This is a genomic window from Plantactinospora sp. WMMB782 (assembly GCF_049179135.1).
GTDB lineage: Bacteria > Actinomycetota > Actinomycetes > Mycobacteriales > Micromonosporaceae > Plantactinospora.
Genome location: NZ_JBMHMC010000007.1, coordinates 5783431 through 5898773, shown reverse-complemented (window position 1 = coordinate 5898773; position 115343 = coordinate 5783431). Strand labels below are relative to the sequence as shown.

The 115343-nt window shown below is 73.2% G+C and carries 98 protein-coding genes (2 of these 98 only partly in view); 48 read left to right on the top strand and 50 right to left on the bottom strand.

All coding sequences use genetic code 11. The features are described 5' to 3' along the window. Positions 1 to 2594, top strand: partial view of a beta strand repeat-containing protein gene (locus ACN28A_RS28345; protein ID WP_421400093.1) — the 3' portion only. The gene continues 52 nt to the left of window position 1, outside the view; only the last 2594 of its 2646 coding nucleotides appear in the window; its start codon lies off the left edge, out of view; it ends in the stop codon at positions 2592 to 2594. 263 nt (positions 2595 to 2857) lie between these two features. On the opposite strand, the gene ACN28A_RS28340 is transcribed toward ACN28A_RS28345, so the two are convergent. The 7 genes from ACN28A_RS28340 to ACN28A_RS28310 all read right to left on the bottom strand — a co-directional run bounded on the left by ACN28A_RS28340 (position 2858) and on the right by ACN28A_RS28310 (position 10900). Continuing rightward, entirely contained in the window at positions 2858 to 4240 is a 1383-nt protein-coding gene (locus tag ACN28A_RS28340) for a glycosyltransferase (RefSeq protein WP_421400091.1), read from the bottom strand. A gap of 207 nt (positions 4241 to 4447) precedes the next feature. Then, the gene (locus tag ACN28A_RS28335) at positions 4448 to 5995 is read right to left on the bottom strand and encodes an aldehyde dehydrogenase (NADP(+)) (protein WP_421400089.1); all 1548 of its coding nucleotides are present in this window, start codon (positions 5993 to 5995) and stop codon (positions 4448 to 4450) included. A gap of 26 nt (positions 5996 to 6021) precedes the next feature. Continuing rightward, positions 6022 to 6618, bottom strand: coding sequence for a TlpA family protein disulfide reductase (locus tag ACN28A_RS28330; RefSeq protein WP_421400086.1), 597 nt, complete (start codon positions 6616 to 6618; stop codon positions 6022 to 6024). A gap of 67 nt (positions 6619 to 6685) precedes the next feature. Then, complete coding sequence (locus ACN28A_RS28325) at positions 6686 to 7141, bottom strand: hypothetical protein (RefSeq protein ID WP_421400084.1); 456 nt, start codon at positions 7139 to 7141, stop codon at positions 6686 to 6688. 81 nt (positions 7142 to 7222) lie between these two features. Then, positions 7223 to 9265 carry a M6 family metalloprotease domain-containing protein gene (locus tag ACN28A_RS28320; RefSeq protein WP_421400082.1) on the bottom strand — a complete coding sequence of 681 codons (2043 nt, stop codon included), beginning with the start codon at positions 9263 to 9265 and terminating at the stop codon, positions 7223 to 7225. A 265-nt stretch (positions 9266 to 9530) separates the two neighbouring features. Continuing rightward, a complete protein-coding gene (locus tag ACN28A_RS28315; protein ID WP_421400080.1) occupies positions 9531 to 9989 on the bottom strand; it encodes a YbaB/EbfC family nucleoid-associated protein in 459 nt (152 codons plus the stop codon). A gap of 77 nt (positions 9990 to 10066) precedes the next feature. After that, positions 10067 to 10900: a hypothetical protein gene (locus ACN28A_RS28310; protein ID WP_421400078.1), complete on the bottom strand. Its 834-nt coding sequence runs from the start codon at positions 10898 to 10900 to the stop codon at positions 10067 to 10069. Positions 10901 to 11042: 142 nt separating this feature from the next. Here ACN28A_RS28310 and ACN28A_RS28305 point away from each other — a divergent pair, with 142 nt between their 5' ends. Next, the gene (locus ACN28A_RS28305; RefSeq protein WP_421400075.1) at positions 11043 to 11609 is read left to right on the top strand and encodes a hypothetical protein; all 567 of its coding nucleotides are present in this window, start codon (positions 11043 to 11045) and stop codon (positions 11607 to 11609) included. Here the strand turns inward: ACN28A_RS28305 and ACN28A_RS28300 are convergent. The 7 genes from ACN28A_RS28300 to ACN28A_RS28270 form a co-directional block, all read right to left on the bottom strand. After that, positions 11513 to 12163, bottom strand: a complete 651-nt coding sequence (locus ACN28A_RS28300; RefSeq protein ID WP_421400073.1) for a histone deacetylase — start codon at positions 12161 to 12163, stop codon at positions 11513 to 11515. The two genes, ACN28A_RS28305 and ACN28A_RS28300, sit on opposite strands and share 97 nt — an antisense overlap. Before the next feature lie 13 nt (positions 12164 to 12176). Further along, positions 12177 to 13124 carry an ABC transporter substrate-binding protein gene (locus ACN28A_RS28295; protein WP_421400071.1) on the bottom strand — a complete coding sequence of 316 codons (948 nt, stop codon included), beginning with the start codon at positions 13122 to 13124 and terminating at the stop codon, positions 12177 to 12179. Continuing rightward, positions 13106 to 13921 (bottom strand): ABC transporter ATP-binding protein, encoded by an 816-nt coding sequence (locus ACN28A_RS28290; protein ID WP_421400068.1) that lies wholly within the window; start codon positions 13919 to 13921, stop codon positions 13106 to 13108. Before ACN28A_RS28290 ends, ACN28A_RS28295 begins: the two co-directional genes overlap by 19 nt. Further along, positions 13922 to 15076, bottom strand: a complete 1155-nt coding sequence (locus ACN28A_RS28285; protein ID WP_421400065.1) for a FecCD family ABC transporter permease — start codon at positions 15074 to 15076, stop codon at positions 13922 to 13924. Between the two features lie 56 nt (positions 15077 to 15132). Next, entirely contained in the window at positions 15133 to 16179 is a 1047-nt protein-coding gene (locus ACN28A_RS28280; protein WP_421400063.1) for a FecCD family ABC transporter permease, read from the bottom strand. A 472-nt stretch (positions 16180 to 16651) separates the two neighbouring features. Then, positions 16652 to 17662 (bottom strand): WXG100 family type VII secretion target, encoded by a 1011-nt coding sequence (locus tag ACN28A_RS28275; protein ID WP_421400060.1) that lies wholly within the window; start codon positions 17660 to 17662, stop codon positions 16652 to 16654. A gap of 73 nt (positions 17663 to 17735) precedes the next feature. After that, positions 17736 to 18116 (bottom strand): hypothetical protein, encoded by a 381-nt coding sequence (locus tag ACN28A_RS28270; RefSeq protein WP_421400058.1) that lies wholly within the window; start codon positions 18114 to 18116, stop codon positions 17736 to 17738. A 91-nt stretch (positions 18117 to 18207) separates the two neighbouring features. On the opposite strand from ACN28A_RS28270, the gene eccCa reads away from it, so the two are divergent. The 3 genes from eccCa to ACN28A_RS28255 all read left to right on the top strand — a co-directional run bounded on the left by eccCa (position 18208) and on the right by ACN28A_RS28255 (position 23114). Then, a complete protein-coding gene (gene eccCa / locus ACN28A_RS28265) occupies positions 18208 to 22218 on the top strand; it encodes a type VII secretion protein EccCa (RefSeq protein ID WP_421400055.1) in 4011 nt (1336 codons plus the stop codon). Between the two features lie 191 nt (positions 22219 to 22409). Beyond that, entirely contained in the window at positions 22410 to 22727 is a 318-nt protein-coding gene (locus ACN28A_RS28260; protein ID WP_278061156.1) for a WXG100 family type VII secretion target, read from the top strand. A 90-nt stretch (positions 22728 to 22817) separates the two neighbouring features. Then, complete coding sequence (locus tag ACN28A_RS28255) at positions 22818 to 23114, top strand: hypothetical protein (RefSeq protein ID WP_421400052.1); 297 nt, start codon at positions 22818 to 22820, stop codon at positions 23112 to 23114. Positions 23115 to 23304: 190 nt separating this feature from the next. On the opposite strand, the gene ACN28A_RS28250 is transcribed toward ACN28A_RS28255, so the two are convergent. Next, complete coding sequence (locus tag ACN28A_RS28250; protein WP_421400049.1) at positions 23305 to 24381, bottom strand: hypothetical protein; 1077 nt, start codon at positions 24379 to 24381, stop codon at positions 23305 to 23307. Beyond that, positions 24381 to 24779 carry a hypothetical protein gene (locus tag ACN28A_RS28245; RefSeq protein WP_421400047.1) on the bottom strand — a complete coding sequence of 133 codons (399 nt, stop codon included), beginning with the start codon at positions 24777 to 24779 and terminating at the stop codon, positions 24381 to 24383. The genes ACN28A_RS28250 and ACN28A_RS28245 overlap by 1 nt, the downstream gene beginning before the upstream one ends. A 209-nt stretch (positions 24780 to 24988) precedes the next feature. Here ACN28A_RS28245 and ACN28A_RS28240 point away from each other — a divergent pair, with 209 nt between their 5' ends. Together ACN28A_RS28240 and ACN28A_RS28235 are read left to right on the top strand one after the other, a co-directional pair. After that, complete coding sequence (locus tag ACN28A_RS28240) at positions 24989 to 25435, top strand: hypothetical protein (protein ID WP_421400045.1); 447 nt, start codon at positions 24989 to 24991, stop codon at positions 25433 to 25435. Beyond that, positions 25432 to 25839, top strand: a complete 408-nt coding sequence (locus ACN28A_RS28235; RefSeq protein ID WP_421400043.1) for a YbaB/EbfC family nucleoid-associated protein — start codon at positions 25432 to 25434, stop codon at positions 25837 to 25839. The genes ACN28A_RS28240 and ACN28A_RS28235 overlap by 4 nt, the downstream gene beginning before the upstream one ends. A 31-nt stretch (positions 25840 to 25870) precedes the next feature. Here ACN28A_RS28235 and eccB read toward each other — a convergent pair whose 3' ends face one another. Next, positions 25871 to 27340: a type VII secretion protein EccB gene (eccB, locus tag ACN28A_RS28230; protein ID WP_421400040.1), complete on the bottom strand. Its 1470-nt coding sequence runs from the start codon at positions 27338 to 27340 to the stop codon at positions 25871 to 25873. A 58-nt stretch (positions 27341 to 27398) separates the two neighbouring features. Between eccB and ACN28A_RS28225 the strand changes: the two genes are divergently transcribed. Both ACN28A_RS28225 and ACN28A_RS28220 read left to right on the top strand, forming a co-directional pair. Further along, on the top strand, positions 27399 to 28586 hold the full coding sequence (locus ACN28A_RS28225) for a type VII secretion protein EccE (protein ID WP_421400038.1): 1188 nt from the start codon (positions 27399 to 27401) through the stop codon (positions 28584 to 28586). Positions 28587 to 28682: 96 nt separating this feature from the next. Further along, positions 28683 to 29390: a hypothetical protein gene (locus tag ACN28A_RS28220; RefSeq protein WP_421400036.1), complete on the top strand. Its 708-nt coding sequence runs from the start codon at positions 28683 to 28685 to the stop codon at positions 29388 to 29390. A gap of 138 nt (positions 29391 to 29528) precedes the next feature. Here ACN28A_RS28220 and eccD read toward each other — a convergent pair whose 3' ends face one another. Together eccD and mycP are read right to left on the bottom strand one after the other, a co-directional pair. Beyond that, positions 29529 to 30908 (bottom strand): type VII secretion integral membrane protein EccD, encoded by a 1380-nt coding sequence (eccD, locus tag ACN28A_RS28215; protein ID WP_421400033.1) that lies wholly within the window; start codon positions 30906 to 30908, stop codon positions 29529 to 29531. A 119-nt stretch (positions 30909 to 31027) separates the two neighbouring features. Continuing rightward, positions 31028 to 32311 (bottom strand): type VII secretion-associated serine protease mycosin, encoded by a 1284-nt coding sequence (gene mycP / locus ACN28A_RS28210; RefSeq protein ID WP_421400031.1) that lies wholly within the window; start codon positions 32309 to 32311, stop codon positions 31028 to 31030. A gap of 145 nt (positions 32312 to 32456) precedes the next feature. On the opposite strand from mycP, the gene ACN28A_RS28205 reads away from it, so the two are divergent. The 5 genes from ACN28A_RS28205 (at position 32457) to ACN28A_RS28185 (ending at position 36314) form a co-directional block, all read left to right on the top strand. Next, complete coding sequence (locus tag ACN28A_RS28205) at positions 32457 to 33047, top strand: TetR/AcrR family transcriptional regulator (protein ID WP_421400030.1); 591 nt, start codon at positions 32457 to 32459, stop codon at positions 33045 to 33047. Between the two features lie 89 nt (positions 33048 to 33136). Beyond that, positions 33137 to 34099 (top strand): alpha/beta hydrolase, encoded by a 963-nt coding sequence (locus ACN28A_RS28200; protein WP_421400028.1) that lies wholly within the window; start codon positions 33137 to 33139, stop codon positions 34097 to 34099. Positions 34100 to 34172: 73 nt separating this feature from the next. Continuing rightward, the gene (locus ACN28A_RS28195) at positions 34173 to 35300 is read left to right on the top strand and encodes a hypothetical protein (protein ID WP_421400026.1); all 1128 of its coding nucleotides are present in this window, start codon (positions 34173 to 34175) and stop codon (positions 35298 to 35300) included. A 148-nt stretch (positions 35301 to 35448) separates the two neighbouring features. After that, positions 35449 to 35766, top strand: a complete 318-nt coding sequence (locus ACN28A_RS28190; RefSeq protein WP_421400023.1) for a DUF899 family protein — start codon at positions 35449 to 35451, stop codon at positions 35764 to 35766. Next, entirely contained in the window at positions 35751 to 36314 is a 564-nt protein-coding gene (locus tag ACN28A_RS28185) for an AAA family ATPase (protein WP_421400020.1), read from the top strand. The genes ACN28A_RS28190 and ACN28A_RS28185 overlap by 16 nt, the downstream gene beginning before the upstream one ends. Here the strand turns inward: ACN28A_RS28185 and msrB are convergent. Then, complete coding sequence (gene msrB / locus ACN28A_RS28180) at positions 36272 to 36727, bottom strand: peptide-methionine (R)-S-oxide reductase MsrB (RefSeq protein WP_421400018.1); 456 nt, start codon at positions 36725 to 36727, stop codon at positions 36272 to 36274. The genes ACN28A_RS28185 and msrB overlap by 43 nt on opposite strands. A 279-nt stretch (positions 36728 to 37006) precedes the next feature. On the opposite strand from msrB, the gene ACN28A_RS28175 reads away from it, so the two are divergent. Further along, the gene (locus ACN28A_RS28175; RefSeq protein ID WP_421400016.1) at positions 37007 to 38590 is read left to right on the top strand and encodes an alkaline phosphatase D family protein; all 1584 of its coding nucleotides are present in this window, start codon (positions 37007 to 37009) and stop codon (positions 38588 to 38590) included. Between the two features lie 87 nt (positions 38591 to 38677). Here ACN28A_RS28175 and ACN28A_RS28170 read toward each other — a convergent pair whose 3' ends face one another. Together ACN28A_RS28170 and ACN28A_RS28165 are read right to left on the bottom strand one after the other, a co-directional pair. Then, positions 38678 to 41593 (bottom strand): AfsR/SARP family transcriptional regulator, encoded by a 2916-nt coding sequence (locus tag ACN28A_RS28170; RefSeq protein WP_421400014.1) that lies wholly within the window; start codon positions 41591 to 41593, stop codon positions 38678 to 38680. 199 nt (positions 41594 to 41792) lie between these two features. Further along, positions 41793 to 42179, bottom strand: a complete 387-nt coding sequence (locus ACN28A_RS28165) for a VOC family protein (protein WP_278061140.1) — start codon at positions 42177 to 42179, stop codon at positions 41793 to 41795. A gap of 205 nt (positions 42180 to 42384) precedes the next feature. Here ACN28A_RS28165 and ACN28A_RS28160 point away from each other — a divergent pair, with 205 nt between their 5' ends. The 3 genes from ACN28A_RS28160 to ACN28A_RS28150 all read left to right on the top strand — a co-directional run bounded on the left by ACN28A_RS28160 (position 42385) and on the right by ACN28A_RS28150 (position 45188). Beyond that, complete coding sequence (locus tag ACN28A_RS28160) at positions 42385 to 42894, top strand: hypothetical protein (RefSeq protein WP_421400012.1); 510 nt, start codon at positions 42385 to 42387, stop codon at positions 42892 to 42894. 101 nt (positions 42895 to 42995) lie between these two features. Next, entirely contained in the window at positions 42996 to 44201 is a 1206-nt protein-coding gene (locus ACN28A_RS28155) for a hypothetical protein (protein WP_421400010.1), read from the top strand. A gap of 42 nt (positions 44202 to 44243) precedes the next feature. Continuing rightward, entirely contained in the window at positions 44244 to 45188 is a 945-nt protein-coding gene (locus ACN28A_RS28150; protein ID WP_421400008.1) for a nucleoside hydrolase, read from the top strand. Between the two features lie 222 nt (positions 45189 to 45410). On the opposite strand, the gene ACN28A_RS28145 is transcribed toward ACN28A_RS28150, so the two are convergent. Then, the gene (locus tag ACN28A_RS28145) at positions 45411 to 46658 is read right to left on the bottom strand and encodes an endo-1,4-beta-xylanase (RefSeq protein ID WP_421400006.1); all 1248 of its coding nucleotides are present in this window, start codon (positions 46656 to 46658) and stop codon (positions 45411 to 45413) included. Positions 46659 to 46862: 204 nt separating this feature from the next. On the opposite strand from ACN28A_RS28145, the gene ACN28A_RS28140 reads away from it, so the two are divergent. The 5 genes from ACN28A_RS28140 to ACN28A_RS28120 all read left to right on the top strand — a co-directional run bounded on the left by ACN28A_RS28140 (position 46863) and on the right by ACN28A_RS28120 (position 52846). Further along, positions 46863 to 47957, top strand: a complete 1095-nt coding sequence (locus ACN28A_RS28140) for a Gfo/Idh/MocA family protein (protein ID WP_421400005.1) — start codon at positions 46863 to 46865, stop codon at positions 47955 to 47957. A 109-nt stretch (positions 47958 to 48066) separates the two neighbouring features. Further along, positions 48067 to 48804, top strand: coding sequence for a phytanoyl-CoA dioxygenase family protein (locus ACN28A_RS28135; RefSeq protein WP_421400003.1), 738 nt, complete (start codon positions 48067 to 48069; stop codon positions 48802 to 48804). Then, positions 48801 to 49721: a sugar phosphate isomerase/epimerase family protein gene (locus ACN28A_RS28130; protein ID WP_421400002.1), complete on the top strand. Its 921-nt coding sequence runs from the start codon at positions 48801 to 48803 to the stop codon at positions 49719 to 49721. Before ACN28A_RS28135 ends, ACN28A_RS28130 begins: the two co-directional genes overlap by 4 nt. Positions 49722 to 49760: 39 nt before the next feature. Then, positions 49761 to 51881: a hypothetical protein gene (locus ACN28A_RS28125; RefSeq protein ID WP_421400000.1), complete on the top strand. Its 2121-nt coding sequence runs from the start codon at positions 49761 to 49763 to the stop codon at positions 51879 to 51881. A 17-nt stretch (positions 51882 to 51898) separates the two neighbouring features. After that, positions 51899 to 52846 (top strand): zinc-binding dehydrogenase, encoded by a 948-nt coding sequence (locus tag ACN28A_RS28120; RefSeq protein ID WP_421399998.1) that lies wholly within the window; start codon positions 51899 to 51901, stop codon positions 52844 to 52846. A 165-nt stretch (positions 52847 to 53011) separates the two neighbouring features. Here the strand turns inward: ACN28A_RS28120 and ACN28A_RS28115 are convergent, their stop codons facing one another. Continuing rightward, entirely contained in the window at positions 53012 to 54049 is a 1038-nt protein-coding gene (locus tag ACN28A_RS28115; protein WP_421399995.1) for a LacI family DNA-binding transcriptional regulator, read from the bottom strand. 109 nt (positions 54050 to 54158) lie between these two features. Here ACN28A_RS28115 and ACN28A_RS28110 point away from each other — a divergent pair, with 109 nt between their 5' ends. The 11 genes from ACN28A_RS28110 (at position 54159) to ACN28A_RS28060 (ending at position 66236) form a co-directional block, all read left to right on the top strand. Beyond that, entirely contained in the window at positions 54159 to 55070 is a 912-nt protein-coding gene (locus tag ACN28A_RS28110; RefSeq protein ID WP_421399992.1) for an AraC family transcriptional regulator, read from the top strand. Between the two features lie 171 nt (positions 55071 to 55241). Then, positions 55242 to 56561 (top strand): ABC transporter substrate-binding protein, encoded by a 1320-nt coding sequence (locus ACN28A_RS28105; RefSeq protein WP_421399990.1) that lies wholly within the window; start codon positions 55242 to 55244, stop codon positions 56559 to 56561. A 251-nt stretch (positions 56562 to 56812) separates the two neighbouring features. Next, on the top strand, positions 56813 to 57784 hold the full coding sequence (locus tag ACN28A_RS28100; RefSeq protein WP_421399988.1) for a carbohydrate ABC transporter permease: 972 nt from the start codon (positions 56813 to 56815) through the stop codon (positions 57782 to 57784). Positions 57785 to 57807: 23 nt separating this feature from the next. Next, positions 57808 to 58788 carry a carbohydrate ABC transporter permease gene (locus tag ACN28A_RS28095; RefSeq protein WP_421399985.1) on the top strand — a complete coding sequence of 327 codons (981 nt, stop codon included), beginning with the start codon at positions 57808 to 57810 and terminating at the stop codon, positions 58786 to 58788. Then, positions 58785 to 60044, top strand: a complete 1260-nt coding sequence (locus ACN28A_RS28090) for a hypothetical protein (RefSeq protein WP_421399982.1) — start codon at positions 58785 to 58787, stop codon at positions 60042 to 60044. The genes ACN28A_RS28095 and ACN28A_RS28090 overlap by 4 nt, the downstream gene beginning before the upstream one ends. Positions 60045 to 60347: 303 nt before the next feature. Continuing rightward, complete coding sequence (locus tag ACN28A_RS28085; RefSeq protein WP_421399980.1) at positions 60348 to 61349, top strand: 2-dehydropantoate 2-reductase; 1002 nt, start codon at positions 60348 to 60350, stop codon at positions 61347 to 61349. A gap of 112 nt (positions 61350 to 61461) precedes the next feature. Then, positions 61462 to 61701 carry a hypothetical protein gene (locus tag ACN28A_RS28080; RefSeq protein ID WP_421399977.1) on the top strand — a complete coding sequence of 80 codons (240 nt, stop codon included), beginning with the start codon at positions 61462 to 61464 and terminating at the stop codon, positions 61699 to 61701. A gap of 4 nt (positions 61702 to 61705) precedes the next feature. Continuing rightward, on the top strand, positions 61706 to 63430 hold the full coding sequence (gene gcl, locus ACN28A_RS28075; RefSeq protein WP_421399975.1) for a glyoxylate carboligase: 1725 nt from the start codon (positions 61706 to 61708) through the stop codon (positions 63428 to 63430). 170 nt (positions 63431 to 63600) lie between these two features. Next, entirely contained in the window at positions 63601 to 64362 is a 762-nt protein-coding gene (locus tag ACN28A_RS28070) for a GntR family transcriptional regulator (protein ID WP_421399972.1), read from the top strand. Positions 64363 to 64504: 142 nt separating this feature from the next. After that, on the top strand, positions 64505 to 64897 hold the full coding sequence (locus tag ACN28A_RS28065; RefSeq protein WP_421399970.1) for a YciI family protein: 393 nt from the start codon (positions 64505 to 64507) through the stop codon (positions 64895 to 64897). A gap of 91 nt (positions 64898 to 64988) precedes the next feature. Further along, positions 64989 to 66236, top strand: coding sequence for an RNA polymerase sigma factor (locus tag ACN28A_RS28060; RefSeq protein WP_421404686.1), 1248 nt, complete (start codon positions 64989 to 64991; stop codon positions 66234 to 66236). 103 nt (positions 66237 to 66339) lie between these two features. On the opposite strand, the gene ACN28A_RS28055 is transcribed toward ACN28A_RS28060, so the two are convergent. Continuing rightward, a complete protein-coding gene (locus ACN28A_RS28055; RefSeq protein WP_421399968.1) occupies positions 66340 to 67701 on the bottom strand; it encodes an NAD-dependent succinate-semialdehyde dehydrogenase in 1362 nt (453 codons plus the stop codon). A gap of 90 nt (positions 67702 to 67791) precedes the next feature. Next, entirely contained in the window at positions 67792 to 69525 is a 1734-nt protein-coding gene (gene oxc / locus ACN28A_RS28050; RefSeq protein WP_421399966.1) for an oxalyl-CoA decarboxylase, read from the bottom strand. Between the two features lie 592 nt (positions 69526 to 70117). On the opposite strand from oxc, the gene ACN28A_RS28045 reads away from it, so the two are divergent. Further along, positions 70118 to 70327: a hypothetical protein gene (locus tag ACN28A_RS28045; RefSeq protein ID WP_421399964.1), complete on the top strand. Its 210-nt coding sequence runs from the start codon at positions 70118 to 70120 to the stop codon at positions 70325 to 70327. A 7-nt stretch (positions 70328 to 70334) separates the two neighbouring features. On the opposite strand, the gene ACN28A_RS28040 is transcribed toward ACN28A_RS28045, so the two are convergent. The 5 genes from ACN28A_RS28040 to frc form a co-directional block, all read right to left on the bottom strand. Beyond that, on the bottom strand, positions 70335 to 71360 hold the full coding sequence (locus ACN28A_RS28040) for a TerC family protein (RefSeq protein ID WP_421399961.1): 1026 nt from the start codon (positions 71358 to 71360) through the stop codon (positions 70335 to 70337). Further along, positions 71357 to 71935 (bottom strand): hypothetical protein, encoded by a 579-nt coding sequence (locus ACN28A_RS28035; protein ID WP_421399959.1) that lies wholly within the window; start codon positions 71933 to 71935, stop codon positions 71357 to 71359. Before ACN28A_RS28035 ends, ACN28A_RS28040 begins: the two co-directional genes overlap by 4 nt. Positions 71936 to 71975: 40 nt before the next feature. Further along, complete coding sequence (locus tag ACN28A_RS28030; RefSeq protein ID WP_421399957.1) at positions 71976 to 73532, bottom strand: Nramp family divalent metal transporter; 1557 nt, start codon at positions 73530 to 73532, stop codon at positions 71976 to 71978. Positions 73533 to 73695: 163 nt separating this feature from the next. Further along, positions 73696 to 75846 carry an acetate--CoA ligase family protein gene (locus tag ACN28A_RS28025; RefSeq protein WP_421399956.1) on the bottom strand — a complete coding sequence of 717 codons (2151 nt, stop codon included), beginning with the start codon at positions 75844 to 75846 and terminating at the stop codon, positions 73696 to 73698. 142 nt (positions 75847 to 75988) lie between these two features. Beyond that, on the bottom strand, positions 75989 to 77218 hold the full coding sequence (gene frc, locus ACN28A_RS28020) for a formyl-CoA transferase (RefSeq protein ID WP_421399953.1): 1230 nt from the start codon (positions 77216 to 77218) through the stop codon (positions 75989 to 75991). A gap of 329 nt (positions 77219 to 77547) precedes the next feature. Here frc and sucC point away from each other — a divergent pair, with 329 nt between their 5' ends. Beyond that, positions 77548 to 78726, top strand: a complete 1179-nt coding sequence (gene sucC / locus ACN28A_RS28015; protein ID WP_421399950.1) for an ADP-forming succinate--CoA ligase subunit beta — start codon at positions 77548 to 77550, stop codon at positions 78724 to 78726. Positions 78727 to 78731: 5 nt separating this feature from the next. Next, a complete protein-coding gene (gene sucD, locus ACN28A_RS28010; RefSeq protein WP_421399948.1) occupies positions 78732 to 79607 on the top strand; it encodes a succinate--CoA ligase subunit alpha in 876 nt (291 codons plus the stop codon). A 161-nt stretch (positions 79608 to 79768) separates the two neighbouring features. Here the strand turns inward: sucD and fdhD are convergent, their stop codons facing one another. Continuing rightward, positions 79769 to 80626: a formate dehydrogenase accessory sulfurtransferase FdhD gene (gene fdhD, locus ACN28A_RS28005; protein WP_421399945.1), complete on the bottom strand. Its 858-nt coding sequence runs from the start codon at positions 80624 to 80626 to the stop codon at positions 79769 to 79771. A gap of 195 nt (positions 80627 to 80821) precedes the next feature. Next, on the bottom strand, positions 80822 to 82216 hold the full coding sequence (locus ACN28A_RS28000; RefSeq protein WP_421399942.1) for an OFA family MFS transporter: 1395 nt from the start codon (positions 82214 to 82216) through the stop codon (positions 80822 to 80824). Between the two features lie 189 nt (positions 82217 to 82405). Between ACN28A_RS28000 and ACN28A_RS27995 the strand changes: the two genes are divergently transcribed. Then, positions 82406 to 83581, top strand: a complete 1176-nt coding sequence (locus tag ACN28A_RS27995; RefSeq protein WP_421399939.1) for a molybdopterin molybdotransferase MoeA — start codon at positions 82406 to 82408, stop codon at positions 83579 to 83581. Here ACN28A_RS27995 and ACN28A_RS27990 read toward each other — a convergent pair. After that, the gene (locus tag ACN28A_RS27990; protein WP_421399937.1) at positions 83578 to 84252 is read right to left on the bottom strand and encodes a DUF2306 domain-containing protein; all 675 of its coding nucleotides are present in this window, start codon (positions 84250 to 84252) and stop codon (positions 83578 to 83580) included. The genes ACN28A_RS27995 and ACN28A_RS27990 overlap by 4 nt on opposite strands. Positions 84253 to 84431: 179 nt before the next feature. Here ACN28A_RS27990 and ACN28A_RS27985 point away from each other — a divergent pair, with 179 nt between their 5' ends. Together ACN28A_RS27985 and ACN28A_RS27980 are read left to right on the top strand one after the other, a co-directional pair. Beyond that, positions 84432 to 85595 (top strand): sensor histidine kinase, encoded by a 1164-nt coding sequence (locus tag ACN28A_RS27985; protein WP_421399934.1) that lies wholly within the window; start codon positions 84432 to 84434, stop codon positions 85593 to 85595. A 6-nt stretch (positions 85596 to 85601) separates the two neighbouring features. After that, positions 85602 to 86276 (top strand): response regulator, encoded by a 675-nt coding sequence (locus ACN28A_RS27980; RefSeq protein WP_421399932.1) that lies wholly within the window; start codon positions 85602 to 85604, stop codon positions 86274 to 86276. An 8-nt stretch (positions 86277 to 86284) separates the two neighbouring features. On the opposite strand, the gene ACN28A_RS27975 is transcribed toward ACN28A_RS27980, so the two are convergent. The 10 genes from ACN28A_RS27975 to ACN28A_RS27930 form a co-directional block, all read right to left on the bottom strand. Further along, on the bottom strand, positions 86285 to 87511 hold the full coding sequence (locus ACN28A_RS27975) for a glycerate kinase (protein WP_421399930.1): 1227 nt from the start codon (positions 87509 to 87511) through the stop codon (positions 86285 to 86287). A gap of 14 nt (positions 87512 to 87525) precedes the next feature. After that, positions 87526 to 88413 (bottom strand): 2-hydroxy-3-oxopropionate reductase, encoded by an 888-nt coding sequence (locus ACN28A_RS27970; RefSeq protein ID WP_421399927.1) that lies wholly within the window; start codon positions 88411 to 88413, stop codon positions 87526 to 87528. Position 88414: 1 nt separating this feature from the next. Continuing rightward, entirely contained in the window at positions 88415 to 89266 is an 852-nt protein-coding gene (locus tag ACN28A_RS27965; protein WP_421399924.1) for a hydroxypyruvate isomerase family protein, read from the bottom strand. A gap of 138 nt (positions 89267 to 89404) precedes the next feature. Next, positions 89405 to 89602: a formate dehydrogenase subunit delta gene (locus ACN28A_RS27960; protein ID WP_421399921.1), complete on the bottom strand. Its 198-nt coding sequence runs from the start codon at positions 89600 to 89602 to the stop codon at positions 89405 to 89407. Between the two features lie 4 nt (positions 89603 to 89606). After that, positions 89607 to 92420: a formate dehydrogenase subunit alpha gene (gene fdhF / locus ACN28A_RS27955; RefSeq protein ID WP_421399919.1), complete on the bottom strand. Its 2814-nt coding sequence runs from the start codon at positions 92418 to 92420 to the stop codon at positions 89607 to 89609. 22 nt (positions 92421 to 92442) lie between these two features. After that, positions 92443 to 94050 (bottom strand): formate dehydrogenase beta subunit, encoded by a 1608-nt coding sequence (locus tag ACN28A_RS27950; RefSeq protein WP_421399917.1) that lies wholly within the window; start codon positions 94048 to 94050, stop codon positions 92443 to 92445. A 44-nt stretch (positions 94051 to 94094) separates the two neighbouring features. Continuing rightward, a complete protein-coding gene (locus ACN28A_RS27945; protein ID WP_421399914.1) occupies positions 94095 to 94571 on the bottom strand; it encodes a formate dehydrogenase subunit gamma in 477 nt (158 codons plus the stop codon). A 222-nt stretch (positions 94572 to 94793) separates the two neighbouring features. Beyond that, on the bottom strand, positions 94794 to 95288 hold the full coding sequence (locus tag ACN28A_RS27940) for a GNAT family N-acetyltransferase (RefSeq protein WP_421399912.1): 495 nt from the start codon (positions 95286 to 95288) through the stop codon (positions 94794 to 94796). A gap of 25 nt (positions 95289 to 95313) precedes the next feature. Beyond that, entirely contained in the window at positions 95314 to 96273 is a 960-nt protein-coding gene (locus ACN28A_RS27935; protein WP_421399910.1) for an anti-sigma factor RsbA family regulatory protein, read from the bottom strand. Then, positions 96270 to 97109 carry an MEDS domain-containing protein gene (locus ACN28A_RS27930; RefSeq protein ID WP_421399907.1) on the bottom strand — a complete coding sequence of 280 codons (840 nt, stop codon included), beginning with the start codon at positions 97107 to 97109 and terminating at the stop codon, positions 96270 to 96272. Before ACN28A_RS27930 ends, ACN28A_RS27935 begins: the two co-directional genes overlap by 4 nt. A gap of 190 nt (positions 97110 to 97299) precedes the next feature. Here ACN28A_RS27930 and ACN28A_RS27925 point away from each other — a divergent pair, with 190 nt between their 5' ends. Next, positions 97300 to 97854 carry a Dps family protein gene (locus ACN28A_RS27925; RefSeq protein WP_421399905.1) on the top strand — a complete coding sequence of 185 codons (555 nt, stop codon included), beginning with the start codon at positions 97300 to 97302 and terminating at the stop codon, positions 97852 to 97854. Positions 97855 to 97893: 39 nt separating this feature from the next. Here ACN28A_RS27925 and ACN28A_RS27920 read toward each other — a convergent pair whose 3' ends face one another. Together ACN28A_RS27920 and nhaA are read right to left on the bottom strand one after the other, a co-directional pair. Further along, positions 97894 to 99579 carry a discoidin domain-containing protein gene (locus tag ACN28A_RS27920; protein ID WP_421399902.1) on the bottom strand — a complete coding sequence of 562 codons (1686 nt, stop codon included), beginning with the start codon at positions 99577 to 99579 and terminating at the stop codon, positions 97894 to 97896. A gap of 115 nt (positions 99580 to 99694) precedes the next feature. Continuing rightward, on the bottom strand, positions 99695 to 101626 hold the full coding sequence (nhaA, locus tag ACN28A_RS27915; RefSeq protein WP_421399900.1) for a Na+/H+ antiporter NhaA: 1932 nt from the start codon (positions 101624 to 101626) through the stop codon (positions 99695 to 99697). Positions 101627 to 101875: 249 nt separating this feature from the next. Between nhaA and ACN28A_RS27910 the strand changes: the two genes are divergently transcribed. From ACN28A_RS27910 to ACN28A_RS27900, 3 genes are all read left to right on the top strand, one after another. After that, complete coding sequence (locus ACN28A_RS27910) at positions 101876 to 101998, top strand: 50S ribosomal protein L36 (RefSeq protein ID WP_030490864.1); 123 nt, start codon at positions 101876 to 101878, stop codon at positions 101996 to 101998. A 174-nt stretch (positions 101999 to 102172) separates the two neighbouring features. After that, complete coding sequence (locus tag ACN28A_RS27905; RefSeq protein WP_421399895.1) at positions 102173 to 104554, top strand: ATP-binding protein; 2382 nt, start codon at positions 102173 to 102175, stop codon at positions 104552 to 104554. Between the two features lie 133 nt (positions 104555 to 104687). Further along, the gene (locus ACN28A_RS27900; RefSeq protein WP_421399892.1) at positions 104688 to 105497 is read left to right on the top strand and encodes a MerR family transcriptional regulator; all 810 of its coding nucleotides are present in this window, start codon (positions 104688 to 104690) and stop codon (positions 105495 to 105497) included. Between the two features lie 30 nt (positions 105498 to 105527). Here ACN28A_RS27900 and ACN28A_RS27895 read toward each other — a convergent pair whose 3' ends face one another. Beyond that, positions 105528 to 106340 carry an AraC family transcriptional regulator gene (locus ACN28A_RS27895; protein ID WP_421399890.1) on the bottom strand — a complete coding sequence of 271 codons (813 nt, stop codon included), beginning with the start codon at positions 106338 to 106340 and terminating at the stop codon, positions 105528 to 105530. Between the two features lie 37 nt (positions 106341 to 106377). Here ACN28A_RS27895 and ACN28A_RS27890 point away from each other — a divergent pair, with 37 nt between their 5' ends. After that, on the top strand, positions 106378 to 106836 hold the full coding sequence (locus tag ACN28A_RS27890) for a cupin domain-containing protein (protein WP_421399888.1): 459 nt from the start codon (positions 106378 to 106380) through the stop codon (positions 106834 to 106836). Here ACN28A_RS27890 and ACN28A_RS27885 read toward each other — a convergent pair. The 3 genes from ACN28A_RS27885 to ACN28A_RS27875 all read right to left on the bottom strand — a co-directional run bounded on the left by ACN28A_RS27885 (position 106814) and on the right by ACN28A_RS27875 (position 112192). Further along, entirely contained in the window at positions 106814 to 109855 is a 3042-nt protein-coding gene (locus tag ACN28A_RS27885) for a helix-turn-helix transcriptional regulator (RefSeq protein ID WP_421399885.1), read from the bottom strand. The genes ACN28A_RS27890 and ACN28A_RS27885 overlap by 23 nt on opposite strands. A gap of 367 nt (positions 109856 to 110222) precedes the next feature. Then, complete coding sequence (locus ACN28A_RS27880) at positions 110223 to 111011, bottom strand: hypothetical protein (protein ID WP_421399882.1); 789 nt, start codon at positions 111009 to 111011, stop codon at positions 110223 to 110225. Positions 111012 to 111103: 92 nt separating this feature from the next. After that, a complete protein-coding gene (locus ACN28A_RS27875; RefSeq protein ID WP_421399880.1) occupies positions 111104 to 112192 on the bottom strand; it encodes a toll/interleukin-1 receptor domain-containing protein in 1089 nt (362 codons plus the stop codon). A gap of 388 nt (positions 112193 to 112580) precedes the next feature. Between ACN28A_RS27875 and ACN28A_RS27870 the strand changes: the two genes are divergently transcribed. The 3 genes from ACN28A_RS27870 to ACN28A_RS27860 all read left to right on the top strand — a co-directional run. Continuing rightward, a complete protein-coding gene (locus ACN28A_RS27870; protein WP_421399877.1) occupies positions 112581 to 113159 on the top strand; it encodes a hypothetical protein in 579 nt (192 codons plus the stop codon). Positions 113160 to 113510: 351 nt separating this feature from the next. Then, positions 113511 to 114821, top strand: coding sequence for a tetratricopeptide repeat protein (locus ACN28A_RS27865; protein ID WP_421399874.1), 1311 nt, complete (start codon positions 113511 to 113513; stop codon positions 114819 to 114821). Between the two features lie 351 nt (positions 114822 to 115172). Further along, positions 115173 to 115343, top strand: partial view of a fibronectin type III domain-containing protein gene (locus tag ACN28A_RS27860; protein WP_421404684.1) — the beginning only. It continues 2388 nt past the right edge of the window; 171 of the gene's 2559 nt are visible here — the first part of the coding sequence; the start codon lies at positions 115173 to 115175; its stop codon lies off the right edge, out of view.

The following is a 115343-nucleotide window of genomic DNA, read 5'->3' as shown; positions in this document are numbered from 1 at the left end:
CCGGTGCCGTACTGCACCTGCAGTCACCGGCGCTGGCCCAACCCGGTTCCGCCAGCGCCCGAGGGTTGGAGGTCGACCTCTCGGCCACCGTCGGCGGTCTCGTGGTGATCGACGCCGACGCCGTGATCGGCAGCGCGGTCGCGCCAGCCGGTGGCGGCACCGACACCTCCACCCTGGTGGACATCTCCCTGACCGGAGCGACCGGGGTCACCGCCTCGGGCACCGTGGAGGAGGTCACCGCCACCCGTGGGGCGACCGAATCCTCCGCGTTCTCCGCCGTCACCGCCCTGAACCTGACAGTGCTCGGCATCGACGTGATCGAGGCGCCCGAAGCGACCGCCGCGGTAACCTGCCCGCTGACCGGGGCGCAGACCGCCGAGACGACGCTCACCGAGATCCTCCTCTTCGGTCAGACGGTGGTGCTGACCGCGAACGGTCCCGGCGTGCAGGGCAGCACGGCCGTCGCCGTACCGGGACTGCTCGACGCGGCGCTGAACGCGACGTTGACGCGTACCGAGACCACCACCGCGGACGGCGCGGCGGCGAGCGCCATCCTGGCCGCCCTCACCCTGACCGGGACCGTGGCCGGTGAACAGGTGACCATCCCGGTCGGCACGGTGGTCGTGGCCCGGGCGACCTGCGAACGCCCGCTGGCACCAGCGCCGCCGACCAGCACCGCCATCGACCCGGACTCCGGACCGCAGTCCGGCGGCCAGACCGTCACCATCACCGGCACCGGCTTCGTACCCGACCAGACCACCGTCACCTTCGACGGAGTACCCGCCACCGACGTCACCGTGGCCCCCGGCGGCACCACCCTCACCGCCGTCACCCCGGCGAACCCGACCGGCCCGGCCGACGTGGTCGTCACCACCCCCGGCGGCTCGGCCGCACCACTCGACTACACCTACCTGGCCGACGGCAGCGACGCCACCTTCACCGGGCTGACCCCGCCCTCCGGCCCCACCAGCGGCGGCACCACCGTCACCATCACCGGCACCGGCCTGACCGGCGCCATCGCGGTCGACTTCAACGGGCTGCCCAGCACCGACTTCACCATCGACCCGGCCGGTACGACGATCACCGTCGTCACCCCGCCGAACCCGGCAGGTCCGGCCCTGGTCGAGGTGGTCTTCCCGGCCGGTCGGGTCACCGCGCCGACCTTCAGCTACATCGCACCGACGATCACCTCGATAGTGCCGGAGACCGGCCCGAGCACCGGCGGCACCCGCGTGACGATCACCGGCACCGGATTCACCGACGCCACCGGAGTCACCTTCGACGACAACCCCGGCACCGACCTGGTGGTCGACCCGAGCGGCACCTCGCTCACCGTCACCACCCCGCCCGGCCTGCCCGGACCCGCCGACGTCCTCGTGCTGATACCCGGCGCCGACGCCGCGGCGCCCGGTGGCTTCACCTACCAGGCGGCCGCACCGACCGCGTCGGCGGTCGACCCGGACTCCGGACCGCAGTCCGGCGGCCAGACCGTCACCATCACCGGCACCGGCTTCGTACCCGACCAGACCACCGTCACCTTCGACGGAGTACCCGCCACCGACGTCACCGTGGCCCCCGGCGGCACCACCCTCACCGCCGTCACCCCGGCGAACCCGACCGGCCCGGCCGACGTGGTCGTCACCACCCCCGGCGGCTCGGCCGCACCACTCGACTACACCTACCTGGCCGACGGCAGCGACGCCGTGGTGACCGGGCTCGACCCGACCTCCGGTCCGACCAGTGGCGGCACCACCGTCACGATCACCGGCACCGGATTCACCGGCGCCACCGGAGTCACCTTCGACGGCGTCGCGGGCACCGGCTTCACCGTCAACCCGGCCGGTACGACGATCACCGTCGTCACCCCGCCGAACGCCGCCGGCCCGGCCGACGTCAGCCTGGTCTTCCCGGCCGGCACCGCCGCGGGCGGCACCTTCGGCTACATCGGACCGACGATCACGTCGGTCTCCCCGCCGGCCGGGCCGAGCACCGGCGGCACCCGCGTGACGATCACCGGCACCGGATTCACCGGCGCCACCGGAGTCGACTTCGGCGGCAACCCCGGCACCGACCTGGTGGTCGCCCCGGACGGCACCTCGGTCACCGTCACCACCCCGCCCGGCACGCCGGGCACGGTCGACGTCGCGGTGCTGCTGCCCGGCGCCGACGCCGTCGCCGAGGACGGATTCGACTACCAGGCGGTGGCGCCGATCATCGACACGGTCGATCCCGGTCAGGGGCCGACCTCGGGTGGCACGGTCGTGACGGTCGGCGGTAGCGGCTTCGTGCCGGGGCAGACCACCGTGACGATCTGCGGTCGTACCATCCCGGCGGGCGAGGTCACCGTCGGCCAGGACGGCACCTCGCTGACGTTCCGGGCCCCGGCCTGCCCGCCCGGGAACACCGCGATCACCGTCGGCACACCGGGCGGCGTCTCCAACACGCTCTTCTTCCGGTACGTCGGGGTGCCACCACTGCCGGTCACCGGTGATCCGGTACGCCCGCTGATCGGGTTCAGCGCGGCGGCGACGGCGCTCGGGATCGTCCTACTGCTGTGCACCCGCCGACGCCGCGCCGGTGAGCCGGTCGGCTGAACGGAAGCGGAAGCGGAAGCGGGCGCGGGCGCGGCCGTGGCCGTGGCGCGGGCCTCGGGACCAACCATCCCGGGGCCCGCGCCGCGCGTCGTGCCGCGCCGGCCCGCAGCGGTTACCGACCGCTGGACCCCGCTCTGGGGCTCGTTCCGGGGGCAACTCAGGTGCTGACGTGCGGGCGGCAGCCTCACGAGCTGAGCGTGCCCGGCAGCAGCCTCATGAGCTGAGCGTGCCCGGCAGTTCGGGGTGCTCGGGTGGGGCGGCTTTCAGCTGGTCGGGGTGGGTAGCGCGGGTGCCGGACCGGGGTCCGGGAGTGGGTCCGCCGCACCGAGCGGGGCGTACCGGCCGGTGGAGAGCGGTCGGAACCGTGGCGGCGTCGCGGCCACGACCTCGTCCTCGTCGATCCGGCCGGCCAGGTAGCGGCTGGTGTCGTCGAGCCGCAGCGCCCGGAATCCGGGCTGCTCGTGCAGCCAGCGTCGCACCTCGGCCGCGGCGAACCAGCCGTTGACCCAACGGACCGGCCACCACCGCCAGCCGAAGGAGAGCAGGGCCGGTGGTGTGGCCTGCCAGATCGAGGAGCCGTCGAACTCCACCCGCAGTCGCCGTCCGCGCAGCCGGCGCGGCCGGTGCACCAGCAGGATCCGCCGGTCGTCCACGCGTTCCCCGGTGACGATCCGGAAGTAGTGCTCGGCAGCACACTGACCCTCGCCGGAGAGTACCGACCATGGGCGCACGTCGCCCTCGGGGAGCGCGCCGACGTCGCCCCGGAGTGCCGCCACGAGGTCGCGCGGTCTGATGTCCGTCCGGCGGCGGCCGATCCGGTTTGCGAGATGTTCCGCCAGCACCACGAGCCGGAACACCGCCAGTCGGTACCGGGGCTCGGTCAGTCGCAGGTAGCGGACCAGTCCGCCGACGCGGTGCCGGGCACCCGACGAGGTGCCGAGCAGCCGGCCGGAGGCACCCGGGTCGCGGGTGGCGAGCGCCTGCGGGACCGTCCAGAGCCGGTGCCCGGCGTCCCGCAGCGAGCGGGCCAGCATCAGGCCGTGCCCGTGGACCGGGAAGCGCTCGTCGAGGACCCACTCCGGCGCAAGCACCTCGCGGCGGAGCAGCAGGCAGTCGCCGGAGGCCAGTTGACGTGGCCCGGCCAGGGCGTCGTCGCCCGGCGGGAGCCGGTGACGCGTCGCCCGGAGTCCCGGAAGCCGGCGCAGCGACGGGGCGCCGGCTCCGAGGACGGAGCGAAAGCCCGGCAGCGGGAGGTCCGGCTGCCGGATCGTCCCGTCCGGGTCGAACAGCAGCGGGCCGACCCCGGCGACGTCGGGCCGGTCGCGGAGGAAGCCGGCCATGACGTCCAGCGCGCCGGGGCGGATCCGGACGGCGCCGGTGAGCAACAGGATCAGCTCACCGGCGGCCTGCCGGTACGCCTGGTTCACCGCCGCCGCGTAACCGACGTTGCACCGGTTGCGGATCAGCCGTACCAGGGGATCGGCCGCGAGCATCTCGGCGGATCCGTCCGTCGAGGCGTTGTCGACGACCACCACCTCCACCGGCAGGGCGTCGCCGCTGGCGTCGCGGAGCGCGTCCAGGCAGCGACGCGTCTGCTCCCGGGCGTTCCAACTGACCAACAGCACCGAGACGGCCGGGTGGCTCACGGCCGCCCCGTCGCGCGGATCGGTTGCAGGTGGGTGGTCAGCACGTCGGCCTTCCTGCTGCGGTGTCGTCTGGCGGTGCGCCAGGGCCCCGACGCACGTCTCAGTCAAGCTTAAACCGCAAGAATCGGGCAAATCTGCTGAATCGGATGCCCAGCGGTCACTCCTCGGCACCCTCCACAGTCACGACGGGAGCGAGAGGTCCCCGTCTCACGACGGCAGCGAGAGGTCCCCGTCTCGCGACGGCAGGGAGAGTTCGCCGTTCACCCGGCGCGGGATACCCAGCGGGTTGCCGGCGCGCAGGGCCGCCGGCAGCAGCTCGTCGGGCATCCCCTGGTAGGCGACGGGGCGCAGGAAGCGGCGTACCGCGGTGACCCCGACCGAGGTGTGCAACGAGCCGGTGGTCGCCGGCCACGGCCCGCCGTGCTGCATCGCCCAGGTCACCGCCACCCCGGTCGGCCAGCCGTTCCAGATCACCCGACCGGCCCGCCCGGCCGCCAGCTCCACCACCCGGGCCGCCACCTCGTCGCCTTCCTCGCCGTGCACGGTGGCGGTCAGCGCGCCCGGGACCACGGCGAGCGCCGCCAGCAGTTCCGCCTCGTCGGCGTACTCGACCAGCAGGGCGGCCGGGCCGAAGCACTCCTCGAGCAGCCGTTCGGCGTGCCGGACCAGATCACCTGCGGAGACCGCCAGCAGTTGTGCACCGGCCCGGAAGCCCGGCTCCGCCACCGGGGCGGGTGGCACCACCGTGCGTACCCCGGGCACCGCGGCCAGCGCGGCGGCGCCCTCCTGGTACGCGTCGCGGATCCGGGAGTTCAGCAGCGGGCCGAGCGACGCCTCCCCGACCGCCTTGCCGAGTACCCCGTCGAGCTGGTGCCCGGCGGGCAGGAAGAGCAGGCCGGGCTTGGTGCAGAACTGGCCCGAGCCCATGGTGACCGAGCCGACGAACGCCTCGGCGATCGCGTTGCCCCGGGCCGCCAGCGCGGCCGGAGTGACCACGGTCGGGTTCAGCGAGCCGAGTTCACCGTAGAACGGGATCGGGTCGGGGCGGCCGGCGGCCAGGTCGGCCAGCGCCCGACCGCCAGCGGCGGAGCCGGTGAAGGCGCCGGCCGCGATCGCCGGATGGGTGATCAGCTCCCGGCCGGCCGCCATCCCCCGGACCACCGCGAAGGTGCCGACCGGGGCGCCCCCCTCGGCAAGCGCGCTGGTGACAAGTGAACCGCACAGGTCGGAGAGCCCGGGGTGACCGGGATGTGCCTTCACCACCACCGGGCAGCCGGCGGCGAGCGCGCTGGCGGTGTCGCCGCCCGGCACCGAGAAGGCGAGCGGGAAGTTCGATGCCGCGTAGACCGCCACCGGGCCGACCGGGACCAGCATCCGGCGCAGGTCCGGCCGGGGCGCCGGCTGGGCCTCGGGGTCCGGAAGGTCGATGACCGCCTCCAGGAAGGACCCCTCCGCGACGGCGTCGGCGAACATCTCCAACTGCACCCGGGTACGGGTCAGTTCGGTGTGCAGCCGGGGCGTACCGAGGCCGGTCTCGGCGTCGCCGAGCGCGACGATCTCGTCCCGGGAACCCTCCAGCGCGGCACCGATCCGGCGGAGCAGCTCCGCCCGGGTGGTCAGCGGCAGCGCCGCGTACGCCGGAGCGGCGGCGGCCACCACCCGGCAGACCGCGTCGAGTCCGTCGCTACCGGTGTGCGGCACCGCTTCGCCGTTCGGCGTACCGGTGTAGGGGTTCATCGGCTGGTCGGTGTTCATCCCAGTCTCCGTCGGTCCAGTGGTGGTCACGGGGCGAGTACGAGTGTGCGCAGCGTGCTGTCCAGGGCGGTCGCCTCCAGCCCGCCGGGCCAGCCGCGCAGCAGCGTGCCGCCCTTGGCGACGACGACCACCGCCGGAGGTTCCCGGACCGCGTACGCGCGCGCGACGCGCTGGTCGACGTCGACGAGTACCGGATACTCCACCCGGTGCCCGCGAAGGTACTCCTGGAGGGCGTCCGGATCGTCGTCGCCGGCCACGCCGACGAAGACCACCCGGTCACGCAGCGCACGGGCGAGCTGGCTGAGGCCGTCCTGCCGGGCGGCGCAGGTGTTGCACCAGGAGGTGAAGAAGGTCAGCACCACCGGCCGGTCGGCCCACAGGTCCGCCAGCGCGAGCGGACTGCCGTCGGTGAGCGTACCGGTTGCCTTCGGGGCGCCCGGCAGGTCGGTCGGCGCGGGACGCAGCGCGAGGTCGGCCGGCGCCGGGCCGGGCAGTACGGCGGCGCCGCCGGCCGTCGGCGTGGCCGGCTCGCGGTCGCCGCCGTCCCCGGTGCAGCCGGCCAGGACCACCGTGGCGGTCATCACCAGCCCGACCAGCACGGCGAGCCGCTGCCGGCGGGTCACCGGCGACCACCCACCCGCGACGAGCCGCACCGGGACGCGGCGGTTCCGGACGGGCCGAGTCGGCAGGTCACGACGGCACCACCGCGACCAGCGCGGGTCCCTCGCTGTCGTCCCGGGTCAACTCGATCGGCCGGCGGTCGTCCACGATCAGGCGGTACGCCTTCCGGTCGGCCAGCGTCACCGGTACGGCGAACTCGCAGAACGTCGGGATGCGGGACACCTCCAGATCCTCGGCGAAGGTCCGGACCGACTTCCCCGGCGGCAGCGCGCCCTCGGCCAGCGTCTCGCCGTCGCCGTCCACCACCCGGTACGCCGCCCGGTTGTGGAAGTACGTGTACGGCCCGGTGCCGGCGCACTCGACACCCTCGGGCCTGATGTTGATGTCCCGGACCAGCACCCGGACGGTCAGCTCGGCCCGCGGCTCCTCGCCGCCGCAGCCGGCCAGCGACGCGAGCAGCAGCAGCGGTAGTGCCAGCCGTGGCAGTGACAGTGGCAACGTCCCCGGTAGCTCGCCGCGTCGCATCTTCCCTCCCCGAGGGTTGGCGGCGAGCCGCCCGGGGAGCGGCGCACTGCGCGCCTTCCCCCGGGCGTCCCGCCGGGTGCGTCAGGACTTCTGGACCCGGCACTGCTTGGTCACGGTCCTGGTCGGGTCGCTCTCGGAGGTGGCGGTGAGCCTGACGACGCCGGTCTGGGTGGCCGACGGGGTCGCCCCGACCGAGACCCGGACCGTGTCGGACCTGCCGAACCCGGCCGTGGCCAGCGCGTTCGGCAACTCGACCCGCCAGCCCTTTCCGTTGACCGTGGCGGAGAGGCGGTAGACGTCGGACTTCAGGTAGGCGGTGACGTTCTCCGGGTGCGCCTGGCCGCCGGCCGCGTACGCGCCGGTGTTGGTCAGGGTGAACGAGCAGGTCACGCCCCGGGTGGTCGGCCGGGTCGCGGTGGTCACCTCACCGTTCGACAGCGCCACGCCGTGACTGCTCGGTCCGGCGCCGTCGAGCGAGCGCACCGCCACCGTGTACGACAGCACGCCGTCACCGTTGCGCTTCAGGTCGAGTACGTAGAAGTGCAGCCGGTTGGCCTCGTCCACGTACTCGTACTCGCTGCCGGAGCGGGTGCCGGCGTGGAACAGCGCGTCGGAGAGCTGCCGGTAGTCCCCCATGGTGATCTTCTGCGGGGTGCCGTCCGGCCGGTAGAAGTCGATCATGTCGATGTCCTGCGGGTTGGCGTCGACCACCCAGACGAAGGGGGCGCTGTCGGCGTTCTTCGTCTTCGACAGCAGCACCCCGCTGTCCGGGGTGAACGAGTCCGCACCCATCCGGTCCACGACCTCGACCGTGTAGTTGTTGAAGTTGCCGCCGTCGCAGAGCGGGTCGGTGCCGGTGTCGCAGGCCGGTGACCGGTCCCGGTTCATCGCGATGTTGATCCCGGTGAGCCCCTTCGGGCCGGCGTCCACCGCCCGGGCGGTCACCGTCGCCACCACCATGCCGGAGGTGGCCAGCGCCTCCCGGTCCAGCCGCAGCAGGTGCTCCTCGCCGAGTAGACCGATCTTGATTTTGTCGCGGACGGTGTGCAGCGAACCCATCGAGCCGCCGTTCACCGGCGGGATCTGCCACCGGGTGTGCGGTCCGCCCGGCCCGTTGAACGAGCCGCGCGACATCATGCTCCAGATGCCGGTGTACGCCCGCCGCAGCGGCACGCCGTACGGGTTGTTGTAGTTGTCGCCGATGCTGAGCAGATGGCTCAGCTCGTGCGCGTACACGCCCATGCCGGAACTCTCGGCCTGGGTCGAGGAGCCGCCCCCGGCGTTCGGCCAGATGGTCGAGGCCGCCTTCCAGGAGGTCCACTCGACGTACCGGGTGCGGGCGTAATTGGGCAGGTTCGGGTCCGGCGGGCCCCAGGCGTCCGGCACGTCCTCCTTGGTCTGGAACATCATCTGGCCGAACTCCTGCCAGGTGGACGACTCGTCCTGCCCGGCGGAGAGGATGAAGACCAGCTCGTACGAGTCGGCCACCTCGTCGCCGACCGCCGCCCGCCAGGCGCCCAGCCCGTCGGTGCGGATGTTCTGGGCACACTGCTCGCCGGAGGGGCAGGCACCGGGGTTGAAGCCGTTGTCGATGCCGTACTGGTAGGACTTCGCCGGCATCTCGTACGGGCCGAACCCGGTCAGGTCCACCCCGTACCGGCCGTTGGAGTCCTGCATCCAGTACTCGTGCAGCGTGTGGCCGCGGTTGAGGTCGTTCGGCCGGTTCAGGAAGTCGGTGTAGAAGGTCGCCACCTGGTCGCGCGGGATGTTCGCGGCCGTCGACTGGGGGTTGCCGAAGACCGTCGACCGGGGCCGCTGGGTCACCACGAACGGCTGGTCCGGATAGTCGAGGGTGACCAGGGCGATTCTGAAGTTGCGGACCGAGCCGGCGACGCCCGGGTCGGCCCAGTTCGTGCTCGGCGGTGTGACGTAGTCGTCCCAGCTCATGCCGTCCGGGTTCACCCAGGACTGCGGGTCGAGTACGTCGAACGGGCCGTTGCCACCGGCCGGGTTGCCCCGTGCGGCGGTGGCCGGCGTGCTGGCGGCGCCGGCGACCAGCGCTGCCGCGAGCGTCGCGGCCAGCGCCGACCGCCACGCCCGTGGTCTGGCGGACAGTAGGTGCATCCAGTCACCTCTCGTGCTGCCTCGGGACGCCGGTCGGGGGTTCGTCCGGCACTCCCGACGTCGATCATCCATGATCACGCCGACGCGAATCTATGCCACGCGGCCCGCGCCGTCACCCGACTGATGCCGCCAGGCAACACCGGTCGCTTCCCGCACCTGCCGGATCCCGACCGCCCGGACCGCCCGACACTCCACACGCGATGGTCGGGCCGGGGCGGAGGTCGGTTCTGGAAGCTTCCCGCCAATCGGATCTGAAGCCCTCCGCCTAGGGACCCGCAGCACCGCCCGGTTGCGGACCCGGACCGGCGCCCGGAGGGCCGCCGTACGGTGCCGTCAGCCGGCCGCCGCCGTAGGAGTTGAGGACTGCCTGACCGCCCGGGTCGTCGGCGCCGAGCAACTCCACCGTCGCCTCGGTCACCTGGCGCAGCAGTTCCACCCGGGCCGCCCGGACGGTGGCCAGGATCTCCTCGGCCACCCGGTCGACGGGCTGTTGTCGGGTCCGCTCGTCCAGCCGCAGTCCGACCAGCGCCCCGGCCGGGTCGAGCGTCGCCTCGACCAGCCCGTCGGCGCCGCGGACCGTCACCCGTATCCCGGCGAGCCGGCGGGACAGCTCGGCGGCCCGCTCCGCCCGGTCGGCGAAGGACTCCTGCCAGGCCTCGACCCGGCGCTGCGCCGCGTCGATCTCCGCACCGCTCTCCCACCTGCCGGCATCCGCTGCGGCCACCGCGTCACCCCCGGTCCCAGTCTGCCCGGCGCAGGCGTCTCCCGGTTGCCCGGCGCCGACGGTTTCCCGTTGCCCGGTCAGGGGATCTCCAGCACCGGCCGCACCGGGGTCTCCCCGGCGAGGTCTCCGTCGTGGACCGCCTCGGCCAGGTACGCGTCCCGGTAGGCGGTGGCGAGGGTGAGCCAGCTCAGGAATGCCCCGTAGCCGCCGCAGATCGCCGTGCCGCCGTCACCGCCGCAGAGCACGGCCGGCTCGGTGGTGAACTCGGCCCGGTAGGGGTCGTCGCCGATGACCAGACCGAAGAGGTTCGGCTCCCGGATCAGCGGGACGTCGCCGTAGGGCTCGCCCTCGGGATACTCGTCGCCCCAGCGGAACAGGCTGGTCGCCCCGGCGCCGCACGCGTACTCCCACTCGTCGGGGGTCGGGGGACGCAGGCCGAGGCGGGCGAGTCCGGCCGTCAGCCAGGCGTGGTCCTGGTCCCCGTCGTCGTCGGGATCGGACTCGTCGTCGACCGCCAGCAGCTCCCCGGCGTCGACGGACCGCACCGCGACGAGCCGGGCCGGCAGGCAGACCTGGCGAGGCGGCGAGGTGACCTCGGCGACGAACCTGTCGACCGGACCGGTGAGCGCATACTCCTCGGCGGCCTCGGCGAAGTCGGCGATCTGCCGGGCGGAGGGGACGAACCGGCCGGCGTCGTGCCCGAGCCGCACGGTGCCGCCCGGCACCAGGGCGTAACGGATGCCCTCGCGGTCGAAGAACCCGGCCCGGCCGGACCGGCCGGCGTACCCGTGCGGGGTCACGCCCGCGACGGTGCCGCCGATGTCGCGGGCGATGGCGGCGGCGGTGCGGGCGGCGGCCTCGTCGGAGAGTCCCGACCAGGCGGCCAAGGTGAGATCGGCGTGCGACGGCATGCCGGACATCATGCCGGTGAGGTGTGACCGGAACCGTTCGGCACCGGCGGGGTCCGGGTCGGCGGTCGCCCGGCGTGGAAACGGCCGCCCGGCGGTGGAAACGGTGTCGCGGACCCCGGTGTGAGTTGGGCACGATCCGGTGATGAGCAGTACCAGATCGGTCGGCTGTTACGGCGGCCACACCCCGAAGCGCCCGGACCCCCGTCGGGAGATCTGGGCGTCCGACGCCGCCCTCTCCCTGTTGCTCGCCCAGCTCATCCGGGACGTCGAGGGACGGCCACCGGACCGGCGACCCGACTGGTGGGCCGACCGGGTGGCCGGGCTGCGGGTCCAGGCGGTGGTCGGCGACTTCTTTCTCGACCTCGCCCTCGGGCTCGACGCCGCGCAGCGCGAGGAGTTCGCCGGGTTGCTGGCGGATGCTGCCGCCCGGATAGGCGACCGGCGGACGTTCACCGCCGTCGAGGCCGCCGGCTGGCGGGTCCTCGACGACAAGACGGTGATCTTTCGAGGTGACCGGCCGGCGGCGACCGGACCGGTCGCGGAACTCGGTCAGGCCCTGGCCGACCTGATCCGGGGCACGTTGCCGGCCCCGCCGCCCGGCCACCTGTGGTATTACGGCGCTCCGGGCGGCCTCCGTACGATCGCGATGTCCGGGCTGACCGCCGCCGCGGCCGACGCCGCCGAGCCGGACGAGGAGCCTGCCAGGTAGTCGGCGATCCGGGCGTCGGTCCAGCCGTGACTGGCCCGCAGCCCACGGGCGATGGTCGCCAGATACGCCGGTGCCGGCGGATTCGGGGGTACGTCCCCGGCCCGCCACGGCGCGGTCAGGGTGAGCACCGGATGCCCGTCCAGGATTCCGGCGCAGACCACCGTCTCGTAGCGGCCCGGACCGGTGCTGACCCGCCCGATGGCGACCGCCGCGCCGATCAGGTCCAGCGGAGCGCCCGGTACCCGGTGCATCTCCTGCGCGGCCACGTCCGCGAACTGGTCGGCGCCGAGCAGGTACGCCCGGGCCGCCACCATCCCGGGCAGCTCCGGATCGTAGAAGGCCATCCCGCCGGTCCAGGTTCGCGACTCGAGCGCGAAGTAGAGGCCGCCGGGCAGCAGGACCGGGCGGTCCTGCCGCGGTGGGGTGCTGTTCCGGCAGCCGGGGTGGTCCCGGAGCCCGCCGACCGGCCGGCCACCGGCCAGGTAGCAGCCGAACCGGTCGGCGTCCATGTTCGACCCGTACGCCGCGTACCAGACCGGGTCGGGGCCGGCCATCGGGGCGGGCGGGTCAGGCCGCCGGGACGTACTTCTCCAGGTCGTCCAGGATCCTGCCGGCGGCGGTGACGCCGATCCCGGTCATCCAGGTCTCGTCGGCGACCACGTACGCCTTGCCGGCCCGGACCGCCGAGAGGTTCTTCCAGAGGCTGCCGCCGGTCACCTTCGCCTGCTCGGCGGCGGCCTTCTCGCCGTACGCCGTGACGAAGATGATGTCGCCGTCGACCTCCGGGATCCGTTCCGGGCTGACCTTGTCGAACCGCTTGTCCTCCTTGGCCGCCAGCAGCTGCCGCTCCGGCCGGCCCACCCCGACGTCACCGAGGACGAGGCCGGAGAAGGAGTCCGGACCGTAGATCCGGATCTCGGTGGGCATGAACCGGACGATGGAGATCTTCCGGGCGGCGGCGTCGCCGAGCCTGGCGCCGAGTTCCTCGGCCCGCTTCTCGTAGCCGGCCATCAGGTCTTTGGCCTCCTGCTCCCTGCCGAGCGCCTTGCCGTCGAGCAGGAAGTTCTCCTTCCAGGTGATGCCGACCTTCTCGGTGAAGACGGTGGGTGCGATCGCGGAGAGCTCGTCGTAGAACTTCTCCTGCCGGAACTTGCTGCCGAGGATCAGGTCCGGCCGCAACGCGGTGATCGCCTCCAGGTCCGGCTCGGCGAGCAGCCCCACCGGCTCGATCCCGGCGACCTTCTCCGCTCCGAAGTACGACGGCCAGGCGCCGACCTCGGTCCGGGCGGCGCCGACCGGCACGACGCCGAGGGAGAGGGCGGTGTCGAACTTGTCGGTGTCGAGCACCACCACCCGGTTCGGCCGGGCCGGCACCTCGGTGCTGCCCATGGCGTGTGCGACGGTCCGGGTCCCCGCCCCGGCGTCCTCCGCGACCACCGGGTCGCTGCTGGTGCAGCCGGTCAGGCCGGCGCCGAGGGCGGCGACGGCGAGCAGGGTTATGACGGTGCGGCGCATGACGTACCTTTCTTCAGCGGAAGCGTGCCGAGCGCCGGGACGACGAGTGGCGCCCCGGTCACCGGGCAGGGCACGACGACACAGTCGAGCCCGAACACGTCGCGGACCAGGTCCGCGGTGAGCATCTGCCGGGGCGGCCCGGCCGCCACGACCGCGCCGTCGCGCATCGCGATCAGGTGGTCGGCGTACCGGGCGGCCTGGTTGAGGTCGTGCAGGACGGCGACGACGGTCCGGCCGCGCTCGGCACGCAGCCGGTGCAGCAGGTCCAGCACCTCCACCTGGTGGGCCAGGTCGAGGAAGGTGGTCGGCTCGTCCAGCAGCAGCGCCTCGGTGTCCTGGGCCAGCGTCATGGCGATCCAGACCCGCTGCCGCTGCCCGCCGGAGAGGGTGTCGACGGGGCGTTCGGCCAGCGCCGAGACGTCGGCCAACGCCATCGCCTCCCGGACCGCCACCTCGTCCTCCGGCGACCACTGCCGCCACCACCGCTGGTACGGCTGCCGCCCGCGCCCGACCAGGTCGGCCACGGTCACCCCCTCGGGCACCAGCGGGCTCTGCGGGAGTACGCCCAGCCGGCGGGCGACGGCGCGGGTCGGCAGCTCCCGGATCGCCGCCCCGTCGAGCAGTACGGTGCCCCGGCGTGGGGTGAGCAGCCGGGCCATGGTCCGCAGCAGGGTCGACTTTCCGCAGGCGTTCGGCCCGACGATCACGGTGAACGCGTCGGCGGGCAGCTCCAGGTCGAGGCCGTCGATCACCGTCCGGTCCTCGTACCCGACCGCCAGGTCGCGTGTGGAGAGCATCTAGGACACCTTCCGTCGGCCACGGAGCAACAGGTAGATCAGGTAGGGGCCGCCGAGGGCGGCGGTGAGGACCCCGGCCGGAAGCTGGATGGGTGCGAAGAGCCGGCGGGCGGCCAGGTCGGCGAGGACCACCAGCAGGGCGCCGACCAGGGCGGCGCAGAGCAGCGGCGGCCGTTCGGCCCGAACCAGCCGGCGGGCCAGTTGCGGGGCGACCAGGGCGACGAAGTCCACGGCGCCGACCTGGGCGGTGACCATCGCGGCGGCCAGTACCCCGGTGGCGGCCAGGCCGATCCGGCGGGCGACCGGGCGCAGGCCGATGCCGCGTGCGGTGTCGTCGTCGAGTGCGCTGCCGTGCAGGGCCCAGCCGGCCCAGAGCAGCACCGGCAGCAACACCAGCAGGGTCGCGCCGAGGTAGCCGGTCTCCTGCCAGCCCTTGCCGGCCAGGGTGCCGACCAGCCAGAGCTGCGCCCGGATCCCGTCGATCGGATCCGCCGCGAGCATCACCACCTCGGTCAGTGCCCGCAGCGCCACCGCGACGGCGACGCCGGCCAGCACGAACCGCTGCGCCGCCAGCCCGTGCCGCAGCCCGAGCAACAGCACCGCGACCGCCGCCAGCAGGCCACCGGCGAGCGCGGCCGGGGCGATCAGCACCGCGCTCGCGCCGCTGGTCAGTGCCACGGTGGCGGCGAGTCCGGCGCCCTGGCTGACGCCGATCACGTCGGGGCTGGCCAGCGGGTTGCGGGCGACGCTCTGGATCAGCGTCCCGGCGATCCCGAAGACCGCACCGACCGCCGCCGCCAGGACCACCCGGGGCAGCCGCAGGTCGAGGACGACGAGGTCGTACCGGGTACCGGCGCCGGCCAGCGAGGCGAGCACGTCCTGCGGAGCGACGTACGGGGTGCCGAGGGAGAGCGCCAGCACCACGGCGGCGGCGAGCAGGACGGCGAGCACCCCGCCGACCAGCAGCGGCCGGTGCCGCACGACCACCCGGGCGGGACCGAGCCGGATCCGGGCCCGCCCGGCCGGCACCGCCGCCGCCACCGGCGGCTGGCTCCGGGCGGTCAGGCGGGCACCGAGTCGGCCGGCAGCGGCCACGTCACCACCCGGTTGGCCGGCAGCGGCCACGCCCCCACCCGGTTGGTCGCGGGCGGTCACGCGGTCACCCGGTTGGTCGCGGGCGGTCACGCCCCCACCCGGTTGGTCGCGGGCGGTCACGCGGTCACCACCCGGGCCCGGCGGATCAGCAGGGCCAGCAGCGGCGCTCCGACGAGGGCGGTGACGATGCCGGCCGGTACCTCCCCGGGCGGCGCGACCAGCCGGCCGATGACGTCGGCGGCGAGCAGCAGCGCCGGCCCGAGCAGCGCCGCGACCGCCAGGGTCCAGCGGTGGTCGGCACCGACCAGGGCGCGGGCCAGGTGCGGGACGGCGAGACCGACGAACGCGATCGGCCCGGCCGCCGTGACCGCCGCCCCGACCAACAGGACCGCGCCGGCCCCTCCGGCGAGCCGGACCAGTCCGACCCGGTGACCGAGCCCCCGGGCGACGTCGTCACCGAGGGCGAGCGCGTCCAGGCCGCGCGCGGCGAAGCCGGCCAGCAGGACGCCGGCCAGCACGAACGGGGCGACCTGGCCGGCGACTGCGACGTCCCGACCGGTCAACCCGCCGACCACCCAGAACCGGTACTCCTCGAAGGTGCGGGCGTCGACGGTCAGCAGCGCGATGACCGTCGCGCCGATGCTCGCGTCCAGGGCGACGCCGACCAGGGCCAGGGTGACCGGGCTGGCCCCCTCCCGGGCCCGGTTGGCGATGCCGAAGACGAGCAGGCCGGCGAGGAGAGCGCCGACGACTCCGAACCAGACGTACCCGGCGAGGGTCCCGATCCCGAACACCGCGATCGCGAGTACCACGCCGAGTGACGCCCCGGCGCTGATCCCGAGGATCCGGGGTTCGGCCAGCGGGTTGCGGGTCAGCGCCTGGAGCAGTACCCCGGCCAGGGCCAGGGCGGGGCCGACGACCAGGCCGAGCAGGGTACGCGGCACCCGCAGTTCCCGGACGATCGTGCTCGCCTCGCCGCCGTCCGGTGCGACGAGCGCGGCCCAGACCTGGGCGGGTGCGAGCGACCTGCTGCCGAGTGCGAGGCTGGCCAGCACCGCCAGCACCAGCAGTGCGACCGCCGTGCCGATGACCGCGACGCGCCGGCCGACCCGACGGGCTGGCCGGGTCTCCGGCCTGGTCACCCCGGCCGCTACCGTCGTCACGATCTTCCCTCGCACCTCTCGTATTAGGTTCGGCTAACCTTACGATCCGGGCTGTGCCGCACCTAACCGGGATGACGGATCTCACCGCCACGACCTGCGCCTCCGTCAGCCGCGACACGTTCCAGGCGGCACCAGCCGCCCACCATGCACGCGCCGTCATGCGGAATTCACTGACCGTGCGGGCCGGTGCCGACTCGGAACTGGTGGGCTCGGCGGGCGGAAGCGGGCCGCAGGCCGAGGCCGTCTACAGTCTTCCTGGACCCATTCGCAGGGACAGGTGAACCACGAGGCGACAGCGCTCCCCCGGACCACCGGCACCTCACCTGCTACGCCGCCGGACCGGCCATGCTCTTCGTCGAGGTGTCGCTCTTCGTCGAGGTGTCCCGGCAGAACCCGCGGCGGAAGCGCCGGCGCCATGACGAGCATCCGGTTGGGCAGCAGGGCATGCCCGGTCCGGTGGCAGCCGGGCCGGTCAGTCCCCCTGGCCGAGCACCGGCGGCGGCGCGTCCATCTCGTCGCTCCACTGCGGACCGCCGTCGCCGGACCACGCCGTCGGCTCGCCAGCCAACCGCGGATCGGTGACCGGGTAACCGTCGGCGGGCCGGCCGGTGAGGCCGGCCGCACCGGCGGCGCCGGTCATCGGCACCGCGCCCGCGGCCCCCGCACCGGCGGTCCCGGCCCCGGGGCCGGGACGGCCCTCGGCACCTCCGGCCCGGGTGATCAGGTGGTTGCCGACGCCGGCCAGGGCCGGTCCCGCCCCGCTCAGCGCGCTGCCGGGCTGGCCGGCTGCGGACGCGGCCGGCGGTACGGCGGCGAGGGCGGCACCGCCGGGTGCCTCGCCGAACGCGCCGGCACCGGCCAGTGCGGTGCCGACCGTCGGCGCTTCGCCGGGCAGCGGCGGTGGCTCGGGCACCGTGACCGCCGCCGGCAGGTGCAGGTCGTCGACGATCCCGCCGAGCACCGGCAGGTCGCCGGGTTCGAGCGGGATCGTCGCCGGCCAGCTCCGGTGGTCGGTGACCGCGTAGTCGGCGGCGAGCCGGGCCACCTGCGCCGCGACCCGTTCCCGCGCCTTGGCCCGTTCCTCCTCGGACAGGGTGTGCCCGAGCACCGGGGAGAACTCGTCGTAGCGTGCCTGGGCCAGCTCCGGCCGATCCGCCTCCGCCTGGCGCTGCGCCTCGGCGAGCGAGCCGGACATCACGGTGAGCCCGCCGCGCATCGCCGCCGCCTCCTCGGCCAGCCTCCCGGCGAAGCTGATGATCAGACCGAGCCGGTACTGGAACTCCCGACTGCCCGGCCCGGTCCAACCGGGCAGCACCCGGGCAAGGTCCTCGTGCAGCCCGGTCGCGATCGCCCCGATTCGGGACTCGACGGTGTGCCAGGTGTCGGCGATGCCGTCCACCTGCGCCGGCACTCCGGCCATCAGCAACCGGTAGAGCTCCTCGTGGCTCTGCTGCCGGTAGCGCTCGTGGTATTCGTCGGCCATCGAAGCTCTCCGCACCTCCCCGGACGATCGGTCGTTGCCGGCGGCGGCCGCCGGGACGGATGTGCCGCGCGGGTCAGGTCGCGGAGGGTTTGTCGCGTCGGCCACCATGCAGAGCCTCACTCACCGCGCCGAGGGCGCCTGCGATCTGTCGGGCGTTCGTGCCGCTGAGTTCGTCGACGGTCCGGTAGCTCTCGATGATCCGGGCGGTGGCCGCCTGTGCCACCGTCAACGCGGCGACCAGCCGGCGCAGCCGGGCGACGTACTCGTCGTGCAGGTCCTGGTGCCGGTCGGCGGTCTTCTGCGCGTCGTGGAAGCCGCCCAGCGCGGGCCGGTCGCTGCCCGGCGCGGTGGTGAGCGCGGTCAGCGCGGCGTACGCCGCCTCGATCCGGGGCTGGAGCCGCTGCTGGAAGTCCCGCAGTGACAGGAGATTGACGGCGAACTCGTCGGCGGCCATCGCAACCTCCCAAGCGCCGAGTCCGGGTGACGGCAAGTGTAGCCAACGATGCGTAGGGTGCCGGGAGGCTCTCCGGATAGTATCCCGGGTCGTGGAGGTCACCGAGGCACAGTCTCGCCTTCCGGGCGCCCGCGAGGGCGCCGCAGGCACCGTCCTGTTCCGCCGGCCGCCCCGCCAGCCGTCGCCGCCGCTGCCCCGCGGCGAGCTGGTCCTGGAGTCGCCGCCGGAGCTGTCGGAGCCGCTACCCCGCAACCTCCTCCAGCTGATGATGCTGGTCCCGATGGTGGCCGGGGTCGCGGCGATGGCCATCCTCTACTCCGGACGCGGCGGCGGGGTGCTCACCTACGTCGTCGGCGGCCTCTTCGGACTCTCCATGTTGGGCATGGCTGCCACCACGCTCGGCGGTGGGCACGGCAACAGCCGGGCCGAGCTGGACGCGCAGCGCCGCGACTACCTGCGCTACCTGGCCCAGACCCGGCGCCGGGCCCGCAACGCGGCCGCACAGCAGCGCACCGCACTGCTCTGGCGGCACCCGGCCCCGACCGCGCTCTGGTCGGTCTGCGCGTCCCGCCGGATGTGGGAGCGGCGCAGCACCGACGACGACTTCGCCGAGGTACGGGTGGCGACCGGCACCCAGAAGCTGTCGGTGACGCTCAAGCCGCCGGAGACCAGGCCGGTGGAGGACCTGGAGCCGTTGACCGCGCTCGCGCTGCGCCGCTTCGTCCGGGCCCAGTCCGTGGTGCCGGACCTTCCGCTGGCGGTCCAGCTCCGCTCGTTCAGCCGGCTGGTGTTGCGCGGCGACCGGGAGCCGGTACTCGGCCTCGCCCGGGCGCTGCTCTGCCAGCTCGCGACGTTCCACTCGCCGGACGACGTCCGGATCGCGGTGGTGCTCGCGCCGGAGCGGCGGCCGGACTGGGACTGGGTCAAGTGGCTGCCGCACGCCCAGGACGACCGGGTCACCGACGGAGCCGGCGCCACCCGGCTGGTGTTCGAGTCGACGAGCGCGTTGGAGGAGGCGTTCCGCGACGAGTTCGCGGCCCGGCCACGGCACTCCCCGGACGCCCGGCCGCTGACCACGGCGGCGCACCTGATCGTGGTCCTCGACGGCGGCGACGTGCCGGCGACGTCGCAGCTGCACGGTGCGGGCGTACTCGGCTGCACCGTGCTGGACCTCTCCGGGATGGTGCCCAGGGACGCCGGCCGTTGGCTGCTCTGCCTGGACGTCGGGGCGGAGGCGCTCACCGTGGACCGGGGCGACCGGAGCATGTCGCTCGGCATACCGGACCGGCTCGACGTCGAGCAGGCCCGTGGGCTGGCCCGGCAGCTCGCCCCGCACCGGCTCTCCCGGCACGTCGAGAGCGAGGAGGCGACCGCACGGGTCACCGAGCTGCCCGAACTGCTCGGCTTCGGCGACGCCGGCGCGGTCGACCCGGCCCGCAGTTGGCAACCCCGCCCGGACCGGGACCGGCTGCGCATCCCGCTCGGCATCGGCGCGGACGGCTCGGTGGTGGAGCTGGACTTCAAGGAGGCCGCCCAGGACGGCATGGGCCCGCACGGGTTGATCATCGGCGCCACCGGCTCCGGCAAGAGCGAACTGCTGCGCACCATAGTGATCTCGCTCGCCGTCACGCACTCCTCCGAGGAACTCAACCTCGTCCTGGTCGACTTCAAGGGCGGTGCCACCTTCGCCTCGCTCGACGTGCTGCCGCACACCAGCGCGGTGATCACCAACCTGGCCGACGAGCTGGCCATGGTGGACCGGATGGAGGACGCCGTCGCGGGCGAGCTGGTCCGCCGGCAGGAGCTGTTGCGGGCCGCCGGCAACTACGTCTCGCGGTACGAGTACGAGAAGGCGCGCCGGGCCGGTGAACCGCTCGCGCCGCTGCCCAGTCTGCTGATCATCTGTGACGAGTTCAGCGAGCTGCTCGCCGCCAAGCCCGACTTCATCGACCTCTTCGTCACCATCGGCCGGCTGGGCCGCTCCCTCGGGGTGCACCTGCTGCTGGCCAGCCAGCGCCTGGAGGAGGGCCGGCTGCGCGGGCTGGACACCCACCTGTCGTACCGGATCGGGTTGCGGACCTTCTCGGCGATGGAGAGCCGGGTGGTGCTCGGCGTACCGGACGCCTACGAACTGCCGAACGCTCCCGGGCACGGCTACCTGAAGGCCGGTACGCAGACCATGTTGCGCTTCCGGGCCGCGTACGTCTCCGGCCCGTACCGGACGGCCCTGCCGAGCGGCCCGGTTGCGCAGGAACTGGTACGCCGCCGGATCATGCCGTACGGCACGGTGCACGTTCCGGTACCGCCGGAGTTGCCGGCGGTGGTGCCCGACGAGCCGGTCGGGTCCGCCGGAAGCCTGGCCGACGCCGGCCGGCAGACGAGCATGCTCGACGTGATCGTGGACCGGCTGCGGCACGGCCCGCCCGCGCACCAGGTCTGGCTGCCGCCGCTGGACGTGGCGCCGGGGCTGGACGCGCTGCTCGGCGAGCCGGTCGTCGACGAGCGGCGTGGCCTTTTCACCGCCTCCTGGCCCGGCGTCGGCCGGCTGGTGGTGCCGGTCGGCATCGAGGATCGCCCCTACGAGCAGCGCCGGGACCCGTTCCTGGTGGAGCTGGCCGGGGCCGGCGGCAACGTGGTGATCGTCGGCGGGCCGCGTACCGGCAAGAGCACCCTGCTGCGGTCCCTGCTCTGCGCGCTGGCGCTCACGCACAGCCCGCGCGAGGTGCAGTTCCTCTGCCTCGACTTCGGCGGCGGCACGCTGCGCTCCCTGGAGGGGCTGCCGCACCTGTCCGGTGTGGCGGTACGCCGCAACCACGAGGCGGTCCGCCGTACCGTCGCCGAGGTCAGCGTCCTGCTGGACGAGCGGGAGGCGCGTTTCGCCGAACTCGGCGTCGAGTCGATCGACGCGTACCGGGAGCTGCGGGCGGGCGGGCAGGTCACCGACGACCCGTTCGGGGACGTCTTCCTGGTCGTCGACGGCTGGGGCACGGTACGCGAGGAGTTCGAGCAGCAGGAGGAGGTGATCACCAGGCTCGCCGCCCGCTGTCTCGGCTTCGGCATCCACGTGGTGCTCACCGCGACCCGTTGGTCGGAGATCCGCTACAACCTCCGCGAACTCTTCGGCACCCGGCTCGAACTGCGGCTGGGCGACCCGAGCGACTCCGAGCTGGACCGGCGGGCTGCGGCGAACGTACCCGAGAACACCCCCGGGCGGGGCATCACCCGGGACAGGTTGCAGTTCCTCGCCGCGCTGCCCCGGATCGACGGCCGGTCCGGCCCGGACGACCTGCCGGCCGGCACCGCCGGCCTGGTGGGCCGGGTCCGGGACGCCTGGCGGCACGACCCGGCCCCGGCGGTACGCCTGCTGCCCCGGATGCTCCCCGCCGACGAGCTGCCCGACGTCGCCGGGCCGGGCATCCCGATCGGACTGAACGAGACCCACCTGGCCCCGGTGCACCTGACCTTCGACACCGAGCCGCACCTGATCGTCCTCGGCGACGCGCAGTGCGGCAAGACGAACCTGCTCAGGCTGATCGCACGCACCATCGTGGCCCGGAATACGCCCGGCCAGGCGAAACTCGTCATCGTCGACTACCGCCGCACGCTGCTCGGCGTGGTCGAGGGTGAGCACCTGCTGGACTACACCCCGTCCGCGCAGACCGCGACGGCGATGGTGGGCGGGATCGCGCAGGCGATGGCCGCCCGGCTGCCCGGCCCCGACGTGACCACCGAGCAGCTCCGCAACCGTTCCTGGTGGACGGGGCCGGACATCTACCTCCTGGTCGACGACTACGACATGGTCGCGACAAGCAGCGGGAACCCGTTGGACGGCCTGGTGGACCTGCTCTCCCCGGCCAGGGACATCGGGCTGCACCTGATCCTGGCCCGCCGGTGCGGCGGGGTCGGGCGGGCACTCTACGAGCCGGTGCTGCAACAGCTCACCGACCTGAACACGCCGGGACTGCTGATGTCCGGCAACCCGGACGAGGGCGCCGTACTCGGGCACGTCCGGCCCAGCCCGCAGCCGCCGGGCCGGGGCACCCTGATCCGGCGCAGCGACGGGATCAACCTGGTGCAGACGGCCTGGCTCGATCCAGAGTGAACGGCGCGTCACTCCTGATCCACAGTGCACCGGGTCCAAGCGTGGGAGCAGGGCTGCCGAGGGCCCGAAGTGTCACCGGTCCGAGGGCCGGCGTTCGGGCGATGTGGCGGGCGGCGGCCATCGGCTACCCTGGCCGGACAGAGACGCCGATGAGTCTGGCGTCCCGCCGCCGCTAGTTCCCGGAGGGAAGCGTGGCACAGACATTCGCCCACGAAGAGGGTAACGCCCAGCAGGCCGCACAGCTCGTCGACAGCGCCCGTGGCGCGATCAACTTCCAGGTCAAGAACATCGAGCTGGCGGTGCACCAGCTCAGGTCGCGGGGCTGGGAGGGCGAGGCGGCGAACAAGTTCTACGCCGTGGCCGCCGAGATGGTCGACGGGGCCCGCCGCCTGCAGGCCAAGATGGACGAGATGCGGGTCGGCCTGGAGGACGTGAACCGCACCTTCACCGACGTGAGCGAGACGATGTCGTCCTCGGTCAACACCATCAACGTCTACAACATCACCTAGGCCGGTCGTCCGGTCGGACCGGCAGGTGGGTCGGAAGCCGTATCGGGAGCGCCCGTGCGGACCACCCCAACCGTGCACACGGAGGAACCCATGAGCAACCAGATCCGGATGGTCCACGGTGAGGCAGAGGCCGCGGCCATGAAGCTCAAGAAGCACGGCACCAACATCGAGGTCACCACCAAGAACTTCGTCGCCGACATCGCCAGGATCCCGTGGGACAGCGACGCCCGGGCCGAGTTCGAGGTCTGGAAGGCCCAGATGGAGCAGCTCTGGAACGAGTTCCACCAGGTGGTGCTGAAGGCCGGTACGGTCGTCGCCGACGCGAGCGAGTCGCTCAAGGAGGCCGACCGGCGCGCGGCGGCGATGATGGGCCAGAGCGGTCGCTGAGCGGTCCGCTGCACCAGGACGTCCCCGGTCGGGTGCTCAGGGTCTGTTCGATCCGGCGCACCAGGAACCCTCCGGTCCGGTGCACCGGGAGTTCGACGGTCCGCTCGCGCTGTGCCGAGGTGGCCGGGAGGTCCTTCCTTCCGGCCACCGTCGCGATCCGTGGCGTTCCGGCTCCGCGGTGGGCGGCGGTTCAGCCGATCACGCCGTCCGGCGCGTCACCGGAGGCCCACGGGTCGCCCTCCTCGACCAGCCAGCCCGCCCCCTCGCGCTCACCTGGGTCGCCCGCCGCACCGCCGTGCCCGGCGAAGCCGCCGACGCCCATCATCGACGTGCCGGCGGCCGCCCGGCCGGCGCCGGCCGTACCCGTGCCGCCGGCGGCACCGACACCGGTCACGCCGACTCCGGCGACGCCGCCCTGCATGGCGGCGGCCGGGTTTCCGGCCGAGGCGCCACCTAGCGCCAGCCCGGCCGCACCGGCCCCACCGAGCGCACCCGCACCGCCGATCGGCCCACCGGCACCGCCCGCGCCGGCCAGGGCGGTCCCGCCCGGCAGCTCGACGTCGGCGCCGGGACCCGCCCCGCTGCCCACCGGCAGTGGCGCCGGAACCGGGCCACCCGGGAACGCGCCGCCCGGCACGGAAAGGTCCGGCGCCGGAAGCGGTGGCGGCGGGGGCACGGCCGGGACGGTCGGCAGCGAGGTGGTGCCGGCGTCGGCCCCCTGCTGGAACAGGCTGCTGAGATAGTCGGTGGCGAGTTTGACAAGCGCCGACGTGAGCTGGGCGTCCAGGGCGGAGGCCTGGCTCGTGGTGGCGGCGATCTGCGCCGTGTACTGCGCGGCGCGCATCTCGTACATCGCCCACCTGGCGGCGCCGCCGTGTGACCAGGTCGCCTTGCAGTACGCCCGCTGGGCGGCGCTGGGCGTCACCTGTCCGGTCGGCAACACCTGGTAGCCGCCGGCCGTGGCGCTGGCGACGATCGCGTCGAGCCGGGCCTTGCTGGCCTGCAACTGGGCGCTGCCGGTGCTGGTGGTCGTCATCGCCTGCGCGACCGTGCCGCTGACCTGCTGCAACGCGTTCAGCGCGATGGTCCGGCGGTCCTGCTGCGCGGTGCCGGTCGCGCCGAGGAGGTTAGGCAGCGTGGCGGCGGTGCCGAAGTTGGTCCTGGTGTTCGTCATGTTCTCGACGAAAGCCTGGACGACCGGGCCGAGCAGTGCCTGGGCCACCCCGGGATCGGAGAGTTTCAGGCCCATGAAGCTGACGGTGCCCATCACGCCCTCCCCGTACCGGGCGGCATCCGGTCGTCGAAGCGCAGGATCGCGACCCGCTCCCGCTGTTGCAGGTCGACCTCCTCGAAGTGCTGCGCCGCCTGCCGGACCTGCACGGCCTGGGTGTCCAGCTCCTCGGCCACGGTCCGGATCGCCGCCGCGACGGCGACGGTGAAGAACTGCGCCATCGTGGCGAAGCTGGGCAGGCCGGCATTACCGGCCACGGTGCCCTCGACCGCGCCGGTGATCGGCGAGAAGGAGTTGCGGTACTCCTCGGCCAGCCCGGCGATCCGGTTGGCGGCCGCCCGCATCTCGGGTAGCTGTGCCTGGAACTCCGGTGCGCCGGTGCCGGCGGAACCGGCTGGTGCGCCCGGGGCGGAGAAACCGTCTGGAACGCTCAACGCCGTCCTCCCGGTCTGTGACTGCTCGCTGGCACGGAGGAACATCGAGATGGTTCTCCGTAAAATATAGTGCCTGGCGGACACTGTCCCAACGCGTCTTTCCGGCATCTCCGCGCCCGGCCCACCGAAGCCTGCGGACGGGATCGCGGCGGCGGAGGTCGGGGCGTGCACGCCGACGGATCGGTCGGAACAGGCACGATGCTGCGGAGGTGGCGATGCCGACGGAGGATCCACCGGGCCGGACCGGCAACACCCCGGCCGGCGTCCCGGCCGAGCTGGCCGTGCTGGAGGCGTCGATCGCCCGGACCGAGGCGCGCTGGCGGCAGCTGCTGGCCGGCACCTACCAGGGCAGCGACCCGGCCCGGCTGGTCAGCTCGGTGGTGGACGGCGAGGGCGTCGTGGTCGAGGTGAGGTTCGTCAGGACGATCGCGCGGCACGACCCCGCGGTGGTCGAGCAGGCGGTGCTGGCCGCGGTCTCCGCCGCCCAGCAGCGGCTCGGTGCCGCGCTCGCCGACGTCGCCGCCGAAGTACTGCCACCCGACGACGTGGAACCCGCACGGGAGCGTACCGGCGCGGACGCCTGGCGCCGGATCGGATCCGATCCCGCCGACGGGTCACCGGCCGGTGGTGGAGTGTTGGGCGGGGACGGCCGATGACCGGACACGACGACCCCGGCGACGTCGAGCCGCTGGTCTACTCGCCGCACGACGAGGCGGGCTACGAGGAACTGGCCCGACGGGCGCTCGCCGCCCTGCAGGCGATGGACGGCGAGCTGGACCGGCTGGTGGAGACGCCTGTCGAGGGACACAGCCGGGACGGCCGGGTCAGCGTCCGGGTTTCCGGCGCCGGCACGGTCACCGAGGTCCGGCTGCGCGGCGGGGCGCTGCGGCAGTACCCGCCGGACAAGCTCGGCGAGGTGGTCACCCGGGTGCTCCAGGACACCCAGCGGCGGGCCCGTGCGGCGTACGAGCGGGCGGCGGCGGAACTCGCCCCGCCCGAGGTGGCCGAATGCGACCGGCTGCTCCGCAGGACGCCACCGCCCCGCCGGACCGGGTCGTAGCCGCGCCCGGCCGTACACCCGGTCCGCCGGGTCAGGTCGGTCCGGGATCCGGCTCCGCCGCCCGGCCGCCGCCGCCGGCCGGACCGGTCGGAGCGAGCGTCGGCAGCGGCGAGAGGCGCAGCGCGGCCTGCGGGTCGAGCGGCACCCCGGTCGGCACCAGCGCCAGGATGCTCGCCGGCACCTGCACCGGCCGGACACCCGCGTAGCCGAGCGAGGTCTGCACCTTCTCCAGCTCCGGCCGGGACAGCGGGAACTTCACCCCCTGGTCGGTGACGAGATAGACGTTGCCGGCGGCGTTCGCCCCGATCGGGTTGGCGGCCCGCACCAGGGCGGCGTGCCCGCCGGGCAGCGCCACCCGGTCCGCCGGGCGTATCCCGTCCGGCCCCGTCCCCGTCGCGGCCGGCGTCCCGTCGATCGGCGGGACCTCGGCGGGCACCGCACCGAAGGTCTCGACGGTGACCGGATGCTCGGCCGCGCCGCCGTCGTCCCGGTAGCTCGCGCAGACCATCGGTGCCGGGGTCTGCGCGCCCCGCACCTCCGGCACCGCGTCGGGGAAGCCGGGCGGCTCCGCCACCCGGTTCACGATGAGCCGGCCGGCCTGCTGGGCGGAGATCTCGTTGACCGCGCGCCCGGCCGCCTCCATCAACCGCGCGGTGACCGCGCCGACCGGGGCGAGACCGTCGGGAAGCATCACGTACGACCTGCCGGCGGCCCGGAACAACTGCCCGATCCGGGTCGGCTGCCCGCCGATCGTCGGCTCGGCCGGCGAGCCGGCGCCGGGCAGGGCCAGCGCCACCAGATCCGGCCCCGGTGGTACGGAGTTGAGGAACGCCTCGCCGACCGCGACCGGCGGTATCCCGGCCCAGCCGAGGGCGGCGAGCACGGCGTTGCCCCGGATCCGCAGCCGGTGCTCGTTCCAGAGCAGGTAGCGGTCGCCACCGTCCACGTCGACAAGCAGGCCCTGCCGACCCACCGGAGCACCGCCGGACGGTGCCCGACCGAAGAGCACATGGGTGGCGCGGGCGACCGAGGTCAGCGACCGGGGGGCGCTGCACACGCTTATCGGCAGGCCCAGCAGCGCCGACCGGGTCGGCAGCGAGTCGGGCGCGCCGGGGATCCCGATCGGCAGCCCGCGCGGCACCGCCCGCAGCGAGGACTCCGCCATGGTCCGCACCGCCGGCTCCGGCTGGCCGATGATGAGCAGCGCCGACGTCCAGTTGAGCACCGGATGCAGCCGGCCCTGCGTGTAGACGAACTTCGCGCCGGTGTTCCGCTCCACGATTATGGCGTTCTCCACCGGCTGCCGGCCGCCCGGCCGGAGCAGCCCGTAGACACCGAAGCCGGCGAAGAGCAGCACCGCGACCAGCAGGCCACCGAGCATCGCCAGGGCGTACCGCCGCATCGGCAGCTCGTTGGTCTCGGGCTCGCCGGCCAGCAACGCGGAGACGATCCGCCGGATGAGGAACCGGTAGGCCTGCACCTGTTCCCGACGGCTGCGCATCCCCACCCCGCCTTCGCGTCGATGCGACATCTTAGCGTCGGCACGTAGGGTGTGTGCCATGCCGGAGTTGATGGCTGTCGGTCGATCCACCGGCCGGTTCGGCACGGTCCAACTCGTCGCCGTCGAGCTGGCGCTCTTCGCCACCGGCGCCGCCGCCTACGCGCTGCCCCCGGTGCCGGGTGCGCTGGCCGGGGCCGCCGCCGGTGTGCTGCTGCTCGGCACCTTCGGCCGGGCGGGCGGCCGCTGGTGGTACGAGGTCCTCGGCGCGCGGCTGCGGCTGACCCGACGCCGCCGTGCGGGCGTACGCGCGCTGCGCCGGACCGGCACCGGGGACCCGCTGCTGGCGGTGCTCTCGCCGAGCCCGGTCACCAGTACCGTCACCGACCGGTCCGGCACGATCGGCATCGGCCAGGACGCGCTCGGCTGGTTCGCGGCGATCGCGCTCCGGCATCCCGACGGGCTGACCGAGTCCCGCACGGCGTTGCGACTGGACTGGCTCGCCACCCTGGCGGCCGACCCGGCACTGCCGGCCAGCACGGTACAGCTCGTGCTGCGACACTCGTCGCTGCCGATCGCCACCGTCGACCCGCGCTCCGCCGCCAGCCGGTCCTATCTGGAACTCTGCCGGCTGCTGGCGGTCCCGGTGCACCACGACGTCTGGATCGCCGCCCGGGTGTCGGCCCGGGACGCGGCGACGGTGGCGGCGGACCGGGGCGGCGGGCTGGCCGGCGTACACCGGGCACTCGTCGCGGCGATCACCCGGGTCGGCACCGGACTGGCCGGCCTCGGCGTCGAACACACGGTGCTGGACGGGGACGGCCTGCGGCAGGCGGTGGCGTACTCCTGCGGTGTCGAGGGGACCGGGGCGCCCGGTACCGGCCCGGAACGGTGGTCCCGTTGGCAGGGCGGCTGGCGGGTGCAGGTCTGCTTCGCGGTACGGGCCTGGCCGGCGAAGCCCGCCGTGGACCCGATCCGGGCCCTCACCCAGGTGCCGTCCGCGCTCGACGTGAGCGTGGCGGTGGTGTTCGGCCGGCGGGACGGCTCCGCCGGGCCGGAGCGCGGGACCGGCGCCCGGACCCTGGTCCGGGTCGCCTGTGCCCCGGACACGGTCGAGGAGTGCGTACGCCAGCTACTGGCCGGCGCGGCCGGCGCCGGTGTCCGGCTGGTCCGGCTCAACGGCGAACACGCCACCGGGGTGTACGCGACCGCGCCCACCGGCGCCACCCTGGGACTGGTGAACCGGTGACCGCCATCGGCGACGTCGCGCCCGCCGCACCGCGACCCCTGTCCTACCGCGCCTCGTCCACCCCCACGGCCGGGTCTGCCGGCACGGGAGCCCGCGATGTCGACCGGTGACCCGAAGACCGTCGCCCCGGAACGCCGGCTCGTCGGCGGCCTGCTCGGCCGGCTCAGCCTCGACGTCGACGCCGTCGGCGTGCTGCTCGGCCGGGACGCCGCCAACCAGCCGGTGCTGGTGCGGCTGTTCCGTCCCGAGCCGCTGACCGTGGCGTTCGTCGGCGACTGGTGGACCGCGCAGCTGCTGGTCTTCCGCTGTCTCGGGCACGGTGCCCGGGTCGCGGTGGACGCCGTCGACGCGGTCGTCCCGGCGGCGGCCGGCACCATCGCCACGCTGGCGCACTGGCTCGCCCTGGACCGGACCGCCGGCGGCGCCGGTGATCGGGTGTGGCGGTCGGCGTACCCGGGCGGTGACGAGCCGGCCGATCCGACCCGGCCACTGCTGCGGCTGCGCGACGTCGGTGTGCACGGCCCGGAACGCCGGCCACCGACCCGGGCCTGGGAGACCCGGTTGACCGTGCTGCCCCGGTTGACCCCGGCCGGCGTACCCGCGCTGGCCGGCGCCGACGTGGTGCTGGCGCAGCGGCTGACCCGGCCGGAGGCGGAGCTCGTCGGTTCGGCGCTCGCGCTGCCCCGGCCGGTCTGGTCGGCGCTGACCACCATGGACAACGAGATGGTCGCCGCCTTCGGCGGCGGCGCCGTCCGGTACGCCTGGCTCACCCCGACCCGGTTCGAACGCCAACTCTTCGGCTGACGGGCGGCCGCGGCGACCCCCGGACATCCGAAGCGGAGTGTGTCTGCGAGCCAGTCGACATCTCTGCCTGCCCGAGGCGGATCAAGCTTGCGTGGCGGTCGCACCCGTGCCTGCGGGGCGGCCGGCGCGGGGCTGGGATCAGCCTCGGATCGCGCGGATCCAGTCGAGCAGGCCGCTGACCCAGACCGCCAGCGGGAAGACGGCGAGGACGAGCAGCACCTCGACGATGTCGAGCGTGCGTCCCCAGATCGGCGAACCCGGCCGGCGCCCGGCGGCCAGCGCGAAGCCGACACTGATCGCGGCGACCAGCAGCAGCACCCCGAGCAGCAGCGTCAGCCGCCACACCAGGCCCAGGTCGTCGTAGGCGGCGACCACGGCGGCGGTCAGGGCCACGGCTCCGGCGCCGAGCAGTGGCAGCCGCTGCGCCCGGCCGAGGAACCAGCGGGCCCGGGCCATCATCGTCAGTCCCAGCACGGCGCAGAGCGCCAGTCCGGCGATCCCGTCGGCGGCCACCGCGACGGCGGCCACCGCACCGACCAGCGCCAACGCGCTGAGCAGGCTGGCCAGGAAGGCGTCGGCCCGGTCGGCCCGGGCGAACGTCTCCAGGCCGTCGACCGCGTGGACGTCCTCGCGCAACTGCTCCGGGTCGGTCGGCACCGGCGAGACCGGCAGCCGGCCGAGCCGGTAGGCGAACATCGGCAGCAGCGGGAGCGTGCCGAAGACTCCGGTGACGGTGATCGCCGCCGCGGCCGGGGTGCCCACCCCGAAGAGCACCCGGATCGCGGCGGCCACGAGCAGCGCCGCCGCACAGGCGGCACCGCACAGGAAGACCGGCCCGGCGTCGCCGACGCCGATCGCGGCGGCCGCCGCCACCAGCAGCACAGCGGTCGCGGCGACCAGCACGTGCGGCGGGGCGAGCTGGGCGACGGTCCGGTCACCGGCGAGCACCAGCAGCCCGCCGACCGCCGCGTAGCAGAGCGCCACCAGGGCGAGGACGGTGGCGCTCTGCGGGTCGCCCACCGCCCGGGCCAGCACCACCGCGCCGAGCAGCAGGGCGCCGGCGAGGCCGAGCCCGACCAGGCCGCCGGGCAGTTGCGGCGGCCCGGCCAGCAGCACCGCGACAGCGCCGCCGAGCAGGGCCACCACCCCGAGGGTCAGCCCGAACGCCCGGGTGGCGGCCGGGCTCCACCGGCCGGTACGTCGCTGTGCGGCGGTGGCGACGGCGTCCACCACGTCGTCGAAGACCGGCAGCGGCGCCTCTTCGCCCCGGGGGCGCAGGTAGAGCAGCTCGCCGTCACGTACCTCGAGTTGGGCGGGGGTGCGCGAGCTGTCCAGCGCCGCACCGCCGAGCCGGGACAGCGACCAGCCGTTGCGCGCCGCCGAGTCGTCGGCCAGGGCGTCACCGGCGTAGCTGAGCACCGTCGGCAACAGGTCGGCCAGGGGTACGTCCGCGGGTAGCGCGAGATCGACGCGGTTGCGTGGAGCTACCACCGTGACCCGGCTGAACCCACTGGCCACGCCTCAACCTCCGTCTCGACGATGCCGGGACATTATCACCGCTCCGGTGCACCGGGAGGTGCCCACGCACCGTCCGGCCCGGCCGGTGGACCCCGGAATGATCCACAGTGGACCGGCTGTCACTTCCGGGCCGTACGCCAGCCCCGGCGGCGGCCACGCCGGACGACAGGTACCGAGGCCAGCAGGAGTGCCGCCAGCGCGACGCCGACCACGGCGACCACGCCCGCCACGGCGCTCACCGCACCCAGCGGGGCGGGGCGGGCGGCCGGGCGCGGCACACTTCCCGCGGCACCGGGTTCGGCTGCGCCGGCCGGACGCAGCGCGCCGACCGCCCGTACCGGGTTCACGACCCCGTGCCCCACCTGGGAGTTCCACAGCCCGTCGGGGTGGTCGGCGGTCTGGGTGATCCGGTCGGCGACCTGTTCGGGCGAGAGCGTCGGGTCGTACCCCCGGATCAGCGCGGCCAGCCCGGAGACGTACCCGGCGGCGAAGCTGGTGCCACCCTCGGCGGTGAACAGGTAGCCCCCGCCGGCCGCCGCCGGGCCGGCGATCCGCTCGCCGGGTGCCGCCACGTCGACGAAGTCGCCGCTTGTCGACGTCTGCACGTGCGCGTCGGCGGCATTCACCCCGGCGACCGCCAGCACACCCGGATAGGCCGCCGGAAAGGTCGGCCGCCCCGGCTGAGCGTTCGACTCGCCGGCGTTGCCCGCGGCGGCGACCACCACGACCCGCCGGTCCAGGGCGTGCGCGACGGCCGACTGCAACTGCCGGGTCGGCGGGGTGGTCAGCGACAGGTTCACCACGTCGGCCCCGGCCTCGTCGACCGCCCAGCGGATGGCCTCGGCGATCCGGCCGGAGAGATCGGCCTCCTCGGACCTGCGCTGGTCACGGAGTACGCGTACCGGCACGATCTCGGCTCCCGGCGCGACGCCGTAGAAACGGAAGCCGGCGCTGACCGCCTCCCGGCCGGCGATGATCCCGGCGATCAGGGTGCCGTGCCCGTTCTCGTCGCACCGGCCGTCACCGTCGGCGCCGGACAGCAGGTCGCGGCCGGGCAGCACCTTGCCGTCCAGGGTGGGATGGTCGGCGGAGACACCGGAGTCGACGACCGCCACCCTGATCCCGACGCCGGTGCTCAACGGCCAGGCCAGGTCGGGGCGGAGCCGGGTCAGCGGCCAGGGCGCGGCGGCGAGCGGGTCGGTGACGGAAGGGCCGCAGCGGGCGGCGGCGTACCGGTGCGGTGGGCCGGCCGTGGCGGCCGGGCCGCCGGCCGTGGCGATCAGGCCGGCCAGCAGCGCGGCCAGCACCGACGCCGTACGCCGGGCCGGGAGGGGTGCGGGTCGGCCTGGCGCCGCACCTGCCGCCGTACGCCGGATGCGTGGGGCGTCCAGGGCAGCTCGCACTCTCACATTATGCCGCCGTACCCGGGAATCCGGACCTCCGCTCCGTGCACCGTGGCCGGTGCGGTGCCGCTCGGCGGCGGGCCCGCCGTGCGCCCCGGCCGGGCGGACCTTGGCAGGATGCGAACGGTCGTGCTATCAATACCGGGTGAGCAAGGGTGAAGCCACCCGCCAGGCGGTACTGGCCGAGGCGACCGAGGTCGCCAGCCGGCTCGGTCTGGGCGGCCTCACCATCGGCTCGCTCGCCGCCCGGCTCGACATGTCCAAGAGCGGCCTCTTCGCGCACTTCCGCTCCAAGGAGAAGCTGCACCTCCAGGTGCTCGGCTACGCCCGGGACGCCTTCACCGCCGAGGTGGTCCGCCCGGCGCTGCGCGCCCCCCGGGGCGAGGCCCGGATGCGGGCCCTCTTCGACAACTGGATGCGCAGCATCGGCCTGGCCGGCGCCTGTCTCTTCGTCTCGGCCTCGACGGAGTTCGACGACCAGCCCGGCCCGGTCCGGGACCAACTGGTGGCCGACCACCGGGACCTGGCCGACGTGATCGCGCAGATCTTCCGCACCGGGATCGCCGAGGGGCAGTTCGACGAGGGCGCCGACCCCGAGCGGTTCGCCCACGACCTGCACAGCGTCATGCTCGGCGCGTTCCACGCCCACCGCCTGCTGCACGACCCGCGCACCGAGACCTGGTCCCGGCTGGCCTTCGAGGCCCTGCTCGACGCCGCCCGACCGAAGTCCGACTGACACCGACCCGAGGAGCCGTCATGCCCAGCCCGTCAGGTAAAAAAAGCACGACCGTTCGTTCGTTTCAGCAGGCCGTCGCCGTCACCGGGTTGCGGGCCGCCTTCGGTACCCTGGAACACCTGGCGCCGGACGCCGGAGGCCGGCTCGCGCTGCGGCTCTGGTGCACCCCACCCCGCCGGCGCACCGTCCCCGGCCCGACGCCGCCGCCCGGCGCCGGCGGCGCCACCACCTTCACCGGCCCGCACGACGGGGCAGCCTTCTCGTTCGACGTCGACGGCGGTACGGTCACCGGCCGGGCCTGGGGCAGCGGACCGCTCGTCTATCTCGCGCACGGCTGGGGCGGCTCCGCCGGCCAACTGCACGGCTTCGTCCCCACGCTGGTGGCGGCCGGCTACCGGGTGGTCAGCTGGGACGCGCTCAGCCACGGCCGCTCCGGCCCCGGCGCGCTCGGCCCACACCGCGCGACGCTCGCCGAGTTCGCCGACGTGCTGGCGGCGGTGGTCCGGCTGCACGGCCCGGCGCACGCCGTGATCGCCCACTCGCTGGGCGCCAGCGCGACCGGGGTCGCCGTGCTGGACGGACTGCCGGTGGGCCGGCTGGTGATGATCGCCCCGATGGCCGACCCGCTCCCCTACATCCGGGTGTTCCAGCGCAGGCTCGGCATCGGGCCGGTCGTCGGCCAGCGGCTGATCGCCGCGATGGAGTCGCTGGTCGGCCGTCCGATCACCGACTACGATCTGCTCTCCCGGGCCCGCCGCCGCGCCGGACTGCCGCCACTGCTGGTGATCCACGACCGCCGGGACCGCGAGGTGGACCCGGCCGACGGTGCCGCGACGGCCGACGCCTGGCCCGGCCGGCTCTACCACACCACCGGGCTCGGGCACGGCCGGATCCTCGCCGACCCCGAGGTGGTACGCCGGGCCGTCGACTTCGTCCGGCAGACCGGCCCCGACAGCGCACTCCCGGCCGACGACACGACGCCGGCCGCCCCGGACCACACCTCCCGGCTACCCGTGGAGCGGGCACGTCCGATCTCCCAGGAGGCCGCCTGACGGGTGTCCCGCCATCGGCTGACCGGCCCGGACGGCGGCCCGGAAACGTGAAACCCCGTGCCACACTTGCCGGATGCGGCGACTGGTGACCCCGGTGGTGGTGGCGGTGCTGGCCCTGCCGTTCGGCGGTGCGGCGGCCCGGCCAGCCGCCGGCCAGCCGGCCGGGCAGGTGACGACCGGCACCCGCCCGGCCACCGGCGCCGCTGCCGGCGCCCGGGTCTGCACCGTCGACGACGAGCGGCTGCCCGAGGTCTCCGGGCTGGCCGCCACCGGCGACGGCTATGTCGTGGTCAACGACAGCTCGGACGCGGACGACCGGCGACGGATCTTCTTCCTCGACCGGGACTGCGCGGTCACCCGCACCGTCCGCTATCCGTCCCGGCCCCGGGACACCGAGGACCTGATCCGGGCGCCGGACGGCACGATCTGGGTCGGCGACATCGGCGACAACGACCGGGAACGCGAAACCGTGGCGCTCTGGAAACTCGCCCCGGACGCCCGGTCGCCGGTGCTGCACCGGGTCAGCTATCCGGACGGCCCGCACGACGCGGAGGCGCTGCTGCTGACCGGCGACGGCACCCCGGTCATCGTCACCAAGGACCCGGGCGTCCCGGGCCTCTACCTCCCGGCCCGGGACCTGCGGGCCGGCCAGACCACCCCGCTGCGCAAGGTCGGCCAGTTCGCCCTGCCGACCAGCACCACCAGCAACCCGTTCTCGTTCTTCGGACGGCAACTCGTCACCGGCGGGGCGGTCAGCCCGGACGGCGGCCGGGTGGTGCTGCGCACCTATGCCGACGCCCTGGAGTTCGAGGTGACCGGCGGGGACGTGGTCCGCTCCGTCACCGAGGGGACGCCCCGGGTGGTACCACTGCCCGACGAGCCGCAGGGCGAGACCGTGACGTACAGCCCGGACGGTACGGCGCTGCTGACGCTCTCGGAGAAGGCGGAGGGCGGGTCGGCCGCCGATCCGGCACTGCTGCGCTATCCGCTGCCGGACCGGGAGCCGAAGCCGGCGCCTGCGGCCAGCACCACGGCTCCGGCCGCCTCCGGCGGTGCCGGGTCAGGGGAACGGGCGGCGAACTCGACTCTGGACGTCACCGGCCACTTCGTCGGTGCCGTCGCGGCGACCCTGCTGGTCATGCTGACGGTCGGCGTCTTCGCCGTCCGGCGGGCCCGCCGCGGGTCGGGCCGGGGACGCTAGCGCGGTCAATCCCGGGCGGGTCGGCGGAGAACCCCGTGCCGTGGGCGTGCACCGTAGGGGGTGACCTCCGCGGTCTCGTTGGGTACCCGGGAAGGAGTCGGACGAAGGAATTGACCATGGCCAAGCCACCCGTCGTGGACCAACCCACGTGACGAAAGGCGCTCGACGAGCTGCGCGTACGCGAGAAGGCGGCCACCCGGGAACTCGATGCCATCGCCGCCGAGCGACGAGGACTCCCGATGGCACGGACGTCGACGCGCCGCCCGGCGGCGGGTTCGCGGTGAACGTCTTCCTGCGTGACGGCGAGACCGTCTACCGCACCTGGCACACGACCGGTCGCGGCGTCGAACAGCTCACCTTCACGTTCCCGCTGGCCGATGTGCTGCCCTACGGGTGGCGGGAGGAAGGGCCGGCCGGAAGGTCGCTTCCGGGGTGTGGCAGATTCGGAGCATGCCGCAACTCGTGATCGTCACCGGGCCGATCGCGGCCGGCAAGAACACCGTCGCCGAGCGGCTCGCCCGGCAGCTGACCGACATTGGCAGCACCGTCGTGATCGCCGACGTGGACGAGGTCGCGGCGATGGTCGGCCCGCCCGGTGCGGGCCCGGCCGGACTGTGGTTCGCCGCGCACGAGGCGCACGGCGCGATGGTCGGCCAGTGGATGCGCTCGGAGGTCGACTGTGTGGTGGCGGTCGGACCGTTCCACACCGAACAGGAGCGGACGGCACTCACCCGTACCCTTCCGGCGGACGCGCCAGTGCTCTGGGTGGTCGTCGACGCGCCGGTCTCGGTGACGCTGGCCCGTGCGCAGGCCGACCCGACCCGGGCGCTGTCCCGCGACCCGACGTTCCACCACTCCCGGCACCGCCACTACCGGGAACTGCTGCCGACCATCCCCGCCGACCGGACGTTCGACTCGGCGGAGCTGACCGCCGAGCAGATCGCGGCCGAGATCGCACGCGAGCTGGCCGGTCAGCCGTCGGCGCCGTCGAAGAGCCGGCGGTACTCGCCGTAGCCCTCGCGTTCCAGGTCCGCCAGCGGTACGAAGCGCAGCGAGGCGGAGTTCATGCAGTACCGCAGCCCGCCCCGGTCCCGTGGACCGTCGTCGAAGAGGTGCCCGAGGTGGCTGTCCCCGTGCGCCGACCGCACCTCGGTCCGGACCATCCCGTAGCTGGCGTCGGCGATCTCGACGACGTTCGCCCGTTCGATCGGGGCGGTGAAACTCGGCCAGCCGGTGCCGCTGTCGTACTTGTCGACCGAGGCGAACAGCGGCTCGCCGGAGACGACGTCGACGTAGATGCCCGGCTCCTTGCTGTCCCAGTACGCGTTCCGGAACGGCGGTTCGGTGCCGCTCTCCTGCGTGACGTGGTACTGCTGCTCGGTCAGCCGGGAAACGGCCTCCGGGTCCTTGCGGTACTCCTTCGACACCACGGTCCTCCTTGCCCGGATCCTGCCCGGACGGGTGCGCCGGGCACTGCCGCCACTGCCCGCAGCGGGCGAAGGTTCCCAGCCGGGAGGGCTGGCGGCAGGACCGGACTGCCCTACCCGGCCGCCGGCACCGGAAACCATCGCGGCCCCGGTTCCCGACTCCGCCGGGGTTGTCGTTCGCGTGCGGTTGACCCGCTGGTCACCGAAGGCCGGTGGGCAGGCAACGTCCCGCCGGTAGACCTTCGGTGGAGATCGTTCACGCAGCAGACCGGAGGACCGATGACCGCACTTGACCGGCGTACCCTGCTCCGCGCCGGCCTGACCACCGGAGCCGGACTCGCCGGCGGCGCGCTGCTCGGTGGCGCCGCCGCGACCGCCGCCCCCGACCAGGCCGTCCGGCCCGGCGCACCCGGCTGGCGGCCCGGCGGACGCCCGGTGCTGACCCACGGGGTGCAGAGCGGCGACGCGACCGCGCACTCGGCGGTGGTCTGGACCCGGGCGGACCGGCCCGGCCGGCTGCACCTGGAGGTCGGCCGGCGTCCCGACCTGCGCGGGGCCCGCCGGGTCCGCGGCCCGGTGCTGGACCCGCGCGGCGACTTCACCGGCAGGGTACGCCTGGCCGGCCTGCCCGCCGGGGAACGCCTCTACTACCGGGCCCGGGTGGAGAGCCTGGACCGGCCCGGCCTGTTCAGCGCGCCGCTCGACGGCAGCCTGCGCACCGCCCCCGGGCGCGGCGACCGGCGCGACGACATCCGCTTCGTCTGGACCGGTGACATCGCCGGCCAGGGCTGGGGCATCGCCCCCGACCTCGGCGGCATGGGCATCTTCCGGGCGATGCGCGCCACCCGCCCCGACTTCTACCTGTGCAGCGGCGACACCGTCTACGCCGACGGCCCGCTGAGCGAGACGGTGGCGCTGCCGGACGGGCGGACCTGGCGCAACATCGTCACGCCGGAGAAGAGCAAGGTCGCCGAGACGCTCGCCGAATACCGGGGGCAGTTCGCCTACAACCTGCTCGACGAGCACTTCCGGGCGTTCGTCGCCGAGGTGCCGCAGGTCAACCAGTGGGACGACCACGAGGTGACGAACAACTGGTATCCCGGCGAGATCCTGGACGACACCCGGTACACCGAGCGCCGGGTCGACGTACTCGCCGCGCGGGCCCGGCAGGCGTTCCACGAGTGGGTGCCGACCCCGTCGGACGGTCGGCTCTACCGGCGGCTGCCGTACGGGCCGCTGCTGGACCTCTTCGTGCTGGACATGCGCACCCACAAGGACCCCAACGACGGCAACACGTACGCCGACCCGAGACGCGGACTGCTCGGCGCCGAACAGCGGGAGTGGCTGGCCCGGGAGCTGAGGCGGTCGACGGCGACCTGGAAGGTGATCGCCGCCGACCTGCCGATCGGTCTGGTGGTGCCGGACGGCCCGACCGCCCAGGAGGGGATCGCCCAGGGCGACGGCGGTGCGCCGGCCGGCCGGGAGCTGGAGTTCGCCGAGATCCTGCGCGCCACCCACCGGGCCGGGGTACGCGGCATCGTCTTCCTCACCGCCGACGTGCACTACACGGCGGCGCACCACTACGACCCGGCCCGGGCGGCGGTCGCCGACTTCACCCCGTTCTGGGAGTTCGTCTCCGGCCCGGCGCACGCCGGTGCGTTCGGGCCGAACACCCTGGACGGCACGTTCGGCCCCCGGGCGGTCTTCGTGCACGCCCCGCCCCGGGCTAACACGTCGCCGGCCGAGGGCTACCAGCACTTCGGCGAGGTGGCCATCGACGGGCCGTCCGGGGCGCTGACCGTGCACCTGCGGGACCAGGACGGTCGTTCACTCTGGACGACCACGCTGCCCGCGCCGCGCTGACGGGTGCCCCCGCAAAGGTGAAGGCGTACCGCCTGGTGCGCTGCCGCTGGTGACTGGACGCCGCCGGGTCGCGACCTGGCCGCCCGGTCACCAGGGGCGTGCGCCGGAGCCGTCGGCACCGACTCCGGTGCCGACGACCTGGGCCGGCTGGTCGAGCGAGGCGAGCTTGCCGCGTACCCTGCCCGCCTCGACGTGGTCCACCTCGTGCAGTACCTGCAACGCCTCCCGCCACACGTCCCCGGCGGCGCGCAGGTCGCCGAAGGCGTGGTGGGTGTCGCCGACGTGCGACAGCGTGATGCCCTCCAGGTGGCGGTCGCCGATCGCCCGGAACAGCCGCAGCGCGTGGTCGTAGCAACGCAGCGACCGGGACCGGTCGCCGAGGTGGTGGTGGATCCGCCCCAGGCTGCCCCAGGTGTTGGCCTGGCCACTCCGGTCGTCGAGCTCCTGGAGCCGCCCGAGGGCCCGCTCGCAGTAGACGAGCGCCGAGGCGTGGTCCTCCAGCAGCGTCTGGCACCAGCCGACCGCGTTCAGCGCCCGCGCCTCCCCGTGCCGGTTGCCGGCGTCCCGGAGCAGGTCGAGCCCCTGCCGGGCGTGGTCCAGCGCCTCGGCGAGTCCGCCCCGGCGCTCCCACATCAGCGACAGGTTGAGGTGGGTGTGGCCCTGCCCGGCCTGGTCGCCGGCGTCCCGGTAGAGCGCCAGGGCGTGCCGGAGCTGGGCGTCGGCGTCGTCGAACCGGGCCAGCCGGGTGTACGCGCGGGCGAGGAAGCGGTGCGCGACGGCCTGCGCCGTCCGGTCGGCCAGCCGGCGGGCGGCGGCCACCGCGGCCTGCTGGGTGCCGACCAGGTCGTACCAGTGGCTGCTGCGGTCCAGGTAGGTGCCGAGCGCCCAGGCGAGCTGCCAGGTCTGCGCGTCGCGTCCGGTGCCGGCGGCGTACTCCAGCACGGTCAGCAGCACGACGCGTTCGGCGGCGAACCAGTCCAGTGCCCGCTGGTGCTCGCCGGGACGTTCCGGGGTCACCCCGGGACCCGGCCGGCCGGGCGGGACGGGACTCGGTTCGGTGCGCAGCAGTTCGTCGGCGGCGTTGCCGCTCTGCACGTAGTGGTCGATCAACCGGTCCACGGCGGCCCGGCGGCGCGGCTCCGAGTCGGTCCGCTCGGCCATCTCGGCCGCGTACGCCCGCAGCAGGTCGTGCGGGGTGTACCGGCCGTCGGAGCGCTGCCCGAGCAGGTTCGCGCGGGTCAGTTCGGCAAGCGTCTCGCGTACCTCGGCGGGTGGCCGGCCGGCGAGACTCGCCGCGGCGGCGGCCGTCAGGTCCGGGCCCGGGTGCAGGCCGATCAGCCGGAACAGTCGGGCGGCGGCGGGGCGGAGCGAGCGGTACGACCAGGAGAAGACCGCCCGCAGGTCGGTGGTCGGGTCACCGGTGCTCAGCGCGTCGAGCCGGTCGGCGCCCCGGCGCAGCTGGTCGGCGAGGTCGGCCAGCGAGAGGTCCGGGTCGGTGGCGACCCGGGCGGCCACGATCGCCAGCGCCAGCGGCAGCCCGGCGCACCGGGCCAGGATCTCGGCCACCGCCTGCGGTTCGTCGCCGGCCCGCTCCCCGCCGATCCGCCGCAGCAGCAGTTCCCGGGCCTCCCGGGCCGGCAACGGACCGACCGGCACCGGACCGGCGCCCTCGATCGCGACCAGGTCGGCCAGCCGGGCCCGGCTGGTGACCAGGACCAGGCAGCCGGGGCCGCCGGGCAGCAACGGGCGGAGCTGGGCGGCGTCCCGGGCGTTGTCCAGCAGCACCAGCATCCGGCGGTGGAACATCTGGCTGCGGTAGAGCGCGGCCTGGGCGTCGAGGTCGGTCGGGATCCGTTCGGCGGGAACTCCGAGCGCGTCGAGGAACTGCCGCACCGCCTCGGCCGGCTCCACCGCCGGGCCGGCCGGGTCGAAGCCGCGCAGGTTGACGTAGAGCTGGCCGTCGGGGAACCGGTGCGCCACCCGGTGCGCCCAGTGCACCGCCAGGGTGGTCTTGCCGACGCCGGCCGTGCCGGAGACCGCGGCGACCACCGTGGCGGCCGGTCCCGGTGGCCGGGTCGCCCGGTCCAGCAGCCCGTCGAGCCGGGCCAACTCGGTCGTCCGGCCGGCGAACTCGACCAGGTCCGCCGGAAGCTGCGCCGGCCTGGCGCCCGGAGTCAGCCCGGCCCGGGTGGCCGCGCTCCGCGTGGCGGTCACGGTCACGCTCTCCGGGCGGTACGGCCGGGCGCCCGCCTCCTCGTCGTGCAGCAGCGCGGCGTGTGCGGCCGCCAGTTCCGGGCCGGGCACCACGGCCAGGTCGTCGGCGAGCCGCCGGCGCACCTCGTGGTACGCGGCGAACGCCTGCCCCCGCCGCCCGGCCGCGTGGTACGCCCGGATCAGCCGGGCGTGTGCCGCCTCGTCCAGCGGTGCGGCGACCGCCGCCTCGGCCAGGATCGGCAGTCCCTCGGCGGGACGGCCGGCGGCGATCATCACCTCGCCGTACCGGCCGAGGGCCGCCTGCCGTTCGCCGGCCAGCGCGACCACCTTCGGGTGGCTGGCCAGGGTCGGGATGTCGGCCAGTGGTGGACCGTGCCACAGCGCCAGTGCCTCGCCGAGCAGTTCCGCCGCCCGGTCGAGCTGCCCGCACCGCTGTGCGGTCGCGGCCGTGCCGATCCGCTGCCGGAACCGTGTGACGTCCAGCCCGGCGTCCGGCAGGTGCAGCGCGTAGCCGTCGCCGACAAGCCGGAGCACGTTGCCCCGGTCCCGGGGCCGCCGCTCCGGTTCCAGCAGCCGGCGCAGGTGTTTGACGTGGGTCTGGATCACGTTCGCCGCGCTGGTCGGCGGCTCCCGGTCGTACCAGAGGCCGCTCATCAGTTCGGCGCGCAGCAGTGGCTTGCCGCCGGCCAGCGCCAGCAGGCTGAGCACCACCCGTCGGGCCGAAGGCCCCAGGTCGAGCGGTTCACCGTCGCGCCAGGCCCGCACCGGACCGAGCAGCTGAATCCGCACCAGCGCCCCCCGCCGTCCGTCCACCGTTGCCGCCGCGCGCAAGGTGATCGGTGCGGCGGCCGACTGCCGTCGAACTTAATCAGCGTCGGTTGATGTGCCTATCGGACCAACGGCGGTTTCCGTCGGGTAGGTCCGAGGTGCCCTCCGATGCGGACGGCCCGCCGGCGGGTGTGCCGGCGGGCCGTCGTCGCGGCGCGGACTACTGCCCGGCGCCGTTCCAGTCGACCAACTGCACGATGACGCCGTTGGGGTCGCGCACCTGGAAGGCCCGCTCGCCCCACTCCTCGACGGTGAGCGGCATCGTGATGGTGACGCCCTCGGCCTGGAGACGGGCGAGTTCGCCCTCCAGGTCCTCGACGACGAAGGCCAGGATCAGCCCGCGGGCGTGGTCGTCGCGCTGGTCGGCCGGCAGCGTCGGCAGGCCCTGCCGGAGGAAGACGACGTTCATCCCGACGTCGTCCCTGGTCAGCGAGGCGAAGCCGTCGGCGGCCATCGCCTCGCGGAACCCGAAGTGGGTGACGAGGAAACTGCTGGAGGCGGTGACGTCCGCCACGTTCAACGAGACGGCGGAGGAGGTGATCTTCACAAGTGGCTCCCTGACGGTGTACTTGAATTCCTTACATTGTACACCGTACGGAGTAAAGATATTCCCGGTCGACGCCGGCGGGGGTCGACACACCCCGGCCCCAACCGGGTGGTTCGCACACCTGTCCGGTAATTTCTGTTCCTGGCCGCCGCCCACCGATCAGTGGGGCGTCGGCGGCCCCGCCCGGACAGGAGAACGCACAGGCATGGGTAAGCGGACGGTTCACGTCTCCGACTTCAGCGGCAAGGTGGTCCACTCCGCCGACCAGGTGGTCCGGATCGTGGTGCTCGACCACCCCGACCTGGTCGCCGGGCCGGTGCAGCTCGAAGCCGAGCCGACCGAGGTGGAGAGCATCGACGACGCGGCACTCGACGTGGCCGTGGTGGAGATCCACGACGGCCGGCCCGGCGAGGCGCCGCGTCGGGTGGTGCTCACCGCCAGCGAGTTCGACGCGCTCGCCACCGACGTGCCGATGGCCCAACTGCTGCGGACCGCCGAGCGGGTACGCCCGGCCAAGGCCAGCCGGGAGCGAATCGACTACGGCACCCTGGAGCACGCCGGCCGGCCGCACCGGGGCAGGGTCACCGAGGAGGAGGCCCGACTGGTGCGCGAGCACCTCGACGAGGTCAACAAGCGCCTCGCCGACCAGGGGCTCCGGCAGATCGACCCGGCCGACCCGGAGCACGCCACCCGATACGGCTTCCCGACCGCCTGACCGGTCGCCCAGCGGACCACCCCGAGCCCGGGTGGTGAAGAGTTCCTTAAGCCGACCGGTCCGGGCTCGGTCGGGCCGGGGTGGGCGCCTACGATCTGCCGGTGCGTACCAGGATCACGTCCGCGCTGCTGGGAAGCGTGCTGGTGGCGGTCGCCGGGCTGGCCGGCTGCGGCTCTCCGGCGGACGACCGGCCGGCCGAGCCGCAGTGGGCTCCGGCCGCCGCCGGCAGCGGCGCGGCGACCCCGCCACCGTCCACCCCGGCGAGCCCGTCGGCCAGCCCGAAGCCGTCCGCCCCGTCCCGGGCACCGGCGGCGTTGCCCCGACCCGGCAACCCGAACGGGCGGGCCGCCGTCCCGGCCGAGGCCCGCGCGGTGGACACCTCGAAGCCGAGCCGGGTGATCGGCACCGGTACGCCGGCGAGCTGCACCTCGGAGGCGGTGGTCGCGGCGGTCGCCAAGGGCGGCGTGATCACCTTCTCCTGCGGCCCCGCTCCGGTGACCATCACGATGAAGGCGACCGCGAAGCTCCGTAACTCGACCGGTCCCCGGATCGTGCTCGACGGCGGCGGCCGGGTCACCCTCAGCGGCGGCGGCAAGCGCCGGATCCTCTACATGAACACCTGCGACCAGGCGCAGGGCTGGACCACCTCGCACTGCCAGGACCAGGACCATCCACAGCTCACCGTGCAGAACCTCGTCTTCGCCGACGGCAACTCCACCGGGCAGCGGGCCGAGGGCGGCGGTGGCGGCGCGATCTTCGTCCGGGGCGGACGGTTCAAGGTGGTCAACTCGCGGTTCGTCCGGAACCGCTGCGACCAGACCGGCCCGGACCTGGGCGGCGCGGCGATCCGGGTGCTCAGCCAGCACCGGGGACTTCCGGTGTACGTCGTGAACAGCACCTTCGGCGGTGCCGCCGGGCAGGGCGGCAGCTGCGCCAACGGTGGCGCGCTGAGCAGCATCGGAGTCTCCTGGGTGGTGCTCAACAGCGTGCTGAGCCACAACCGGGCGGTCGGCCGGGGCGCCAACCCGGCCCGGTCCGGTACGCCCGGCGGCGGCAGCGGCGGAGCCGTGTACGCCGACGGCAACCGGTTCACCGTGACGATCGCCGGCAGCGTCGTGCAGGACAACCGGGCCAACGAGGGCGGCGGCGCGGTCTTCTTCGTCAGCAACGACCGGACCGGGACCATGCGGATCGAGTCCTCGACGCTGCGCCGCAACCGCAGCGACGGCTTCGAGACCCGGGGGTTCCCCGGCATCTTCTTCCTCGGCGCCCACAACCCGAGCGTGACCGGCTCCAGCCTGCGATGACGGCTGTGGAAACGGCCCGTCGAAGTGGATAATGGACCGGCCATGGCCGAAGACCAGCTCGTCCTGTTGGACACCGACATCGGCAACGACATCGACGATGCCGTCTGCCTCGCGTACCTGCTGGCGCAGCCGCGCTGCGACCTGCTCGGCATCACCACCGTCACCGCCGAACCGGAGTCCCGGGCGGCGCTGGCCAGTGTGCTCTGCCGGGCTGCCGGCCGGGACGTGCCGATCCTGCCCGGGGCCGCCGAACCACTGGCCAGCCCGCCGGTGCAGGGGCCGCCGCCGCAGGCCGCCGCCCTGGCCCGGTGGGACCACGAGACGTCCTTCGAAGCCGGTGCGGCGGTGGAGTTCCTGCGGCAGACGATCCGCGCCCATCCGGGCGAGGTGACCCTGCTGGCGATCGGGCCGCTGACGAACGTGGCCCTGCTCTTCGCGGTGGACCCGCAGATCCCGGCCCTGTTGCGCTCGCTGGTGCTGATGGGTGGCGCGTTCGGCGCCGTACCGGGTCCGGAGTGGAACATCCACTGCGACCCGTACGCGGCCGCCCGGGTCTACCGCACGGCCGTACCGGTGCACCGCTCGATCGGCCTCGACGTCACCACCCGGGTACGGATGGACGCCGGAGCCTTCCTGGAGCGCTGCGCGAACCCGCTGCTGCGGCCGGTGGCCGACATGGCGGCCTCCTGGTTCGCGCAGCGGCCCGAGGTCACCTTCCACGACCCGCTGGCCGCGGCGACGCTCTTCGCACCGTCGCTCTGCACCTTCGCACCGGGCCAGGTGACCGTCGACGTCGACGCCGGTCCGGCGGCCGGCAGCACCATCTTCCGTCCGTTGGACGGCGGTGGCGACCGCGGTGGTGGCGGTGGCGGTGGTGGTGACGGCGAGGGGGCGTCTCCCGGGCCCGGCGGGCACGAGGTCGCCGTCGACGTCCGCCCGGAGGAGGCTCTGGCGCACTACTTCGAGGTCGTCGACCGGGTCCGCTGAGCGAAGCCGGCCCATCGGGTCCGGTCCCGGTCGGGCCATTCGGTCCGGTCGGACCGGTCAGCCCGCCGGCAGGCATATGCCCGACGAGCGTGATACCGCCCTGTCATCAGATGGCTGGGTGGTATCACGCCCGAACGGAACTTGCCCTGCCCTGCCGGTGTGCGCCCCCACAGACGGAGCACACCGGCAGACCGGGCCGACGGCAATCAGGCCGACTGTGAATCAGGCCGACTGTGAATCAGCCGGTAGCGCCCAGAGGGGCCGGCGCCGGGGCGCCGATTCGAGCTTGTTCGCGATGGCCCGGTAGGCGGGCTTGCGGACGAGTTCGTCGTCGAAGGCGAGCGGCCGACGGGCGGCGCCGTCCTCGCGCGGGTAGTCCTCCTCCAGCCAGGTGTAGCGGTCGGTGAGCCCGAACGCCATCACCGCCTTCACCGCCGGGTGCGAGAGCGCCACGTCGAGGTAGCGCCGGTATACGTCGGCGACCGCCGCGTCCCGGACGGCCACGTCGGCGGGCAGGCCGTCGTCGAGTACGTCCAGTTCGGTGATCAGGATCTCCAGTCCCCGGTCGGCCACCTCGGAGAACCAGTTCAGGTAGGCGCGGGCCGCGAAGCGGTCGGTGAACCGGTCGGCGAGCAGGTGTGCCTGCACTCCGAGGGCGTGTACCGGCACCCCGTCGGCGAGCAGTTCGTCGATCACCTGGAGGGTGGCCCGGCGCCGGGGTCCGGGTTCGTCGCCGTACTCGTTGACGGTCTCGAAGCCGAACTCGTTGAGTACCAGCAGCGCCGCCGGGTCGGCCTGGTGCGCGACGTGGAACGCCTCGGCGACGTAGGACGGGCCGATGCTCTGCCACCACGGTACGTCGGTGCGGAATCCGCGTCGGCCTTCCGGGCTGGTCACCTCGTTGGCCACGCTCCAGGCGTCGACCCGGCCACGGTAACGCCGGACCACCGCCTCGGCGGTGCCGAAGAGCAGGTCCCGGGCCTGCCGTTCGGTGAGCCCCCAGAGGTCGTCCTCGGTCCAGCCGTCGCCGAAGCCCTCGTCCCAGACCAGGTGCGCGCCGAAGATCCGCATCCGCTGGCTCTCGGCGTACTCGATGATCTGGTCGGCGTAGCTGAAGTCGAGTTCGGCGTCCGGGGTCGGCTTGAGCCGGTACCAGAGCAGGTCGTCCTCGGTGAAGAGCAGGGTCGCCTCCCGGCCGACCAGGTCGAGGTAGGGGGTGTCCGGCATGTGCCAGGTCGCCAGCGAGGTGCCGAAGGCGAGCCCGTTGGGCCTGGCGAGTTTCCACAGCGGCGGGCGGGGCGCGCCGGGCCGCGGCTGGCCGGGCGGGTCCGGCCGGGTCCGGCCGGCGGTTCCGGCGGCGGCCGGGCCGGCGCTGCCGAGGGCGCCGCCGGCCAGGCCGGCGGCGCCGGCCGCGCCGAGCAGCAGGGAGCGGCGGGAGAGGGAGCGGCGGGGCGGTGTGGTGTCGTGCACGGGATTGCCTCCTCGTAGGAACGGTGCCACGGGAGTTGCAAAACGTTTTGTCGACGTGTGGCAGGGAGCCTACGACCGGCCCGCACCGGCGGCAAGAGAGCAGCGGGAGATCGGCACCGGAGCTGTTGCCCGGCTCGTTTGGCACCGGTTACGCTGCCGGCGGCCGGTTAGCCAAACGTTTTGCATGACCGAGAGGGGTCCAGTGTGAGTCGGCTTTCCCTGGGGGTGATCGGGCTCGGCGAGGTGGCCCAGGTCGTCCACCTCCCGGTCCTGCGGTCCCTGCCCGCGCTCTACGAGGTGACCGCCGTCTGCGACATCTCCCCCGGCCTGCTCGACCGGGTCGGCGGCGGGTACGGCATACCCGTGCCGCACCGGCACGCCGACTTCACCGAGATGCTCGACCGCGACGACCTGGACTGCGTACTCGTGCTCAACAGCGACGAGTACCACGCCGAGGCGGTGGTCGCGGCGCTGGACCGGGGCGTGCACGTGCTGGTGGAGAAGCCGATGTGCCTCAGCCTCCGTGAGGCCGAGGCGATCATGGCGGCCCGGGACCGCTCCGGCGCCCGCGTGATGGTCGGCTACATGCGCCGGTTCGCCCCGGCGTTCGTCGAGGCGACCCGCCGGATCGGCGAACTGGGCCGGATCAACTACGCCCGGGTGCACGACATCATCGGCCGCAACCAGCTGATCATCGACCAGACGGTCTTCGTGGACCGCCCGACCGACATCCCCCGGTCAGCCGTCGAGGCCCGCTGGGCCAGGGGGCGGGCGCTGGTCGCGGACGCGCTGGGCGAGGTCCCCGACGTGCTGGCCGGAGCGTACCGGCTGCTCTGCGGGTTGGGCAGCCACGACCTGTCGGCGATGCGCGAACTGCTCGGCCGGCCGCGCGGGGTGGCCGCCGCCCGGCAGTGGCGGGACGGCCGCTTCCTGGCCGCCCTGCTGGAGTACGACGACTTCCTGGTCAGCTACGAGACCGGTGTCGACTCCCAGCTCCGGTTCGACGCGCACCTCGAGGTGTACGGCGAGCAGGCGACGATGCGGGTGCAGTACGACACCCCGTACGTCCGGCACTTCCCCACCACCCTGGTGGTGGAGGAGACCCGGGGCGACGGGCTGCACCGCTCGGTCTCCCGGCCGCACCTGAAGGACCCCTACACGCACGAGCTGGAGTACTTCCACGAGATCGTCACCAACGGCGGGCATCCGAAGACCGGGCCGGAGGACTTCGTCGAGGACCTGGAACTGTTCGCCGAGCTGATCCGGGTGATGGCGAAGCAGCCCGACACCGGGAGCTGACCCAGAACCGAAGATAGGTCGAGTCCCGCCGGGGATAGTCGCCGCGCCGCCGACGGCCACTCGCCTAGCGTCGAACCCGACCACCACCAGGGCAACAGGAGGTGTCCCAGTGCTCACCCCGCAGGACGTCGAGTTCTACCGGACCAACGGCTATTACCTCAACCGGGATCAGCTCTTCTCCGCCGAGAAGCTCGACACCCTCGAACAGATCTTCCACGAACACCTCGCCGACAAGGGCGACAAGCTCTCCGACGAGCTGGACACCCCGCACTTCCGCGACCCGCGACTGCTGGACTTCCTGCTCTCGAACGAGGTGCTGGACCTGGTCGAGCCGCTGGTCGGGCCGGACATCGCGCTCTGGACCAGCCACTTCATCTCCAAGGACCCGCGGGTCGGCCGGGCCACCCCGTGGCACGAGGACAGCGCGTACTGGAACGGCCGGCTCAGCGAGTACGACCGGATCGTCACCGTCTGGCTGGCGCTCGGCCCGAGCAACCGGGAGAACGGCTGCATGCGGGTGATCCCGGGCAGCCACGACGGCGGCGGCTTCTCCGACTACGTCCCGACGGACAAGACGGTGCAGACCTTCCACGCCGAGATCCCCGGGGTGGACGAGGACCGGGCCGTCTACTTCGAGCTGGAACGCGGGCAGTGCTCGCTGCACGACGGGCGGATCATCCACGGCGCCCGGCCGAACACCAGCGACGTACGCCGGACCGGCTACACCATGCGGTACTTCCCGGCCTCGGTGAAGGTGCTGCCGGTGCCGGAGAACGAGGGCTGGCAGATCTGGCTGGCCCGGGGCCGGGACAGCGCCGGCAACACCTACCAGCCGGACCCCCGGTGAGACTCGGCCTGCTCACCGCCTGCCTGCCCGGCGAACCGCTGGACGCGGTCGCCGGGTGGGCGGCCGGGCACGGCTACCGGGGGCTGGAGGTGGCCGCCTGGCCGGCCGAGCCGGACCGGCCGTGGCAGGCCAGCCACCTCGACCTGGCCCGCTTCGACCGGGCCGAGGCGGACCGGGTAGGCGCCCTGCTCGACGGGCACGGCCTGACCGTCTCGGCGGTGGCGTACTACGAGAACAACCTGCACGCCGACCCGGCCACCCGGGACCGGGTCCACCGGCACCTGCGCCGCTGCGTGGACGCCGCCGCCCTGCTCGGCTGCGAACACGTCGGCACCTTCGTCGGCCGGGACGTCACCCGGACGGTGACCGAGAACCTGCGACTCGGCGAGCAGGTGCTGCCGCCCCTGGTGGCGTACGCCGCCGACCGGGGCGTACGGCTGGTGGTGGAGAACTGCCCGATGGAGGGCTGGCATCCCGACGGGTACCCGGCGAACCTGGCGTACTCGCCGGAGCTGTGGGACTGGCTGGGCGGGCTCGGCCTGTTCCTCAACTTCGACCCGTCCCACCTGGTCTGGCTCGGCATCGACCCGCTGGCGGCGCTGCGCGGGCACCTCGACCTGGTCCGGCACGTGCAGGCCAAGGACGTGCAGGTCGACGCCGCCGCCCGGAACCGGTTCGGGGTCTTCGGCCAGCTCGTCGACAAGCCGTCGCCGTGGAGCAGCGGCTGGTGGCGCTACCGGGTACCCGGCCTCGGCGAGGTGGACTGGCGCCGGCTGGTCGACCTGCTCTACGAGGGCGGGTACGCCGGTTTCGTCTCGGTGGAGCACGAGGACCCGGTCTGGTCCGGCTCGCCGGAGCGGGTCCGGCAGGGCCTGGTGATCGCCGAACGCACCCTCAACCCGCTGCTCGTCGCCTGACCCCCCTCGTCCACCCCACCACCGCAAGGAGCCCCAGGCATGCAACGTGGCGTGTACTTCGACGCCTGGTTCCCCCGACAGCACTGCTACCACCCCAGCCTGCCGCCCCGGCGGCTGCGGATGATCGACGACCTGGTCGACTACCGGGCCACCACCCTGGTCTGGGCCTCGCTCGGCGGCGGCTCGATCTCGTTGCCCTATCTGGAACAGGAGGCGTTCGGCCCGGTCGAGCCCCGGGCCCGGTTCTACGGCTTCGTCAACGACAGCGAGTTCATCGCCGCCGCCCAGGCCCGCGGGATCAAGGTCTTCGGGATCGTCTTCGAGGCGCAGGGCTGGGAGTTCCCGGTCGAACTCTCGGCCGGCGAGGACGAGATCCTGGCTCTCAACGAGTTGCGCGGGGTCGGCCACCGGGACTGGCTCGGGCTGCGCGAGTTCGGCCGGAACCGCTACCCGAAGCTGTGGAAGCCGATCGAGCACTACTTCCCCGGCGGGCTGGTCAACAGCGACGGCGAGCCGGTCACCGACCTGATCGAGGAGTGCTGCGCCCGGGACATCCGGCAGACCGCCCTGCACGCCCGCTGGGTCGAGTGCCCGGACCGCGAACACCAGTGCTTCTACATGGACCGGAACAACCCGGTCTGGCGGGAGTACCTCAAGGCGGTGATCCGGATCCAGATCGACGCCGGGGTGGACGGGGTGCAGCTCGACGAGACGGAGCTGCCGCTCGGCTCGCTCCAGTACGGCGGCTGTTTCTGCAAGGACTGCATGAAGGGCTTCCGGGCCTACCTGGCGGCGCTGCCGCCGGAGCAGCGCGACCCGCTGCTGGACGGGGTCGACCTGACCACCTTCCACTACGGCGACTGGCTGCTGGAACGCGGCTACGACTTCACCGAGCGGCACGACGCCACCCCGCTGTTCGGGGCGTACCACCGCTACCAGTGCGACGCGATCCGGCGGCACTTCGGCGAGCTGGCCGCACACGCCCGGGAGTACGCCGCCAGCCGGGGGCGCCAGGTGCTGGTCTCCGGCAACTTCTTCAACATGGACCCGCAGTACCTCGGGCTGGCCGACGACGTCGACGTGATCGTCACCGAGATGCGGAACACCACGCACCGGCAGCCGGAGTGGTACCGCTACGTCGCCGGTTTCGCCGGGGACAAGGACGTCATAGTGGTGGAGAACCCGTACGGCGGGGTGGTGCCGGAGCTGGTCGAGCTGCTCCGCAACGGCCGGGGCCACGACCTGCTGCGGCTGTCCTGCTACGAGGCGGCGGCGTTCGGGGTGAACATGGCGGTGCCGTACGGCTCCTGGATGGGTGCCACGATCGAGGACTCGTTCTACGCCCCGCACGGGCTGGCCACCGAGATCCAGGCGTTCCTCGCCGACCACGAGCGGCTCTTCGCCCGGGGCAGCCGCAACGAGGTGGCGGTGGTCTACAGCGTGGAGAGCAACCGGGACCTGGTCGCCCGGGCCGACATCGGGGACAACCTGCGCAACGCCACCGACGACAGCGTGCGGGTGCCGTACCGGGAGGTGACCTCGGCGCTGGCCGGTGCCGCCGTACCCTTCGACGTGCTGCTCTTTCCCGACGACCGGACGGCGCCGGACCGGGTCACCGCCGACGACCTGCGGCGCTACGCCACGGTGCTGCTGCCGTCCTGCACCCACCTGACCCCGGCCCAGCTCGCGGCGGTGCGCGGCTACCTGGACGGCGGCGGCCGGGTGGTCCGGACCGGCGGGGTCGGCGACAACCTCGGCGCCGCCGATCGGGCGGCCCTGCTCGACCATCCCGGGCTTGTCGACTCGGCCCCGGACGACCTGGCGACGCTGCTGCCGCACGGCCGGCAGGTGGAACTCGCCGCGCCCGGCGGCACCGGTTCGGTCGCGGCGAACATCGCCGCACTGCCGGACGGGTCGGCCGCCGTCCACCTGGTCAACTACGACTACCGGGCCGACGAGGACCGGGTACGCCCGGTCGCCGACCTCGACCTGCGGGTACGCCTGCCCGAGCGGCTGCCGCACGCCACCGCGTACGACTGCGCCGGCCCGGTCACCCCGGTCGAGGTACGGATCGACGACGACGGCTACCACGCGGTGCGGCTCGACGCGCTCGGCCCGTACGCCGTCGTGGTCTTCACGGCCGGCCCGGACGCGGGCTGAGTGGAAGGAGGTGCCGGATGCGGATCGCGGTGTTGACCGGTCCGGAACGGTTCGAGATCGCCGAGGTGCCGCCGCCGGAGATCGGCCCGGACGAGGTGCTGGTCCGGGTCCGGGGCAGCGGGGTCTGCGCGTCGGAACTCGCCACCTGGGCCGGTGACCCGCCGGTCGACAAGCCCCGTCATCTCGGGCACGAGGTGAGCGGCACGGTCGAGGCGGTGGGCGCCGAGGTGGACTCGTTCGCCGTCGGTGACCCGGTCGGGGTCTGGGTCACCTCGCACGGCTTCGCCGAGTTCGTGGCGGCGAAGGCCGTGCACTGCCGGCCGGCCGGCGAGGTACCCCTCGCCGAGGTGCTCGCCGAACCGCTGGCCTGCGCGGTGAACGCGGTGGAGGAGGCCGACGTGCGGCTCGGCGACGACGTGGTGCTGATCGGTGCCGGCTTCATGGGCAACCTGGTGCAGTCGCTGGTCCGGCTGCGCGGGGTCCGGCAGCTGGTGGTCGCCGACACCCGTCCGGACGCCCTGGACCGGGCCCGGGCGCTCGGCGCGACCCGGGTGGTGGACGTCCGGCACGAGTCGCTGGCCGAGGTGGTCGGCGAGCTGACCGGCGGCCGGGGTGCCGACCTGACCTTCGAGTGCACCGGCGGGCAGGCGGCGCTGGACACGGTCGGCCAGGTGACCCGGATGAGCGGCCGGATCGTGCTTGTCGGCTTCCACCAGGGCCGGCCCCGGCAGATCGACCTGGCGTACTGGAACTGGATGGCGTTCGGCATCGTCAACGCGCACTACCGGGAGCTGGCCACCATCATGCGCGGGATGACCGTCGGGATGCGGCTGCTGGTCTCCGGGGCGGTGTCGCTGCGCCCCCTGGTCACGCACCGGTTCCCGCTGACGGAGATCGACGCGGCCTTCCGGGCCGCCCGGGACAAGCCACCGGGCTTCGCCAAGGCGACGATCACCTTCGACTGAGGACCCGGCCGACGCACGGCGGCGTGGCCGGGCTGCCGGGCCCCGGCGGGCAGGGCGTGGCCGGGCTGCCGCGCCCCGGCGGTCAGGGCGTGGCCGGGCTGCCGCGCCCCGGCGGGCAGGGCGTGGCCGGGCTGCCGGACCGCCAGGGGCAGGGTGTGGCCGGGCTCAGCCGGACTGCCGGACCACGAGGGGGCAGGGCAGCACGATGGTCCGGCCCTCGCCGGTGTACTCGCCGGTCATCCGGCTGAGCAGCAGTTCCCCGGCGCTCTGCCCGGTCTGGTACGCCGGGTTGCGCACCGTGGTCAGCGGCGGGTTGACGATGGTGGCCGCGTCGACGTCGTCGAAGCCGACCACGGCGACGTCGTCCGGCACCGTCAGGCCGCGCTCGTGCACGGCGTCGATGGCGCCGATCGCGGTCATGTCGTTGGCGCAGAAGACCGCGTCCGGGCACCGCTGCGGCGGCAGCGCCAGCAGCCGCTGCATGGCGGCCCGGCCGCCCGGCCGGGTCCAGTCGCCGCGCACCGTCAGCTCCGGCTCGACCGCCAGGCCGTGCTCGTGCAGTGCCCGCCGGTATCCCTCGTCCCGGGCCGAACCGGTCGCCTCCGGTCCCTCGATCATGCCGATCCGGCGGGCGCCGCGCCGGATCAGGTGGCAGACGGCGGCGTGCGAGCCGATCCCGTCGTCCGGGGTGACCAGGTCGACGTGCGGGTCGTCGTCGAGGGCGCCGCCCACGCAGACGATCGGCACGCCGAGGCCGCCCGGTCCGGTACGCACCTGCGCGGTGACGTCGCCGGCCGCCATCACCACGCCGTCCACCCCCCGGTCGAGCACGTCGGCCAGGAAGGCGTCCTCGCGTTCCGGCACGCCGTCGGTGTTGCAGACGTAGCTGCCGTAGCCGGCGCCGTCCACCGCGTCGGCGAGCCCCCGGGTGAGCACCGCGTAGAACGGGTTGGTGATGTCCGGTACGACCACCGCGACCATCCGGGACCGCCGGGTTCGCAGGCTCCGGGCCACGTTGTTGGGGCGGTAGCCGAGCTGCCGGATGACCTGCCGGACGGTCTCCTGGGTGGCCTCGGCGACCCAACGCTTGCCGGAGAGCACGTGTGAGACGGTCGTCGGGCTGACCCCGGCCAGCTTGGCCACCTGCACCAGGGTCACCCGGGTCTCGTCGGAGCCGGATGCCGGCGGGCGCGTCTCGGACATCGACCTCGCCCTCTCGCGTCGTTGACCGCTGCGGTGTCGGTCCGTACGGTAGCAAAACGTTTGCCTGCGGGGCCGGACGGAGGAACCGCGACCGGACGGAGGAACCGCGATGACCCGGCTGCTCGACCGGTACATGATCGACGGGCTGGTCGCCGAGGGGCTGGTCGCCGACGGTTCCCGGGTCCGGGTGATGCGCCCGGAGCTGCGCAGCGTGCCGGCGCACTGGCACGACTACTACGAACTCGGGTACGTCCTTTCCGGCACCGCGCGGCACGTGGTCAACGGGGTGCCCCGGACACTGCGGCCCGGCGGGGTCTTCCTGCTCACCCCGACCGACTTCCACGAGTTGCACGTTGCCGGCCAAGCCCCGCTGACCTGCTACAACGTCGTGGTCGAGCCGGACGTCGCGGAGCGCTGGCTGGATCGGGCGCTGCCCACCCCGTCCGGGGCCGCCGGCCCGCCCTGGCTGCTCGACGACCCGTCGTTCGGCCCGGACTTCGACCGGCTCTGGCGGGAGTCCGCCGGCCGGCTGCCCGGCGCCGAGGCGCTTGCCGACGCCGTGCTCGGGTGCATCCTGATCGAACTGGCCCGGCGCTGCGCCGACCCGGCGACCTCCACGCGGGAACCGGTGCCGGGCGGGTCGGATCCGGGCGGCGACATCCGGCGGGCGGTGCGGTACGTCGAGCGGCGGTTCCGGGAGCCGCTCACCCTGGCCGAGGTGGCGGCGTACGTGCACCTGTCGCCGAACTACTTCAGCGAGCGGTTCGGCCAGGTGGTCGGGGTGTCCTTCCAGAGCTACCTGCAGACCCGTCGGCTGCGGTTCGCCCGCTCGCTGCTCGCCTCGACCGGTCTCGGGGTGACCGAGATCTGCCACGCCGCCGGCTTCAACAGCCCGTCGCACTTCGGCCGGGCCTACCGGCGCCGGTACGGCCAGCCGCCGTCCGCCGGGCGTACCCCGGAGCCGTCGGCGTCGTCCGGACCGGAAGCGACGGGCGGACCGGGAGCGTCCGGGCTGGGCTGACCTGCGCCGGCAGGTGAACCGCCGATTACCGGCCTGTTGCGTTTGTTACCGGAGAACTCTTGACATCCCTGGCCGGGCGGATGACCCTAGCCGCAGTATGCCAAACGTTTTGCACCTAGGTACGGCCGTGATCCCACCACATTGGCGGTAACGACATAGGGAGCTGATCCGATGAAGCATCGCTCGCCCCGCAGGTTCCTGGCGGCGGTCGCGGCGGCTGCCACCGCGGCCTCGGTCCTGGCCGGCTGTTCCGGCGGCGGTTCGTCCTCGACAGACCAGGGTGCCGGCGAGGGGCCGGTCCCCGAGCCCACCGCGCCGGTCACCATCTCGTTCGCCTCCTGGGTCGGCGAGCAGCCGGAGATGAAGAAGCTGATCCAGCAGTTCCAGACCGAACACCCCAACATCAAGATCGAACTTCAGAACGTACCCGCCGAGGAGGCGAACGAGAAGCTCACCGCGCAGATCGCCGGGGGCAACCCGCCGGACGTCGCCTTCATCGACGCCAGCACCACGGCCAACTTCGCCTCCCGCAAGGCGCTGGTGAACCTCGACAACTACCTGCGGCGCAGCGAGATCGTGAAGGCCGACGCCTACGTACCGGCGTTCCGGACCTTCACCACCTACCAGGACAGCATGTACGGGCTGCCCTTCGACGGTGAGTCGACCGCGCTGTTCTACCGGACCGACATGTTCGCCGCCGCCGGCCTGAGCGGCCCGCCGACCACCTGGGAGCAGTACGAGGCGGCGGCGAAGGCGCTGACCGACCCGGCGAAGCGGACCTACGGGCACGCCATGTTCGCCAGCTCCCCCGAGGCGGCGTACTACTGGTACCCCTGGCTCTGGCAGAGCGGCGGCAAGCTGCTCTCCGACGACGGCAAGGAGGTGCTGTTCGCCAAGCCGGAGGCGAAGAAGGCCGCCGAGTTCTACGTCAACCTGGCGAAGTACGCCCCCAAGGACTACCTCAACTCCAACTCCTACGACGGCCGGCAGGCGTTCGCCAACGGCCAGGTCGGGATGTACGTCGCCGGCTCGTGGTTCGCCGGCACCCTCGCCGACGAGTTCCCGGCGATCGACGGCAAGTGGGCCACCGCGCCGCTGCCGAAGGGCTCGGCCGGCTGCGGCACCACCATCGCCGGTGACGCGCTTGTCATCTTCAGCCAGAGCAGGAACAGCGACGCCGCCTGGAAGTTCATCGAGTTCCTCTCCAAGCCGGACAACGTCGCGCAGTGGACCTACAAGTCCGAGGACGGCACCACCCTGCCGCCGATCAACAGCCTGCTGGAGTCGCCCGACCTGGTGGCGACCAAGCCGGTGTTGAAGGGCTTCGCCGAGGCCATGCCGTGCGGGGTCAGCAACGTCGTCGCCAACCCCGACTGGCCGAAGATCGAGGAGGCCCTGAACGAGCAGCTCGCCAAGGCGATGTACGGCGAGCAGAGCGCCGACCAGGCACTCGACGCGGCAGCGGCGGAAGCCGAGAAGATCATCAGGTAGGCACACCCGGGCCGGCCGCCACAGGCGCGGCCGGCCCGGCTTCCCGGCGGTGCGGACCGAACCCGGGTTCCCGACCGTGCGGATCCGTACACGGTGCGACGACGGTGAGCAGGGCGCCGCCGAGTCGGCGGCCCTGCGGACCGCATCCGGGGTTTCCGGCGGTGCGGACCGCACCGGGGGCGGAGAGCCGCAGCGCAGCGGCGTAGGGCAGGAGGCGAACGACGAATGGTGGTGGCGACAGCATGGCGGCGGTGACCGCATCCCGGAGCCCGGCCCCGGAGCGGGACGGCGGCAGCCGGCGACCGGCACCCGGCCCGGGGCGGCGCTGGCGTGGCGTACGGGGCAGGTTCCGACTGGCCTGGCGGGAGCGGTCGGCGTACGCCTTCCTGGCCCCCGGCCTGATCCTCTTCTCGGTCTTCACCGTCTTCGCGCTCGGCTTCGCGTTCTACCTGACGTTCCGGGAGTGGAACATCCTGGAGCCGGCGAAGCCCTTCGTCGGGTTGCAGAACTACCGCGACATGGTGCAGGACGAGGACTTCCGCCGTTCGATCATCAACACCGCCTACTTCACCGGTGCGTCGGTGCCGCTCGGCATGGCCGTCGGGCTCGGCGTCGCGCTGCTGCTCAACCAGCCGATCCGGGGTCGCGGACTGTTGCGCACGCTCTACTTCCTGCCCAACATCACCCCGTTCGTGGTGGCGGCAATCGTCTGGAAGTGGCTCTACAACGGCGACTTCGGCCCGATCAACTTCTATCTGCTCAAGACGCACCTGATCCGCGAACCGCTGGTCTGGCTCTCCGACAAGAACCTCGCGATGCCGGCCGTGGTGCTGATGAGCGTCTGGGCCAGCGTCGGCTTCTCGATGGTGGTCTACCTGGCGGCGTTGCAGGCCATCCCGAACGAACTCTACGAGTCGGCCCGGATCGACGGCGCCGGCCCGTGGGCCCGGCTCCGCTACGTCACCCTGCCGATGCTGGCCCCGTCGACGCTCTTCCTGATGGTGATGGGGATCATCGGCTCGTTCCAGGTCTTCACCCAGATCTACATCATGACCGGCGGCGGCCCGGTCAACCGGACCACCACGATGGTCTACTACATCTACGAGGCCGCCTTCAAGTTCTACGAGATGGGGTACGCCAGCACCCTCGCCTACGGGCTGTTCGTACTCCTGCTGGTCTTCACGGCGATCCAGCTCCGGCTCTACCGGAAGGCGGACCTGTGAGCAGCCCGAACCGAGGAGCCGCCGTGACCGCGACAGTGCCGGACGCCCCGGACACCCTGACCGACCCGAGCGGGCCACCGGCCGACCGGGGAGCGGCCCGCCGGCCCACCCTGCGGCGCCGGGCCTGGCTCGCCGTCTGCTACCTCCTGCTGGTGCCCGGCGCGATCCTCTTCGTCGCACCGTTCGCCTGGCTGGTCAGCGCCTCGTTCCAGCACGTCGGCGACATCTTCTCCTGGCCGCCGCAGTGGATACCGGAGAACCCGACCCTGGACGGCTACCGGGGCTTCTTCGGCATCGGCAAGGCCGGCGAGCTGGCCCAGGGCAGCGAGGGGGCCTGGCGGTGGTTCCTGAACAGCGCCTTCGTGGCCACCTCGGTGACGGTGCTGCAACTGTTCTTCAACTCGCTGGCCGCGTACACCTTCGCGAAGCGGAAGTTTCCCGGCCGGGACGCGATCTTCCTGCTCTTCCTGGCCACCATGATGGTGCCGCCGCAGGTCACGCTGATCCCGAACTATCTCGTGCTCAAGCACATCCCGTTCTTCGGCGGCAACGACGCGCTCGGCAACGGCGGGCACGGCTGGCTCGACTCGTACTGGGGGCTGATCCTGCCCGGTGCGGTGAGCGCGTTCGGGATCTTCCTGCTGCGGCAGTACATGCTCTCGATCCCGGACGAGTTGCTGGACGCGGCCCGGATCGACGGGGCCGGCGAGTTCCGGGTCTTCTGGCGGGTGGTGCTGCCGCTCTGCGGGCCGGCCCTGGCCGCCACCGCGATCTTCACCTTCACCTACGCCTGGGAGGACTTCCTCTGGCCGCTGATCGTCATCTCCAGCTCGGACAAGTACACCGCTCCGCTGGGTTTGGCCCTCTTCGTGGTGAAAAATCGGACATCCTGGAACCTGCTGATGGCCGGCTCGGTCGTCGCCACCCTTCCGATGATCGTCACCTTCCTGGTGTTCCAACGCCGGTTCATCCAGGGCATATCGATGAGCGGACTCAAGGGATGACCGGAAACGACAGCGGGCCGGCCGAGGCGGGGATCGGGGCGGGAACCGACGCGTCGACCCGGGCGCTGGTCGAGGAGCTGCTGAACGAGGGCAACGGGGTGCTCCGGCTCGGGCCGGCGTTCGTCGCCCGCGACCTGGTGCCGCCGGGCCGCCGGCTGGGGCTGCCGGAGCAGGCGTACGACCTCGGGGAGCGGGGCTTCGTCTGCGAACGCTGGCTCGGCTCGACCACCCGGGCCGACAACCGGATCGGCCCGCCGGACGAGGGACTCGGGCAGGTCGTCGACCGGGACGGGCGGGCCCGGGTGACGCTGCGCGACGCGGTACGCGCCGCCCCGGCCGCCGTGCTTGGTGCGACATATGCGGCCAGCCACCCGCACGGGCTCGGCCGGCTCGCCAAGCTGCTCGACTACGGCGCCCGGATCCCGTACCACATCCATCCGCCGCAGCGCTTCGCCGAGCTGGTCGGGCGGCGGTCCAAGGACGAGGCGTACTACTTCCCGGCCGGGGTGGAGCCCGGTCCGCACCCGGAGACGTTCTTCGGGGTGCACCCGTGGATCGTCCGGGAGCGGGCCTACGAGGTGCTGCTGCCCTACCTGGTCGACTGGGACAGCGACCTGATCCTGCGGCACGCACGGGCCGACCTCCAGGTGCCGGACGACGGGTTTTCGGTGCCGTCCGGGGTGCTGCACGCGCCCGGCACCGCGCTGACGGTGGAACTCCAGGAGGACTCGGACGTCTTCGCCATGTTCCAGGCGCTCAACGCCGGCCGGATCATCTCCAAGGAGCTGCTCTACAAGGACGTCCGGCCGGCAGATCGGCAGGCGCACGGCGAGCGGTTCCCGCTCGGCTTCGTGGAGTGGGAACTCAACGGCGACCCGTACTTCTACGAGAACAACCACCTGCCGCCGCGCCCGGTCGAGCCGGACGGCGCGGGTGCAGGTGGCCGGGAGTGGTGGATCTTCTACAACACGCCGAAGTTCAGCGGGAAGAAGCTGGTGGTGCCGCCCGGTCGGACGCACCTGTCGACCGAGCGCGGGGTGTACTCGATCCTGGTCTGGTCCGGCAGCGGGCGCTACTGCGGCCACGACGTACGCGGCGGCGACGCCGACCGGGACGAGTTGCTCGTCGCGCACGACACCGCCACGGCACCGCACCCGGTGGAGAACACCGGCGACGACGACCTGGTGGTCTTCAAGTTCTTCGGCCCGGACGTCAACGACCACGCGCCGGCACTCCCCCGCAGCACGTCGACCTGACCCCGGAACGGCTCCGCGTCCCCTGACGCTCGAAGCAAGTCCCAAGATTCTTGGAGAGTTGTGGCGCGCTGCGAACCATAACTCTCCAAGAATCTTGGACTTGCCGCGTAGCCGGCGACCTCCGCGCGGCGCGCGTCGGCGGGGCATCGGGCCCCGGTTGCCGGGTGCCCTCGTTCCGGCGGGACAGGCTTGTCAGCGCGAGGCGGGATTGCATACTGTAGTCAACATAACGCATACAAGTAGGCACGCCGCTGCCGCGTCGCCTCGACGCCGTGCGGACGTCGTACGAGAAGGGAGCAGCCCGTGCGAGTTGCAGTGCTCGGAGCCGGCGCCATCGGCGCGTACGTCGGTGCGTCCCTGTGCCGGGCCGGAGTGGACGTGCGGTTGATCGCCCGCGGCGCACACCTGGCCGCGTTGCGGGCCCACGGGGTACGGGTGTTGAGCCCGCGCGGTGACTTCGCCGCACATCCGTACGCCACCGACGACCCGGCCGAGGTCGGTCCGGTCGACTACGTGTTCCTGGGGCTGAAGGCGCACTCCTACGCCTCGGCCGGTCCGCTGCTCGAACCACTGCTCGGTCCGGAGACCGCCCTGGTCGCCGGGCAGAACGGCATCCCGTGGTGGTACTTCCACAAGCTGGCCGGGCCGTACGAGGGGCAGCGGATCGAGGCCGTCGACCCGGGCGGGGCGACCTCGGCGGTGATGGCCCCGGAGCGGGCGATCGGCTGCGTGGTCTACCCGGCGACGGTGATCGAGTCGCCCGGGGTGATCCGGCACCTGGAGGGGACCCGGTTCTCCATCGGCGAGCCGGACGGCACCCTGTCGCAGCGCTGCCTGCGGTTCAGCGCCGCGATGGTGGCCGGCGGGCTGAAGTGCCCGGTGGAGCCACGGCTGCGGGACGACATCTGGATCAAGCTGATGGGCAACGTGTCGCTTAACCCGATCAGCGCGCTGACCAGGGCCACCATGGCGGAGATCTGCGAGAGCCCGGGGACCCGCCGGGTGGTCGAGCAGATGATGGCGGAGACTCTCGACATCGCCGGCCGGGTCGGCAGTACGCCGGAGATCTCGATCGGCAAGCGGGTGGAGGGTGCCCGCCGGGTCGGCCACCACAAGACCTCGATGTTGCAGGACCTCGAGGCGGGCAAGGAACTGGAACTCGACGCGGTCGTCGCCGCCGTGGTGGAGATCGCCGACATCACCGGTGCGCCGGCACCGACCCTGCGCACCGTCTACGCCGCGACCGAGCTGTTGGCCAAGACCACGGCCCGGTCGGCGCCCGCCCCGAGCGTGCCGGCGGCCTGACCGGCCGACCGGCCCACTCCCCCGGCCGCACCACCCCCAGTGTCCCGGTGCCGGGAAGGCATCGAGGACCCGCACCCCCAACCACCGGACATCCGACGCCCTGGAGGCTTCCGTGACCCTGATCCGCGACCCAGGTACCGACTGGGACGGCATCTCCACCAGCTGCCACCCGACCGCCCCCGAGCCGTTCAGCCACCCGACCGCCCCCGAGGCGCTCGCCCGCTCCACCGCCCCCGAGGCGTTCGGCCGCTCCACCGCCCCCGAGGCGTTCGGCCACGCGGCCGCCTCCGGGGCGTTCAGCCGTTCCGACGCTGCCGAGACCTTCGCCCACGCCCGCCACCCGGAGGTCTGAAGTCATGGCCAGGATCCCCTGCATGGACGCGGTCGTCTCGGTGCTCGCCTCGGAGGGCGTGGACGTCGCCTTCGGCTGCCCCGGTGCCGCGATCCTGCCGCTCTACGCGGCGCTGCGGCGCAGCGACATCCGGCACCTGATCGTCCGGCACGAGGAGGGTGCCACACACATGGCCGACGGCTGGGCCCGGACCAACGGCCGGGTCGGCGTGGCGATCGGCACCTCCGGCCCGGCCGGCACCAACATGATCACCGGCCTCTACACCGCCCAGGCGGACTCCATCCCGATCATCTGCATCACCGGCCAGGCGCCGACCACCAAGCTGCACCAGGAGGCGTTCCAGGCGGTCGACATCGTCGAGATCGCCAAGCCGGTGACGAAGTGGGCGGTGCAGGTCAAGGAGGCGGCGCAGGCGCCGTGGATCTTCCGGGAGGCGTTCCGGATCGCCCGCTCCGGGCGGCCCGGACCGGTGCTGATTGACCTCCCGATCGACGTGGCGCGCCAGGAGATCGAGTGGGACGCCTCGATCGACGCCCCGCTGCCGGTGCCCCGGGTCGAGCCGCACCCGCCCCGGGTCGAGCGGGCCCTGGACCTGCTGCTCGCCGCCGAGCGGCCACTGATCCTGGCCGGCGGCGGGGTGATCATCGGCGAGGCGACCGACCTGCTCCGGGACGTGGCCGAGACGCTTGACGTGCCGGTCCAGGTGACCCTGATGGGCAAGGGCGCGATCCCGGAGGACCACGACCTGTTCGCCGGGATGACCGGCATCCAGACCACCCAGCGCTTCGGCAACGCCTCCTTCCTGGAGTCCGACCTGGTGCTGGCCCTCGGCGCCCGGTTCGGCGACCGGCACACCGGCGACCTGGCGACCTACCGGGGCGACCGGAAGTTCGTGCACGTCGACATCGAGCCGACCCAGCTCGGCAAGGTGTTCGGCCCCGACCTCGGGATCGTCTCGGACACCGGGGCGTTCCTCGCCGCGCTGCTGGACGCCGCACGCCGCCGGGGGGTGCGGCGGGACCGGAGCGAATGGGTCTCGCGGGTACGCCAACTGCGCGCGACGCTGCGCCGCCGGGACGACTTCGAGGACGTACCGGTGAAGGCGCCCCGGGTCTTCAGGGAGATAAACGAGTTCTTCGGCCCGGACACCTACTTCGTCACGGCGATCGGCCTTTACCAGATCTGGTCCGGGCAGTTCCAGCGGGTCTTCAAGCCCCGGCACTACCAGGTGTGCGGGCAGGCCGGGCCGCTCGGCTGGGAGATCCCGGCGGCGATCGGGGTGAAGTGCGCCAGGCCGGACGCCGAGGTGGTCGGCGTGGTCGGGGACTACTCGTTCCAGTTCCTGGTCGAGGAGCTGGCGGTGGCCGCGCAGTACAACATCCCGTTCGTGCTGGTGATGCTGAACAACGAGTACCTCGGGCTGATCCGGCAGGCCGAGATCGGTTACGAGATGAACTACGAGGTGGACATCCACTACGACGAGTACGGCACCGACAACGTCAAGGTGATGGAGGCGTACGGCTGCTCCGGGCGCCGGGTGCTGCGGCCCGACGAGATCGCCGACGCGCTCGCCTGGGCCAGCAAGGAGGCCCGGCGGACCAGCCGGCCGGTACTTGTCGAGGTCATGATCGAACGGGAGGGGAACACCGCGCACGGGCTCTCGATCGCGCAGGTGAACGAGTTCGAGCCGGTACCGGAGATCGAGTACCGGGACCCGGTCTCGGGCTGACCCGACAGGGCGCCCACCGGCCGACGGCGATCGGTCCCCCGCCAGGACGGAGCGGCGGGGGACGATTGCATCTGGGCGACTGTATGCTATAACCCGACAAACAGTCGGCAGACCCGCCGCCGCCCGGCCGGTCTCGCCGGCCGACGATCTCTCGCAGCCGGAGGTGCTCCATGACCGATTGGGGGGGCTCGACCCCGCCCGCCGACGCCAACGGCGGCCGGCGCCGGGCGAGCACGTCCCGCCGCACGCCACGCGCCGTGCGGCAGCCCCTCGAGCGGCCCGCGCCGCTGCGCCAGGCGGTCTACGACGTCATCGCCGAAATGATCATCAACCGTGAGCTGCGCCCCGGCGAGCACCTGGTGGAGAACGAGCTGGCGGCCCAGCTCGGCGTCAGCCGGCAACCCGTGCGGGAGGCGCTGCAACGGCTGCAGAGCGAGGGCTGGGTCGACCTGCGCCCGGCCCTCGGCGCCTTCGTGCACGTGCCGACCGAGGAGGAGGCGGACCAACTGCTCGCCACCCGTACCCTGCTGGAGTCCGAGTCCGCCCGGCTGGCCGCCCGGCAGGCCACCCCGGAGCAGGTCGAGCGGCTGCGCGAGCTGCAACAGGCCGGCGAGCAGGCGTTGCGGGACGACGACCAGGTGGAGCTGGTCGCGGCGAACGCGGCGCTGCACGCGTACGTGGTGGAGATGTCCGGTAACAAGGTCCTCGCCGAGCTGATCGCGATGGTCGACCGGCGGGTGCGCTGGTACTACGCCCCGATCGCCCGGTCCCGGGGCCGGGAGGCGTGGGACGAGCACGCCGAGCTGATCGAGGTGATCGCCAGCCGGAACGGCCGGCGGGCCGGCGAACTGATGCGCCGGCACACCGAGCGGACCCGGGAGAGCTACCACCAGCGCCGCAAAGAGGCAGCCGAGCGGGAGGCCCTGGCCTGATCCGGCCGTGCTCCGGGCCGGGAAGACCCGCACCGGGTGCCCGGTCCGGGTCGACCGGGTTCCGGTGTCGACATCGGCCGGGCGGCACCGACGTTCCAGGCGAGTGACGGAACGCACCGTCGCACGAGCCCGAGGTGGTCCGATGAAGTACGTGATCCTGATCCACTCGAACCCGCAGCCGTGGGGGCACCCGACCAGCGACTACCTGGCCGAGCACCAGGAGCTGCCCGAGGAGCTGCGCGGGCGGCTGAACGCCGACTTCGAGCAGGTGATGACCGAGTTGCAGGCAAACGGCGAGCTGCTCGGCGGCGAGGCGCTGGGTGCCCCGTCGGCCGCCCGGCTCTACCGCTGGCGCGACGGCGCCCCGCTGGCCACCGACGGCCCGTACTCGGAGGCGAAGGAGCATCTCGCGGGCTTCTTCCTGATCGACGTGCCGGACCAGGCCCGTGCCGAGGAGGTCGCCGCGAGATTCGCCGGCCCCGGCGAGACGGTGGAACTGCGGCCGACGATGTGGCCCGGTGGCGACGACCAGTAGCCGGCCCACCGGCGCCGGACCGGCGCGGCCCGCGACGGCGCCGGGCCGGGACGTGCCCGCGCAGCTGTCGGGCCGGGACGTGCTCGCGGAGGTGTGGCGCCGGGAGGCGCCGCACGTCCTCGGCGCGCTGCTGCGCCGGTACGCTGACCTGGCCGACTGTGAGGACGCCGTGCAGGACGCGGCGGAGGCCGCCGCCGCGCGGTGGACCGCCGACACGGTGCCGGACGACCCCCGGGCCTGGCTGATCCGGGTCGCCTCGCGACGCCTGGTCGACCGGTTCCGCGCGGATTCCGCCCGCGGCCGGCGCGAGGCGCTGGACGCGGCCCGCCGGCCGGAGGACGTCGGCGTCGCGCCGGCCGCGGACGAGGTGCCGGAGCCGGCGGTCGACGACACCCTCCGGCTGCTCTTCCTCTGCTGCCATCCGGTGCTGAGCCGGCCGTCGCAGGTGGCGCTCAGCCTGCGCGCGGTGGCCGGGCTCGGCGTGGAGCAGATCGCCGCCGCCTACCTGGTGCCGGCCCGCACCATGACCCAGCGGCTCACCCGGGCCCGCACGGCGCTGCGACAGGCGGGTGCCCGGTTCGACATGCCGGCCGAGTCGGACCTGCCGGCCCGGGTCGCCGCCGTGCTGGACGTCTGCCATCTGGTCTTCACCGAGGGCTACACCCGGACCTCCGGCGAGTCCCTGCTCGACGTGGCACTCGCCGAGGAGGCGATCCGGCTCACCCGGCAGGTGCACGCCGCGCTGCCCGAGCACGCCGAGGCGGCCGGCGCGCTGGCGCTGATGCTGCTGACCCACGCGCGGTCGCCGGCCCGGACCGACGCCGCCGGTGACCTCGTGCCCCTGGCCGAGCAGGACCGGAGCCGCTGGCGGCGGGACCTGGTCGAGGAGGGAGTAGCGCTGCTGGAGGCGCACCTGCCCCGGGGGCACGTCGGCCGGTACCAGCTCCAGGCGGCGATCGCCGCGGTGCACGCCGAGGCGGACCGCTACGAGGTCACCGACTGGCTACAAATCAGCGTCCTCTACGACATGCTGCGCCGGGTCGCCCCGGGCCCGACCGTCACGCTGAACCATGCCGTCGCCGCCGCGATGGCGCACTCCCCGGCGGTCGGCCTCGCCCTGCTCGACCCGCTCCGCGCCGATCCCGCCATGCGACGACACCACCGGCTGTACGCGGTCCGCGCTCACCTGCTCGAACTCGACGGCGATCCGGCCGGCGCGGCCGAGCAGTACCGGCTGGCGGCGCGGTTGACCGCGAGCCTGCCGGAGCAGCGCTATCTCAACCGGCGGCTGGCCCGACTGGAGAAGCCGCCGGCCCGGCTGGAGAACCGGTCCGGGTAGCCGCCCCCGTCCCGGCCCCGGCCCCGCGCCGGCCCGGCCCCGCGCCGTGCCGGTGCCGCCCTGTGCCGGTCCGGCCCTGTCCAGCCGCCGTCCGGCCGTCCCCTCACAGCCGGATGGACTTCTTGTTCATGAACTCCTCGATGCCCGCCGAACCGAGTTCCCGGCCCATCCCGGAGCGCTTGATCCCGCCGAACGGCAGGTCGGCCTGCGATCCACCGGCACTGTTCAGGTAGACCATGCCGGACTCGATCTGGCCGGCGACCCGGCGCAGCCGCTCGGGATCGGTGCCCCACACGCTGGCGCCGAGCCCGAACGGCGAGTCGTTCGCGATGGCGACCGCCTCCTCCTCGGTCTCCGCCCGGAAGACCAGTACGACCGGGCCGAAGATCTCCTCGTGGTACGCGTCCATCTCCCGGGTCACGTCGGTGAGCACGGTGGCCTCCAGATAGGCGCCGGGCCGGTCGACCCGGCGTCCACCGGTACGCAGCGTCGCGCCCTGTCGGACGGCCTTCTCGACCTGCCCGGCCACCTCGTCGGCCGCCGCGACCGACGCCAGCGGCGGCAGCTTCGTCGCGGGATCGCCGGGGTCGCCCGGCACGAAGGTCTCGGCCACGTGCTTGGTCAGCCGGTCGACGAACTCCTGGTAGATGTCGGCGAGCACGATCATCCGCTTCGGCGCGTTGCACGACTGGCCGCAGTTGCGCATCCGGGCGGTCGCGGTGGCCTGCACGGTCCGGTCCATGTTGTCGGTGTCCAGCAGGATCAGCGGGTCGGAGCCGCCGAGTTCCAGGACGGCCTTCTTCAGGTTCCTGCCGGCGTCGGCGGCGACCGAGATGCCCGCCCGCTCGCTGCCGGTGAGCGAGACCCCCTGGATGCGGGGGTCGGCGAGGATCCCAGGGATCTGCGAGCTGGACGCGAAGATGTTCACGTACGCGTCCTCGGGCACCCCGGCGTCGTGCAGGATCCGCTCGATCGCCGCCGCCGACCGGGGGCAGATCGAGGCGTGCTTCAACAGGATCGTGTTGCCGAGGACCAGGTTCGGCGCCACGAACCTGGCGACCTGATAGCAGGGGAAGTTCCACGGCATGATGCCGAGCAGCGCTCCGATCGGGTTCTTGGTGATGACGGCCCGGCCGCCCCTGATCTCCAGTGGTTCGTCGGCCAGCAGCGCGGGACCGTTGTCGGCGTAGTACCGGAAGATGTCGACGACGACACCGATCTCGCCCCGGCCCTCGTTGATCCGCTTGCCCATCTCCAACGTCATCGTCGCGGCCAGTTCGTCGGCGCGCTCGGCGAACAGGTCCGCCGCGCGGGAGACGATCCCGGCCCGCTCGGCGACCGGTCGGCGCCGCCACGACAGGTACCCCCGGTGGACGCGGTCGATCGCCGCCCGGACCTCTCCGTCGGTCGCGTTCTCGATCTCCTCGACCAGTTCACCTGTCGCCGGGTCGGTAACTGTGTACATAGGGATTCCAAGCTCCGTTCTCTACCGGCGCCGGGTCACCGACCCTGCCCGGTCGTCGACGCGCGCTCCTGGGATGCGCCGGTGACGGTCTCACCGCTGCACTGTGATGCCCTTGGGGTTGAGGTGGGCGATGTTGCCGCTCTCGGTTCCGTCGGCGGGGTCGATGACGCAGTCGACGAGGGCGGGCTTGCCCAGCGCCAGTGCCTCGCGCAGGGCTGCGGCGACCTCCACCGGCGTCGTCGCCCGGTAGCCCCGGCCGCCGAAGGCGGCGATCATGAGGTCGTGCCGGGCCCGGAGCGCGGTCGGTGCCGGGTCCGCGGACTCGGACGCCTCGTCGCCGCGGTAGACGCCGCTGTTGTTCAGCACCACGGTGACGATCGGCAGGTCGTAGCGGCAGATCGTCTCGATCTCCATGCCGCTGAACCCGAACGCGCTGTCGCCCTCGATCGCGACGACCGGGTCGCCGGTCTCGACCGCGGCGGCGATCGCGTAGCCCATGCCGATGCCCATCACGCCCCAGGTGCCGCTGTCCAGGCGGTGTCGCGGCACCTGCATCCCGATCGTGTTGCGCGCCAGGTCCAGCGCGTTGGCGCCCTCGTTGACGACGTACGTCCGAGGGTTGTCCCGCAGGACGTCACGGATGGCCTGGAGGGCGCCGAGGAACTTCATCGGATGCGCCGTCTCGGCTGCCTCCAGTCGTTTGGCCATCTTGCCGACGTTCGCCGCCGAGCGGGCCGAGAGTTCGTTCCGCCACTGCGTCGGGACCGCGATCCGGCCGGGTCCGGTCCGGTCGATCAGGGCCTGCAGCACCGAGCCGACGTCCCCGACCAGCGGTGCCGCGATGGGCTGGTTGCTGTCCAGCTCGGTGCTGGCGATGTCCACCTGGATGAACTTGGCGTCGGAGTTCCACTGCGGTGCGTCGCCGTGTCCGAGCAGCCAGTTGAGCCGCGCACCGACGAGCATCACGACGTCGGCCCGGCGGATGGCGAGCGACCTGGCGCTGGCCACCGACTGTGCGTGGTCGTCGGGCAGCAGGCCCTTCGCCATCGACATGGGCAGGTAGGGCACGCCGGTGAGCTCGACGAACCGGCGGATCTGGTCGTCTGCCTGGGCGTACGCGGCGCCCTTGCCGAGCACCACGAGCGGGCGTCGGGCGTTCGCGAGCAGTTCGATCGCGCGGTCCAGGGCCGCGGGTTCGGGCACCTGGCGGGGTGCCGGGTCGACGACCCGCCACAGTGACGCCGCGCCCAGGTCCGCGTCGATGACCTCGCCGAGGACCGCGGCCGGGATGTCGAGGTAGACCCCTCCCGGGCGACCGGAGACGGCGGTACGGATCGCCCGGGCCACGCCGCGGCCGATGTCCTCCGCCCGCTGCACCCGGTAGGCCGCCTTGCAGAACTGTCGGGCCGCCGAGAGCTGGTCCATCTCCTCGTAGTCGCCGCGTTGCAGGTCGACGAGGTGCCGCTCGCTGGACCCGGAGATCTGCACCATCGGGAAGCAGTTCACGGTGGCGTTGGCCAGCGCCACCAGCCCGTTGAGGAATCCCGGGGCGGAGACGGTCAGGCAGATTCCCGGCTTCTTCGTCAGGAAGCCGGCCGCCGCCGCCGCGTGCCCGGCCGCGCTCTCGTGCCGGAATCCGATGAAGCGGATGCCGGAGGCCTGTGCCAGCCGGGCCAGGTCGGTGATCGGGATGCCCACGACGCCGTAGATGGCGTCGACCTCGTTGAGCTTGAGCGCGTCGACGACCAGGTGGATCCCGTCGGTGAGTTTCTCCGCACCTACGAGACCGCCGGCTTCGGACTCCCGGAGGGAAGCGATGGTCATGATCAGAGTCCTCCATCATCGTCGTGCGTCTCGCGGATTGCATACCGTATGGGGTAGGCAATAATCGTGGACCATCTGACACTGGGGTGTCTAGGGGTGGCAGGGACGTTTTCCGGTGCGGCCGTTCGGTTACCGCGTCGAGCTGGCGATCGCCGCCCGGTCCGTCTGCGCCGGTGGCTTTGGTCACTAGATCGTTTTTTGTATACCGAAGGCGGTATCCTGGGAGCGTCGAAGACATCTGTCGCCGGGAACGAGCACGAGGGTTTGTGGCAGGACGGCACCGGGTAGCTCCACATCGGAGACGTCCGGGTACGGTGCGGACCGGTGTGCACCGGGCTGCCGGGCCGCAGCCCCGCACGACCACCGCGGGCGATCCCCGCCGGTCGTCGATCCGGCGACAGACATGGATCCGCCGCCACGCGACGAGGCGTGCCGGCGGCAGATCCGGCGCCCCGGGTGTGCCCGGCCCCACCAGGCACACCCGGGTGTCCTGCCGGACCACCGTCCCGGACGGATCGTCGTCCGGTCCGGTGCGCACGGTCCCGGGAAGCGTCGTTTCCCGGGAAGACCGACAAGCAGGAGTGATGCTGTCATGACCACCTGGCGGACGTTCGCACGTTCCCTGGCCCGACTCTCCGACCGCCTGGCCCTGCCGACCGGCTCCCCGGCCGACGGCCGCTCCCTCGGGCTCGGCCTGGCGGCCGCGCTGGAGAACCAGCGTCGGGCCGCCCGGCCGAGCGACGAGGAGATCGAGCGCTTCCTCCGTGGCTCCGCCACGGACGAAGACCTGATCAAGGTCTGACCTGCCGTCAGACCGCGTCCCGGTCCGCCGTCACGGTGTCGCGGGCAGCGGGGGTCTCCGCCCCCACCCCCTCCGTGGCGGCGGTCGGCCGTTCGCGCCGGTCCCGTCGGGACTTCGCCAGGCTGGCCACGGTGGTGACCAGCAGCGTGCCGACGATCACCCCGAGCGAGACCGCGATCGGCACCGACGGTGCCCAGGAGACCCCGTCGTGGTGCGCCGCCTCCAGCACCAGCTTCACCCCGATGAAGGCCAGGATGAACGCCAGGCCCCTGCTCAGGTAGACCAGCCGGTCCAGCAACCCGCCGATCAGGAAGTAGAGCTGCCGTAACCCCATCAGCGCGAACGTGTTCGCGGTGAAGACCAGGTACGGCTCCTGGGTCAGCCCGAAGATCGCCGGGATGGAGTCCAGCGCGAAGAGCAGGTCGGTGGTGCCGATGGCGACCATCACGATCAGCATCGGCGTCACCATCAGCCGGCCGTCCACCCGGGCCAGGATCGAGGCGCCCCGGTACGACTCGGTGGTCGGCAGGATCCGCTTCGCCGTACGCAGGGCGAGGTTCTCGGAGAACTCGTCCTCGTGTTGCGGCCCGACCAGCTTGACCGCGGTGTAGATCAGGAAGGCGCCGAACAGGTAGAACAGCCAGTCGAACCGGGTGATCGCCTGCGCGCCGACCGCGATGAAGACGCCGCGCATCAGCAGCGCCAGCACGATGCCGATGAGCAGTACCTTCTGCCGGTACTTCAACGGCACCGCGAACCGGCTCATGATGATGATGAAGACGAACAGGTTGTCGACGCTCAGCGAGTACTCGGTGAGCCAGCCGGCGAAGAACTGCCCGCCGTAACCGACCCCGGCCGTCGCCGTCAGCACGATCCCGAAGGCGACCGCGGCCAGCACGTAGAAGCTCACCCAGGCCACGCACTCCCGGAAGGCCGGCTCGCGCGGATTGCGGGCGACCAGGTAGAAGTCGAAGGCGATCATCACCAGGAAGCCGACGATCGTCACGGCCCAGACCCAGACCGGCAGGTTCACGGTTCTCCCTTCGCTCGGCCGAGGGTGGCGGCGGTTCGGCGCCGCCCGGCGGCCCTTGCCCGCCGACGGCTCTCCCGGGCCTTCCATTGCGCCTCGGCGTGTCGCAGGTAGAAGGCGTACAGCCGGTCGGCGGCCGGGTTGCGGTGCCGGACCCGGCGCAGCCAGCCCGGAGCGATCCGCTCGTGCAGCCAGCTGAACCCGATCGCGAAGCCGAGGCTGACGATCGCCTGGTAGGCGAGGAAGCCCGGCAGGTCCGGCGGCAGCACCGGCCGCCCGGTGAGCAGCAGGGCCACCAGCAGCTCGTGGACCACCCGGGCGACCGGGAAGCCGAGGAACCAGTAGAGCGCCACCGGGGCGAAGACGCCCGGCGACACGATGCCGGAACCGAGCAGCAGCCCGAAGCCGCCGCCGAGCAGCACCAGTGGCAGACCGAGCCCCAGGCCGGTGGCCAGGGCCCAGCCGGTCGGCTGGCCGGCGAGCAGGGCGAGCCCGCCGGCCGCCACCCCGGCGGTCGCCCCGATGCCGGCTCCCGGCAGGGCGAGCTCACCGAGGTGGCGTACGTCGCCGCCGGTCATCCGGGTGCTCCGCCGGGCTGGATCGGTTCGGTGTGGCGGCTCATATGACGACACCGAACCGGATCAGGCTGTAGACCAGCATCCCGAGATAGAACACCGCGCCGAACCCGATCACCGCGTTCTGCAGGATGCCGGGGCGGATCGGCTTGGGCAGCATCCGGTTGTTCACCAGCAGCAGCACGACGCAGTACGCGCCCATCGCGAAGGTGGAGAGGAAGGCGAGTACGTCGAGGATCGCCCCCGGGCCGTCGGCCGGGCCGAAGTTCAGGATCAGGATGCCGAAGGTGATGACGCCCCAGAGGAACCCGGCGTACAGCTTCGACATGCTGAACCGCTTCGCCCCGGGTACGAAGTGGTAGGTCATGTCCGCCTGACCCCGGGAGAACGAGTCGAAGAGGCCGAGCGTGGCATTCAGGCCGATAAGCGCGATGAAGCCGAGGAAGACCCCGTGCAGCACCGGCGCACCGGCGGAGGCGAACGCCTCGGCCATCGCGGTGAGCGCCGCCTCCCGCTCGCCGTCCCGGATCACGTCACCGACGCCCGGGTTCTCCCGGACGGCGGTCTGGGCCAGCACCGTGAACGAGATGGTGACGAGCATCGTGACGCCCCAGAAGAGCAGCAGGGCGTCGAAGGTGACCCAGCGCCGCCAGCCCTTCCACTTCCTCATCTCCTCCGGGTTGTCGGTGTCGAACATGAAGCCCCGGGAGGGCATCTCCTCCTGCTCCCCCGCGTGCCGCAGCCCGCGGATCTTCGGGATGTGCGCGCCCATTCCGGCACCGGAGTCCCGCAGGTGCAGCGTGTACCACATCTGCTGCATCCCGGACGGGCCGGCGAAGGCGATCGCCCCGACGATCACCGGGAACCAGGCCGCCGACATCGCCTCGCTGGGCAGGTAGCCGAAGTGGAACATGCCGCTGAGCGTGGAGGTGACGTCGCTCCACTGCCCGACGATGGAGGCGACCACCGAGGTGCCGACCACGAGTACGCCGATCAGCAGCCCGAGCAGGCTCTCCAGCAGCGGATAGATCACCTTGGCCAGGCTGAAGACGATGCCGACCAGGATCAGCCCGACACAGGCGCTTACCGTCCAGGGTATCCCGGTCACCTGCTCGAAGGCGGCGGCCCCGGTGGAGAGGTGGCCGGGCCAGATGTAGACCAGGATCGCCACGCTGAAGAAGAACCACATCAGTGGTTTGAAGACCCGGGCGGCGCCGAAGAAGATGCTCTCGCCGGTCGCCATCGCGTACCTGGCCATCTCCAGCATCACGAACGCCTGGAGGGTCACGCCGATCAGGAAGAGCCACCGGATCTCCGGCCCGAAGATCAGGACCAGCCGGGGCCACATGTACGACTCGCCCATGCCCACGCCGAGCGCGACCAGGAAGACCGTCGGGCCGAGCAGGTGGACCGAGGGCGGAGCCTTGGGAAGTTCCCGGATCGGCATCGGTTCGAGCCGTCCGGCCCGCCACACGCGCTCCTCGGCGGGCGGGGCCGGCGGTACGACGGTGCCGCCGCGCTGCTCGGGCAACGCGGCGGTACCGGCCGCCGGGGTGGTACTCGTCGGCTGGGTCGGGAAAGGGCTGTTCGAAGCGTCCACGCTGGACCTCCTCGGGACTGTGCCGTCGTACGGAGCCGGAGGACGGACCGGCTCCGACGCATGTGTCCGTTGACCCCTGGCCGCAGGGCGGGTCGCCGTCTCGCTCAGTGGCCCCTCCCACCGCCTGGTCTGGTGGAACCGTGCACTGCTCGGCGCCCTCCGGTCAGCCGCCGAGCAGACCGGCGGAACGTGCCCACCGGTACTTGGCACCGAGCACCGCGACCGGCTTTTCCGTGGTGTACGGATAGGCGACGATCCCGTGCCGGTACAGGTGTTCGCTGGCCTGGTCGACCTCGACGTCTCCGGCGAGCGAGGCGACCACCGGCTTGTGCACGCCCCTGGCCCGGAACTCCTCGACCACGTCGACGACCAGCTCGGCGAAGACCATCGGCGGGGTGACGATGGTGTGCCAGTAGCCGAGGATCAGCGCGTGGATGCGGGGGTCGGACAGGCCCAGGGCGATCGTGTTGCGGTAGGTGGACGGCGGCTCGCCGCCGGTGATGTCGACCGGGTTGCCGGCCGCGCCGAACGGCGGGATGAATGTGCGGAACGCCTCGTCGAGGTCCGGCGGGATCTCCATCAGGGTGAGTTCGTTGTCCACGCAGGCGTCCGAGAGGAGTACCCCGGAGCCGCCGGCACCGGTGATGATGACGACGTTCTCGCCCTGCGGGGTGGGCAGCAGCGGGATGCCCCGGGCGTATTCGAGCAGGTCGTTCAGGCCCGGCGCCCGGATCACGCCGTTGGAGCGCAGGATGTCGTCGTAGACCTTGTCGTTGCCGGCCAGCGCCCCGGTGTGCGAGCTGGCCGCCCTGGCGCCCTGGGCGGTGCGGCCCGCCTTGAGCACCACCACCGGCTTGGTCTTGGAGACCCGGCGGGCGGTGTCGGCGAACGACCGGCCGTCCTTGAGGTCCTCCAGGTGCATGGCGACGAGCTGGGTGTTCGGGTCGCTCTCGAAGAAGGTGAGCAGGTCGTCCTCGTCGATGTCGGCCTTGTTGCCGACCCCGACGATGGCGGAGACCCCCATCCGGGCGGCCCGGCTGAAGCCGAGGATGGCCATCCCGATGCCGCCGCTCTGCGAGGAGAGCGCCACCCCGCCCTTGACGTCGTACGGGGTGCAGAACGTCGCCGACAGGTTCTCCGGGGTGTAGTAGTAGCCGTAGATGTTCGGGCCGAGGATGCGTACGCCGTGCTCGCGGGCGACCCTGACCACCTCGGCCTGCAACGCGTGGTTGCCGGTCTCGCCGAAGCCGGACGGGATCAGGATCGCCCCCGCGACGCCCTTGGCGCCGACCTCGGCCAGCGCCTGCGGCACGAACTTCGCCGGGATGGCGAAGACCGCCACGTCGACCGGGCCGGGCACGTCGGCGATGCTCCGGTACGCCTTGCGGTCCAGAATCTCGGTGGCCTTCGGGTTGACCGGGTAGATCTCGCCCCGGTAGCCGCCGTTGACCAGGTTCTTCATCACCGAGTTGCCGATCTTGCCGGCCTCGGCCGAGGCGCCGATCACCGCCACCGAGGCGGGCCGCATGATCCGGTTCATGCTGGCCAGGATCTCCTCGTCGGTGAACCGCTCCGGCGTCGCCGCGGCGGCCGGGTCGACCAGGATCCGCACGTCGACAGCCGTCGCGCCGGTGGCGGTGGCGAGCACCGGGTTGAGGTCCACCTCGGCCAGTTCGGGAAAGTCGGTGACCAGCTGCGACAGCCGGACGACCAGGTCGGCCAGCACCTCCCGGTTGGCCGGCTCGGCGCCGCGTACCCCGCGCAGGATCTCGGCCGAGGCGATGCCGTCGATCATCGACAGCGCGGTCCCGGTGTCGGTCGGGGCGAGCCGGAACTGGACGTCCTTCAGCACCTCGACGAGTACGCCGCCGAGGCCGAACGCGACCACCTTGCCGAAGGTCGGGTCGGTGACCGTACCGACGATCACCTCGTGCCCGGAGTCGAGCTGCTGCTGCACCTGCACACCGATGATCTTGGCATCCGCCCGGTACGCGCGGGCGTTGGCGATGATCGTGTCGTACCCGGAAGCCACCTCCTCGGCGGTGCGCAGCCCGACCAGCACGCCGCCGGCCTCGGTCTTGTGCAGGATGTCCGGTGAGACGATCTTCAGCACCACGGGCAGGCCGATCCGCTCGGCCAGCGCCACCGCCTCCGGTGCGCTGCCGGCCAGCCCCTCACCCGGGGTGGCGATCCCGTACGCCTCGACCACCAGCCGCCCCTCCGGAGCGGTGAGCGAGCTGCGGCCCTGGGCGGCGGCCTGGTCCAGCACCCGCCGCACTGCCTCGCGGTCGTGGCTGCTGTCGTTGGATGGCATGACGTCGTCTCCTTTGCAACGCCGGTGCCGGCGGGGCCGACGGCCGGGGAACGTGCGGGTTCTCGTCGGACGGGGCGGCGGTGGACGCGGTGCGGTGGCGCCGGGCAGCTCAGACGGCGCCGGCGGCGCACTACCGGGCGGCTCAGACGGCGCCGGCGGCGCGCAGCTCGTCGACCTGCTCCTCGGTGTAGCCGAGTTCGCCGAGGACCTGGCCGGTGTGCTCGCCGAGCAGCGGCGAGCGCTCCACCTCGACGTGCGAGTCGGAGAGCTTGATCGGGTTGCCGACCGTCTTGTACGCCCCCCGCGCCGGGTGCGCGACCTCGACCACCGAGCCGAGCTGGGCGAGGGTCTCGTCCTCGATCAGCTCCCTGGTCGACAGGATCGGCCCGCACGGGATGTTGAACGCGTTGAGTTTCTCCATGACCTCCTGCTTGGTGTGCCGCTCGGTCCACTCCTCGATGAGCGCGAACGCCTTGTCGAGCTTGTTCAGGCGCACCTGCGGGGTGTTCCAGGCCGGGTCGTCGGCCAGCTCCGGCCGGCCGATCAGCTCGCAGATCGGCTTCCAGCCGACCGGTTGGATGATCACGTAGATGTAGTCGTTCGGCCCGCCGGGGGCGCACCGCACCGCCCAGCCGGGCTGGCCGCCGCCGGAGGCGTTGCCGGAGCGCGGCACCTCGTCGCCGAAGCTCTCGTTCGGGTACTCCCCCAGCGGGCCGTGCGCCAGCCGCTGCTGGTCGCGCAGCTTGACCCGGCAGAGGTTGAGCACCGCGTCCTGCATGGCGACCTGCACCCGCTGGCCCCGGCCGGTGTGGGTGCGCTGGTAGAGCGCGGCGAGGATGCCGGCGACCAGGTGGATACCGGTGCCCGAGTCGCCGATCTGCGCTCCCGTGGCGGTCGGCGGCCCGTTCTCGAAGCCGGTGGTGCTCATCGCCCCGCCCATCGCCTGGGCGATCACCTCGTACGCCTTGAAGTTGGCGTACCGCCCCGGGCCGAAGCCCTTGATGGAGGCGTAGACCAGGCCGGGGTTGATCTCCTGTAGCCGCTCCCAGGGGAAGCCGAACCGCTCCACCACACCTGGGCCGAAGTTCTCCACCAGGATGTCCACCCCGGACACGAGTCGGGTGAAGACCTCCTTGCCCCGCTCGTTCTTCATGTTGAGGGTGATGCTGCGCTTGTTGCTGTTCAGCATGGTGAAGTAGAGGCTGTCCACCTCCGGGAGGTCGCGCAGCTGGGTGCGGGTGATGTCACCCTGGCCCGGCGCCTCCAACTTGATAACGTCCGCGCCCAGCCACGCCAGGATCTGCGTGGACGAGGGGCCGGACTGTACGTGCGTCATGTCGAGGACCCGTACGCCCTCCAGTGCCTTACCCATGCCAACCTCCTGTGCGCGCCCCGCCGGGTACGTCCGGCCGTCGAGCTTCGGGATTGCATACCGTATGGGGTAGGCAATATCGTGGCGCATGTAACAGTGGAGTGTCTAGGGGGTAGCGGGACGTTTTCCGCCGACGCCGGCGAGGCCAGGCGGTGGCGCACCCGCTCGTCGACGCGGGCCGGAGCCCGCGTACCACCGCCCGGCGCTGCCACCCGGTCCGATCTCCGGGCCCGGTCCGATCCCCACTTTCCCGCTTCGTCGCCCGGCTCGGGACCCCCGTCGCCGTCGGCGGAGCCAACCCATCGAAGGTCGAGCAGAAGGGAGACCCGGTGGACCTGTTGGAGCACCAGGCACAGGAACTCTTCGCCAAGCACGGCGTACCGGTCAGCCGCAACCGCGTCGCCAGCACCCCCGACGAGGCCCGGACGGCCGCCGCCGAGATCGGCGGCCGGGTCGTGGTCAAGGCCCAGGTCAAGACCGGCGGCCGGGGCAAGGCCGGCGGCGTGCGACTCGCCGACGATCCGGCAGCGGCCCGGGACGTCGCAGGCGCGATCCTCGGGATGGACATCAGGGGCCACACGGTGCACAGGGTGCTGGTCACCGAGGCGAGCGACATCGCCGATGAGTACTACGTGTCGTTCCTGCTCGACCGTTCCCGGCGGTCGTTCCTGGCACTGGTCTCCGCGCAGGGTGGTGTCGAGATCGAGCAGGTGGCGGCCGAGAACCCGGAGGCGCTGGCCCGGACCTGGGTGGACCCGGCCGGCGGCCTCGACCTCGACGCCGCACGCCGGCTGGCCGCCGCCGCCGGCCTGCCCGACGACGTACGCGAGGACGTGGCCCGGGTACTCGTCCGGCTCTGGCACGTCTTCCGGTCCGAGGACGCCACCCTGGTCGAGATCAACCCGCTGGCCCGGCTGGCCGACGGCAGCGTACGCGCCCTGGACGGCAAGGTGACCCTGGACGACAACGCGCGGTTCCGCCAGCCCGGCCATCCGCGGTACGTCGACGTCACCGCCACCGATCCACTTGAGGTACGGGCCGCGGAGAAGGGCCTCAACTACGTCAAGCTGGACGGCTCCGTCGGAGTGATCGGAAACGGCGCCGGACTTGTGATGAGCACCCTCGACGTGGTCGCCTACGCCGGCGAGCGGTACGGCGGGGTCAGGCCGGCCAACTTCCTCGACATCGGCGGCGGCGCCTCGGCCGAGGTGATGGCGAACGGGCTGGAGATCGTCCTCGGCGACCCCGACGTGCGCAGCGTCTTCGTGAACGTCTTCGGCGGCATCACCGCCTGCGACGCGGTCGCCGACGGCATCGTCTCGGCGGTCGAACTGCTCGCCGGCCGGGGCGAGGCGATCAGCAAACCGCTCGTCGTCCGGCTGGACGGCAACAACGCCGCGCGGGGGCGGCAGATCCTCGCCGAGGCGGACCTGCCCGGCGTACGGCTCGTGGACACGATGGACGGTGCGGCGCGGCTCGCCGCCGAACTCGCCGGCAAGGGGGCGTGACAGTCATGGCCATCTTCCTCACCGAGAAGAGCAGGGTACTGGTGCAGGGCATCACCGGCACCGAGGGCACGAAGCACACCCGCCGGATGGTCGCCGCCGGCACCAACATCGTCGCCGGGGTCACCCCGGGCAAGGGCGGCCGGGACGTCGACGGCATCCCGGTCTACGACAACTGCGCCGAGGCGGTGCGGGCGACCGGTGCGGACGTGACGGTGGTCTTCGTACCGCCCCGGTTCGCCAGGGCGGCCGTACTGGAGGCGGTCGACGCCGGCCTCGGCCTGGCCGTGGTGCTGACCGAGGGGATCCCGGTGCACGACACCGCCGAGTTCTGGGCGTACGCCCGGAGCACCGGCAACCGGACCCGGGTCATCGGACCGAACTGTCCCGGACTGATCAGTCCCGGACAGTCCAACGCCGGCATCATTCCCGCCGACATCACCAAGCGGGGCCGGATCGGGCTGGTCAGCAAGTCCGGCACCCTGACCTACCAGATGATGTACGAGCTGCGTGACTTCGGCTTCTCCACCTGCGTCGGCATCGGCGGGGACCCGATCGTCGGCACCACCCACATCGACTGCCTCCAGGCGTTCGAGGACGATCCCGAGACCGAGGCGATCGTGATGATCGGCGAGATCGGCGGGGACGCGGAGGAGCGGGCGGCGGCGTACATCGCCGAGCACGTCAGCAAGCCGGTGGTCGGGTACGTCGCCGGGTTCACCGCACCGGAGGGCAGGACGATGGGGCACGCCGGTGCGATCGTCTCCGGTTCCTCCGGCACGGCGCTGGCCAAGCAGCAGGCCCTGGAGGCGGTCGGGGTCCGGGTCGGCCGGACGCCGTCCGAGGCCGCCGCACTGATGCGCGCGACGTTGCTGACCCGCTGAGGCGACGACGGGAACGCCGGGTGCCGGGTCGGGCGGACGCGACCGGCGCCCGGCGTACCCGTTGGGCTGGGCCCGGTGCCCGGCGTACCCGTTGGTCTGCGCCCGCCGCCCGGCGGACCCGGGGGTCGGCGGCCGGTCCAGGGCGGAGGCCGACGCCTCGGTCAGGCGGAGAGGCCGGTCGGAGTGGGCCGGGTGGGCCGGGTGAGCCGGTGCGCGCCGGTGTAGACGTTCATCGAGTTGCCGCGCAGGAAGCCGACCAGCGTGAGCCCGGCGTCCGCGGCCAGGTCGGCGGCGAGCGAGGAGGGCGCGGAGACCGCGGCCAGGGCCGGAATACCAGCCATCACCGCCTTCTGCACCAGCTCGAACGAGGCCCGCCCGCTGACCATCAGCACCGTGCCGCGCAGCGGCACCCGGCCGTTGCGCAGCGCCCAGCCGACGACCTTGTCCACCGCGTTGTGCCGGCCCACGTCCTCGCGCAGGCAGTGCAGTTGCCCGTCGGCGGAGAAGAGCGCCGCCGCGTGCAGCCCTCCGGTACGGTCGAAGACCCGCTGCGCGGCCCGCAGGGTCGCCGGCAGCGTGCTGAGCACGTCGGGATCGAGTCGCAGCGGGTCGTCCCGCACCGAGAAGGCCGCGACGGCGCGCACCGCGTCCAGGCTCGCCTTGCCGCAGAGCCCGCAGGACGAGGTGGTGTAGAAGTTGCGTTCCAGCGAGGGGTCCGGCGGTGCGACCCCGGCCGCCAGCACCACGTCCAGCACGTTGTAGGTGTTGACCCCGTCGGCGGTGGCTCCCGCGCAGTAGCGGATGCCGGCGATCTCACCGGCGGCCCGGACCACCCCCTCGCCGACCAGGAAGCCGGCCGCCAGGTCGAAGTCGTCGCCCGGGGTCCGCATGGTCACCACCAGGGAACGCCCGTTCACCCTGGTCTCCAGCGGTTCCTCGGCCGCCAGGGTGTCCATCGGCTCGCTGCGCACGCCGTCGACGATCCGGACCAGCCGGCGCCGACTCGTCACCCGTCCCATTCCGCCTCCTCCGGCGATCCTGCACGATCCCGCCGCCCGGCCCGACCGGGCCACCGCCCCGGGCTTCACTCGTCGCTCCGGCTGTCGTCCCGGGCTACGGCCACCGCCCCGGACCCGTCGCTCCGGCTGTCGTCCCGGGCTACGGTCGGCGCTCCGGCTGCCGTTCCCCGGAGTGGTCACCGCCGCGCGGACCGGTCACAGCCGGTCGGCGCCGAGCGGTGACGGCAGCCGGACCACGGCCAGGCCGGGCTGGCGCATCCAGCGGGTCAGCGCCGCGCCGAACAGGCCCAGCGAACCGGCCACCAGGAACGGCAGCACCGAGTCCGGAGTGGTCACCACCAGCCCGGCGAGCACGATGCCGAGCAGCCCGCCGACCGCCTTCCCGGTGTAGACGATGCCGTAGTTCGGCACCGTGGCGGCATCGCCGAACCAGTCCCGCACCAGGCTGACCAGCAACGAATAGCCGGCACCGGTCCCGGCGCCGGCCAGCACGGCGAACCCGAGCACGGCGGCCGGATGGTTGTCGTTGGCCGCCGCCGCGAGCAGCCCGAACTGCGCGATCCCGCCGACCAGCAGGGAGAGGCCGAGGGTGCCGCGCCGGCCGATCCGGTCGGAGAGCGAGCTGGTCACCGCCCGGCCGATCCCGTTCGAGGCGGCCAGCGCGCCGATCCCGGCCACCAGGGTCAGCGCCGGCAGCCCCTGGGTGTACGCGGCGCCGGCCAGGTACGCGATGTCGAACAGTGCCATCGTCGCGGTGAGTACCACCACCACGAACATCATCGGCAGCATGCCGCTGCGTACCGCCGCACGGGGCGGGTAGGGGCGGGCGGCAGGACGGTTGTGCGGGATGCTGCGGTTGAGCCGCCGGTCGACCGCCCAGCGCTGCGGGTCGATGTGCGCCGGCCACCAGTTGCGGGGCGGCTTGCGCATCAGCACGCCGCAGCCGGCCAGTACGGCGGCCACGGCGAGGCCGGTCCCGGTCAGTACCCCGGACCGGTTGCCGGCGTCCAGGCCGTAGCCGGCGAGCACGACGAACGGGATCGAGCCGTAGCCGAAGGCGGCACCGACCACCGCCACCCGGCCGGCGATCCGCTCCGGGAACCACTCGGTGACGCAGGCGACGCAGGTCATGTAGACCAGTCCGGCACCGAAACCGCCGAGCACCGAGTAGCCGAGCAGCACAGTGCCGAGGTCGACCCGGTGCGCCAGGGTCAGTAGCGCGGTGAGGCAGCAGGCGGCACCGACCAGCATCGGTACGGCCAACCGCCCGCGCAGCCGCTGGTACCACCAGCCGGCCAGCGGTGACGTGGCCGCCTGGCAGACCACCCAGAGGCCGAGTACGCCGAGCGCCTGCCACAGGCTCCAACCGTTCGCCTCGACCAGCGTGGGCAGGGCGGCACCGTAGCCGTACTGGAACAGGCTGATCGCCAGCATCGCGGCCCAGGGCAGCAGCAGCATCCACGCCCGGGACCGGCCCAGCAGGGTGCGGTCGGTCTCGCCGACCCGGTAGTGGCGACCGTAGAGATCGCTGATCTCGCGCACCGCCGCGTCGTTGCCGGAGTCCGTCATCTGGTACCCCCAACTGACCACTGTATACTGTATATGTTGTGCAGTTATTCTCCATTACAATCGGATGGCTGTCCAGGTCGCCGGGACACAGCAGCGAGGAGACGGCATGCACAGACTGGACGGATGCACCTGGCGGGTCGCAGAGTGGCCCCGGCGGGCCGATGTGCGGAACCGACCGGCCAAGGCGCGGCACCGACGGGACGTCGGGCGATGAGCGCGGTCGCCTGGCCGGAGGCCCGGCGGCACGCCCGCGAAGCGGCCCGGCCACTGGCGGAGGTGCAGCGGCGGCTGCCCGACGCGCTGGGCTGCACCCTGGCGATGCCCCTGGTGGCGCTCTCCGCGCTGCCGGCCTACGACTCCGCCGCGATGGACGGGTACGCGGTGGCCGGCACCGGCCCGTGGCAGCTCACCGGACGGGTGCTGGCCGGTGATCCGGGCAGCCCCGAACCACTGGCCCCCGGCGAGGCGGTCGAGATCGGCACCGGTGCCGTGGTGCCGGCCGGAGCCGCCGCCGTGCTCCCGTACGAGCGGGCCACCCGGACCGGCCGGACCGTCGGCGGCCCGATCGAGCCGGGCCGGCACGTACGCCGCCGGGGCGAGGACTGTCCGGCCGGCCGCGAGGTCCTGCCGGCCGGCACGGTCGTCAACCCGGTCGTGCTAGGGCTCGCCGCCAGCCTCGGACACGACACCCTGACCGTGCACCGCAGACCCCGGATCGGCACCGTGGTCACCGGTGCCGAGCTGTGCACCGCCGGCCTTCCGGCAGCCGGACAGGTGCGGGACGCCATCGGGCCGATGCTGCCGGGGCTGCTCCGGGCCGCCGGCGCGGAACCGGCCTGGGAGAGCCGGGTCGCCGACGACGCCTCCGCACTCGTCGCCGCGCTGCTGCGCTCCGACGCCGACGTGCTGGTGGTCTGCGGTGCCACCTCGGTCGGGGCGGCCGACCACCTGCGCCGGGCGCTGGACACCCTCGCCGCCGAAGTGCCGGTACGCGGCGTCGCCTGCCGTCCCGGGCATCCGCAACTGCTCGCCATCCTGCCGGACGGCCGGTACGTCGTCGGCCTGCCCGGCAACCCGTACGCCGCGCTGGTCGCCACGCTGACCCTGCTCTACCCCCTGCTCGGCCGGCTCGCCGGCCGGGCCGAACCGCCGGCCCTGACCACCCGGCTCGCCGCGCCGGTGGCTCCGCACCACCGGGACACCCGGCTGGTCCCGGTGGTCCGGGTCGGGCCGGCGGCGCTTCCGGTCGGGCACGACCGGCCCGGTTCGCTCTGGGGCGCCGCCGGAGCGGACGCGCTCGCGGTCGTGCCGCCGGGGTGGACCGGCGCCGACGTCGAGGTGCTCCCGCTGCCCGCCGCCGGGAACACGCAGCCGATGCCGGGCTAGCGCGACGCGTCCGCGGCGGCCAGGACGCGGGTGCGCGCCCGCAGCGGGCGGCTCCGGCGCCGGATCACCCATTCCGCGACGACCACGTTGATCAGCCAAGCGGCCGTCATGGTGCCGGTCCTGCCCGCCGGGGTCAGCGCACCTACCGAGACGAGCCAGGCCGTCTGGGTGAGGAACTGGGTACCCGCGCCCATCGCGATCGCGTAGCCGCGGATCATCCAGGCCCGGTGGGCGGCGAAGTCGCGGCGCCGGACCGCGCGGAAGCCGAGCACGATCGACACAGTCATGAAGACGCACACCAGCACGCGGACGGCCACCAGTGCCGGACTGTCGACGGCCGCCGGCGGCAGGAAGAGGGTCAGCCACAGGCCGGTCAGCGCGGTGAGCAGACCGGCCACGACCAGCAGCCGCCCGGCGTACCGGTGCCAGCTCCGGTGCCGCCGCCGGAAGCCGGGTGCGAACTGGAAGGCACCGAGAACGCTGAAGACGGTGACGCTGACGATGTGCAGCAGTACGGGTACGGGCGCGGAGCCGATCCGGTCGCTGTCCGGCAGCACCTGCGCGCCGCCGGCGAACTCGATCAGCCGTACGCTGCCGGCGAGCACCGGCACGGCGGCGAGCAGCAGCAGGCCGAGCAGGACGAGCCGGTCTGACCTGGCGGGACGTGTCACGATGTCGATCCCTTCACGCTGCGCGAACCTGGTCTCGTCGTTCGCTGTCAGTCGATGGTCCCGAGATCGGTAACCGGACACATCGGAGCGCGGGCCGGCGCCGCCCCGGTCATTGGTCTGGGTGCGGAGCCGTACTTTGGGCCGGTCCGCCGGCCGGCCGGGGCCCGTACCATCGGGTCGTGCGCGAGCTGTTCCGCTCCGTCTGGACCGAGCCCCGGGCCCCCGACCCACCGGTACGCCACTGGCGGGACTGGGCGCTCGTCGGCGTGGTCGCACCGCTCGTGACGGTCGAGGGACTCTTCCGGCCCGACCTGCCCGCCTCCACCCGCGGCTACGCGCTGACCGTCGCGCTCGCCCTGGTGTGCACGCTGCTGTGGCGCCGGACCAGGCCGCTGGCGATGGTCGCGATCGCCTTCACCGTCAGCGGTGTCGCCCCGCTCCTGCTCGGCCACGAGCCGCAACTGGTCACCGGGGCGTACCTGCTGATCCTGCCGTACGCCCTGTTCCGCTGGGGTTCCGGTCCGGAGATGGTGGCCGGCGCAGCGATCGTGCTCGGCAAGATCTGCCTCTCGGCCGCCCTCGGCGACCTGGCCGGCACGGACCTGGTCGCCGGGTTCGCGGTGATCTGCGCGGCCTTCGCGCTCGCCACCGCGTTCCGCTACCGGGCGCGGCTCTGGGTTCGCGGCCTCGACCAGGCCAAGCTACGGGAACGGGAGCGACTGGCCCGCGACCTGCACGACACCGTGGCCCATCACGTCTCGGCGATGGCGATCCGCGCCCAGGCGGGGATCGCGGTGGCGCAGGTCCGGCCGGAGGCCGCGGTCGACGCGCTCCGGGTGATCGAAGCCGAGGCGACCCGGGCCCTCGCCGAGATGCGGGCGATGGTCCGCGTCCTGCGCCACGCCGAGCCGGTGGAGCTGGCGCCCAGCCCAGGCATCCCGGAGATCGCCGGCCTGGCCAGCCACTCGGCGCCGGGTCCGGTGGTCGACGTGGAGCTGGCCGGTGACCTCGACGGCATCCCGGCGACCGTCGGCACCGCGATCTACCGGCTCGCGCAGGAGTCGGTGACGAACGCGCGCCGGCACGCCCGGCACGCCACCCGGATCGAGGTCCGGGTCGCCGCGGACGCCGGATCGGTGCGTCTGCGGGTCAGCGACGACGGCGATCCCGGCCCGGTCCGGCCCACCGGTCCGAACGCTCCGGGCGGCTTCGGGATCGTCGGCATGACGGAGCGGGCCGGCCTGCTCGGCGGCACCTGCGAGGCCGGTCCGCACCCGGACCGGGGCTGGACGGTGGCGGTGGCGCTGCCGCGTACCGGAACGCCGACCGGAACCGCCGGATAACCCGGGATGGCCATCCGGGTGCTCGTGGCCGACGACCAGGAGATCGTCCGGACCGGGCTGGCGATGATCCTGGACGCCCAGCCCGGGATCGAGGTCGTCGGCGAGGCCGCCGACGGCCGCCGGGCGGTCGAACTCGCCCGGCGGCTGCGCCCGGACGTCTGCCTCTTCGACATCCGGATGCCCGGCACGGACGGCATCGAGGCGACCCGCCAGCTCGCCGGACCCGCCGTCGCCGATCCGCTCGCGGTGGTCGTCATCACCACCTTCGACCTCGACGAGTACGTCTACGCGGCGCTGCGGGCCGGAGCGCGCGGGTTCCTACTCAAGGACTCCGGCACCGCCCTGCTCACCCAGGCCGTGCACGCCGCCGCGGACGGCGCGGCGCTCATCGCACCGAACGTCACCACCCGGCTGTTGCGGGCGTTCGCCGACGCGGGACCCGGCACACCGCCGAGGCAGCCGGTCGACCCGCTGACGGAGCGCGAGGAGGAGGTGCTGGTCGCGGTCGCGGGTGGTCGTACCAACGCCGAGATCTCCCACGAGCTGCACATCAGTCTCAGCACCGTCAAGACGCACGTCACAAGCCTGATGGCGAAGCTCGGCGTCCGTAACCGGGTCGAGATCGCGATGTGGGCGTACGAGACCGACCGGGTCCGGAGGCGGCTGGGCCGGCCGGGATAGCGCTCTGCTCAGCGGCGGGACGGGGCGGCCGGGTCCAGCCAGTCGGCGGCCACCCGCGCCGCGGTCGCCGCCACCAGTTCGGCGGCCCGGTCGAGGCAGGCCGCCGGGTCCGGTTCGAGGTCGGTGAGCGGGTAGGCCGCCCGGATACCGGCGTCCCGGAGCCTGCCGGGGCCGACGTCGACCTGGCCGGCGACCGCCACGACCGGTACGCCGGCCCGCGCCGCCGCGCCGGCCACCCCGACCGGCGCCTTCCCGCGCAGGCTCTGCGCGTCCAGCGAGCCCTCACCCGTGACCACCAGGTCCGCGCCGGCCACCGCCTCGGCGAAGCCGAGCAGGTCGAGCAGGTACGCGATGCCGGGCCGGAACCGCGCCCCGAGGAAACCGAGCGCGGCGAAGCCCACCCCACCGGCCGCACCCGCACCCGGCCAACCGTGCAGCGGCCCCACCCTCGCGGCCGGTGCAGGCGGCAGGTCGGGCGCTGTGACCGGGCCTGGCAGCAGGTCCGGCACCGGCAGTAGCTCCGCCTCGCGGACGGCCGCCTCCGCCAGCCCCGCCCAGCGGCGGAGTCCCGCCTCCAGCACGGCGACGTCGTCCGCGCCGGCGCCCTTCTGCGGGCCGTAGACGGCGGCGGCGCCGGTCGGGCCGAGCAGCGGGTTGTCCACGTCCCCGGCGACCACGAACCGGGTACGCCGGACCGCCGGATGCAGCCCGGTCACGTCCACCCGGTGCAGGTGGCGCAGGGCCGCACCGCCCGGCGGCAACTCGGCGCCCCGCCCGTCGAGCAGCCGCACCCCCAGCGCGCCGAGCAGCCCGGCCCCGCCGTCGGTACTCGCGCTGCCGCCCAGTCCGAGCACCAGCTCGGCACAGCCGTACTCCAGGGCGGCCCGGATCACCTGACCGGCGCCGCGACTGCTCGCGTGCCGGGGATCGGGTGCTCCGTCCGGCAGCCGGCGCAGCCCGCAGGCGTCGGCCAACTCGACCACCGCCACGCCGTCGGCGTACCCGAAGGCGGTCCGGACCGGGGCGCCGGTCGGGCCGGCGACGGAGACCGGGATCCGGCGGAAGCCGGCCGACACCGCCGCGTCGAGGGTGCCGTCGCCGCCGTCGGCGACCGGGAAGCCGCGTACCTCGATCCCGGGCACGGCCCGGCGCAGCCCGGCGGTCAGCTGGTGCACGACCTCGGCGGCGGTCAGCGAGCCCTTGAACTTGTCCGGTGCCAGCAGGACGTGCCCCATCGACGCGGCGGCGCTCAGCCGGCCGACCGGCGGCCGGAGAGCTGCTCGACCAGCTTGAGCAGGGCGCTGTGGTCCAGTCCGCCGTCGCCCTGGGCCCGGAGTGCGGCGAGAAGCTGGGCGACCGCCGCGCCGAGCGGGATCACCACCCCGGCCTCCCGGGCCGCCGAGGTGACGATGCCCATGTCCTTGTGGTGCAGGTCGATCCGGAAGCCGGGCTGGAACTCCCGGGCCAGCATCCCGGCCGCCTTGCGGTCCAGGATCCGGTTGCCGGCCAGGCCACCGGCCAGCACCCGGACGGCCGCCTCGGTGTCCACCCCGTACGCCTCCAGGAAGACGATCGCCTCGGCGACCAGCTCGATGGTGCCGGCCACGACGAGCTGGTTGGCCGCCTTCACGGTCTGTCCGGCGCCGGCCGGGCCGACGTGCACGACCGTCGCGCCGAGCACCTCCAGCAGGGGCAGCGCCGCCGCGAAGTCCGCCGGCTCGCCGCCGACCATTATGGAGAGGTTTCCCTCGACCGCACCCGCCTCGCCGCCGCTCACCGGTGCGTCCAGCACCCGCACCGAGCGGATCCGGCCCGCCTCGCCGACCTGCCGGGCGGTGGTCGGCGAGATGCTGCTCATGTCGACGTAGAGCTGGCCGGGGCGGGCGTGCGCCAGGATGCCGTCGTCGCCGAGCGCGACCGCCTCGACGTCGGCCGAGTCCCGGACCATCGTGATCACGACGTCGACCTGCCGCACCAGTTCGCCGATGCTGTCGGCGACCTTGCCGCCGGCCTGTTCCAGGGCGGTGTTGCGGTCCGGGCTGACGTCGTGGCCGACGACGTCGTGGCCGGCCCTGACCAGGTTGACGGCCATCGGGCCGCCCATGATGCCGAGGCCGATGAAACCGATGCTTGTCATCTCAGCGCACTCCTTCGTCGGTCCGGTCCGCACCGCTGCCCCGGCGGTGCCGGGGCAGCCACCCGAAGCTCTCCGCGCTCGGCCCGTCCGGCAGGTACTCCAGGCCGACCCAGCCGTGGTAGCCGGCCCGTTCGAGCTGGTGCAGAAGATCGTCGAGGTCGAGTTCGCCGGTGCCGGGCTGGTGCCGGCCGGGCGCGTCGGCGATCTGCACGTGGCCGATCCGGTCGGCGTGCTCGGCGAGTACCTTCGGCACGTCGTCGCCGTTTACGGTGAGGTGGTAGAGGTCGGCGAGCAGGGCCACGTTGCGGACGTCACGTTCGACGAGCAGCTGGTCGAGTACGGCGACCGCGTCGGCGGCGGTGCGCAGCGGGTAGGGCTGCGGGCCGCTGACCGGCTCGACGAGTACGGTGCCGCCGATCCGGGCCAGCGTGGCGGCGGCGAAGGCGAGGTTGGCCACCGCCGTCTCCTCCTGGACGGTCGGGTGCAGGTCGGCGGTCCGGTTCCCGTAGAGGGCGTTGAACGACCGGCAGCCGGTGGCGGTGCCGATCATCGCGACCAGTTCGACGTTCTCCCGGAACTCGGCGGTGCGGGCCGGCCAGGAGAGGACGCCCCGGTCGCCGCCCGGCATGTCCCCGGCGAAGAGGTTCAGCCCGACGAGTCGCACGTCGGCGTCGTGCACGGCGGCGAGGAACGCCTCCACCTCGCGGGCCGGGGGCACCGCCTCGGCGAACGGCCACCAGAACTCGACGGCGGCGAAGCCGGCCGCCTTCGCCGCCGCCGGCCGGTCCAGCAGGGGCAGCTCGGTGAAGAGGATCGAGCAGTTCACGTCGTAGCGGAGCTGGTGTCCGGGCACGGGCCCTCCCTGGCGGCTCGGCGACACTGCTATTACCTACAGAATTCTGTATGCAGTATGGAACGCAAGTCAAGGCACCTACGGACCGTGGCCCCGCGCTCGGCGAGCGCGGGGCCACGACAGGCTGGAACAGGTGGATCAGAGCAGTTGGACGGCGGCCAGGGCCAGCGGGTCGAGTGCGTCCGGTTCGGACTCGGCCCGGGTCAGCAGCTCGGCCCGCATCCGGGGATCCCAGAACGCCTGGATGTGCTCGGCGATCGCCGCCGCCGCCTGCTCCGGCGCCTGGTGCCGGAACTGCACGGCGATCTCGTTGGCGAGCCTGACCTGTGGCGACATCGGCTCAGTCCGCCATCGCCGGAAGCTGTTGCCGGGCCGTGGCCGCCTCGACCGGTGCCGGCGGATTCTTCAACCCCACCTGCACCGCCGTGACCTTGTATTCCGGACAGTTGGTCGCCCAGTCCGAGTTCTCCGTGGTGACCACGTTCGCCCCGGTCACCGGATGGTGGAAGGTGGTGTAGACGACCCCGACCGGCATCCGGTCGGAGAGCACCGCGCGCAGCGAGGTGGCACCGACCCGGCTGGCCAGGGTGACCTCGTCACCGTCGTTGATGCCCCGGACCTCCGCGTCGTGCGGATGGATCTCGAGTACGTCCTCCGGGTGCCACGCCACGTTCCCGGTCCGCCGGGTCTGCGCCCCCACGTTGTACTGGCTGAGGATCCGCCCGGTGGTCAGGATCAGCGGGAACTTGCGGGTACTCCGCTCCCGGGTGGGCACGAACGGCGTCTGCACGAACCGGCCCCGCCCCCGGACGAAGCCGTCCATGTGCATGATCGGGGTGCCCTCGGGCGCGGCGTCGTTGCAGGGCCACTGCACGCTGCCGAGCTTGTCGAGCTTGTCGAACGACACCCCGGCGAAGGTCGGGGTGAGCGCCGCGATCTCGTCCATGATCTCGCTCGGGTGGTCGTACCGCATCGGGTAGCCCATCGCCTGGGCGATCTCGGCGACGATCTGCCACTCGTGCTTGCCGGTCTTCGGCGCCATCACCGGACGTACCCGGTTGATCCGGCGCTCGGCGTTGGTGAAGGTGCCGTCCTTCTCCAGGAAGGAGGTGCCGGGCAGGAAGACGTGCGCGAACTTCGCCGTCTCGTTGAGGAAGAGGTCCTGCACCACGACCAGCTCCATCGCCTTCAGCGCGGCGGTGACGTGCTTGGTGTTCGGGTCGGACTGCGCGATGTCCTCGCCCTGCACGAAGAGCGCCCGGAAGCTGCCCTCGATCGCCGCGTCGAACATGTTCGGGATCCGCAGCCCCGGCTCGGGCAGCAGGGCGCTCCCCCACATGTTCTCGAAGACGCCCCGGACGACGTCGTCGGAGACGTGCCGGTAGCCGGGCAACTCGTGCGGGAACGAGCCCATGTCGCAGGAACCCTGCACGTTGTTCTGCCCGCGCAGCGGGTTGACCCCGACGCCGTCCCGGCCGATGTTGCCGGTCGCCATCGCCAGGTTGGCCATCCCCATCACCATTGTCGAGCCCTGGCTGTGCTCGGTGACGCCGAGGCCGTAGTAGGTCGCCGCGTTGCCGCCGGTGGCGTAGAGCCGGGCCGCCGCGCGGAGTTCCTCGGCCGGAACGCCGGTCAGTTCCTCGACCGCCTCCGGGCTGTTCTCCGGCCGGGCGATGAACTCGGCCCAGCCGTCGAAGTCCTCGCAGCGCTCCTCGACGAAGGAGCGGTCGACCAGCCCTTCGGTCAGCACCACGTGTGCCATCGCGTTCACCACCGCCACGTTGGTGCCGGGGGCGAGCTGGAGGTGGTGCGCGGCCTCGATGTGCGGGGAGCGGACCAAATCGATCCGGCGCGGGTCGACCACGATCAGCTTGGCGCCCTCGCGTAGCCGTCGCTTCATCCGGGAGGCGAAGACCGGGTGCCCGTCGGTCGGGTTCGCCCCGATCACCATGATCACGTCGGACTGTGCCACCGAGCGGAAGTCCTGGGTACCGGCGGAGGTGCCGAAGGTCTGCTTCAGGCCGTACCCGGTCGGCGAGTGGCAGACCCGGGCACAGGTGTCCACGTTGTTGTTGCCGAACGCCGCCCGGATCATCTTCTGCACCACGTAGACCTCCTCGTTCGTGGTGCGCGAGGAGGTGATGCCGCCGATCGCCCCGACCCCGTGCCGGGCCTGGATGTCCTTCAGCTTGGCGGCGGTGTGGGAGATCGCCGTCGCCCAGTCGACCGGGCGCCACTCGTCGGTGATGCTCTCCCGGACCATCGGGGTGAGCACCCGGTCCGGATGGCTGGCATAGCCGAACGCGAACCGGCCCTTGACGCAGGAGTGCCCCTCGTTGGCCCCGCCGTCCTTGTAGGGCACCATCCGGACCAGCTCGGCACCCCGCAGCTCCGCCTTGAAGGAGCAGCCCACGCCGCAGTAGGCGCAGGTGGTGACGACACTGCGGGTCGGCATGCCGAGCTGCACCACGGACTTCTCCTGGAGCGTGGCCGTCGGGCAGGCCTGCACGCAGGCGCCGCAGGAGACGCACTCGGAACTCATGAAGTCGGTGCCACCGGCCGACACCTTGGAGCCGAAACCGCGCCCCTCGATGGTCAGCGCGAACGTCCCCTGCACCTCACCGCAGGCCCGGACACAACGGGAGCAGGCGATGCACTTGGACGCCTCGAAGTCGAAGTACGGGTTGCTGGAGTCGGTCTTCTCGTCGAGATGGTTGGCGCCGTCGTAGCCGTACCGGACCTGGCGCAGCCCGACCACTCCGGACATGTCCTGCAACTCGCAGTCGCCGTTCGCCGAGCAGGTCAGGCAGTCCAGCGGGTGATCGGAGATGTACAGCTCCATCACGCCCTGGCGCAGCTTTTCCAGCTTCGGCGACTGGGTGGTCACCCGCATCCCGTCGGCGACCGGGGTGGTGCAGGAGGCCGGGCTGCCCCGCCGGCCGTCGATCTCGACCAGACAGAGCCGGCAGGAGCCGAACGCCTCCAGGCTGTCGGTGGCGCAGAGCTTCGGGATGTCGATCCCGCTCAGTGCCGCCGCCCGCATCACCGAGGTGCCCTCGGGCACGGCGACGGGGTGCCCGTCCACCTCGACGGTGACGGTTGCCGGACCGGGCCGGGCCGGGGTGCCGAGGTCGGGTTCCTTCAACAGGCTCATGACGCCGCTCCGCTACGCTCGCTCATGGTCTGGCCTCCTCGTGTCGGCCGGCGGACTTCTCCCCCCTGGCGGTGAAGTCGTCCGGGAAGTGCAGCAGTGCGCTGCGTACCGGCATCGGTGTCAGGCCGCCCATCGCGCAGAGCGACCCCTCGGTCATCAGCTCGCAGAGATCACCCAGCAGGGCCAGGTTGCCGTCCGGGTCCTGGCCGGCGGTGATCTTGTCGATCACCTCGACGCCCCGGACCGCGCCGACCCGGCAGGGGGTGCACTTACCGCAGGACTCCTCGGCGCAGAACTCCATCGCGAATCTCGCCATCGCCGCCATGTCGACGCTGTCGTCGAAGACCACGATGCCACCGTGCCCGAGCATCGCGCCAGCCGAGGCGAAGGCTTCGTACTCCATCGGCAGGTCCAGCCCGGACGCCGGCAGGTACGCCCCGAGCGGGCCGCCGACCTGCACCGCCCGGACCGGCCGCCCGGACCGGGTGCCCCCGCCGTAGGTGTGCACGAGTTCGCCGAGCGTCATGCCGAAGGCGGTCTCGAAGACACCGCCCCGGGCCACGTTGCCGGCCAACTGGAACACCTGGGTGCCCCGGGACCGCTCCACCCCGAGCGCCTGGTACGCCGCCGCGCCGTCGGCGAGGATTGTCGGCACCGAGGCCAGGGTCAGCACGTTGTTCACCACGGTCGGCCTGCCGAACAGGCCGGTGATCGCCGGGATCGGCGGCTTGGCCCGGACCATGCCGCGCTTGCCCTCCAGGCTCTCCAGCATCGCGGTCTCCTCGCCGCAGATGTAGGCGCCCGCGCCGACCCGGACGTGCAGGTCGAAGTGGAGCCCGGCGCCGAGCACGTCGGTGCCGAGCCAGCCCTGCGCCCGGGCGATGCCGATGGCCTGGCGCATCGTCCGCACCGCGTCCGGATACTCGGACCGGATGTAGACGTAGCCCTCGGTGGCGCCGACCGCGTACCCGGCGATGACCATGCCCTCGATCAGGGTGAACGGGTCGCCCTCCATCAGCATCCGGTCGGCGAAGGTGCCGCTGTCGCCCTCGTCGGCGTTGCAGCAGACGAACTTCAGCTCGCCGGGGGTGTCCAGCACGGTCTGCCACTTGACGCCGGCCGGGAAGCCGGCACCGCCCCGGCCGCGCAGCCCGGACCCGGTGACCTCGGCGACCACCTCGGCCGGGGTCAGCGTCAGGGCGCGGCGCAGCCCGGCGAGGCCGCCGTGTTCGAGGTAGTCGTCCGGGGAGAGCGGGTCGGTGACGCCGACCCGGGCGAAGCAGAGCCGGGTCTGGTCGCGCAGCCAGGGCAGCTCGGCGACGACGCCGTGGCACGTCTCGTGGTCGGCTCCGTCGAGCAGGCCGGCGGCGACGAGGTCGGCGACCTCCTCCGGCGCGACCGGACCGTAGCCGATCCGGCCGCGCGCCGTGACCACCTCGACCAGCGGCTCCAGCCAGAGCATGCCGTGCGAGCCGTTCCGGACCACCCGGACCGGCCGGCCCGCCTCGGCGGCGGCCCGCTCGATCTCGGCGGCGACCAGGTCCGCGCCGACCGAGAGCGCGGCCGAGTCGCGGGGTACGTAGACGACCGTCACCGGCCCGGTGCCCGAACCGCCGCCGCCGCCGCTCACGCGTCCGCCGCCGTGGTCAGCAGGGCGTCCACCGCCGTCGGCGCTCACGCGTCCACCGCCGTGGTCAGCAGGGCGTCCAGCCGGGCCGGGGTGAGCCGCCCGTGCACCCGGTCGTCGATCTGGCCGGCCGGGCCGAGCGCGCAGTTGCCCAGGCAGAACACCTGCTCCAGGGTGACCGAACCGTCCGATGTGGTCTGTCCGATCTTGACGCCCAGGGTCCGCTCCGCATACTCGACGAGCCGTTCGGCGCCGACCGACTGGCAGGCCTCGGCCCGGCAGAGTCGCAGCACCGTCCGGCCGGCCGGTTCGGCCCGGAAGTCGGTGTAGAAGGTCACCACGCCGTGCACGTCGGCGCGGGAGATGTTCAGCTCGTTGGCCAGCACCGGCACGACGCCGGGGTCGACATAGCCGAACTCGGCCTGGATCCGGTGCAGGATCGGCAACAGCGCACCCCGGTCACCGCGGTGTGCGGCGACCATGGCACGCACCCGATCCGTCACCGAGGGGTCCGGACTGGCCACGGCGATCCACCTCCACTCGGGCTGGCTGGACCTCCACCATACGTCGCTCTGGATACCGTATGCAATATCGCTTGCCGAGCGGCCCCGACAGACGGAGGACCAGTTGATCAATATCCAGTATCGCCTGCGGGAAGGCGTTCCAACAGGTGCGCGCCACCGACGGACAGCGGTACCGGCGAACCGGCCGCACCTGGCGGCACGGCCGTGCTGCGCCGCCCGCGGTCAGTTGATCGCGGGACTGCGCCGCTCCAGCAGCACCACGTCGCGCCACTTGCCGTAGTGCCGGCCGACCCGCTCGCGTACGCCGACGACCCGGAAGCCGGCCCGCTCGTGCAGGGTGAGGCTGGCGGCGTTCTCCGGGAACACCCCGGACTGGATGGTCCAGATCCCGGCGGCCTCGGTCGAGGCGATCAACGCGTCCAGCAGCGCCCGCGCCACTCCCCTGCCCCGGGCCGCCGGGTGGACGTAGACGGAGTGCTCGACCACTCCGGCGTAGACGGCCCGGGCGGAGACCGGGCTGACCGCCGCCCAACCGAGCACCGTGCCGCCGTCGTCCACCGCGACCAGCCGGTGCGCGCCGAGCCGACCGGCGTCGAAGGCCGGCCAGGTCGGCGCGGTGGTCTCGAAGCTGGCCTGCCCGGTGTCCAGCCCGGCCTGGTAGATCGCCAGCACGGCGGTGGCGTCGCCCGACTCCATCTCCCGGATCCGCATCGTCATCTCCCGAATCGCATCGTCGTCGGCGTCAGTCGGTGAAGTGCGGATTCCCGGCGGTCAGCCGGAGGGTGAAGGCACCCGGGCTCCGGTTGACAGCCACGTGGTTGCAGGACTGGTAGGTGATCCACATGCCGAGGCCGCCGGCAGCGCCGTCGGCCGCCGGCAGCAACCCGGCGAAGGGATCGGCCGGGCCGCCACCCGCGTCGCTGACCGCGACGACGATGCGGTCCGCGCCGACCCAGAGCCGGAACCGGACCGGCGGGCGACCGTGCCGCAGGGCGTTGGTCACCGTCTCGCTCACCGCGACGACCAGGTCCTCGACCTCCTCCGTGCCCAGCAGGCCGGCGTCGGCCGCGTAGACCGCCTGGCGGGCCCGGTTCGGCGACGGATCGACGAGTTCGACCACCGGGGGCGTCCGCTGGAGCGGGTCGGGCACCGGCGGGCGCGGCTCGGTCAGGTACGCCTTCGGCTCGGTGTACGCCTCGCTCGGCCGGCGGCCCTCCGCCGTCACCACCCGTGGATGGGTACGCAGCACGTCGTCGAGCACCGCCGCCGGGGTCACCCGGATGTCGTACGCACACATGCTCCAGAGCGGAAAGCCGTCGTACGCGTGGTTGATCGCCGACTCGTAGCGGGCCCACCAGTCCCAGGTCGGACCGAGGGCGGCCAGCGGAACCTCGCCGATGATCCGGATCTGCCGGGCGCCTCCGGCGACGTATCCGGCCAGCATCCGCTGGTAGGCGCGGATCGCCGCGGCCGGGCGGGCGTACAGGTCGCCACCGGGCAGGAAGGTGACGCCGGAGTCGGCCGGCAGCCCGGACCGGACCAGGCCGGCCGTCCGCTCCCCCAGCGACACCACGGTCGGCTCCCCGGCCGCGACACCACCGAGCAGGAACGGCAGCACGACGGCGAGCAGCTCCCCGTCGGAACGGTACGGCACCGCCTCGTGGAAGTAGCCCTCGTGGCCGGCCGCGGCTCCGGTCCTCATCGGGCCGCCTCCACCCGGATCCCGGGCAGCCCGATCAGCTCGACGATCCGCGCGGCGGCGCCCCACGGGGTACGCAGCACGGCGGTGGCGTCCCGGCCGCCGGCGTAGTCGCGCAGCCGGGTCAGGCAGTGGTGGTCGATGAACCGCAGGTCGCTGGCGCGCATCACCAGCTCACCGCGGACCGGGCTGAGGTCGGCGTGCTCCAGTGCCGTGCCGAACATCTCCTCGTTGAACGTGTCGAGCTCGCCGGCCAGCGCGGCCGCGCCGTCGGCGGGCGGGCAGGCGTAGAGCCGGAACAGGACGTCGGGGACGTTGCTCACCGGGTGCAGGCAGGCCAGCTCGGCGACGATCCGGTCACCCAGCTCGGCGCGCCGGTAGCCGCACATCCCGGAGAGCGGATGGAGCCGCATGTACCGGTCGATCCCGTGCTCGTAACGGGCGAACGACGCGACCTGCGCCGGAGTACGCACCAGCGGCGTCACGTCCGCCGCGACCCGCAACCCCCGGTAGCCGGCGGCCAGGGCCTCCTCGGTCGCGGCCGTGAACCGCCGCACCTGGGCCACCGGGTCGACGACGCCGTCCCGGTAGGCCGCGTCGAGGCCGACCACCTGGGCGGCGCCCCGGCGCAGCGCGTCGGAGAAGCCGGCCAGCCCGGCCAGCCGTTCGGCGGCCTCTCCCGGCTGCCCCGGCACCGCATACCAGACCCGCTCACCGGCGGCGAGGCCCTCGGCGAGGAAGCGCCCGGCCCGGCCCTCGAATTCCGCCGGGTCGTCGTAGGCCCAGCAGACATGGCCGTACGGCGCGGCCGTACGCGGGTTCATCATGCTGGCGCCCACGTCTCCAGAGTCTAGGCCGCACAGGCCCGCCGGTCATCCGCCGGGTGACCGGCCCGTCGCCCTCCGGCCCCGCCCCGACCTGGTCCTGCGGCGGTCGGCGGGTTTGTCGGCACGACGCCGGGGTAGCCGCCTTCCTCCTAGCAGCGTCGCCGGTCGGAAGGGGCGTGCGATGAGCGGTCCGGATCAAGCCGTGGGAAGTCAGCCGTGGTTGCACCAGCACGACGGGCGGATCCAGGATTTCGGCACCGTCCGGCAGTTTCCCCTCGGGCTCTCCTCGGACGCCCGGATGTACTCCTGTCAGCGGCTCAACCAGGTCCTCGCGGACACCCAGATCCTGTACGCCCTCTACAAGAAGCACCACTGGCTGATGCGCGGGCCGACCTTCTACCAGCTCCACCTGCTGCTCGACAAGCACGCCGGTGAGCAGCTGGCGCTCGTCGACATGCTCGCCGAGCGGGTGCAGACCCTCGGCGGGGTGGCGGTGGGCGACCCCCGGCACGTCGCCGAGATCACCCGGATCCCCCGCCCACCGGACGGCGCCGAGCAGGTACCGGTGATGCTCTCCCGGCTGCTCGACGCGCACGAGACGATCCTGATCGACGTACGCGACGCCGCCGGCCGGGTGGCCGAGGCGGGCGACGACGGCAGCAACGACCTGCTGGTGTCGAACGTGCTGCGCACCGGCGAGTTGCAGGCGTGGTTCCTCGCCGAGCACCTGGTCGAGATGCCGCTGGCCCGGAGCTGACCGAGGCGCCCGGAGCTGACCGACGCGCCCGTGGCCGGGTCAGCTCCGGTAGACCGCCAGCTCGGCGAGCTGGCCGCCGGGCCAGCCGGTGTTGCCGGTGAACTCCAACCGGACGTACCGGGCCGGGGTGGCCGGAAAGGTGACGGTGACCGTGTTGCCGCCGGCCGGGTCGAACAGCCGACCGGCGGACGCGGAGAGGGTGCCGAACGAGCTGCCGTCGGTGCTGCCGCGCACCGCCAGGGTCTGGGTGCGGGCGCCCCAGGCGGGTGACGGCGGAAGTCTCAGCACCAGCCGGCCGACCGTCGCGGCGGCGCCGAGGTCGACCTGTACCCACTGCGGGAAGACGTGGTTCGGGCTCTCCCAGTAGCTGTCCGGGTTGCCGTCGACGACGTTGCCGGAGCCGTAGTGCTGGACGTGCCCGCTCTCGGCGGTCGGCCGGCCGCGCGCCAGGTCGGGGTTGGGCTGGGGGTTTCCGCTGACCGGTGGCGTCGGGCGGACCGGGGTCAGCGGAAGCTGGCCCTTGAGCATCCGGCCGCCGTCGGCGGTGATCCGGAGGTAGTAGTCGGCCGAGCAGGGGGTGCCGTCCTCGTCCAGCGCCCGGATGCCGGCCCCGGCCGGGGTGGTCGCCTGGGTCTCGCTGGTCTTGGCGATCTGGTTGCCCTCGTTGAACTCGTCGAACATCGAGACGTAGAGGCCCTGGGCGCCGAGCCGGACCATGTTGTAGAGGTGCCGCCAGTAGAAGTCGCCGTGCCGGCGGTGCCCGGCGGAGAGGTCGCCGGGCATCACGCAGGGCTGGTAGTCGACGCCCCGGGCGGCGCAGTCGGCCTGGTCGGGCTGGTTGACGTTGATGTAGAACCAGTCGAGCCCGTCGAGGGTGCCGGTGCGGCCGACCATCCACGGCGAGATCATGTCGAACGCGCGGTAGACCTCGGCGAACCCCGGCCGGGAGTCGTTGATCCCCTCCCGCCAGTACGTCGGCACGCCGCCGATCACGTAACAGCCCTGTGCCCTGAACCAGTTGACGACGTCCAGGCAGGGTGCCGGTGGGAAGGGTCGGCCCGGATCGTCGAAGCCGAAGCCCCAGACGCAGACGACCGGCTTGCCGTTCTGCCGGGCGTACGCCGGGGAGGCGGTGTGCGCGGACATCTTCGTCGACCAGTCGGTCCTGATCTCGCTGGCGAAGTTCGTCCAGCCCGTGACGTCGTACATGATGTAGTACCTGCGGTCGAAGCGTTCGGCCGCGGCGCGGACCTTGGCCGCCATGGCGTCCCGGGTCGGCCCCTCGTCGCCCGTCGGGTTGAAGCGTTGCAGCGCCGCGGTGTCGCAGTGGTAGTCCCGCATCCACCGGAAGTGCGTGTCGACGGTCTGCTGGTCGTAGGAGGAGAAGAGCTGCGCCGGGGCACCGTTGCCGAGGTTCGGGTACGCCGTGGGATAGCCCCGGTCCAGCTCGCGCAGGTCCGGCCAGGAGACGATCGTGGTGTTGGCCGGCGACGGTGGTTGGAACCGGTCCCGGCTCCAGTGCCACCAGCCGCCGATCGGCGCACCGTCGCCGGGGCAGGCGAACCAGCCCTGGTAGCCGACCGAGATCTTGCCGACCACGTCGCCGGGTGGGCTCGCCGCCCGGGCCGGAGCGGCCAGCGCGGCGAGCAGTTCGGCGGTGGAGGCGGCGGCCAGGGCTCCGCCGGCCGCTGCGGACATCAGGATTCGTCGGCGTGGCACTGCCATGGCGGGCCGCTCCTCGGGGGAAGGGATGCGGGTCGATGCCTCAGCCTGCCAGTACCGGACACATATCTGCAATAGTCAGACACGAGATTGAAAAATTGAAGCAGGATAGAGAAATTCAGGAGTCGCCTGGCTCGGCCCGGTTCGACCGCCGGTCGCGGCGAGGTTCCAGCCGGGCCCGCGCCCGGGCCACCTTCACCGCCCGGGTCAGGGTCTCTATGTCGTACGCGCCGTAGTGCCGACGGTCGTTGATGAAGAAGGTCGGGGTGCCGGAGACCCCGCTCAGGTCGGCCGAGTCGACGTCCTTGGCCACCCGCGCGGCGTGCTCGTCCGCCATCAGGTCCGCCTGGAACTGCGCCTGGTCGAGGCCGAGTCGCCCGGCGTACCCGACCAGGTCGTCGGTGCGCAGCCGGTCCTGGTGGTCGAGCAGCAGGTCGTGCATCTCCCAGAAGGCCCCCTGGGCGGCTGCCGCCTCGGCCGCCTCCGCCGCGAGCTGCGCCTGCGGGTGCACGTCGGTCAACGGCAGGTGCCGCCAGACGTACCGCAGGTCGAGGTCGGCCAGCAGTTCGCGTACTGCCGGTTCGGCCTGGCCGCAGTACGGACACTGGAAGTCGCCGTACTCGACCACGGTGACCGAGGCGTCCGCCGGGCCCCGGACGTGGTCCCGCCGCTGGTCCACCGGCGGGACGAGGTCGACCAACTGGTCCACGTCGCCGAGCAGCGCACGGATCCGTAGCGGCTTCGGCAGCGCCGCGGTGACCCGGAAGACCACCCAGGTGAGCAGGGCGGCCACCGCCGAAGCCGCCAACACCCCGATCTTCGCCTCGGCGAGCTGGTCGTCGCCCCGGAAGGCGAGCGTGGCGATCAGCAGGGACAGGGTGAAGCCGATCCCGGAGATGGTGCCGCTGCCGAGCACACCGGCCCAGCCGACCGACGGCCGGATCCGGCCCCGGGTGAGCCGGTCCAGCAGCCAGGTGACCCCGACGACCGCGACCGGCTTGCCGACGACGTAGCCGAGGAAGACGCCGAGGGTCACCGGGGCGGTGACGGCCCGGGCCAGGAACTCGGCGTCGAGCACGATGCCGGCGTTGGCCAGGCCGAAGAGCGGGACGATCAGATAGCTCGACCACGGGTGGTAGATCCGCTGGAGCCGGTCGTTCGGCGACAGGGACCGGGCCAGACCGACGGTGGCGTTGCGGGCCAGCTCGGCGGTGGGCTGCTCCCGGAAGAGCTTGAACAGGCCACTGGCGTACTCCAGGGCGCCCCGGGCCGGCGAGTAGGCGGTCGCGGTGAGACCGATGGCGAGCCCGGCCACCACCGGCTCCACGCCGCTGGCCAGCAACGCGGCCCAGAGGGCGACGCAGAACGGGAGATAGACCAGACCCCGCCGTACGCCCAGGGCCCGCAACCCGAGCAGCACCGCGAAGAGCCCGACCGCCACGCCCAGCGGCAGCACCTCGACCCGCTCGGTGTAGACCACGGCGATGACCACCAGCGCCACCAGGTCGTCGACCACGAACACGGTGAGCAGGAAGATCCGTACCTGGTCGGGTATGCCGCGGCCGAGCAGCGCGATCAGACCCAGCGCGAGCGCGGTGTCGGTGGACATCGCCACACCCCAGCCGTGCGCGCCCGGACCCCCCAGGTTGACCAGCAGGTAGATCCCGACCGGGATCGCCATCCCGACCAGGCCGGCCACCAGCGGCAGCACGAACCGGCGCCGGTCCCGCAGGTCGCCGAGATCGAACTCCCGGCGCGCCTCCAAACCCACCACCAGGAAGAAAAGCGTCATCAGGCCGCTGTTCACCCAGGTACGCAGGTCGTAGGAGACGCCGGCACCGCCGAGCCGGACGGACAGCTCGGTGCCCCACACCGCCTCGTACGACGGTTCGTCGAGGTTCGCCCAGACCAGCGCCGCCACGACGGCCGCCACCAGCACCCCGGCGCTGCCCGACTCGGTCCGGACGAACCGGCGCAGCGGCGCGGCGATGCCCTGGGCCCAGGCCGTCCGGCCGGACATCCGGGACGCGTTCGCATCCGGATCGGTCACCGGTGTCCCCCGTCCGTCGGCTGTCCCCGCATCCGGCAACGGGAACCGGTCAGACCGGCCCGCCGGGTGCAGACCCGGTCACACCCGTCCACGCCACGCCGGGAGTCGATCCCCCGAGATTTACCACGTCCGCCCCGCCCGGTCGGCCCACTCGGCCGAACCTCCCGGCGGAATCCGCGCCTGCCGTCCGGCGTTGTCCCAGCCGAGAACGGCGGAGAGTCCGCCGACAGGAGTCGGAGGAGAGCGGTAATGAAGGTTCGCAGCTCGCTCCGGGCGTTGAAGCAGAAGCCCGGCTCGGTGGTGGTACGCCGACGCGGCCGGGTGGTGGTGGTCAACCGCGCCAACCCGCAGTGGAAGAGCCGCCAGGGCTGACCGGGCAGCGTCCACGGGAACGCTCGCCACACGTCAATCGCGTCAAGCGCGTCACCCGCGTCCGGTCCGGCCGGTCCGGTGCGTCCGGGTGGGTCGGGTCAGTGACGGGGGTGGATATATTGTGACGGTTCCATCACACTGCGCAGGTCGATGTCCGCGAGGCATGGAGGATGCGTGACCGACTGGTCGGGCGAGCGATCGCCGGGACTGTCGCACCGGGAGATGGCCCGGGTCCAGACCGTCGCCGAACTGGCCGCGCTGCTGCGACACCTGCGCCGTCGGGAGGCCCGGCTGGAGGGGGCGAGCCCGCTCACCTACCGTGAACTGGCGGCCAAGACCGGCTGGTCCCGGGGGATCCTCGGCGAGTACTTCGCCGGCCGGGTACTGCCGCCGACCGACCGGTTCGACATCCTGATCAGGTTGCTCGGGGCCACCCCCGCCGAGCAGGGCGCCCTGGCCACCGCCCGGGACCGGGTCGAGGAGCGCCGCCGACCCGCCGCCGGCCCGGCCGAGCCGGTCACCCCGGCCGTGGCGTCCCCACGCCAGCTTCCGCCGACCGTACCCGGCTTCACCGGCCGGGCCAGCCAGCTCGCCGAACTCGACCGGCTGCTGGAGGCCGACCCGGCCGCCCCGGTGGCGCTGGTCACCGCCGTCTCCGGCACGGCCGGGGTCGGCAAGACCGCGCTGGCGCTGCACTGGGCGCACCGGGTCACCGACCGGTTCGCCGACGGACAGCTCTATCTCAACCTGCGCGGCTTCGACCCGACCGGGTCGCCGGTGGCGCCGGCCGAGGCCATCCGCGCGCTACTGGACGCGCTCGGGGTGCCACCACAGCGGATCCCGGCCACCCTGGACGGGCAGGCGGCGCTCTACCGGGGCCTGCTCGCCGAACGGCACACCCTGGTGGTGCTCGACAACGCCCGGGACGCCGACCAGGTACGCCCGCTGCTGCCCGGCGGCCCCGCCTGCCGGGTGCTGGTGACCAGCCGCAACCAGCTTGCCGGGCTGGTCAGCACCGGAGGTGCCCGGCCGATCGTGCTGGACCTGCTCAGCCGGGCCGAGGCCCGACAACTGCTGGCCGCACGGATCGGCGCCGAGCGGGTGGCGGCCGAGCCGCGGGCGGTGGACGACATCGTCGACGCGTGCAGCCGGCTGCCGCTGGGGCTGGCGATCGTCGCGGCCCGGGCCGCGCTGAACCCCGGATTCGCCCTCGGCGCGCTCGCCGCCGAACTCGGCGAGGCGCGGGGTGGGCTGGCGGCGTTCACCGGCAGCGATCCGGCCTCCGACGTACGCGCGGTCTTCTCCTGGTCCTACCGGGCGCTCGGTCCGGCGACCGCCCGGCTGTTCCGGCTGCTCGCCCTGCACCCCGGGCCCAGCGTCGGGACACCGGCGGTGGCCAGCCTCGCCGGGCTGCCGCCGGGCGAGGTCCGGCCGCTGCTCGCCGAGCTGACCGACGCCAACCTGGTCGCCGAGCACGGTCCCGGCCGGTACGCCTGTCACGACCTGCTGGTCGCCTACGCCGCCGAGCTGACCGTCGCGGTCGACCCGGAGGCCGAACGCCGGGCGGCGAGCCGACGGGTACTCGACCACTACCTGCACACCGCGCACGCCGCCGACCGGCGGCTGGACCCGCACCGCGACCCGATCCCGCTGCTGGCCGCCTCGCCCGGCGTCACACCTGGACGGATCGCCGACCACGGCGCCGCGCTGGCCTGGTTCGACCTCGAACTGCCGGCGTTGCTGGCCACCGCCGAGGAGGCCGCGACCGCCCGGCTCGACCGGCAGCTGTGCCGGCTGACCCGCACCATGGCACACGCGCTCGAACGCCGGGGGCACTGGCACCGGTGGGCGGCCGTGCAGGAACTCGCGGTGGCGGCGGCCCAGCGGCTGGCCGACCCGGCGGAGGAGGCGCACGCCCGGCGGAGTCTGGGCCGGGCGCTGGTCCACCTCGGACGGATCGAACTGGCGGTGCGCCAGTTGGACACCGCGGGTGAGTTCTACCGGCTCGCCGCCGACCGGCTCGGACAGGGCCGGATCGAGTTCGACATGTGCTGGATCGCGGTCCGGCAGAACCGCTACCCCGACGCGCTCCGGCACAGCCGGTCGGCCCTCGACCTGTTCACCGCCGCCGGCAGCCGCTCCGGGCAGGGGCGGGCGCTGAACAACATCGGCTGGTGCCTGAGTTGGCTCGGGCACCACGAGGAGGGCGTCGAGTACTGCCGGCAGGCCCTCGACGTGCTGTTGGAACTCGACGACCGGTTCGGTGCCGCCGACGCCTGGGACAGCCTCGGGCATGCCCAGCACGAGCTCGGCCGGTACCGGGAGGCGGCCGAGTCGTACCAGCACTCGTACGCGCTCTGGCGGGAACTCGGGCACCGCTACCAGGAGGCGGACCTGCTGACCCGGCTCGGCGACACCCAGTCGGCGATCGGTGACCTGGACGCCGCCTCGGACACCTGGCACCGGGCGCTCGACATCCTGGACGACCTGGACCACCCGGACGCCGAGCAGGTGAAGGCCCGCCTCGACCGGGTCGGCCGGGCACCGGGGCGCTGACCCGGCTCTCTTTCCTCGTCCCCGGGCTGCCGCCGCCAGCCGTGCGGCAGCCGGCGACGGCAGTAATTTCACCAATACCCCGCCCCGGGTCGCATCGGTAGGTTCGAATCGCCCCAGGACGTGAGGAGAGGCCGTGACGGTGACTGTGCCCCAGCTCGGCGACCGCGCCGGCCCGGCACCGGCGACCACGCGGTCCGTCGGCCCGGCGACCACGCGGTACACAATCGACAGCCTGGCCCGGTTGGTCGGGATGTCACCGCGCAACATCCGGGCGCACCAGGCCCGCGGTCTGCTCGCGCCGCCCACCCGGTCCGGCCGGACCGCCTACTACGGCCCCGGGCACGTACGCCGGCTGGAGAGCATCAAGTCGCTGCAACGGCAGGGCTTCAACCTGGTCGCCATCGAGGCGATGCTCGGGGTACGCCATCCGGCGGCGCCGGCCGCCGAACCGCTGACCGCCGCGCTGAACCGGCTGGCGGCCGAACACCCCGCCCTGCTGCACAGCCTCGCCCGGCACGGCGTACTGACCCGCGCCGAGGACGGCTCGGTCACCGCCATCCGCCCCCGGGCGGTGCAACCGGCGCTCGACCTGCACCAGGCCGGGGTGCCGGTGCTGGCCGCGCTGCGGCTGCTCGGCGAGCTGCTCGACCGGCTCCGCCCGGTCACCGACGAACTGGTGCCGGCCGCCGGCAGCCGGCTGTCACAGCTGCGCCGCACTTCCGTGACGTCCTGGCAGCAGCCCGACCACGAGACGGCGGCGCTGGCCCAGAGCCTGGCCCGGCTGCTCAGCGAGGCGTTCCGGGTGGTGGCGGAGAACTCCTGCACCGCCACCGGAGCCGACACCGCCACCGGAGCCGACACCGCCAGCACCAACGGAGCCGTCAACGCCGTTCCCACCGGAGCCGACACCGCCAGCTCCGACGGAGCCGGGCGCGACCGCTGACCGTCCGGCGTCGGCGCTCGGTAGGACCACTCAGCCGGTGGCGTTCCGGCCGGCGTAGCGGCCCGGGGTGGTGCCGAGGTGCCGGACGAAGTGCCGGTGCAGGTGTGCCTGGTCGTGGAAGCCCACCGCCACCGCCACGCTGGCCGGTCGCTGGCCCGCCAGCAGCAACCGGCGGGCCCGGTCGAGGCGCCGGCCGGTCAGGTAGGCGTGCGGCGGCAGCCCGTAGCTGCGGGTGAAGCACCGGATCAGGTGGCTGGGATGGGCGTCCAGGATCGCCGCCGCCTCCCGCAGCGAGATCCCGACCGAAATCCTGGCATCCAGCAGCTCTCGCAGCCGGGCGGCCAGCCGGTCCGACCGGCTGCTCCGGGTGCCGGCCCGGAGCGCGTCGAGGTGCCCGTGCAGCCGGTCCCGGATCAGGGCGAGCCGGGACTCGGCCTCGAACGTGTCGCCGGGATGCGCCAGCGCGGTGTGCAACTGGTGGATCCGGTGCCGCAGCAGGTCGTCGTGCAGGACCGGGCCGTCCACCGCGCTGCCGACCAGCCGCTCCGGAAGTACTGTCGTGTCGAGATAGAGCACCCGCTTGCGGAAGCCGGCCGGGGTGGCGCTGCGGCCGTCGTGGGTGACGCCGGGCGGCAGCAGTACGGTGCTGCCGGCCAGCACCCCGTGCTGGTGCCGGTCGAGGGCGAAGTCGACCGCCCCGCCGTCGAGGATCATCAGATCCCAGGTGTCGTGGGTGTGCGCCGGATAGGCGTGCTCGGCGAAGCGCGCATGGAAGACCTCGGCGATTCCCGGCACCCTCGGTCGCCAGGCGTTGATCGTCGTACCGGCCCGCTGCGCTGCCATGTCAGGAACGTACAAGACAGCTACGGAGCGCCGAGGGATGCTGGCGGCCGGGGCGGCGGTGAGCGTGCCCCGACCCGAATCGTCGAAGGGCGTACGCGTGGCCGAGTTTCCCGTACCTGTCAACCTCGCCGAACGGCTCGGCCGGTTCACCGAACTCTGGGCGCAGAAGAAGGTGGCCGACCTCAACGACTACGAGATCAAGATAGCCAAGCTGAAGGGCGAGTTCGTCTGGCACCGCCATCCGGAGACCGACGAGTTCTTCCTGGTGATCAGCGGACGACTGACCATCAGGATGCGCGACGGGGACGTGGTCCTCGGTCCCGGTGAGCTGTTCGTGGTGCCCCGCGACGTCGAGCACTGCCCGGTGGCGGACGAGGAGACCGCGATCCTGCTCGTCGAACCGGCCGGGACGCTCAACACCGGTACGGCCGGCGGGCCGCTGACCCGGGCCGCCGAGGCGCTGGCCGATCCGGTCAACCCCGGGCCAGCAGACTGACCAGGGCGGTCCGGGAGGTCACCCCGAGCTTTCGGTAGATCCGCATCAGGTGCGCGTCGACGGTACGCGGGCTGATCTGGAGCTGCCGGGCGATCACCCGGGAGGTGGCGCCGGTGACCGTCAGCTCGGCGACCTCGCGTTCCCGCGCGGTGAGCAGCGTCAACGGGTGGGCCGGATCCGGCGCCGCATCGGCTCCGCCGGCTGTCCCGCCCGGCCGGGACAGCCGGGCGGCCAAACGGCGCTGCGCCCGGTCCGCCTGCCCGGCCAGCCAGCGGGCGCCGCTGGCCGCGAAGAGCTGCTTGGCCCGGCCGAGCTGTTCCCGGGCCGACTGCGGATCCCCGGTCGCCGCCAGCGCCTCGGCGAGCACCATCCGGGCCTGTCCCTCGGCCACCGGCATACCGGCCGCGCCGAGCTGTTCGACGGCCGGTGTCACCCGCGCGACGGCGTCGCCCGGGGCGCCGTGCGCCAGGGCCAGCGCCGCACCGGCCGTGCCGACCAGGCCGAGCCGGCCGGGCAGGTCACCGGCGGCACCGGCGGCCCGGGCAAGCCACCGCCGGGCCGGTGCCGGTATCCCGGCCGACCCACCACCCGCCGCCCCGCCAACTGCCGGACCGCCTACCAGCCCGCCAACTGCCGGACCGCCTCCCAGTCCGCCAGCTGCCGGACCGTCACCGGCCGGTGCACCGCCGGTCGGCCAGCCGGCTACCGGCCCACCGCCGGTCGCTCCGGGCCGATCGGGCGTGGCGGCGGCGAGCGCCCGGACCAGGAGGACGTTCGCCTCGGCCGGACCGAGGCAGCGGTACGTCTCCGCGTCGGCCAGCAGCTCCGGGCAGCCCGTGTGGTCGCCGACCGCCGCGCCGGCCTCGGCCAGGTGCATCCGGGCCACCGCCCGGTACAGAGTGGAGCGGGCGGCGGCGCCGCCGCGCAGCCGGTCCAGGACCGGGCGTACGGCGTCCGGGCCGGCGAGCCAGAGCAGCGGCCGGAGCCGGACGGCGGCTGCCAGCGTCGCCGCCTCGGTCCCGCCCTGCCACCTGGCGATCTCCTCGGCCTCCTCGGCGTCGCGCAGCGCGTCGTCGACCCGGCCCACCGTGCCGTAGAGCACCGAGCGGGCCGCGTAGAGCAGCGGATGTACGTGGATACGGCCGTACCGCAGCCCGACCTCGATGCCCCGCTCCACGTGCGCCAGCCCGTCGGTGACCCGGTCCAGCATCGTCTCGATCCAGGCGAGCAGGGCGATCGCGCCCAGCTCGTCCCGGAGCGCGACGTCGCCGAGCGCGTCGATCAGCCGGGCGGCGTAGGAGACCCGCAGCCGGGCGGTGGGCAGCGGTTCCCGGGCGACCGCGCAGGCGGCCAGTACCGTGCTCGCGGCCGCCTCGATTCCCTGGTGGCCGTCCTGCCGGGCCCGGTCCATGGTCCGGCGGGCGTGCCGGGAGCCGGTCCGCCACCGGCCGGCCAGCATCTCGGTGACCGCGAGTTCCAGCCGCAGCATCGCCTGCGGCGTACCGGTGGTGCCGAGCCGGTCCAGCTCGGTGCTGAGCAGCGCGTTGGCGACGTCGAGCCGGCCGGCCAGCCGTTCCAGCACGGCGAGCTGTTCGACCGCCGCGTGCCGGTGCGGGCCGGCGACCGCGACGAGATCGTGCAGTACGGTCCGTGCCTCGTCGAACTGGCCGGTCACCCCGAGCGCCTTGGCGAAGAGCAGCCGCAGCTCGGCCCGGCGGTCCGCCCGGTCGGGGCCGTCCGGCAGCGCGGCGAGGGCGACCCGCAGCCAGCCGGCGCTGGTGCTCGGCGCCGTACCCATCGTGGTCGTCGCGGCCGTGGCGAGCACCTCGGCGGCGGCCTCGTCCCCGGGCTGGATCGCCTTGCCGAGGTGGTGGGCCCGAAGCGTCAGCGGGGCGCCGGCGCGTTCCAGGTGGGCCGCGGCCCGGCGGTGGGCGGCCAGCCGCCAGGCCGGACCGGCCAGCCAGTACGCGACCGCCCGCACCAGCGAGTGCCGGAAGTCCAGCTCCGCACCGACCTGGCGGAGCAGGTCGCGCGCGACCAGCGCGTCCAGGGCGGTGGTGGTGCGCTGCGGGTCGAGCCCGGCCGCCGCGGCGACGGTGCCGATGTCGAGCCCGGGTCCGACCACCGCGGTGGCCTGGAGCACCAGCCGTTCGGTCGGGCCCAGGCCCCGGACCTCGGCCGCCATCGCGCCGTGCAGCGCGTCGGTCACCGGCTCGTCCGGGAAGTCGCCACGGCGCAGCGCGCCGAGGACCTGCGTCGACGTGCCGGCGAGCAGTTCCAGGTAGAGCGGGTTGCCGCCGCTCACCTGGTGCAGCAGCCGGCGTCGGGACGCCGGCTCGGCCGGCAGCAGCCGGTCCAGGTCGGCGCCGGTCAGCGGGGCGAGCCGGAGCCGGTCGGGCAGCGGCGCCAGGTGGGCGAGTTCCTCGGCCAGTCTCGGCGGGCACTGCTCCGACCGGAACGCCAGCACCACAGTCATCCGGGCGTCCGGCGGATGCCGCAGCAGATAGCCGAGGAACTCGACGGAGGCGTCGTCGGCCCACTGCACGTCGTCGCAGACCAGCAACGCTCCGCCGGGACGGGCGGCGGCGGTGACCAGGCCGCGCAAGCGCCGGTGCCGCCGGTGCCGCTCGACCGCCGCGGTGGCCGGCCCCGGTGCGCCGGGGTCGGCCACCGGGAGGCTGTCCAGCAGCGCGTGCAGGTCGGCCCGATGGTCGGGTACGCCGGCCAGCGCGTCCAGCAGCACGCCGTACGGTAACGAGCGCTCGAACTCGGTGGCCCGGCCGAGCAGCACGGTACGTCCCCGCTCGCCGGCCAGCTCGGCGAACTCGGCGACGAGCCGGCTCTTGCCGATCCCCGGTTCACCGTCCAGCACGAGGAAGCGGGGTCGCGACCGGTCGGAGTCGAGCAGCGCCGCCATCCGGGCCAGCTCGGCGTCGCGCCCGACCAGGACGGCGGCACCGGCGTGCGGCTGCCCGGAACGCGCTACGGCCGTCGGCTCCGACGGCGATCTGACCGGCACCCGGGGACCTCCAGGACGTGCGTTGATCCTGGTCCGAGGTAACCGCGTAGACCGTCGTCCCGGCCAGAGTAGATCGGGCCGAACTGTGGGCGGTAATCAGTCCATTGACACCACGGAATCAGTCCATTGACACCACGGGGCCGGGAGCATATGGCCGGCACGCACCGCGCCAGGGCCGACGCGGGAGGCGTTCTCGCAGGTGGCAACGGTCGGGCGGGCGGGCCGACGGGATCGGCCGGCACGTTCACGGGCCGCTTTCCGGCGCCCGGCAGGGCGGGCGGAATCGCGGATGGTGCCGGCTCCGGTGCCCGGAATCCGGTGCCTCCGTCCCGCGCTACGGGACGCGTCGGTCCCGCGGGTAGGACCGTCAGCGGCGGAACCTGGCTACGGCGCTTCGGGCCAGGCGCATGCCGGCCATCCCCGGCAGCGCCCTGCTGGCGATCCTCCGCACGCCCCCGCCGGTCATGTCGGGCATCCGCCTGCCGATCAACTGGCGCACGCCCCTGCCGGCCATGCCACCGCCGCTCATCCCGCGCATGCCCCTGCCGGCCATCCCGCGCATGCCCTTGCCGGCCATGCCGCGGACGTTCCTGGTCTGCCGGCTGATCCCGTTCACCCGGCGCAACATGCCCTGCACCACCTGGCCGGGTTTCTGCTGCTCACCGGCGAGCGCGGTGACCACGATCAGCCCGCCGGTCAGGGCCGGGATGACCCACTGCAACACCCGCAACTGCCGCTGCCGGGCCGCGACACCGGCGGGTGTGCCGTTCTGCGGGGCCGTCGTCGCCGCGACCGGCGCCTCGCTGCTCTTCTCCAACTGCATGCCGAGCATCCGGCTGTAGCCGGTTGCCGCCAGCGCCGCCACCGTCAGCCCGGTCTTGACGGCGCTCATCCGACCCACCCCGGCCTGCACGAGCATTCGTGGACTCTCGGTGATCAGTTCACCGGCGGCGCCGGCCACGTGGGTGCCGATCGCCGCCGCGTTCACCGGTGTCCATCTGGCCCAGCCGGCCGAGGCGACCCCCAGCCGCTGACGCGAGTCGCTCACCTTCGCCGCCGCGCCGTTGACCCCGATCGCCCCCATCAGAGAGCCACCGAACCAGGCAGCGAGGCCGAGATCGTGCATCGAGCGCAGTACCGTATGCCGCTCCGACATCTGCCAACCTCCGTACTAGGAGATCCGCGGGTACCCGTACCGGAGGCTTCCAATCCCGTCGCCGGCCACCGAACCAAGGGTCGGGGGTCCGTTCAGTCCAGCACGATGTCGTCGTCGGGTACGCCCAGGTCCTGCACCCGGTAGTCGATGCTGTGCAGCGGCAGGTTCCGGACGAAGAAGACCCGCGACGGCAGCCCGCTCGACTGCCGGGCACCCTGGGTGATCCCGGTACCGGTGAAGCAGAGCCAGCTGATCCCCAGCACCTCCCGGATGAAGTAGTCCGGACCCCACGGGGTGTACCGGCGCTCCCGGGTGGTGCAGCTCGAATACCACGCCTGCTGGTCGTCGGAGTAGTAGTTCCGGGGCGGGCGGCCGAGCAGGGTGCGTTCCTCGTCGGTCGCCTCGAAGCAACCGGCCCGGGTCGGATCGGAGAGGATCCGGAACGCCGCCTTCCAGGTGGCCGGCAGCAGGTCCATCTTGCGGCGGTTCAGCTCGCCGAGCTCGAAGGTGAGGGCCAGCCAGGGCCCGTTGGAGTTGTCGACCTGCTCGAACGCGTCCCCGATCCAGAGGTTGCCGAGGATCTGCCGCAGCGTGCGGTGCCGCTGCTCGTCGTGGTCGCCGACGAAGACGTACCTGCGGGTGGCGAGGCCGAGTTGCCCGGCCGGGTCGAAGCTGTCCCGGGGTACCAGCCGGACGGCCCGCTCGACCACCGTCCGCTCCTCGTACCGGCGCAGCAGTTCCGCCGGCGGCAGCGCGAGGCGGTGCCGGAGGGTCTGCCCGAGCCGCTGCGCGACCTGCGGCAGACCGCCGGCGGCGGTGACCGGGACGGCCTGTTTGAGCCGCAGGCCGTACGGCAGTCCGGCGGCACCCGGCGCGCCGTCCAGCAGGATCGGCACGACCCGGTGCGCGGCGTCCTCGCGGCGGGACAACTCGACGGCCTGGGCGATCTCCTCCCGCTGGTAGTAGGCGCGGTCGGTGCGACCGGAGATCAGCACCAGGGTTATCGCCGCCCCTCGCTGCGCGGCGGGCAGCCGGTCGTCCCAGTCGTCGCCGGGCCGCAGGCTGCGGTGGTCGAGGAAGACCCGGAAGGCGGGACTGAGCAGGTCGTACAGCTCCTCGGCGGCGGTCCGGTCCGCGGCGGCGTACGCGATGAAGAAGTCCCAACGGTCCTCTCGGGTCATGCCCCTGCTCCCTCTCCTCGGCCCCCACTGCCGAACGGGATCGCATCGACGCCCCATCCAAGCAGTCCACCGGGCGCCGCGTCGATGCGAACCACTGGCACGACCGTCGCCGATTCACTGCCCGACCAGTCGACCGGACGCCGCTTGTCGGACGTACCACCTCATTCGTCACCGCGTGCGTCGCAGCGACGGAACCTGGTCCGGGCCGACCACCGACGGGTCGTCGACCTCGAGGCGTCACGCCTGTGCGGCGCGGGTGACGGGGTAGCCTGCTGACCGGGGGCGCGAGTGTCGCGCCGCTGTGCCACACTCCGAGGCTGCGCCACCGGACAGCCAGTCCCCGGCCGTGACCAGGCCGGACACCCCCAGAGAATAAGGAACTCCGCCCATGCAGCTCGATGTTCTCCAGTCCCAGCGCCAGTTCCACATCCGGCAGCGGATCCGGATGATGGTCAACCAGTACGAGGTGCACGCGGTCAACCCGGACGGCTCCGAGGGGGAACTGCTGGCCTTCGCCCAGCAGAAGCGGATGGCCTTCAAGGAGCAGGTGACGCTCTACACGGACGACACCAAGCAGCGGCCGGTGCTGGGCTTCAAGGCCCGTCAGGTGATGGACCTCGGCGCGACGTACGACGTCACCGACGCGGCGGGCGCTCCGATCGGGCTGTTCCGCAAGGACTTCAAGGCGTCGCTGCTCCGCTCGACCTGGCACGTCGAGCAGCCGGGCCTCGGACAGGCCACCGGCCAGGAGCGCAGCCTGCCGGTCGCGCTGCTGCGCCGGTTCGTCGACTCGCTGTCCTGGCTGCCGTACCACTTCGACTTCACCATCGGCGACCAGCTCGCGTTCTCGGTCATCAAGAAGTGGGGTCTGCGCGACCGGTACGTGGTCGACATCCACCTGCCGCAGCTCGACCGCCGACTGGTGATCGCGATGGCGGTCGGTCTGGACGCCCTGCAGAGCCGCTGAGCCGACGTCGCCGACCGGGGGACCTGCCGGTGGGACCCGGCGCGGACGCACCGGCCCCACCGGCACCGGAGCACCACGGATGATCCGGTACGCCCGACGTGTGCGGGTGCGTGCGGGTCTGTGCTCCGCCGTCGCCGCTCGGCCTGCCGGTGTTCCGTCGCTCCCTGTCGGGAACCCGGACCTCGGGCCCGGATCGCGGCAAACGCCGACCAGGACCGCTGGACGGCCCCGTCAGCCCTGGTCAACGAGGTTGTCCGGGTCGGTGCGCCGGACGGCACCCGATCGATCCGGTGGGGCGCGAGCACCGGTCCGGCTGGCGCGGCCCCGGGTCGAGAGGGCAGCATGGCGGGCGTGTCCCAGCCTCCACAACTCACCGCCGTGCAAGCCCGCGCCCGCGCGCTCCGCGACGGGGGTGACGACCCGGGCGCCCGGCGGCTGCTAGCCCAGGCGCTCGAGGCGGCCCGACCCGCGTACGGCAAGGACCATCCGGAGGTGCTCGGCACCGTGCAGGTGCTGGCCCGGTGGCAGCGGGAGGCCGACGACCCGGCGGCGGCCCGGCGGCTGCTCGAAGAGGCGATTCTGGACGGCCAGCGCCGGTGGGGCGACGCCGACCCGCTGATGCTGGCGCTCAGCTTCGAACTCGGTGCCGTCGCCGAGGAGCTGGGCAACCGGCACGAGGCACGCCGCAACTTCGGTCGGGTCGCCTCGCTCGGGCCCGGGGTGCTCGGCGACGACCACTGGCAGGTCCGGGCGGCCCGCGACTACCTCGGCGAGGCGCCCGGCGGCCCGGCGGAACCAGCCGGGCAACTGTCGGCACCACCGGCACAGCTCTCCGCGCCGCCCGCACAGTTCTCCGCGCCACCGGCACAGCTCTCCGCGCCACCGGCACAACCGTCCGCGCCGCCGTTCGCACCGCCGCAGTCGGCGCCACCGGCCATGCCACCCCAGTCCGCTCCACCGGCCATGCCACCGCAGTCGGCGCCACCGGTCGGCAATGGAATGTTCCCGTCGGCCGGCACCTCGGCGGCGTACGCACCGGCCGTCGAGGTGCCGGGCCGGCCGGCCGAGCCGCCCCCCTCCGCGTACGCCCCGGGCGCCGAGCGGACGTCGTCGACGTACCCGCCGTACTCCGCGCAGTCGGGCGGCCAGGTCGAGCCGTACCCGGTGGTCATGCCGACCCCGACGCCCGCGGCACCGGCAGCGGCACCTGTCGCGGAACCGAACCGGGGTCGTGGTTCGACGGTCGCCGCCGCGATCGCCGCGGCGGCCGCGGTGGTCGCCGCGATCGTGGTGGTGGTCGCGGTCGTGCTGGACAAGAGCGGGTCGCCGGAGCAGGGCCCGACCGACGAGCGTGCCGAGCCGGTGGTCGCGGGCGAGCCGCCGACCGACGTGAAGTTGCGCGACGAGGGCACCGCCATCACCATCTCGTGGACCGATCCGAGCGGCGGGACGGTGCCGTTCGTCGTCGCGGGCGCCCGGGCCGGCCAGCAGACCAAGCCGATGATGACGCTCAGTCCCGGCGAGACCACCTACAAGGTGAACGCCGTCAACCCCAAGCTCGATTACTGCTTCTCCGTACTCGCCGTCTATTCGACAAACGAATTCGCCCCGTCGGATCTTGCCTGCACCAAGCGGGACGCTGCCGGACCGACGCCGGGCTGATCACGATTCGACAACCGTTCCGATCCCGCCCACCTGCCTCGGCCTACCGCACCGACCTGCGGAGACGGTGGCGACCGGCGGTAGTTGTCCACAATTCGCGCCGCGTCCGTCCACAACGGCACGTTCCGGGTACCCACCGGCAAAGCACGGGCCCTATGATGGCACGCGGTTTCGGGAAAGATTCGCTGACGAAGGCGGTCGGACACGACCGCTCACGGGGTGGGGAGGCGGCCGGCTGTGGTCACCACAGGCAACGGCTTGACAGGCAGTGACGGCAGCGGCGGTGTCGACCCCGGCGGGGTCGCGCCGGTCGCGCCCCCGGCCCGCCGCCGCTCCCGGCTCCGGGGTGGGCTGGTCACCGTGGCCACGGTGGCGGCGCTGGCCGCCGCGATGGGGCTCACCGTGCTCGGCCTGGGCGCCGCCGACAACGCCGTGGCCAGCTTCGACGCCAGCTCGTGGCTCTGGAGCACGACCAAGAGCGAGCTGGCCCGGGTGAACGGGGTGACCGGCCGGGTCGACACC

What these genes read in the sequence shown, in the direction of transcription:
- ACN28A_RS28335 (WP_421400089.1), bottom strand. Translation starts at nt 5,995, where the DNA reads ATGAACACCGACCAGCCGATGAACCCCTACACCGGTACGCCGAACGGC.
- ACN28A_RS28325 (WP_421400084.1), bottom strand. Translation starts at nt 7,141, where the DNA reads ATGCGACGCGGCGAGCTACCGGGGACGTTGCCACTGTCACTGCCACGG.
- ACN28A_RS28320 (WP_421400082.1), bottom strand. Translation starts at nt 9,265, where the DNA reads ATGCACCTACTGTCCGCCAGACCACGGGCGTGGCGGTCGGCGCTGGCC.
- ACN28A_RS28310 (WP_421400078.1), bottom strand. Translation starts at nt 10,900, where the DNA reads ATGCCGTCGCACGCCGATCTCACCTTGGCCGCCTGGTCGGGACTCTCC.
- ACN28A_RS28305 (WP_421400075.1), top strand. Translation starts at nt 11,043, where the DNA reads ATGAGCAGTACCAGATCGGTCGGCTGTTACGGCGGCCACACCCCGAAG.
- ACN28A_RS28300 (WP_421400073.1), bottom strand. Translation starts at nt 12,163, where the DNA reads ATGGCCGGCCCCGACCCGGTCTGGTACGCGGCGTACGGGTCGAACATG.
- ACN28A_RS28295 (WP_421400071.1), bottom strand. Translation starts at nt 13,124, where the DNA reads ATGCGCCGCACCGTCATAACCCTGCTCGCCGTCGCCGCCCTCGGCGCC.
- ACN28A_RS28290 (WP_421400068.1), bottom strand. Translation starts at nt 13,921, where the DNA reads ATGCTCTCCACACGCGACCTGGCGGTCGGGTACGAGGACCGGACGGTG.
- ACN28A_RS28275 (WP_421400060.1), bottom strand. Translation starts at nt 17,662, where the DNA reads ATGGCCGACGAATACCACGAGCGCTACCGGCAGCAGAGCCACGAGGAG.
- ACN28A_RS28270 (WP_421400058.1), bottom strand. Translation starts at nt 18,116, where the DNA reads ATGGCCGCCGACGAGTTCGCCGTCAATCTCCTGTCACTGCGGGACTTC.
- ACN28A_RS28255 (WP_421400052.1), top strand. Translation starts at nt 22,818, where the DNA reads ATGAGCAACCAGATCCGGATGGTCCACGGTGAGGCAGAGGCCGCGGCC.
- ACN28A_RS28250 (WP_421400049.1), bottom strand. Translation starts at nt 24,381, where the DNA reads ATGGGCACCGTCAGCTTCATGGGCCTGAAACTCTCCGATCCCGGGGTG.
- ACN28A_RS28235 (WP_421400043.1), top strand. Translation starts at nt 25,432, where the DNA reads ATGACCGGACACGACGACCCCGGCGACGTCGAGCCGCTGGTCTACTCG.
- eccB (WP_421400040.1), bottom strand. Translation starts at nt 27,340, where the DNA reads ATGCGCAGCCGTCGGGAACAGGTGCAGGCCTACCGGTTCCTCATCCGG.
- ACN28A_RS28225 (WP_421400038.1), top strand. Translation starts at nt 27,399, where the DNA reads ATGCCGGAGTTGATGGCTGTCGGTCGATCCACCGGCCGGTTCGGCACG.
- ACN28A_RS28220 (WP_421400036.1), top strand. Translation starts at nt 28,683, where the DNA reads ATGTCGACCGGTGACCCGAAGACCGTCGCCCCGGAACGCCGGCTCGTC.
- ACN28A_RS28195 (WP_421400026.1), top strand. Translation starts at nt 34,173, where the DNA reads ATGCGGCGACTGGTGACCCCGGTGGTGGTGGCGGTGCTGGCCCTGCCG.
- ACN28A_RS28185 (WP_421400020.1), top strand. Translation starts at nt 35,751, where the DNA reads ATGCCGCAACTCGTGATCGTCACCGGGCCGATCGCGGCCGGCAAGAAC.
- ACN28A_RS28175 (WP_421400016.1), top strand. Translation starts at nt 37,007, where the DNA reads ATGACCGCACTTGACCGGCGTACCCTGCTCCGCGCCGGCCTGACCACC.
- ACN28A_RS28160 (WP_421400012.1), top strand. Translation starts at nt 42,385, where the DNA reads ATGGGTAAGCGGACGGTTCACGTCTCCGACTTCAGCGGCAAGGTGGTC.
- ACN28A_RS28150 (WP_421400008.1), top strand. Translation starts at nt 44,244, where the DNA reads ATGGCCGAAGACCAGCTCGTCCTGTTGGACACCGACATCGGCAACGAC.
- ACN28A_RS28125 (WP_421400000.1), top strand. Translation starts at nt 49,761, where the DNA reads ATGCAACGTGGCGTGTACTTCGACGCCTGGTTCCCCCGACAGCACTGC.
- ACN28A_RS28120 (WP_421399998.1), top strand. Translation starts at nt 51,899, where the DNA reads ATGCGGATCGCGGTGTTGACCGGTCCGGAACGGTTCGAGATCGCCGAG.
- ACN28A_RS28115 (WP_421399995.1), bottom strand. Translation starts at nt 54,049, where the DNA reads ATGTCCGAGACGCGCCCGCCGGCATCCGGCTCCGACGAGACCCGGGTG.
- ACN28A_RS28110 (WP_421399992.1), top strand. Translation starts at nt 54,159, where the DNA reads ATGACCCGGCTGCTCGACCGGTACATGATCGACGGGCTGGTCGCCGAG.
- ACN28A_RS28105 (WP_421399990.1), top strand. Translation starts at nt 55,242, where the DNA reads ATGAAGCATCGCTCGCCCCGCAGGTTCCTGGCGGCGGTCGCGGCGGCT.
- ACN28A_RS28090 (WP_421399982.1), top strand. Translation starts at nt 58,785, where the DNA reads ATGACCGGAAACGACAGCGGGCCGGCCGAGGCGGGGATCGGGGCGGGA.
- gcl (WP_421399975.1), top strand. Translation starts at nt 61,706, where the DNA reads ATGGCCAGGATCCCCTGCATGGACGCGGTCGTCTCGGTGCTCGCCTCG.
- ACN28A_RS28070 (WP_421399972.1), top strand. Translation starts at nt 63,601, where the DNA reads ATGACCGATTGGGGGGGCTCGACCCCGCCCGCCGACGCCAACGGCGGC.
- ACN28A_RS28065 (WP_421399970.1), top strand. Translation starts at nt 64,505, where the DNA reads ATGAAGTACGTGATCCTGATCCACTCGAACCCGCAGCCGTGGGGGCAC.
- ACN28A_RS28055 (WP_421399968.1), bottom strand. Translation starts at nt 67,701, where the DNA reads ATGTACACAGTTACCGACCCGGCGACAGGTGAACTGGTCGAGGAGATC.
- oxc (WP_421399966.1), bottom strand. Translation starts at nt 69,525, where the DNA reads ATGACCATCGCTTCCCTCCGGGAGTCCGAAGCCGGCGGTCTCGTAGGT.
- ACN28A_RS28045 (WP_421399964.1), top strand. Translation starts at nt 70,118, where the DNA reads ATGACCACCTGGCGGACGTTCGCACGTTCCCTGGCCCGACTCTCCGAC.
- ACN28A_RS28035 (WP_421399959.1), bottom strand. Translation starts at nt 71,935, where the DNA reads ATGACCGGCGGCGACGTACGCCACCTCGGTGAGCTCGCCCTGCCGGGA.
- ACN28A_RS28025 (WP_421399956.1), bottom strand. Translation starts at nt 75,846, where the DNA reads ATGCCATCCAACGACAGCAGCCACGACCGCGAGGCAGTGCGGCGGGTG.
- frc (WP_421399953.1), bottom strand. Translation starts at nt 77,218, where the DNA reads ATGGGTAAGGCACTGGAGGGCGTACGGGTCCTCGACATGACGCACGTA.
- sucD (WP_421399948.1), top strand. Translation starts at nt 78,732, where the DNA reads ATGGCCATCTTCCTCACCGAGAAGAGCAGGGTACTGGTGCAGGGCATC.
- fdhD (WP_421399945.1), bottom strand. Translation starts at nt 80,626, where the DNA reads ATGGGACGGGTGACGAGTCGGCGCCGGCTGGTCCGGATCGTCGACGGC.
- ACN28A_RS27995 (WP_421399939.1), top strand. Translation starts at nt 82,406, where the DNA reads ATGAGCGCGGTCGCCTGGCCGGAGGCCCGGCGGCACGCCCGCGAAGCG.
- ACN28A_RS27980 (WP_421399932.1), top strand. Translation starts at nt 85,602, where the DNA reads ATGGCCATCCGGGTGCTCGTGGCCGACGACCAGGAGATCGTCCGGACC.
- ACN28A_RS27975 (WP_421399930.1), bottom strand. Translation starts at nt 87,511, where the DNA reads ATGGGGCACGTCCTGCTGGCACCGGACAAGTTCAAGGGCTCGCTGACC.
- ACN28A_RS27970 (WP_421399927.1), bottom strand. Translation starts at nt 88,413, where the DNA reads ATGACAAGCATCGGTTTCATCGGCCTCGGCATCATGGGCGGCCCGATG.
- ACN28A_RS27960 (WP_421399921.1), bottom strand. Translation starts at nt 89,602, where the DNA reads ATGTCGCCACAGGTCAGGCTCGCCAACGAGATCGCCGTGCAGTTCCGG.
- fdhF (WP_421399919.1), bottom strand. Translation starts at nt 92,420, where the DNA reads ATGAGCCTGTTGAAGGAACCCGACCTCGGCACCCCGGCCCGGCCCGGT.
- ACN28A_RS27940 (WP_421399912.1), bottom strand. Translation starts at nt 95,288, where the DNA reads ATGACGATGCGGATCCGGGAGATGGAGTCGGGCGACGCCACCGCCGTG.
- ACN28A_RS27935 (WP_421399910.1), bottom strand. Translation starts at nt 96,273, where the DNA reads ATGAGGACCGGAGCCGCGGCCGGCCACGAGGGCTACTTCCACGAGGCG.
- ACN28A_RS27920 (WP_421399902.1), bottom strand. Translation starts at nt 99,579, where the DNA reads ATGGCAGTGCCACGCCGACGAATCCTGATGTCCGCAGCGGCCGGCGGA.
- ACN28A_RS27910 (WP_030490864.1), top strand. Translation starts at nt 101,876, where the DNA reads ATGAAGGTTCGCAGCTCGCTCCGGGCGTTGAAGCAGAAGCCCGGCTCG.
- ACN28A_RS27895 (WP_421399890.1), bottom strand. Translation starts at nt 106,340, where the DNA reads ATGGCAGCGCAGCGGGCCGGTACGACGATCAACGCCTGGCGACCGAGG.
- ACN28A_RS27890 (WP_421399888.1), top strand. Translation starts at nt 106,378, where the DNA reads ATGCTGGCGGCCGGGGCGGCGGTGAGCGTGCCCCGACCCGAATCGTCG.
- ACN28A_RS27880 (WP_421399882.1), bottom strand. Translation starts at nt 111,011, where the DNA reads ATGTCGGAGCGGCATACGGTACTGCGCTCGATGCACGATCTCGGCCTC.
- ACN28A_RS27875 (WP_421399880.1), bottom strand. Translation starts at nt 112,192, where the DNA reads ATGACCCGAGAGGACCGTTGGGACTTCTTCATCGCGTACGCCGCCGCG.
- ACN28A_RS27870 (WP_421399877.1), top strand. Translation starts at nt 112,581, where the DNA reads ATGCAGCTCGATGTTCTCCAGTCCCAGCGCCAGTTCCACATCCGGCAG.